The organism is Lysinibacillus sp. NPDC093190 (genome assembly GCF_050280425.1).
Classification (GTDB): Bacteria; Bacillota; Bacilli; order Bacillales_A; family Planococcaceae; genus Lysinibacillus.
In genome coordinates this window covers 1-115,343 of the sequence record NZ_JBNNVG010000012.1, presented here as the reverse complement: position 1 = coordinate 115,343, position 115,343 = coordinate 1, and the positions used below count along the sequence as shown (strand labels likewise).

General features: G+C 36.3%; 109 protein-coding genes, 2 pseudogenes and 1 other annotated feature. Of the genes and pseudogenes, 30 read left to right on the top strand and 81 right to left on the bottom strand.

Annotation, left to right across the window (positions count from 1 at the left end; genetic code table 11):
• Positions 1-117: 117 nt before the first annotated feature.
• Positions 118-435 carry a winged helix-turn-helix transcriptional regulator gene (locus ACQKOF_RS11730; RefSeq protein ID WP_427556970.1) on the bottom strand — a complete coding sequence of 106 codons (318 nt, stop codon included), beginning with the start codon at positions 433-435 and terminating at the stop codon, positions 118-120.
• A 158-nt stretch (positions 436-593) separates the two neighbouring features.
• Here ACQKOF_RS11730 and ACQKOF_RS11725 point away from each other — a divergent pair, with 158 nt between their 5' ends.
• Positions 594-986 (top strand): DoxX family protein, encoded by a 393-nt coding sequence (locus ACQKOF_RS11725; RefSeq protein ID WP_427556967.1) that lies wholly within the window; start codon positions 594-596, stop codon positions 984-986.
• A 135-nt stretch (positions 987-1,121) separates the two neighbouring features.
• On the opposite strand, the gene ACQKOF_RS11720 is transcribed toward ACQKOF_RS11725, so the two are convergent.
• The 3 genes from ACQKOF_RS11720 to ACQKOF_RS11710 form a co-directional block, all read right to left on the bottom strand.
• A complete protein-coding gene (locus ACQKOF_RS11720; protein ID WP_427556964.1) occupies positions 1,122-1,988 on the bottom strand; it encodes an NAD(P)-dependent oxidoreductase in 867 nt (288 codons plus the stop codon).
• Positions 1,989-2,312: 324 nt separating this feature from the next.
• Positions 2,313-2,489, bottom strand: coding sequence for an aspartyl-phosphate phosphatase Spo0E family protein (locus ACQKOF_RS11715; protein ID WP_132357797.1), 177 nt, complete (start codon positions 2,487-2,489; stop codon positions 2,313-2,315).
• Between the two features lie 91 nt (positions 2,490-2,580).
• Positions 2,581-2,769 carry a hypothetical protein gene (locus ACQKOF_RS11710; RefSeq protein ID WP_427556961.1) on the bottom strand — a complete coding sequence of 63 codons (189 nt, stop codon included), beginning with the start codon at positions 2,767-2,769 and terminating at the stop codon, positions 2,581-2,583.
• 124 nt (positions 2,770-2,893) lie between these two features.
• On the opposite strand from ACQKOF_RS11710, the gene ACQKOF_RS11705 reads away from it, so the two are divergent.
• From ACQKOF_RS11705 to ACQKOF_RS11695, 3 genes are all read left to right on the top strand, one after another.
• A complete protein-coding gene (locus ACQKOF_RS11705) occupies positions 2,894-3,082 on the top strand; it encodes a YkvS family protein (RefSeq protein WP_053483503.1) in 189 nt (62 codons plus the stop codon).
• 81 nt (positions 3,083-3,163) lie between these two features.
• Positions 3,164-3,778, top strand: a complete 615-nt coding sequence (locus ACQKOF_RS11700) for a CPBP family intramembrane glutamic endopeptidase (protein WP_370045861.1) — start codon at positions 3,164-3,166, stop codon at positions 3,776-3,778.
• A 64-nt stretch (positions 3,779-3,842) separates the two neighbouring features.
• On the top strand, positions 3,843-4,544 hold the full coding sequence (locus ACQKOF_RS11695; RefSeq protein WP_427556957.1) for a hypothetical protein: 702 nt from the start codon (positions 3,843-3,845) through the stop codon (positions 4,542-4,544).
• Between the two features lie 371 nt (positions 4,545-4,915).
• Here ACQKOF_RS11695 and ACQKOF_RS11690 read toward each other — a convergent pair whose 3' ends face one another.
• Positions 4,916-5,362, bottom strand: coding sequence for a MarR family winged helix-turn-helix transcriptional regulator (locus ACQKOF_RS11690; protein ID WP_100544210.1), 447 nt, complete (start codon positions 5,360-5,362; stop codon positions 4,916-4,918).
• Between the two features lie 122 nt (positions 5,363-5,484).
• Positions 5,485-6,951, bottom strand: a complete 1,467-nt coding sequence (locus ACQKOF_RS11685; RefSeq protein WP_427556995.1) for a PAS domain-containing sensor histidine kinase — start codon at positions 6,949-6,951, stop codon at positions 5,485-5,487.
• Positions 6,952-7,161: 210 nt separating this feature from the next.
• Here ACQKOF_RS11685 and ACQKOF_RS11680 point away from each other — a divergent pair, with 210 nt between their 5' ends.
• The gene (locus ACQKOF_RS11680; protein ID WP_427556954.1) at positions 7,162-8,901 is read left to right on the top strand and encodes a B12-binding domain-containing radical SAM protein; all 1,740 of its coding nucleotides are present in this window, start codon (positions 7,162-7,164) and stop codon (positions 8,899-8,901) included.
• A gap of 452 nt (positions 8,902-9,353) precedes the next feature.
• On the opposite strand, the gene ACQKOF_RS11675 is transcribed toward ACQKOF_RS11680, so the two are convergent.
• The 7 genes from ACQKOF_RS11675 to ACQKOF_RS11645 form a co-directional block, all read right to left on the bottom strand.
• A complete protein-coding gene (locus tag ACQKOF_RS11675) occupies positions 9,354-10,709 on the bottom strand; it encodes a TrkH family potassium uptake protein (protein ID WP_427556951.1) in 1,356 nt (451 codons plus the stop codon).
• A gap of 104 nt (positions 10,710-10,813) precedes the next feature.
• Positions 10,814-11,578 carry a TerC family protein gene (locus tag ACQKOF_RS11670; RefSeq protein WP_427556948.1) on the bottom strand — a complete coding sequence of 255 codons (765 nt, stop codon included), beginning with the start codon at positions 11,576-11,578 and terminating at the stop codon, positions 10,814-10,816.
• 407 nt (positions 11,579-11,985) lie between these two features.
• Entirely contained in the window at positions 11,986-13,071 is a 1,086-nt protein-coding gene (locus tag ACQKOF_RS11665) for an SDR family oxidoreductase (RefSeq protein ID WP_427556945.1), read from the bottom strand.
• Between the two features lie 20 nt (positions 13,072-13,091).
• Positions 13,092-16,145 carry an efflux RND transporter permease subunit gene (locus ACQKOF_RS11660; RefSeq protein ID WP_427556942.1) on the bottom strand — a complete coding sequence of 1,018 codons (3,054 nt, stop codon included), beginning with the start codon at positions 16,143-16,145 and terminating at the stop codon, positions 13,092-13,094.
• A gap of 750 nt (positions 16,146-16,895) precedes the next feature.
• On the bottom strand, positions 16,896-18,473 hold the full coding sequence (locus tag ACQKOF_RS11655; RefSeq protein WP_427556939.1) for a peptide chain release factor 3: 1,578 nt from the start codon (positions 18,471-18,473) through the stop codon (positions 16,896-16,898).
• A gap of 460 nt (positions 18,474-18,933) precedes the next feature.
• Positions 18,934-20,400: a UDP-N-acetylmuramoyl-L-alanyl-D-glutamate--2,6-diaminopimelate ligase gene (locus ACQKOF_RS11650; RefSeq protein ID WP_427556937.1), complete on the bottom strand. Its 1,467-nt coding sequence runs from the start codon at positions 20,398-20,400 to the stop codon at positions 18,934-18,936.
• A 628-nt stretch (positions 20,401-21,028) separates the two neighbouring features.
• Positions 21,029-22,417 carry an aldehyde dehydrogenase gene (locus tag ACQKOF_RS11645; RefSeq protein WP_427556934.1) on the bottom strand — a complete coding sequence of 463 codons (1,389 nt, stop codon included), beginning with the start codon at positions 22,415-22,417 and terminating at the stop codon, positions 21,029-21,031.
• Positions 22,418-22,626: 209 nt separating this feature from the next.
• Here ACQKOF_RS11645 and ACQKOF_RS11640 point away from each other — a divergent pair, with 209 nt between their 5' ends.
• Positions 22,627-22,782 (top strand): hypothetical protein, encoded by a 156-nt coding sequence (locus tag ACQKOF_RS11640; RefSeq protein ID WP_427556932.1) that lies wholly within the window; start codon positions 22,627-22,629, stop codon positions 22,780-22,782.
• 77 nt (positions 22,783-22,859) lie between these two features.
• On the opposite strand, the gene ACQKOF_RS11635 is transcribed toward ACQKOF_RS11640, so the two are convergent.
• Together ACQKOF_RS11635 and yeiL are read right to left on the bottom strand one after the other, a co-directional pair.
• A complete protein-coding gene (locus ACQKOF_RS11635; protein ID WP_427556929.1) occupies positions 22,860-23,423 on the bottom strand; it encodes a DUF2269 family protein in 564 nt (187 codons plus the stop codon).
• Between the two features lie 350 nt (positions 23,424-23,773).
• A pseudogene (gene yeiL / locus ACQKOF_RS11630) lies at positions 23,774-24,288 on the bottom strand (transcriptional regulator YeiL); the annotation flags it as partial.
• A 119-nt stretch (positions 24,289-24,407) separates the two neighbouring features.
• On the opposite strand from yeiL, the gene ACQKOF_RS11625 reads away from it, so the two are divergent.
• Positions 24,408-25,094: a YjjG family noncanonical pyrimidine nucleotidase gene (locus ACQKOF_RS11625; RefSeq protein WP_427556926.1), complete on the top strand. Its 687-nt coding sequence runs from the start codon at positions 24,408-24,410 to the stop codon at positions 25,092-25,094.
• A 573-nt stretch (positions 25,095-25,667) separates the two neighbouring features.
• Here the strand turns inward: ACQKOF_RS11625 and ACQKOF_RS11620 are convergent.
• Positions 25,668-26,249 (bottom strand): TetR/AcrR family transcriptional regulator, encoded by a 582-nt coding sequence (locus ACQKOF_RS11620; protein WP_427556923.1) that lies wholly within the window; start codon positions 26,247-26,249, stop codon positions 25,668-25,670.
• Positions 26,250-26,427: 178 nt separating this feature from the next.
• Positions 26,428-26,808 (bottom strand): hypothetical protein, encoded by a 381-nt coding sequence (locus ACQKOF_RS11615; RefSeq protein ID WP_427556920.1) that lies wholly within the window; start codon positions 26,806-26,808, stop codon positions 26,428-26,430.
• Between the two features lie 167 nt (positions 26,809-26,975).
• On the opposite strand from ACQKOF_RS11615, the gene ACQKOF_RS11610 reads away from it, so the two are divergent.
• Positions 26,976-27,998 (top strand): MBL fold metallo-hydrolase, encoded by a 1,023-nt coding sequence (locus tag ACQKOF_RS11610; protein WP_427556917.1) that lies wholly within the window; start codon positions 26,976-26,978, stop codon positions 27,996-27,998.
• 513 nt (positions 27,999-28,511) lie between these two features.
• On the opposite strand, the gene ACQKOF_RS11605 is transcribed toward ACQKOF_RS11610, so the two are convergent.
• From ACQKOF_RS11605 to ACQKOF_RS11585, 5 genes and pseudogenes are all read right to left on the bottom strand, one after another.
• Positions 28,512-28,652 carry a hypothetical protein gene (locus tag ACQKOF_RS11605; RefSeq protein WP_427556914.1) on the bottom strand — a complete coding sequence of 47 codons (141 nt, stop codon included), beginning with the start codon at positions 28,650-28,652 and terminating at the stop codon, positions 28,512-28,514.
• A gap of 78 nt (positions 28,653-28,730) precedes the next feature.
• Positions 28,731-29,264 (bottom strand): NADPH-dependent FMN reductase, encoded by a 534-nt coding sequence (ssuE, locus tag ACQKOF_RS11600; RefSeq protein WP_427556911.1) that lies wholly within the window; start codon positions 29,262-29,264, stop codon positions 28,731-28,733.
• A gap of 38 nt (positions 29,265-29,302) precedes the next feature.
• Positions 29,303-29,473, bottom strand: a pseudogene (locus ACQKOF_RS11595) (LLM class flavin-dependent oxidoreductase); the annotation flags it as partial.
• Between the two features lie 556 nt (positions 29,474-30,029).
• The gene (gene lpdA, locus ACQKOF_RS11590) at positions 30,030-31,367 is read right to left on the bottom strand and encodes a dihydrolipoyl dehydrogenase (RefSeq protein WP_427556908.1); all 1,338 of its coding nucleotides are present in this window, start codon (positions 31,365-31,367) and stop codon (positions 30,030-30,032) included.
• Between the two features lie 661 nt (positions 31,368-32,028).
• Positions 32,029-34,110, bottom strand: a complete 2,082-nt coding sequence (locus ACQKOF_RS11585) for a catalase (protein WP_427556905.1) — start codon at positions 34,108-34,110, stop codon at positions 32,029-32,031.
• Between the two features lie 558 nt (positions 34,111-34,668).
• Here ACQKOF_RS11585 and ACQKOF_RS11580 point away from each other — a divergent pair.
• The gene (locus ACQKOF_RS11580; protein WP_427556903.1) at positions 34,669-34,839 is read left to right on the top strand and encodes a DUF3888 domain-containing protein; all 171 of its coding nucleotides are present in this window, start codon (positions 34,669-34,671) and stop codon (positions 34,837-34,839) included.
• A gap of 406 nt (positions 34,840-35,245) precedes the next feature.
• Here the strand turns inward: ACQKOF_RS11580 and glpK are convergent, their stop codons facing one another.
• From glpK to ACQKOF_RS11535, 9 genes are all read right to left on the bottom strand, one after another.
• Positions 35,246-36,742 (bottom strand): glycerol kinase GlpK, encoded by a 1,497-nt coding sequence (gene glpK / locus ACQKOF_RS11575; RefSeq protein ID WP_427556900.1) that lies wholly within the window; start codon positions 36,740-36,742, stop codon positions 35,246-35,248.
• Between the two features lie 54 nt (positions 36,743-36,796).
• Entirely contained in the window at positions 36,797-37,600 is an 804-nt protein-coding gene (locus ACQKOF_RS11570; protein ID WP_370045305.1) for an MIP/aquaporin family protein, read from the bottom strand.
• A 155-nt stretch (positions 37,601-37,755) separates the two neighbouring features.
• Positions 37,756-38,319, bottom strand: coding sequence for a glycerol-3-phosphate responsive antiterminator (locus tag ACQKOF_RS11565; protein ID WP_427556897.1), 564 nt, complete (start codon positions 38,317-38,319; stop codon positions 37,756-37,758).
• A 56-nt stretch (positions 38,320-38,375) separates the two neighbouring features.
• A complete protein-coding gene (locus ACQKOF_RS11560; protein ID WP_427556894.1) occupies positions 38,376-40,019 on the bottom strand; it encodes a glycerol-3-phosphate dehydrogenase/oxidase in 1,644 nt (547 codons plus the stop codon).
• Between the two features lie 349 nt (positions 40,020-40,368).
• Positions 40,369-40,944: an RloB family protein gene (locus ACQKOF_RS11555; protein WP_427556892.1), complete on the bottom strand. Its 576-nt coding sequence runs from the start codon at positions 40,942-40,944 to the stop codon at positions 40,369-40,371.
• A 109-nt stretch (positions 40,945-41,053) separates the two neighbouring features.
• Positions 41,054-42,337, bottom strand: a complete 1,284-nt coding sequence (locus tag ACQKOF_RS11550; protein ID WP_427556889.1) for an AAA family ATPase — start codon at positions 42,335-42,337, stop codon at positions 41,054-41,056.
• Positions 42,338-42,723: 386 nt separating this feature from the next.
• On the bottom strand, positions 42,724-42,909 hold the full coding sequence (locus ACQKOF_RS11545; RefSeq protein WP_427556887.1) for a hypothetical protein: 186 nt from the start codon (positions 42,907-42,909) through the stop codon (positions 42,724-42,726).
• A gap of 94 nt (positions 42,910-43,003) precedes the next feature.
• Complete coding sequence (locus ACQKOF_RS11540) at positions 43,004-44,176, bottom strand: MFS transporter (protein WP_427556885.1); 1,173 nt, start codon at positions 44,174-44,176, stop codon at positions 43,004-43,006.
• Between the two features lie 153 nt (positions 44,177-44,329).
• Complete coding sequence (locus ACQKOF_RS11535; protein ID WP_387079579.1) at positions 44,330-44,641, bottom strand: ArsR/SmtB family transcription factor; 312 nt, start codon at positions 44,639-44,641, stop codon at positions 44,330-44,332.
• 292 nt (positions 44,642-44,933) lie between these two features.
• Here ACQKOF_RS11535 and ACQKOF_RS11530 point away from each other — a divergent pair, with 292 nt between their 5' ends.
• Complete coding sequence (locus ACQKOF_RS11530; RefSeq protein ID WP_427556882.1) at positions 44,934-45,530, top strand: TetR/AcrR family transcriptional regulator; 597 nt, start codon at positions 44,934-44,936, stop codon at positions 45,528-45,530.
• A gap of 159 nt (positions 45,531-45,689) precedes the next feature.
• Positions 45,690-46,346, top strand: a complete 657-nt coding sequence (locus tag ACQKOF_RS11525; RefSeq protein WP_370045291.1) for a DJ-1/PfpI family protein — start codon at positions 45,690-45,692, stop codon at positions 46,344-46,346.
• Between the two features lie 46 nt (positions 46,347-46,392).
• Here ACQKOF_RS11525 and ACQKOF_RS11520 read toward each other — a convergent pair whose 3' ends face one another.
• The 11 genes from ACQKOF_RS11520 to ACQKOF_RS11470 form a co-directional block, all read right to left on the bottom strand.
• Positions 46,393-47,319, bottom strand: coding sequence for an NAD-dependent epimerase/dehydratase family protein (locus tag ACQKOF_RS11520; protein ID WP_427556879.1), 927 nt, complete (start codon positions 47,317-47,319; stop codon positions 46,393-46,395).
• Between the two features lie 148 nt (positions 47,320-47,467).
• A complete protein-coding gene (locus tag ACQKOF_RS11515) occupies positions 47,468-47,995 on the bottom strand; it encodes a YceI family protein (protein WP_427556877.1) in 528 nt (175 codons plus the stop codon).
• Positions 47,996-48,503: 508 nt separating this feature from the next.
• Positions 48,504-49,262: a class B sortase gene (gene srtB, locus ACQKOF_RS11510; protein WP_427556874.1), complete on the bottom strand. Its 759-nt coding sequence runs from the start codon at positions 49,260-49,262 to the stop codon at positions 48,504-48,506.
• Between the two features lie 12 nt (positions 49,263-49,274).
• Positions 49,275-50,045: an ABC transporter ATP-binding protein gene (locus tag ACQKOF_RS11505; RefSeq protein ID WP_427556871.1), complete on the bottom strand. Its 771-nt coding sequence runs from the start codon at positions 50,043-50,045 to the stop codon at positions 49,275-49,277.
• A gap of 6 nt (positions 50,046-50,051) precedes the next feature.
• Positions 50,052-51,017 (bottom strand): FecCD family ABC transporter permease, encoded by a 966-nt coding sequence (locus tag ACQKOF_RS11500; RefSeq protein WP_427556869.1) that lies wholly within the window; start codon positions 51,015-51,017, stop codon positions 50,052-50,054.
• A gap of 132 nt (positions 51,018-51,149) precedes the next feature.
• Positions 51,150-52,067 (bottom strand): heme ABC transporter substrate-binding protein IsdE, encoded by a 918-nt coding sequence (gene isdE, locus ACQKOF_RS11495; RefSeq protein ID WP_427556866.1) that lies wholly within the window; start codon positions 52,065-52,067, stop codon positions 51,150-51,152.
• Positions 52,068-52,082: 15 nt separating this feature from the next.
• On the bottom strand, positions 52,083-53,363 hold the full coding sequence (locus ACQKOF_RS11490) for an NEAT domain-containing protein (protein WP_427556864.1): 1,281 nt from the start codon (positions 53,361-53,363) through the stop codon (positions 52,083-52,085).
• Between the two features lie 81 nt (positions 53,364-53,444).
• Positions 53,445-54,884, bottom strand: a complete 1,440-nt coding sequence (locus ACQKOF_RS11485) for an NEAT domain-containing protein (protein ID WP_427556861.1) — start codon at positions 54,882-54,884, stop codon at positions 53,445-53,447.
• Positions 54,884-55,489: a heme uptake protein IsdC gene (gene isdC / locus ACQKOF_RS11480; RefSeq protein WP_427556859.1), complete on the bottom strand. Its 606-nt coding sequence runs from the start codon at positions 55,487-55,489 to the stop codon at positions 54,884-54,886. Before isdC ends, ACQKOF_RS11485 begins: the two co-directional genes overlap by 1 nt.
• A 251-nt stretch (positions 55,490-55,740) precedes the next feature.
• Positions 55,741-56,310 (bottom strand): manganese efflux pump, encoded by a 570-nt coding sequence (locus tag ACQKOF_RS11475; RefSeq protein WP_370045274.1) that lies wholly within the window; start codon positions 56,308-56,310, stop codon positions 55,741-55,743.
• Positions 56,311-56,439: 129 nt separating this feature from the next.
• Positions 56,440-56,622, bottom strand: coding sequence for a hypothetical protein (locus ACQKOF_RS11470; protein WP_427556856.1), 183 nt, complete (start codon positions 56,620-56,622; stop codon positions 56,440-56,442).
• A 329-nt stretch (positions 56,623-56,951) separates the two neighbouring features.
• On the opposite strand from ACQKOF_RS11470, the gene ACQKOF_RS11465 reads away from it, so the two are divergent.
• The gene (locus tag ACQKOF_RS11465) at positions 56,952-57,824 is read left to right on the top strand and encodes a glycine betaine ABC transporter substrate-binding protein (RefSeq protein ID WP_427556854.1); all 873 of its coding nucleotides are present in this window, start codon (positions 56,952-56,954) and stop codon (positions 57,822-57,824) included.
• Between the two features lie 175 nt (positions 57,825-57,999).
• Here ACQKOF_RS11465 and ACQKOF_RS11460 read toward each other — a convergent pair whose 3' ends face one another.
• The 3 genes from ACQKOF_RS11460 to ACQKOF_RS11450 all read right to left on the bottom strand — a co-directional run bounded on the left by ACQKOF_RS11460 (position 58,000) and on the right by ACQKOF_RS11450 (position 61,116).
• Positions 58,000-59,256: an MFS transporter gene (locus tag ACQKOF_RS11460; protein ID WP_427556852.1), complete on the bottom strand. Its 1,257-nt coding sequence runs from the start codon at positions 59,254-59,256 to the stop codon at positions 58,000-58,002.
• Between the two features lie 15 nt (positions 59,257-59,271).
• Positions 59,272-60,252, bottom strand: a complete 981-nt coding sequence (locus ACQKOF_RS11455) for an aldo/keto reductase (RefSeq protein WP_427556849.1) — start codon at positions 60,250-60,252, stop codon at positions 59,272-59,274.
• A gap of 489 nt (positions 60,253-60,741) precedes the next feature.
• Entirely contained in the window at positions 60,742-61,116 is a 375-nt protein-coding gene (locus ACQKOF_RS11450) for a MerR family transcriptional regulator (RefSeq protein WP_427556847.1), read from the bottom strand.
• Between the two features lie 94 nt (positions 61,117-61,210).
• Here ACQKOF_RS11450 and ACQKOF_RS11445 point away from each other — a divergent pair, with 94 nt between their 5' ends.
• On the top strand, positions 61,211-62,377 hold the full coding sequence (locus ACQKOF_RS11445) for an MFS transporter (protein ID WP_427556846.1): 1,167 nt from the start codon (positions 61,211-61,213) through the stop codon (positions 62,375-62,377).
• A 464-nt stretch (positions 62,378-62,841) separates the two neighbouring features.
• On the opposite strand, the gene ACQKOF_RS11440 is transcribed toward ACQKOF_RS11445, so the two are convergent.
• The 9 genes from ACQKOF_RS11440 to ACQKOF_RS11400 all read right to left on the bottom strand — a co-directional run bounded on the left by ACQKOF_RS11440 (position 62,842) and on the right by ACQKOF_RS11400 (position 72,280).
• Positions 62,842-63,252 carry a hypothetical protein gene (locus ACQKOF_RS11440; protein WP_427556844.1) on the bottom strand — a complete coding sequence of 137 codons (411 nt, stop codon included), beginning with the start codon at positions 63,250-63,252 and terminating at the stop codon, positions 62,842-62,844.
• Positions 63,253-63,279: 27 nt separating this feature from the next.
• Complete coding sequence (locus ACQKOF_RS11435) at positions 63,280-63,954, bottom strand: hypothetical protein (RefSeq protein WP_427556842.1); 675 nt, start codon at positions 63,952-63,954, stop codon at positions 63,280-63,282.
• Positions 63,947-64,363 (bottom strand): sigma-70 family RNA polymerase sigma factor, encoded by a 417-nt coding sequence (locus ACQKOF_RS11430; protein WP_427556993.1) that lies wholly within the window; start codon positions 64,361-64,363, stop codon positions 63,947-63,949. Before ACQKOF_RS11430 ends, ACQKOF_RS11435 begins: the two co-directional genes overlap by 8 nt.
• A gap of 408 nt (positions 64,364-64,771) precedes the next feature.
• Positions 64,772-65,137: a thermonuclease family protein gene (locus ACQKOF_RS11425; RefSeq protein WP_427556840.1), complete on the bottom strand. Its 366-nt coding sequence runs from the start codon at positions 65,135-65,137 to the stop codon at positions 64,772-64,774.
• Between the two features lie 639 nt (positions 65,138-65,776).
• Positions 65,777-66,406, bottom strand: coding sequence for a phosphotransferase (locus ACQKOF_RS11420; RefSeq protein ID WP_427556837.1), 630 nt, complete (start codon positions 66,404-66,406; stop codon positions 65,777-65,779).
• A gap of 724 nt (positions 66,407-67,130) precedes the next feature.
• Positions 67,131-67,661: a hypothetical protein gene (locus ACQKOF_RS11415; protein WP_427556835.1), complete on the bottom strand. Its 531-nt coding sequence runs from the start codon at positions 67,659-67,661 to the stop codon at positions 67,131-67,133.
• Positions 67,662-68,476: 815 nt separating this feature from the next.
• Positions 68,477-69,292: a thermonuclease family protein gene (locus ACQKOF_RS11410; protein ID WP_427556832.1), complete on the bottom strand. Its 816-nt coding sequence runs from the start codon at positions 69,290-69,292 to the stop codon at positions 68,477-68,479.
• A 748-nt stretch (positions 69,293-70,040) separates the two neighbouring features.
• Positions 70,041-70,256, bottom strand: coding sequence for a hypothetical protein (locus ACQKOF_RS11405; RefSeq protein WP_427556830.1), 216 nt, complete (start codon positions 70,254-70,256; stop codon positions 70,041-70,043).
• 284 nt (positions 70,257-70,540) lie between these two features.
• Positions 70,541-72,280 (bottom strand): ABC transporter ATP-binding protein, encoded by a 1,740-nt coding sequence (locus ACQKOF_RS11400; RefSeq protein WP_427556827.1) that lies wholly within the window; start codon positions 72,278-72,280, stop codon positions 70,541-70,543.
• Positions 72,281-72,487: 207 nt separating this feature from the next.
• Here ACQKOF_RS11400 and ACQKOF_RS11395 point away from each other — a divergent pair, with 207 nt between their 5' ends.
• Genes ACQKOF_RS11395 through ACQKOF_RS11385 form a run of 3 tightly spaced genes read left to right on the top strand, consistent with a single transcriptional unit; the run spans position 72,488 to position 77,238 of the window.
• Complete coding sequence (locus tag ACQKOF_RS11395) at positions 72,488-73,918, top strand: ABC transporter permease (protein WP_427556824.1); 1,431 nt, start codon at positions 72,488-72,490, stop codon at positions 73,916-73,918.
• 13 nt (positions 73,919-73,931) lie between these two features.
• A complete protein-coding gene (locus ACQKOF_RS11390) occupies positions 73,932-75,428 on the top strand; it encodes an ABC transporter permease (RefSeq protein ID WP_427556822.1) in 1,497 nt (498 codons plus the stop codon).
• 16 nt (positions 75,429-75,444) lie between these two features.
• On the top strand, positions 75,445-77,238 hold the full coding sequence (locus ACQKOF_RS11385) for an ABC transporter substrate-binding protein (RefSeq protein ID WP_427556820.1): 1,794 nt from the start codon (positions 75,445-75,447) through the stop codon (positions 77,236-77,238).
• 573 nt (positions 77,239-77,811) lie between these two features.
• Here the strand turns inward: ACQKOF_RS11385 and ACQKOF_RS11380 are convergent.
• On the bottom strand, positions 77,812-78,393 hold the full coding sequence (locus ACQKOF_RS11380; protein WP_427556817.1) for a phosphatidylglycerophosphatase A family protein: 582 nt from the start codon (positions 78,391-78,393) through the stop codon (positions 77,812-77,814).
• Between the two features lie 112 nt (positions 78,394-78,505).
• Here ACQKOF_RS11380 and ACQKOF_RS11375 point away from each other — a divergent pair, with 112 nt between their 5' ends.
• The 3 genes from ACQKOF_RS11375 to ACQKOF_RS11365 all read left to right on the top strand — a co-directional run bounded on the left by ACQKOF_RS11375 (position 78,506) and on the right by ACQKOF_RS11365 (position 80,254).
• On the top strand, positions 78,506-79,225 hold the full coding sequence (locus ACQKOF_RS11375; RefSeq protein ID WP_427556815.1) for an alpha/beta hydrolase: 720 nt from the start codon (positions 78,506-78,508) through the stop codon (positions 79,223-79,225).
• An 81-nt stretch (positions 79,226-79,306) separates the two neighbouring features.
• Positions 79,307-79,822, top strand: a complete 516-nt coding sequence (locus ACQKOF_RS11370; RefSeq protein WP_427556812.1) for a YjcG family protein — start codon at positions 79,307-79,309, stop codon at positions 79,820-79,822.
• 3 nt (positions 79,823-79,825) lie between these two features.
• Positions 79,826-80,254 carry a GNAT family N-acetyltransferase gene (locus tag ACQKOF_RS11365; RefSeq protein ID WP_427556810.1) on the top strand — a complete coding sequence of 143 codons (429 nt, stop codon included), beginning with the start codon at positions 79,826-79,828 and terminating at the stop codon, positions 80,252-80,254.
• A 530-nt stretch (positions 80,255-80,784) separates the two neighbouring features.
• Here the strand turns inward: ACQKOF_RS11365 and ACQKOF_RS11360 are convergent.
• From ACQKOF_RS11360 to ACQKOF_RS11335, 6 genes are all read right to left on the bottom strand, one after another.
• Entirely contained in the window at positions 80,785-81,033 is a 249-nt protein-coding gene (locus ACQKOF_RS11360; protein WP_370045237.1) for a stage VI sporulation protein F, read from the bottom strand.
• A 151-nt stretch (positions 81,034-81,184) separates the two neighbouring features.
• Complete coding sequence (locus ACQKOF_RS11355; RefSeq protein WP_370045235.1) at positions 81,185-81,412, bottom strand: YjcZ family sporulation protein; 228 nt, start codon at positions 81,410-81,412, stop codon at positions 81,185-81,187.
• Between the two features lie 65 nt (positions 81,413-81,477).
• The gene (spoVAE, locus tag ACQKOF_RS11350; RefSeq protein WP_427556990.1) at positions 81,478-81,837 is read right to left on the bottom strand and encodes a stage V sporulation protein AE; all 360 of its coding nucleotides are present in this window, start codon (positions 81,835-81,837) and stop codon (positions 81,478-81,480) included.
• Between the two features lie 16 nt (positions 81,838-81,853).
• Positions 81,854-82,849: a stage V sporulation protein AD gene (locus tag ACQKOF_RS11345; protein ID WP_427556805.1), complete on the bottom strand. Its 996-nt coding sequence runs from the start codon at positions 82,847-82,849 to the stop codon at positions 81,854-81,856.
• Entirely contained in the window at positions 82,843-83,298 is a 456-nt protein-coding gene (gene spoVAC, locus ACQKOF_RS11340; protein WP_427556803.1) for a stage V sporulation protein AC, read from the bottom strand. The genes ACQKOF_RS11345 and spoVAC overlap by 7 nt, the downstream gene beginning before the upstream one ends.
• The gene (locus ACQKOF_RS11335) at positions 83,298-83,702 is read right to left on the bottom strand and encodes a YhcN/YlaJ family sporulation lipoprotein (RefSeq protein ID WP_427556800.1); all 405 of its coding nucleotides are present in this window, start codon (positions 83,700-83,702) and stop codon (positions 83,298-83,300) included. Before ACQKOF_RS11335 ends, spoVAC begins: the two co-directional genes overlap by 1 nt.
• Positions 83,703-83,835: 133 nt before the next feature.
• Between ACQKOF_RS11335 and ACQKOF_RS11330 the strand changes: the two genes are divergently transcribed.
• Entirely contained in the window at positions 83,836-84,360 is a 525-nt protein-coding gene (locus ACQKOF_RS11330; RefSeq protein ID WP_079559573.1) for a CotY/CotZ family spore coat protein, read from the top strand.
• 64 nt (positions 84,361-84,424) lie between these two features.
• Here the strand turns inward: ACQKOF_RS11330 and ACQKOF_RS11325 are convergent, their stop codons facing one another.
• The 6 genes from ACQKOF_RS11325 to ACQKOF_RS11300 form a co-directional block, all read right to left on the bottom strand.
• The gene (locus tag ACQKOF_RS11325) at positions 84,425-84,835 is read right to left on the bottom strand and encodes a hypothetical protein (protein WP_427556798.1); all 411 of its coding nucleotides are present in this window, start codon (positions 84,833-84,835) and stop codon (positions 84,425-84,427) included.
• A gap of 43 nt (positions 84,836-84,878) precedes the next feature.
• On the bottom strand, positions 84,879-86,255 hold the full coding sequence (gene mgtE / locus ACQKOF_RS11320; protein WP_427556796.1) for a magnesium transporter: 1,377 nt from the start codon (positions 86,253-86,255) through the stop codon (positions 84,879-84,881).
• 823 nt (positions 86,256-87,078) lie between these two features.
• On the bottom strand, positions 87,079-88,014 hold the full coding sequence (locus ACQKOF_RS11315; RefSeq protein ID WP_427556793.1) for an RluA family pseudouridine synthase: 936 nt from the start codon (positions 88,012-88,014) through the stop codon (positions 87,079-87,081).
• Complete coding sequence (locus tag ACQKOF_RS11310; RefSeq protein ID WP_370045225.1) at positions 87,989-88,783, bottom strand: NAD kinase; 795 nt, start codon at positions 88,781-88,783, stop codon at positions 87,989-87,991. The genes ACQKOF_RS11315 and ACQKOF_RS11310 overlap by 26 nt, the downstream gene beginning before the upstream one ends.
• Positions 88,780-89,451, bottom strand: a complete 672-nt coding sequence (locus ACQKOF_RS11305) for a GTP pyrophosphokinase (RefSeq protein WP_400730655.1) — start codon at positions 89,449-89,451, stop codon at positions 88,780-88,782. The genes ACQKOF_RS11310 and ACQKOF_RS11305 overlap by 4 nt, the downstream gene beginning before the upstream one ends.
• Before the next feature lie 62 nt (positions 89,452-89,513).
• Positions 89,514-89,897, bottom strand: a complete 384-nt coding sequence (locus ACQKOF_RS11300; RefSeq protein ID WP_427556788.1) for a hypothetical protein — start codon at positions 89,895-89,897, stop codon at positions 89,514-89,516.
• A 276-nt stretch (positions 89,898-90,173) separates the two neighbouring features.
• On the opposite strand from ACQKOF_RS11300, the gene ACQKOF_RS11295 reads away from it, so the two are divergent.
• The 4 genes from ACQKOF_RS11295 to ACQKOF_RS11280 all read left to right on the top strand — a co-directional run bounded on the left by ACQKOF_RS11295 (position 90,174) and on the right by ACQKOF_RS11280 (position 93,015).
• Complete coding sequence (locus tag ACQKOF_RS11295; protein ID WP_427556786.1) at positions 90,174-90,764, top strand: CYTH domain-containing protein; 591 nt, start codon at positions 90,174-90,176, stop codon at positions 90,762-90,764.
• A 34-nt stretch (positions 90,765-90,798) separates the two neighbouring features.
• Entirely contained in the window at positions 90,799-91,587 is a 789-nt protein-coding gene (locus ACQKOF_RS11290; protein ID WP_427556783.1) for a lytic transglycosylase domain-containing protein, read from the top strand.
• A gap of 218 nt (positions 91,588-91,805) precedes the next feature.
• Positions 91,806-92,213 carry a globin gene (locus tag ACQKOF_RS11285; RefSeq protein WP_370045216.1) on the top strand — a complete coding sequence of 136 codons (408 nt, stop codon included), beginning with the start codon at positions 91,806-91,808 and terminating at the stop codon, positions 92,211-92,213.
• Positions 92,206-93,015, top strand: a complete 810-nt coding sequence (locus ACQKOF_RS11280; RefSeq protein WP_427556780.1) for a DsbA family protein — start codon at positions 92,206-92,208, stop codon at positions 93,013-93,015. The genes ACQKOF_RS11285 and ACQKOF_RS11280 overlap by 8 nt, the downstream gene beginning before the upstream one ends.
• A gap of 316 nt (positions 93,016-93,331) precedes the next feature.
• Here the strand turns inward: ACQKOF_RS11280 and ACQKOF_RS11275 are convergent, their stop codons facing one another.
• The 6 genes from ACQKOF_RS11275 to spxA form a co-directional block, all read right to left on the bottom strand.
• Positions 93,332-93,931 (bottom strand): TetR/AcrR family transcriptional regulator, encoded by a 600-nt coding sequence (locus ACQKOF_RS11275; RefSeq protein WP_427556778.1) that lies wholly within the window; start codon positions 93,929-93,931, stop codon positions 93,332-93,334.
• A gap of 285 nt (positions 93,932-94,216) precedes the next feature.
• Entirely contained in the window at positions 94,217-95,911 is a 1,695-nt protein-coding gene (locus tag ACQKOF_RS11270) for a DHA2 family efflux MFS transporter permease subunit (RefSeq protein WP_427556776.1), read from the bottom strand.
• Positions 95,912-96,452: 541 nt separating this feature from the next.
• Positions 96,453-98,264 (bottom strand): oligoendopeptidase F, encoded by a 1,812-nt coding sequence (pepF, locus tag ACQKOF_RS11265; protein ID WP_427556773.1) that lies wholly within the window; start codon positions 98,262-98,264, stop codon positions 96,453-96,455.
• A gap of 48 nt (positions 98,265-98,312) precedes the next feature.
• Positions 98,313-99,428, bottom strand: coding sequence for a competence protein CoiA (locus ACQKOF_RS11260; protein ID WP_427556770.1), 1,116 nt, complete (start codon positions 99,426-99,428; stop codon positions 98,313-98,315).
• Between the two features lie 207 nt (positions 99,429-99,635).
• On the bottom strand, positions 99,636-100,304 hold the full coding sequence (gene mecA, locus ACQKOF_RS11255) for an adaptor protein MecA (protein WP_427556767.1): 669 nt from the start codon (positions 100,302-100,304) through the stop codon (positions 99,636-99,638).
• A gap of 434 nt (positions 100,305-100,738) precedes the next feature.
• Complete coding sequence (gene spxA, locus ACQKOF_RS11250) at positions 100,739-101,134, bottom strand: transcriptional regulator SpxA (protein WP_024362527.1); 396 nt, start codon at positions 101,132-101,134, stop codon at positions 100,739-100,741.
• Positions 101,135-101,741: 607 nt separating this feature from the next.
• Positions 101,742-101,975, top strand: a binding site (T-box leader).
• A 431-nt stretch (positions 101,976-102,406) separates the two neighbouring features.
• Here spxA and trpS point away from each other — a divergent pair.
• The gene (gene trpS, locus ACQKOF_RS11245; protein WP_427556764.1) at positions 102,407-103,396 is read left to right on the top strand and encodes a tryptophan--tRNA ligase; all 990 of its coding nucleotides are present in this window, start codon (positions 102,407-102,409) and stop codon (positions 103,394-103,396) included.
• A 75-nt stretch (positions 103,397-103,471) separates the two neighbouring features.
• Here trpS and ACQKOF_RS11240 read toward each other — a convergent pair whose 3' ends face one another.
• Positions 103,472-103,702, bottom strand: coding sequence for a hypothetical protein (locus ACQKOF_RS11240; protein ID WP_427556762.1), 231 nt, complete (start codon positions 103,700-103,702; stop codon positions 103,472-103,474).
• Between the two features lie 235 nt (positions 103,703-103,937).
• Here ACQKOF_RS11240 and ACQKOF_RS11235 point away from each other — a divergent pair, with 235 nt between their 5' ends.
• A complete protein-coding gene (locus ACQKOF_RS11235; protein WP_427556759.1) occupies positions 103,938-104,318 on the top strand; it encodes a hypothetical protein in 381 nt (126 codons plus the stop codon).
• 94 nt (positions 104,319-104,412) lie between these two features.
• On the opposite strand, the gene fabF is transcribed toward ACQKOF_RS11235, so the two are convergent.
• From fabF to ACQKOF_RS11220, 3 genes are all read right to left on the bottom strand, one after another.
• Positions 104,413-105,654, bottom strand: coding sequence for a beta-ketoacyl-ACP synthase II (gene fabF, locus ACQKOF_RS11230; protein WP_427556756.1), 1,242 nt, complete (start codon positions 105,652-105,654; stop codon positions 104,413-104,415).
• A gap of 31 nt (positions 105,655-105,685) precedes the next feature.
• Positions 105,686-106,624: a beta-ketoacyl-ACP synthase III gene (locus ACQKOF_RS11225; RefSeq protein WP_427556753.1), complete on the bottom strand. Its 939-nt coding sequence runs from the start codon at positions 106,622-106,624 to the stop codon at positions 105,686-105,688.
• A 795-nt stretch (positions 106,625-107,419) separates the two neighbouring features.
• A complete protein-coding gene (locus tag ACQKOF_RS11220; RefSeq protein WP_427556750.1) occupies positions 107,420-107,791 on the bottom strand; it encodes a hypothetical protein in 372 nt (123 codons plus the stop codon).
• A gap of 400 nt (positions 107,792-108,191) precedes the next feature.
• Here ACQKOF_RS11220 and ACQKOF_RS11215 point away from each other — a divergent pair, with 400 nt between their 5' ends.
• A complete protein-coding gene (locus tag ACQKOF_RS11215) occupies positions 108,192-108,386 on the top strand; it encodes a YjzD family protein (protein ID WP_370045201.1) in 195 nt (64 codons plus the stop codon).
• 49 nt (positions 108,387-108,435) lie between these two features.
• On the opposite strand, the gene ACQKOF_RS11210 is transcribed toward ACQKOF_RS11215, so the two are convergent.
• Positions 108,436-110,562 carry an ATP-dependent Clp protease ATP-binding subunit gene (locus ACQKOF_RS11210; protein WP_427556747.1) on the bottom strand — a complete coding sequence of 709 codons (2,127 nt, stop codon included), beginning with the start codon at positions 110,560-110,562 and terminating at the stop codon, positions 108,436-108,438.
• Positions 110,563-110,835: 273 nt separating this feature from the next.
• On the opposite strand from ACQKOF_RS11210, the gene ACQKOF_RS11205 reads away from it, so the two are divergent.
• Positions 110,836-111,522 (top strand): Crp/Fnr family transcriptional regulator, encoded by a 687-nt coding sequence (locus ACQKOF_RS11205; protein ID WP_427556744.1) that lies wholly within the window; start codon positions 110,836-110,838, stop codon positions 111,520-111,522.
• Positions 111,523-111,588: 66 nt separating this feature from the next.
• On the opposite strand, the gene ACQKOF_RS11200 is transcribed toward ACQKOF_RS11205, so the two are convergent.
• Complete coding sequence (locus ACQKOF_RS11200) at positions 111,589-111,897, bottom strand: metal-sulfur cluster assembly factor (RefSeq protein WP_427556742.1); 309 nt, start codon at positions 111,895-111,897, stop codon at positions 111,589-111,591.
• A 53-nt stretch (positions 111,898-111,950) separates the two neighbouring features.
• Positions 111,951-112,715, bottom strand: coding sequence for a prolyl oligopeptidase family serine peptidase (locus ACQKOF_RS11195; protein ID WP_427556739.1), 765 nt, complete (start codon positions 112,713-112,715; stop codon positions 111,951-111,953).
• 121 nt (positions 112,716-112,836) lie between these two features.
• On the opposite strand from ACQKOF_RS11195, the gene ACQKOF_RS11190 reads away from it, so the two are divergent.
• A complete protein-coding gene (locus ACQKOF_RS11190; protein WP_427556737.1) occupies positions 112,837-113,646 on the top strand; it encodes a Cof-type HAD-IIB family hydrolase in 810 nt (269 codons plus the stop codon).
• Positions 113,647-114,217: 571 nt separating this feature from the next.
• Positions 114,218-115,075 carry a DegV family protein gene (locus ACQKOF_RS11185; RefSeq protein ID WP_427556734.1) on the top strand — a complete coding sequence of 286 codons (858 nt, stop codon included), beginning with the start codon at positions 114,218-114,220 and terminating at the stop codon, positions 115,073-115,075.
• A gap of 63 nt (positions 115,076-115,138) precedes the next feature.
• Here the strand turns inward: ACQKOF_RS11185 and ACQKOF_RS11180 are convergent.
• Positions 115,139-115,343, bottom strand: a 205-nt coding sequence (locus tag ACQKOF_RS11180) for an IS3 family transposase (protein WP_427556731.1), incomplete at its 5' end; no start/stop codon positions are given.

Sequence of the window (115,343 nt, the reverse complement as noted above, 5' to 3'; positions counted from 1 at the left end):
TTTCGTTTAACAAAGAATCTTAAATGAACGAATCTTCGCCTTATCTGCGGAATACTAAAGATTACATCTTCATAATAAAAAAAGATATCCAAGCCCCCCCGCTTGGATACCTTTGCACTATTCTTCTATATTCACCCACGTAGATGACCATTGTTCCATTGCTTTAAGGACCGGCGCAAGTGCATGTCCCTTTTCTGTCAGCTCATATTCAATCACTACTGGTGTTGATGGAATAACTGTGCGTTTCACAATATTCTCAATCTCTAACTCTTTTAATCTCTCCGTTAACACGCGACTACTAATACCCACCTGATTTTTAATTGTTGAGTATCGTTCTGGACCTTCTAATAACTGATAAATAAGCAGGGTGTTCCAGCTATGATTTAATATTTTTAGCGCCTTTTCAAATCGTGGACAAATTTTTTTTTGATCCAATTTGCCTGCCTCCTAAGGATTTTGTTCTTATATAAGAGTATATCATTTTTGTCAAAAATCAGTTTCAAAAATAAAATTTAGTTACTTGACAAAAGTTGTTTTTAAAAATAAACTAAGTTACGAAATGTAAGTTAAAAACAAAAGGAGTTTATTAAACTATGCAAAATATCGGTTCAACTATTTTACGCGTGGTGCTTGGCATTATTTTTGCAGCTCACGGATTTCAAAAGTTTCAGGGTGGTATAGGCTTCACAGCTGATTATTTTGATGCCATTGGTATTCCAGGCTTTATGGCTTATATTGTTGCCATTATAGAACTAGTCGGTGGTGTAGCAATTATTTTAGGCTTAGGCACAAGACTTTTCGGCGCTTTATTGACAGTGACAATGATTGTTGCCATTTTCACAGCGAAGCTTAGCGTTGGCTTTATCGGTGAAAACGGCTTAGCTGGATATGAATTAGATTTAGCTTTAGCTGCAATGGCTTTATACTTTGCACTTGCAGGAGCATCTAGTCTTTCTTTAGACGCAAAACTTTTTGATAAAGAGTGATGCTGCCAAGTTTACTATTTTCTCAGGTGTGTTAATTAAACTGAATGAAGATAAAAATAAACCCGAAGTATCATTTTATAAGACGATACTTCGGGTTTCCTAAAATTTTTTCTATAGTCTGTGTTATATTAACCTTTATTGATAAGCCTTTAAAAGTGCCTGCGTACCGTTTTCACCATAGCCCTCTTCCATTAGCTTTTCATACATATCATAAGCAAGTGCTAGACCTGGTAAAGTAATCCCCATTTTTTTTGATTCGTCTAATGCAATTTTCATATCCTTTACAAAATGCTTGATATAAAAACCTGGTGCGTAATCTTCTTTTATCATACGGGGTGCTAAATTACTTAACGACCAAGATCCTGCTGCACCAGACGAGATAGATTGCAACACTGTTGGTAAATCCAGTCCAGCCTTTAAACCGTAAGCCAGTGATTCACACACACCAATCATGCCAGAAGCAATAACGATCTGATTACACATTTTAGCATGCTGTCCTGCACCAGCTTCACCTTGATAAACAATATTTTCACCAAAATGTTTCATAACTGATAAAATTTTATTAAATGTAGCTTGGCTACCTCCAACCATAATTGATAAAGTCCCGTTTTGAGCACCGATATCTCCTCCAGAAACTGGTGCATCTAGTGCTTCTACTCCAAGCTTTTGTGCGTGCTCAAAAATTTTCTTAGCCAACGTTGGCTCGGAAGTGGTCATATCAATAACGATATTGCCGGATTCGGCTGTATGAAATAATCCGTTATCTCCAAAATAAACTTCCTCTACATCTGCAGGGTATCCAACCATTGTAAAGGCAATTTCCTTATTTTTAAATGCTTCTGCTGGTGTACTTGCCCAAGTTGCACCTAACGCCAAAAGCGGCTCTGCTTTCTCCTTTGTGCGTGTATAAACTGTTACCTCATGACCATTTTTTAATAAATGCTTGATAATACTAGCACCCATAACGCCTGTGCCGATAAATGCAATACTTTCTTTTCCCATATGTACATACTCCTTTGTATCAAGGCTATCGATCATTATTCACAATATTAACCGACCACTAGCACTTATTTTCCTCTTTCAGTGTAGTTGAATAAGTGTGATAATTCAAACTTTTCTTGTTAGCTTGTACTAAAAGCATTATGTGCTGCATATATACGAGTAAATTAATTTCACCTGGGCAAAAAAAAGAGAGCAGTTGATGGGGTATCACTGCTCTAAAGGGGAAATGAGAATGTTGCTGTGTTCATAATAAAGTATTCCCCACCAAATGCTTTTTAAACATATTATTTAAAAAGTTTATATTCTGAATACTGGAACATTCTTTCAATCTTCTTGATCTTCTTCTTCTTCAAATGCTGTTTGTCTATAATAAGTATTCATTAACTGATCTAATCTGCGACTCAGTTGAATGGTTTTCGCATTTTGCAACCCGTTCTCTACACCTGAGCGAATCATCATCTCACGAGTTTGTTCCATTTGTTTCAAGAGTAGATTGACCATTCATACAACCTCCACACACAAATAATCATACCATTATTATACATTTATATTTCATTTCTTACAGCATTAACTTACGACAATGTTCGACAAATTAACTTCTAGGAACTTCCTGATAAGTATAGATTATGCGTCCATTTTGTTTGGCCTCACCTCTAAAATGTTTAAATAAAGGATGTTTTACAAGTACTTCTCGAAACTCATAAAATTGTTCCTTTTCTATCTCTATACATTTTAATTCCCCATTTTGTAATTGTTTAAGCATATTTTCGTATTTTTCCATTAATTTTATTCCTCTCTTTTTAACATTTTATTTAATAAAGTATGAATTATTGAAAAAAGGCTTTACGTTTCCCATTTTTTCATGCAAACTGTATATTATTAGTCGATGAAGGAGCTGACTGTCTGTGAAAATAGCCGAAGTTGGAAATATTATCGAGTTTAAAGATGGCCTACAAGGTATAGTTGAAAAAGTAAATGAAAATTCGGTGATCGTTGATTTAACATACATGGAAAATTTCGATTCCCTTGAAATTGAAGAAAAAACGGTCGTCAACCATAAACGTTACAAAATTTTATATACAAATGAAGCTTAATATTCTGAATAGTCCCTATTTGTCTTTATAGATGATAAGGGACTTTTTTTTTGATAATATTAAAAGCATGGAGGTCGAATGATGCTTACAAATTCGAAACAAACAATAATATTGATCCTTTCTTTATTATTCGTTTATGGCATGCTTGCTTTTACCTTTGCTAACCAAGCTGTATTTTGGTACCTGTATGCATTTACTTTACTTGTATGTATTGCCATTGCTATTTTGGCTGGTAAAATTGAAGATCAGTTACCTACCTGGAAATTTTTACTTTTCGGTATTGGATACGGTACAATAACATACGGTATTATACGCTTTGGCTATTGGCTTGCACCATACATTAATAATTCATTAGTACAATCAGTACAAAAATTTTTAGCAAATTATGGACCACAAAATATTTGGCACTATATTTTACTCGTATTCATTGTTGCAATCGGTGAAGAGATCTTTTGGCGTGGCTATGTTCAACAACAGTTGAAACGCTTTATGCGTCCTACTTTTGCAGTTATTGTAACTGCGATTTTATGCGCAATCTCCATTGCACTAAGCGGCTTTATGCTTGGTATGATCGCCGCATTTGTAACCGGCCTTATTTGGGGCTTGTTATATGAATGGCGTAAAAGTATGCCACTTGTTATTGTAGCCCATGTAGTTTTTGTACTACTATTATTTTTAGTGTTACCTTTAACATGATAACATTAAAATTTGGAAACATTTTATCTTTACCAACGTTTAATTAAGAAAAGGAGGGCTTTTCATGCAAAAAAAATTACTTTCAGTACCTGCTTTATTATTAACAGCCGTTTTAGTCGTAGGATGTAATACTTCTGATAAAACTGAGGATTCTGATGCTCAAAAAAATGAGCCATCAAATACATCGGCTGAACAACAACAACCATCATCTAAGGATAAAACTGTAGATGAATCGCAAGAAACGCCTACATCAAATGCAACAAATAAAGACAATACAGACAATGCAGACAATGCAACTAAAAAAGAACAAGAAGTTAACTATGTACAAAAAGGTGTAGACAAAACTGAGAAAGCAAAGGAATCAAAAAGCGCTACTCAAGACTACAAAATGCAACAACTACCTGGATTTACACTTTCTCAAGAAGAACCAGGTAAAGACATGTTAGTTTCTAATGACAATGCTGAAGTATTTATGCGTATCGAAGCAATTGATTCATCACAATCAAGCTACGCAGATGCAAAAACATCTATGCAAGATTATATGAATGCTGTTGGTGATACATCATCTTTAACTTCTGAAGATCTAGCTGCATTTAAGGATATTAAAAACATAGAGGGTTATGTTGTAAATTTTGATACAGAAAAAGTAATCGGTGTTGTTTTTGAAAAAGATGGCTTAATTACAAAACTAACAATTCACGATAACGACGAATTAGATTTAACAGATGCTATGCTTAAAATGGCAGCAACTATTTCTAAAAAATAATTATACAAATAAGACTGTAGACAAACTTGTTTGCCTACAGTCTTTTTATTATTTTAACTTCTTTCAGCAGAAGTTAAATAGGGTTTATAGCATAACGTGAGGTTGATTTCCGTTCTGACTGGTCTATTGTCCGATGAGCGGCTAGGAGCGGTCACAAGAACGCTAACACCGGACAGGATACCTAACTTTCGATTTCACCGCTCCTGCCCTTTTCTATGACACTAAATCTCCAAGGGGGGCATTCTAGAGTTATTTGTTGGAGTAAAATTTAAGATTCGCCTTGTCCTCACCCCAACCTTTGTAAAGCACTTTTTAGAGACAACTTGTCTAAAATAAAAAAAGTTGCCTCAAATTCATTGAGACAACTTTTTTTAATAAGACAAATCCTTAATAGACAGTCCTAATTTTTTTAATAACGTGATAGCTTGGTCTTTTTCTTCAACAGATAGCACACTCATCAATTCATGTAAATGCTGTTCATGTTTTGGAAATAGTTCTCCCATAAAGGCTTCACCTTTATCCGTAATTTCTGCATAGGTAACACGGCGATCTGATGGACAAGAGACACGTAATAAATACCCTCTTTTTTCAAGTTTGTCAATGACGTACGTAATAGACCCACTAGCTAGCAAAATTTTATTGCCAATTTGCTGTAATGGCTGTCTTCCTTTATGATAAAGAAGCTCTAATACAGCAAATTCAGTAGGGTTTAATCCATTCTCTTGAAAAAATTGATGGGTCGTCTCATTAATCGCTTTATGTGCACGTGATAATACAATATATAATTTTAAAGATTGCTTTATATCTTCTGACGTCATATCTTTTTCCTCTCAATTCGCTATTTATACATGCCATTATAGCGAGATTAGAAAAGCATTGTCAAAAGCATTATTTGATTTTAAGCCTTTTACGGTGGTTTATGTTACCATTTTGACTCTTCTTATGTTACTAAATAAGCAGAATCTTTCGTGGATACATCCATTGTATCCATCTGATTAAATGTGTAAATCGGGAATTGTAAGTGGAAGCATGTCCCCTTCTGTAATTCACTATTCACACCTATTACACCTTCATGCTCTTCAATCACCTTTTTCACGAAAGCAAGGCCTAGTCCTGTCCCTGATGATTTCGTCGTGTAAAAAGGTTGGAATAAGTTTTGAAGGGTAGCACTGTCCATGCCGGCACCTTCGTCTTTAATCAGTAATTCTACAATCGCACAGTCAATAACATTTATTTCGACCGTGATCGTTCCACCGTTATTCATGGATTCCATCGCATTTTTAATAAGATTCATGAATACTTGCTTTAAGCGATTTTCATTGCCACCAATGTATACTTGTGTAGAAGTAGAAATGTATTGAATCATAATATTTTTCATAAGCGCGTCTGGAAGCATAAACTCAATCACTTGCTTGACAATGTTATCTAACTCTAATAATTCCACTTTCATACTTGTTGGCTTGGACAATACTAAAAGCTCGGATAAAATTTGTTCCATCCGTTGGAGTTCACTATCGATGACAGATAAATACATGCGTGACTCTTCATCAGCATTTAGCTTTAGTAATTCGGTAAAGCCCTTTAAAGAAGTTAATGGATTACGAATTTCGTGGGCGATACTTGCGGCCATTTGACCGACAACATTTAAAGCTTGCTGATGTTCAACTTTATGTTGAAGTTGTTTCTTTTCTGTTTCATCATTAATGACTGTGACAATAATATTGTTATATTCATCAAAGATACTTGAAATTTCATAATAGCAAGTGCTAGAAACTTGAGTTTCATCAACTACATGAATACTTGCATGTTTTTCACCCATCAGTTTAGAAAGGTATGCAGTAATTTGACCTTTCTTCAACGTAAATGCATCAAATATGTGCTGATGTGCCTTATGAAGAAGTTGCGATTTTTCTATTTTTAAATACATTTCAGCATACTTATTTAGCCCAAGAATTATCCCGCTAGCGTCACTTACAATAACGGCATACGGTAAGTGATCATAAGCATTGAAAGATTGTGATCTCTCCTGCTCTTGACTAACATATAATTCATGAGCTATGTCATTATTTAACGTTGAAATTTGCGCAACAATTTCTTCTGTGTTTGGATCATAAAAACATTTGAAAGACATCATTTCAAACTCATTTCCAGCCGTTTGAATATTGAAGATTTCTTCTGATCTCAAATCACTTTCTAATTGTTTGACGAACTTCGCCCAATTTAAATTAGATGGCTCGTCCATAGTTAAATAACCAATATACGTTGAATGGAGGTTAAAAAGTTTAATAGCAGCCTCATTCACGTTCAAAATTTTTCCTGCTTTATTAAGAATAAGTGTTGGTGACGAAGTACTTGTCATAAGATTTTCAAAACATTGATTAATATCATTTTGCTTCAACTTTCTCACCGAACCTTTCAAAAGAGTAAAAAACCTCTTAATCGAATTTTGAGCCTTTACTATACTTTATGACTGCACGATTCTATTATTACAAAATTTAGTAAATTTAAGTATAAAAATTATTTCACGAACTGTTCACAAAATAAATAGGTAAAAAGGATTATATTGTATGACAGCTACTTGACTGTTACAATTAGAAATTGAAAGGAAGATTATTGAATGAATACTATTTTAACTACATTAAACGCAAAGTATATTCACACAAATTTAGCATTGCGTTATTTAAAAGGTGCAGCTTTACCAGAATTTAATCCAATTATTGCAGAATATACAATTAAAGATCCTGCTTTTAATATTGTATCAGATTTGTTTCAAAAAAAACCTGATATCGTAGGATTTAGTTGCTATATTTGGAATATTGAAGAAACTATTCACGTCATTAAGATGTTAAAAACTGTTTGTCCAAATGTTAAAATTTTGCTCGGGGGACCTGAAGTTTCTTACGATGCCCACCATTGGTTACGTAGAATTGAAGAGGTTGATTTCATAGTTATGGGTGAAGGAGAAACTTCCTTTAAACAGTTACTACGCTATTTGCATGGAGAAATTGCATTAGACGATGTTCCAGGGATTTGCTACTTAGAGGATGGTAAAGTACGAATTCACGCACAAGCACCAAAAATAGATTTACGTGAATTGCCAAGTCCATTTCGTTTTGATGAGGACCTCTCTCATCTAAGCAAACGAATTCAATATATTGAAACAAGTCGAGGCTGTCCATTTAGCTGTCAATTTTGTTTATCTTCTATTGAAGTAGGGGTTCGTTATTTTAACCGAGAAAAAATAAAAGAAGATATTCGATTCTTGATGGACAACGGTGCACGTACTATCAAATTTGTTGATCGTACATTTAATATAAGCCGCAGCTATGCAATGGAAATGTTCCAGTTTTTAATCGATGAACATAAGCCAGGGGTTGTATTCCAATTTGAAATTACCGCAGATATTATGCGTCCTGAGGTTATCCAGTTTTTAAATGATAACGCACCAAAAGGTCTTTTCCGTTTTGAAATTGGTGTTCAATCAACGAATGACTTAACAAATACTCTTGTGAAGCGCCGTCAAAACTTCGAAAAGCTAACGCGTACAGTGACGATGGTCAAAGAAGGTGGAAAGATTGATCAGCATTTAGATTTAATCGCTGGTTTACCAGAGGAAGATTATGCAAGCTTCCGTCAAACCTTTAATGATGTTTTCGCAATGCGACCAGAAGAATTACAGCTTGGATTCCTAAAACTTCTGCGTGGTACTGGCCTTCGTCTAGAGGCTGAAAAATTCGGCTATACGTATGTAGACCAATCTCCTTACGAGATTTTCTCAAACAATGTCTTAACATTTGATGATATAGTTCGCATTAAACATGCAGAGGATGTACTTGAGAAATACTGGAACGATCACCGTATGGATCATACGATTGAATACTTAGTAACTGAAGTGTTTGAAACACCATTTGATTTCTTCCAAAATTTCGGTACTTATTGGGAAACTAAAGGTTGGTCCCGTATCGGACATCAGCTCGAGGATTTATTCCGTCGTTTATTAATGTTTTTAGAAACTGTAGAGGGTGCTAATTTAAATATTATTAAAAGCCTAATGCAACTAGATTATTTAATGGTACAGCAGTTCCAGCCACGTAAATTATGGTGGAAGGAGCGCCCTACAGAGGAGCAACAAAAAGCACTTTATAATGCTTTACGTGAAAACCCTACAATTGCAGGTGAGGCATTCGCCAACTTCAATCTATCTGAAAAAGAGTTGTTTAAACATACGCTCATTATTCCGCATCACATAGATTTCCAGAATTTCTCAAATGGCAAAATTGTACAAAAAAATGGCTATCTTTTAACTTACTTCCGTAACGGTCAAGCACCATACTTTGCAACAATCCAATCTATATAATAAGAAACGCTAGTCCATTAATAAATATAGGACTAGCGTTTTTTTCATTCATAAAGAATTCTTAAATTTCCTATAACCTAAAATAAAACCAAACAATTACGTTTTTAATTGAATCTATTGTAAATAAAAACCATAGCTTTATTATGCTTAACAGATGTTCTTAGAGGCATTACAATTATCCTAAAAAAATTTAGTACGAAATTCTCAACCCACCAATACCCTATACTTGTAAATATTACCTACCAAACAGTCATGTTAACCAGGAAAAACAATTTAAAATTTTTCGACAATTTTGTGGCAACACCAATTTTTTAGCCAATTAAACAATCTAGAAACGTTTTTATGGATAAATTTTCCATCAAAATAATCTCTAAATTCTTCATTTTTTAACCGGAAAATATTAAGGAAATTAAAAAAGAGCTACATTAGCTCTTTTTTGATTTTCTAGTACTTTATCCAATAATTACTCGTTCTTTAGGATAGTGATAACTTGATTTTTTGCCTCTACCTCCACCACCTAGAGTGTAAAGGAAGGAAATTAAACCGACACGACCAACAAACATTAAAATCATAATGATAATTTTGCCAATTACCGATAGGTCGGAGGTGATTCCTAAAGACATCCCACACGTTCCGAACGCTGATGTAATTTCAAAAATTATTTGAATCAGTGATGCGTGTGGCTCACTAATGAGTAAAATAATTGTCGCAACTAATACCATAAAGAATGCCAATAAAATAACAACAAACGAGCGGAATACATCAATTAAATATATTTCACGTCCGAATACTTGAATATCCTCTCTTCCTCGTGAAAAGGTGATTAGGAACAAAATGGCCATTGCAAACGTTGTTGTACGTATCCCACCACCAACTGAACTTGGTGAGGCACCAATAAACATTAAAAAGCTCATAAAAATATCTGTCGCTTCACTAAAGGTTGTTACATCATACGTCGTAAGTCCAGCTGATCGTGTTGATACAGAATGGAACATTGCAGAAAACAGAGCCTCATGCCAAGACATTCCCTTAAAGGAATGGAATGATTCAAGCAATAAAATAACGACAGCCCCTACCACAAATAAAATTGCATATGTGGAGGTTGTTATTTTTGTAAATAAACTAAAGCGGAAATTTGCATGGCGATTCAGTAAAAAGGTTTTCACTTCAATTAAGACTGGGAAGCCTATTGCGCCAAGCACAATTAGCACCATCGTTATCGCTTGAACAAAGTAATCTTTATGAAACGGAAGCAAACTCATACCTGTAATATCAAAGCCACCATTTGTAGTAGCTGAAACGGAGGCAAAGACACCATGAAACAAGGCTTCTTGAAAAGTACCGAAATATTTCGTAAAATGCAAAGTTAAAATAAATGCACCCATCAATTCAATACCAATTAAGATTTTCAATATTTCCCGAATTAATTGAACAACCCCTGACAAATTGTATTGATTATGATCGATCATAATCAATTGACGCTCACGCATACCAATTTTTTTGCCAACTAGTAACCACACAAAGGTACCAAGTGACATAATGCCAATTGCGCCAAGCTGTAAAATGACAAGAACCATCGCGAGCCCAAATTTTGTATAGCTTTCAGATATATTGATTGTTGTTAAACCTGTTACGCTAACTGCACTTACTGCAGTAAACAAACTATCTAATAATGAAACTTTTACACCTTCTTGATGAACGCCTGGTAGCCGTAGTAACAGGAAGGAAATCGCTATAGCTATAAAATAATAAGAGACAAGTACCTGAAAAGGTGTTACAAGTCTATTTTTTGATCTTTTCCAGGGCACTTTGACAACCCCTTCCTTATATGATGCCAAACTCGATAGATATTAGTATAGAAAAAATACTTAAAAAAAGAAAGAGGAATAGATACGACTATTCCTCTAAAAGATCATTGAACTTGTTTTTTATGACGAACTCCTACTAAATAGCCTACTAATGCGATGCCCACTAATACAATCCAGAAAGTTAACTCCCACGCAGTAGAATGTGGGAACTCTGCAGGTAAAATACCCACCTTCTCATGTGACAAAGTTAACACAACAAGCTTCACGCCTACCCAACCTACAATTAAAAACGCAGCGGTTTCAAGTGAGGGATAGTCATTTAATAATTTCACAAACCATTGCGCCGCGAATCGCATCATTATGACTCCGATAAATCCTCCAAGTAACATGACGATAAATTGTCCACCATTGATGCCACCTATATCAAAGTTTCCTAACTGCGGTAAAGATACAGCAATGGCAACTGCAGCAAGCATAGAATCAATAGCAAATGCAATATCCGCGGCTTCTACCTTTAGCACTGTCATCCAAAAACTAGCGCCCTTTTTCTCCGCTTCATCGTTAGATACTTCTTTTGAATCTCCTTTATAACGCAAATCATATATATTTTTGGCAGACATGAATAATAAATAAGCTGCTCCCAACGCTTGAATTTGCCAATAATTCACTAATACTGTAATGACAAAGAGTGCTGAGAATCGGAAAATTAACGCGCCGAATAATCCATAGAATAATGCTTTTTTTTGTTGCTCTCGTGGTAAATGCTTCACCATCACAGCCATTACAACTGCATTATCTGCTGCTAATAACCCTTCTAATACTACAAGTACAATAAGTACCCAACCGTATTGTAATAAAATTGATTCCATTCATGTGCCTCCTCTAAAGCTCTCTATACCCAAAATAGTCATTATTATACGAGTACAAAAGAAAAGACCTCTGCCTCTATAAAAAGGCAAAGGTCTCGCTGAGCAAATAAATACCTGACATTTTTTATCAGTTTCGCTCTATTACTAGTAGTTGAATTATCGCTAGCATAGAGTTACTCGCCTATCACACCCGATGGTAAAAACCATGTCATGACGAATGTAATCCAGATACATCGCTCGTATCTGTTAGCTACTCCCCTTTGACAAACGTCGAAGGTTTTTCTTCTGTTAACTTATTATAGCACTATCATATATGAGTGGCAAAATTATCTACCCCTACTATTAACCCACAATAACTTCAATCTGGTAAACTTTAACTCTCTATCTACATACCACTAAAGGAAGCTTCACTTTATTTGAATTTGATAACGTTTATCTTCTTTATGCACTAAATAAAAATCAATCATTCTAGGCATAGTCTGTATAAAATCGGGGCAAGTAATACCACCCTTTTTCAAAATAGTAACTGCTTCTGAAGTATCGAACTTAGCATTCCAAGTTAAGTAGTCTAAAGTTTCTTGCTCAACACCTAGATATTTTCGAATAAGTAGCACTTGTAAAGATATTCTTGCTAGTATTAACGGTAATCGCCCCTTAGGATAATGGTTAGTTAATAATTTTACCATCGTACGATACACTTCCTGTACAGGATGCGGATTCGGGTCCGTTAGGTGCAAGGTTTTCCCTTCAGCACATTTTTCATCAACTAGATAAGTCGAAGCATTTATAATGTAATCCACTGGCACCACATTTATTGTTGATTTCGATTGACCAATATACGGGATAAACGGAAGGCATTTTAATTTATCCACCATATTTAAAAAGAAATAAGGCCCATCGAATTTAATAGTCTCTCCTGTTTCAGAATGTCCACGAACTATGCCAGGTCGAATAATTGTCAATGGTATTTCCGATTTCAAATCCTCTACTCGATGCTCAGCTTCATATTTTGTTTCCTCATAATAGTTTTTAAATGCAGGAGGGCGAATTAGTTCGTTTTCACATAATACACCTTCACGTGTTCCTGCTACATACGCTGTACTAAAATACATATAGCGTCTTAAGTTTGGAAGTGTTCGAACAAACTCATTGACCATCGTCGTACCATGCACATTGACCTTCCATGCTAGTTCACGTGGTACTGCTAAATCATAAATTGCAGCTAAATGCCAGAGCACCTCAATTTGAGGTACAATTTCCTGTACAGCTTGATTTTCTAGACCGAGATTTGGTAATGTAATATCTCCCTCTACAATATGAATAGAACAATTAGGAAACTCTGCTAGTATATTTTCTCTTTCTACATTCGCCTTTACTAATTCCCCAGCTAAAACAATTGCGATTACTTCCTGTGATTGATTTTTTCGAAATAACTCTCGAATTAATTGACTTGAAATAAAACCCGGAAAACCTGTAAAAAAATGAATCCCCATCTCTCATCCCCCCCCTGAACTTACCGCATCTTCCTTGTTGTTTTATCCATTAAACTATATACAATCGGTACAATATATAATGTCAACAAAGTTGATGTCACAAGTCCTCCGATTACTACAATCCCCATCGGTTGATTCATCTCTGTTCCTTCTCCCATGCCAAGAGCAAGTGGCAGCAATCCTAAGATTGTTGTTAGTGCAGTCATTAAAATTGGTCGAAGTCGATCTTGTGTAGCAAGTAAAATCGCATCATACGTCGCCATTCCCCTAGCTTTTTGTTGATTAATGTAATCGACAAGTACAATCCCGTTATTCACGACAATTCCAACTAGTACTAAGATCCCTATAACAGATGTCACACCAATTAACGTGTTCGTAGCAAACATTGCAATTGCAACGCCAATAATCATTAATGGTACTGTGAACATGATAACGAATGGATATTTGAATGATTCAAATTGTGCAGCCATCACGATATATACAAGCACTATTGCTAACGCAACTGCTAAAAGCATATCGTTAATCGCACTATCATAAAGCTCACGATCTCCACTAAAGACAACTTGAGTTTCAGTTGGTAAATCTGCTTTTTCTAATACTTTGTCCACTTTTGCTGAGATGCCTCCTAGTGATTCCTTCGTTTCATACTCAACAAAAAATGCAACAGCAGCCGCCTGATCAGAACGTCTTATCGATACTGGTCCTTCCTGTACAGAAACAGTCGCAATGTCCTCTAGCTTTACAAATAAACCAGCAGGTGAACGAAGCTGCATCGATTTTAATGACTCGATACTATCATTAAACACTTGTCCAAAGCCTGTATAAACAGGCAATACAGCACCATCCTCAGCCATTATTTGCGTAGTTAGCTGACCCTTCGTCATTTGATTGACAGTTTGAGCAATTTGTGCAGGTACAAATCCGTAGTCCTTCGCCTTTTCTCGGTCTACTTCGACTTGAATTTCTTTGACAGTAATATCTAAATCCGTCGATACCTTTGTGATGGCTTTTACCTTTGATAGCTCCTGTTGTACTTTATCAACAGAGCTATGAAGTCTTTGCTCATCAGAGTCTGTTAGCCTAAACGTTAATGTATTTGGTGTCGAACCTGTTGTCGTTGAGACATTGAAGTTGAGTTCAACTTGCTCACCTAGCTCTGCATGCAAATCTCGCTCAACCTCTTCCACAAATTCAAAAATCGAACGGTCCCTATCTGCTAAAGGGACAAGCTTTACATATAGCTCTGCTTGGTTTGCACTTGTTTGTCCTCGTGCTTGTGCCTGCTGTGTACCACCGATTAAGCTAACATATACGTCAACATCTTTCTCCCGTTTCAAGCGTTCCTCAATTTTCGCAACAACTTTTTCTGTTTCTGATACTGCTACCCCTTTTTCAAGATTTACACTAATGGATGTAAATCCTTCATCGGTTGGCGGTAAAAACTCTGTGCCAATTTTCATAAGCCCAAACAATGCAAGTCCAAAACAGACAACTGCTGAGATTAGTACAAGCATACGGTGACGCAATACCCAAATAATTGATGTTTTGTAGCTCTTGTAAAAGGATGACTCATTACGTTTTTCATAAATATTCGTTAATTTCATTTTTAAAAGACGACTTGCAAGCATTGGGACAACTGTTAACGCAACGACTAATGAAGCAATTAAGCTAAAGGAAATAGTTAATGCAAATTCTGTGAAAATTTGCCCTATCAATCCTTCAATAAACATTACAGGAATGAATACTGCAATAGTTGTGAGAGTGGAAGCTGTAATCGCAAGTGCCACTTCCTTTGTCCCTTCCTTAGCTGCTACTATCGGGTCCTTGCCAAGTCCTAAATGTCGTTCAATATTTTCAATAACGACGATAGCATTATCAACCAGCATACCGATGCCAAGTGCTAACGCCCCTAATGTCATAATATTGAGCGAGAAATTTGCAAAAAACATTAAAACAAATGTAACAATCACTGAATATGGAATCGCAATACCGATGATAATAGGGCTTTTCACACTACGTAGAAAGACAAATAATACAAACATTGCGAATAATCCACCTAAAAGTAAAGAGGATCCGATATTACTAATCGCTAAATCCACGTAGTTTCCTTGGTCCACTAAAACGTCTGCAACGATTCCTTGATATTGCTTCTTCGTTAACAATTCATTTAAAGCTTCTTTAAAAGCTTTTGATACCTCTGCCGTGTTAGCACCCGACTCCTGTAACACAGACATTAATACTGCTGGATACTCATTTGCTCGGGTTGTAGTTACGGATTTTTGCTCTGTGCGCTCAACAGTCGCTACTTCTCCAACTGTTAATGCTTTACCATCTAGTGGATTTACTGAAATGATTAAATCAGCAATGCTTTCTGGCGAATTTAAAGTGCTTAAAATTCGAGTAGTTAACATTTTCCCATCTGCTGTTAACACTGGTTCACCAGGAAGAGAAACATTGCTCGATTGAATAATTTGAATAATATCTGCTTGGGTTAATCCTTTTTCAACTAGCTTCGATTCATCTAAAGTTATTTGAACTTCTTCTACTAGCTTACCGGAAATATTGACACTCGCGACACCAGCTGTTCGACGAAGTTCTTTTTCCAAGGCTTCCGCCAGTAAACGCACATCTACATTATCATTTTCCGCCCGTAGTGAAAGTTGTATTATAGGAAATTGTGATGGATCAAATTTTAAAAAGCTAGGTTTCTCAGCACCATTCGGTAAAGGGGTCATATCGATTCGTTGTAAAATATCGAGCTGAGCATCTTCAATATTAGTTGACCAATCAAACTCGAGAATAATTAAATTGGATCCTTCTTGAGAGGTAGACTGTAGTTTTTTTATCCCTGGTAAGGTGGCGAGCGTTGTTTCTAATGGCTTCGTTATTTTCTCATTAACCTCTGTTGGACTTGCACCAGGATAAGAAGTAACAACGATGCCTATTGGCGGACGTAATTCTGGAATAAGCGTAATAGGTATTTTTAATAATGAAACGCCACCTAATATAATGACTAATATCATCGTAACTATTGTAAAAACAGGCCTTTTAATAGAAAAATTACTAATGTTCACTTTACAAGCTCCTTTTCTATCCCTTTCCCTCTATAATACCCTAAGAGGAGAATAATTTATAAAATTGGTTATCACCATAACATGTGGTTGATTTCCGTTCCGACTGGGCGCTTTCCTGGGAGCGTCCGATGAGCCGCTTCACTCGCGTTGCTCGCTCCAGGGTCTCGGGCCAACACGATGTTGGTCACGAAGGCGTTATCACAGGACGTGATGGTTTTAGCCTTCGTTCCCCTATCGCTAATCCCCTAGGAGTCGCCCAGTCTCCACTCCAATCAACTTATATATACATAGTATAGGTTTTAACAAATGCAACCCCATTTTTTAGTAAAGATCTTATAAATTTACATATTCTTCCCTGGAGACTTTTTATCAAGATTATATTTCCTAATACTGTATATATTCTACATATAGCTCCAATTTTCCTTGTAAAAAAACACGAATCGCAACATGTCGATTCGTGTTTTTTCATGAAATTAAAGTGTCATATAAAAAAAGTATGGCTCTTTGGCAAAACGAAGCCGCGGCAATAACAGTTATACAATTGGCTTAACTGTTGTAAGTCCATTCTGATGAGTAACCACTACGTTCACTTTTGCAATGCATAAATTTTATAAAAGTTCTACGCTATTGCTGATTGGAGTGGAAGGCTACTCGAGTGCTCCTGTCGCTTCGCTTTCGTTGCAGAGCAAAGCTTCCCGCAGGGAAAGCGAGTAGCCTGGAACGGAAATCATCCTGACAATTTTGTTTTTATTATAAGAGACTATACAGTTTAATGTTTTCGTTTTTATCAGCGAACCAACGCATAGCAAACTCATTTTCAAATAGGAACACAAAATTATCAAAACGGTCTTTTACAAGCATTGAACGACCTGAAGACATCGATTCTTTAACATCTTCTTCGTTTTCAATCCATCTTGCAATTTTCGAACCAACTGGCTCCATCTTCACTTCAACATTATATTCGTTTTTCATACGATGCTCAAAAACTTCAAATTGTAATTGACCAACTGCTCCAAGAATAACTTCCTCTGTATGCAACGTTTTATAATATTGAATAGCGCCTTCTTGCACTAATTGTAAAATCCCTTTATGGAATTGCTTAGATTTCATAACATTTTTCGCAGTTACACGAACAAATAGCTCTGGAGTGAACTGTGGCAGTTTTTCAAATTGGAATGTCTTTTTCCCACCTACAACTGTATCACCAATCTGATAAGTACCTGTGTCATATAAACCGATAATATCACCAGCAACAGCTTCATCTACTGTTTCACGGTCGTCAGCTAGGAATTGCGTAGATTGTGTCACTTTGAATGATTTACCTGTACGAGATAAAGTCATGTTCATGCCACGTTCAAATTTACCCGATACGATACGCACAAAGGCAATACGGTCACGGTGTGCAGGATTCATGTTGGCTTGAATTTTGAAAATGAAGCCCGAAAACTCCCCATGCTCAACTGGATCAATAAATAGTTCATCCTCAGTAATTCGAGGCTGTGGTGTCGGTGCAAATTGTAAATATGTTTCAAGGAATGTTTGCACACCAAAATTTGTTAAGGCAGAACCAAAGAAAACAGGTGTTAATTCACCACGACGAATTTTTTCTTCAGAATATTCATTACCCGCTTCGTTGAGCAACATTATGTCATCCATTGCTTGTGAATAATATGAAGTCACCTTCATAGGATGCTCGACTGCAAGTTCCCCATTATCATCAATTGGTAAGAAACGTTCTTCTTCATCAGTACGGAATTGCTCGATACGTTTATTATAACGATCATAAATACCTAGAAACTCTTTACCCATACCGATAGGCCAGTTCATTGGGTAAGCGTTAATGCCAAGTACCTCCTCAAGCTCTTCAATCAGCTCAAGTGGCTCCTTCCCTTGACGGTCTAGTTTATTGATAAAGGTAAAAATTGGAATACCGCGCATTTTACAAACTTTGAAGAGCTTTAAAGTTTGAGCTTCAATACCTTTGGCAGCATCTACGACCATGACAGCACTATCCACCGCCATTAATGTACGATACGTATCCTCCGAGAAATCTTGGTGACCTGGAGTATCCAAAATATTGACACGTGAGCCGCTATAATCGAATTGCATAACTGAAGAAGTTACAGAAATCCCACGTTGCTTTTCAATTTCCATCCAGTCAGATGTTGCAAACTTACCTGATTTCTTTCCTTTTACCGTACCGGCATCACGAATGGCACCACCAAATAGTAAAAGCTTTTCTGTAATCGTCGTTTTCCCAGCATCAGGGTGACTGATAATGGCAAAAGTTCGACGCGATAATATATCTTTTTCTAAATTTGAATTCATCTCGTCATTCTCCTTTTTTCATACTTAATAATAATAAAAGAAGACTTGCCCTTCTTACAACCTTTTTACATGATTTCCCCAAAAAAAGAAGTGATGAGGCTCAATGTTATAGCTTCCTCAAACATTTCGATGACTGCTGCTTTCTTTCTATCGACTCACTTGTTTGTTAACATCGATACATTCACCTTCATGGTCAATTATGCCTCGGCATAATTGTGTCCGGAATCGGCTTTGTGCCTGCACATAGAACTCCTTTCCGATTCCGTGACATTCGCCGGAGGCTTTACCTTCTATCAGCAGGTGTCCAAACACCTGCTGATAGAAGGTAAAAGTACCCAAAAAGAAAACCCTTTAGTACTAACTAAAAGGGTTCTCTAAGTACGGTGAACTTGCCGCATTATTTCATGCATTAAGCTTTCACTATCAAGTACGCTCTAACATCCTCATTGGAGATCATATATTATACAAATTTTAGACGGCCAGCTTCTATTGCAATATCTGCATCACTATGCGGATATTTAGTATTCTCAATAATTTGATAATCTTCATGGCCCTTACCAGCAAAAATAATCATATCCCCTGGTTCAGCAATCTCAATCGCATGACGTACTGCCTCAGCACGGTCTCCTATACATGCATAATTTTCATGTAGCATCCCTTTGGCAAGATCACCTGTAATACTATCGTAGTCTTCATAGCGTGGGTCATCTGTCGTTAAAATAACGTAATCCGCGGCTGATGCCTTTTCTGCCATTGCTGGACGTTTCGATTTATCACGATTGCCACCTGTACCGACTAGGAAAATAAGCTTGCCTTTTTTATATGGTTGAGCTGAAGAGATCGCCTTTTCTATTGCGTCAGGTGTATGTGCATAATCAATAAAAATCTGCACAGGTAAATCTGAGCAAACCTTCTCCATACGTCCCTTCACTGGTGGTAATTGCTCAATTTGCTCAATGATTGTTTCCATTGAATAGCCACGGCCATAAAAAGCAACCATAGCAGCAAGCACATTGTATATATTAAATTCCCCGAGTAAATGCATTTTCACATGGTATATTCCCTCTGGCATATCAACGTCAAAAGAAGTCATGAAATCATGATACTCACAGTTAATAGCTCGGAAATCAGCTGCTTCATTTTTTAAACCATATGTCCATACTGGAAATGGTGTCATCGCAGCATAGCGCTCTGACCAAGCATCATCAGCATTTAACACTACACATTTATTCTTTTCTAAGTCTTGTCCAAATTGAGAGAATAATAAGCCCTTCGCATGGCCATATTCCTCCATCGTTCCATGGAAATCAAGATGATCATGTGTAAGATTTGTAAAAATAGCTACATCATACTCTACGCCAGCTAGACGTCCAAGTGCTAAACCGTGTGAAGATACTTCCATAGTCATTAATCGGCAGCCTTCCATTTTTGCACGGAATATCATTTGTTGAGTCGATAATGCATCGCTTGTAGTATTTGCTGATTCATATAAAATACCATTTAAATTAAAGCCGATTGTTCCTGTTAGTGCAGATTTCTCACCCATACCATGCATTATATTTTGAATAATACCTGTTACAGATGTTTTTCCATTTGTCCCTGTTACGCCAATCATTGTCATATCTTTCGACGGATAGTCAAAAAACTTTGCAGCTAACAAGCCAACTGCTCGATCCGTATCTTTCACAATGACCTGTGCAATATTTTCTCCTAATGGTAATCTTCGTTCCGTCACAACAATTGTTGCGCCACCTTCAACAGCTTTTTGTGCATAGTCATGACCATCTACTGTATAACCTTTTATACAAACAAACATACTATTTGGTTGTACACTTCGTGAATCAATTACAATATCACTTACTTGGTCAGGTAGCACTCCAATTATTTTTTTCAAAGGTAATGCATTCAACAATTCCTCTGCATACATTTCATAGTCCTCCAATCAATCTCTACATTCATTTCATCATTTGTTGTTTATTCGACAAAAAATGACAAGATGAATACCCCCACATTCTATTGAATTTATTTTACTACTTATTCGCCCATAAAGAAAATGCTTGTAAGACGTTTTTTCGATGAAAACGCTATCATTTCAATATATCTTTAATATTTCACCGAAATTTGGCTCCTCACCATAACGTGGGGTTAATTTCCGTTCCGGCTAGGCGCTTTGTTGCTGACGCTTCGCTTTCGCACAGACAAAACCCGCTTCGCTGCAGGGTCTCGGGCCAACAGATGTTTTTTGCGCGAAAGCGAAGCGGCAGCAGCACCGATGTTGGTCACGAAGGATTATCACAGGACGTGATGGTTTTAGCCTTCGTTCCCCTATTGCTGGTCCCCAAGGAGTCGCCCAGCCTCCACTCAACTTATATAAATGGCATCTCCAATTTTTAATCTGAGAGCTCAAAATAACCTGACTTATCAAAAATCAACATTTATCGACAATCGTTATTGATTCATGTATGTTGGAAGTTATATTTGGAGAGCTTGGTTAATGTGACTACTAAAAAAAGTGAAGCGTCAAGGACCTTTAGCGATCCGACGCCTCATTTTTACTATTTCATAATAGTTCGCACAAGCTTAACCTTTTGTTTATATGGGGGAAAGAGAACATTCGTCTCTAACTTCGAAGATTTTTTTAAGATGGATTTGGGATGGGTAAAGTTTTCAAAGCTTGCCTTCCCGTGGTATGCTTTTACCCCTGATGACCCAACACCGCCAAATGGCAAATATAAATTCCCCACATGTGTAATCGTATCATTAATACATCCGCCACCAAATGGTAATTCCTCTAAAAAGTACTGGGTAGCTTTTTCATGCTCTGAGAAAAAATACGCCGCTAAAGGCTTTGGTAGCTGACGAATTTGGTGAATGGCCAGCGGTAAATCATCGTACATCATCACAGGTAAAATCGGACCAAATAGTTCATCCTGCATCGAAGGACTTGACCATTTCACATATCCAATAATTGTAGGCTCAATATACAAATCATCACGATCTGTTCTACCACCAAATGTAATAGCATCACGTTCTTCCACGATAATTTGCTGTAAGCGATCAAATTGTCTTAAATTCACAATACGGCCGTAGTCAGGGCTTTTTAATGCATTTTTACCATAGAAGGAACGAATCGTTGCTTTCAATATTTTCATAAATTGATCATAGACATCTTTATGGACAAGGACATAATCTGGTGCCACACAGGTTTGACCAGTATTTGTAAATTTACCCCAAGCGATTCTTTTCGCCGCTACTTCTAAATTGGCTGTTTGATCGACAATTGCGGGACTTTTCCCGCCAAGTTCGAGGGCAATTGGTGTTAATCGTTCTGCTGCTGCCTTTGCAACAACTTTTCCGACTGCCACACTCCCTGTAAAAAATATATAGTCAAAGGACGCATGAATAAGTGTTGACACTTCTTCTCTCTCTCCTTCCACAACACGCACGTATGAAGGATTAAATGTTTCTTCGATTATTTTTTTAACGATTGCTGCTGTATGCACAGATGTTTCTGATGGTTTTACAATAGCCGTATTACCACCAACAATTGCACCGATTAATGGCTCCATGACAAGTTGAAATGGATAATTGAATGGACCAATGATTAATGTTACGCCATATGGCTCTCTTACAATAAAGCTTTTTCCCATCTGGTATTGAATCGGAGTTCTTACAGCTTCAGGTTTCATCCATTCTTCAACATGCTTTACCATATAAGAAATACTATCTAAAACAATGCCAATTTCTGTTGCATATGCCTCAAACTCACTCTTTCGTAAATCTAAATAGAGAGCATTCAAAATTTCTTTTTCATATTTTAAAATCGTTTTCTTCAGTTTTAGTAACTGCTCTTTTCGAAATTTTGTACTCTTCGTTGCTCGAGAAAAATAAAATTGACGTTGCTCTGTAATCATATTTTCTACATCTTGCGTCGTAAAATTCATAATAAAAGCACCCCTTTTTTAAAATGGCATACATAGTTTTTTCATTTCGAAACAAACTATCTTTGTCTATACGATACAACATTGACAACCAAAATTCCTCTTTCTTAAACGAGGGGATGTGTAAAGAATAAGTTAGAGCTGTAGAAGGTTTTGTGATTTCGGGAAATTTACAACTACATATTGAAAAATTGAAATGGGGGCATAAATGAATGACAACAACAACAGGAACTTGGTGGGAATCTATTTTTTCTGGACCATTAGCGCACGGTGTTTGTGAAGAAAAATTATTGCTATTGCAAGATGAGGCTTTCTTATATCTCTCTACAACACCGATTGAGAAAAAAGAAGAACCTGAAGCTAATTAAAAATAGCGCATTATAGGAGGTTATTTCCTATAATGCGCTATTTTGTACTTCACCAAATAGGTATAAATTAGAAAAACTTAAAGAAGCATGTTAATCAACAGGCGTGGTTTTAAACAGACTCTAATACTCTTTTCACGATGGAAACCTCCCCTACAAAAAATTAAAAAAGGCTTCTCTGCCCGACCATCAAGTATAACGTAAGCAAAATAAATGACCACCATGGCCAAAAAGCCGATCGGGATTGATATTTTGCTCCATGTCCAATAATCGCTCGGCATCTCGCGCCACTTGTTTTCTTCCGAATGCAAGGCGATGCTGTGCATTCGTCGCTCGTACCGCAAACCGATTCCAAATAGTGCGAACAAAGCCATAAGCATGATCACGGATTGGAAAATCCACCCTTCCAACAAAGAACGATGAAGGATGGCGGTTAACCCGATGCCGCTGATCGCTAAAACAACTAAAGAGGGAAACATGAGAATTTTATTAAAATACATGGTGAACGTCATGGCTGAAGCGATTCGATGTACATTTCCGGTGCGATCCGATAACATTTTGGCCAGACCATTGGTTATCGTCGTACCAACCATGATGATTGCAGCCATGATATGGATATATTTAAACCAAACATATATACTCATTTTTCTTCACTCCTTACCGGCTCTTGCTCCCGCCATTTATGCTCAAGAAGTCGAGCTGCTTATGCATGCGGCGAGAAACTTCATCGACCTTAACGTGGTCGTTAAAAACAAATTGAATAAATTCAAACATAAATCACCCGTACAAAATAACAAGTTATCTGTTGCGTTAGATTTTCTTGTTTGGTCTTCATTTTAGCTTGAAAAAGATCGGCATCCTGCCAATTAGTTAAAATAACCTTGATTTCTTCAAGAGTAAATAAATAGTTTTTTAAGCGTGTAATCAATAATGCTGCTTCCAATTGTGGAATATCATCTGCTAACTGTTGTAATTTTAAGTATTCAGAGGCCTATGTATGTTTATCCAGATAACAATCGTTTTGTTCTGTTAACAGAATGAAGGCTGCTAATCGATTTTCTAAGGGATAATTATAACTTTTCGCATATTGTTCAGTTCAAGTGATTGCTTTTTCTCCAATAAATTTGCATAGCTGTTGTAAGAAATGTGCGTCTTGTAATAGGAGATGATGACAATCTTTAAGAGGGCGAGCTAAACAGATACAAGGTTCTATAGCTTCAATTCCTTTTGTTACGGATTCAACTCCAATTAATCCTAATTCTCCAATAAGCGAGGGAGCTTTTACAAAGTTAATTAAGGAATTTTTTCTATTCGGATGACTCATATATATTTTTGCTTTTCCGGAAATGAGGTAATAAAGATATGGTAATTCTTCTCCTTCGTTACAAATCAGTTCTCTTAAATAAATGAACTTCTGTATATGGAAAAATATCAAATGATAAAGAACGTTTAAAAGTTGAAGTGCTGTACATAATTGTAAATTTCATCTCGTTTTTTTTCGATTTTCATTTTTTCACCGATCATTTAGTATGAGATATCTCCTATTCTTTTTACAAGAAGAAGTGATACGATTTATTTGAGAACAAAAGAAAAAGCATATTTTTTTAGAGGAACGGGAGAGAAGCAACATGAAGAAATATCAAACATTACTATTTGATGTAGACGATACATTATTAGATTTTAAAGCAGCTGAGAGAACGGCGTTACATTTACTCTTTGAGGAACAAAAAATCCCTTTAACTGATGAAATTACAGCACGTTATAAAACAATAAATCAAGGCCTGTGGAAATCCTTTGAAGAAGGAAAAATAGACCGAGATGAGGTGGTGAATACTCGATTTTCAATTTTATTTGAGGAGTACGGCCAAGAAGTTGATGGATCTTTATTTGAACAGAATTATCGTCGTTATTTAGAAGAAGGGGATCAGCTTATTCTTGGAGCCTTTGAACTAATACAAGATCTCCAAAGCGAATATGATTTATATATTGTTACAAACGGTGTTTCCAAAACGCAAGATAAACGCCTGCGTAATTCGGGGTTACATTCATTCTTTAAGGATATTTTTGTTTCAGAAGACACGGGCTATCAAAAGCCAATGAAGGAATATTTCGATTATGTTTTTGCACGAATTTCTAATTTTTCTGTGGAGAAAGGATTAATTATTGGTGATTCCTTAAGTGCGGATATTAAAGGAGGACAGTTAGCAGGATTAGATACATGTTGGTTTAATTCTGTAAAGAAACCGAATCATACTGGAATTGTCCCTACTTATGAAATACAAAGTCTTAATGAGCTGTATCAAATTTTACGATAATTACTATCTTATTAGATTAAAACATGGCACTAGCTCTTTAAAGATGGAAGAGTGTCTTATGCAATAAGCCAAAGAAATAGAGGGAAATGTATTGGTTAAGGCACAACTGTTTTTATAGAATAGTGAAAACTCGCGTTATGTACGTGAGTTTTTTTCATATAAATGAATATAGGACTTATTGTAATTTTTGTGACAAAATTTACAATATAGAGGGAGAGGTTTGGGTGTTTTTATTTATACTGCTTTAGCAGCATGTACTTGTATATTAATTGGTTCATTAATTTTACAAAGACAATTTCTATATAAAAAATATGATGTTGTTTTGTCTGCAATAATGATTGGAAGGTGCCTGTCCAATAAAGAAACTTTTTAAATTGTTCGTTTATACTACACAAATCTCATTTCAAGATTAGCAGAAGGGCTAACACCATACTCCCCTTAACATTGCCCCAATTTTCAAACAATTTTATTATTCATAAACAAATTAAACAACCAGTCACCGGTTCAATACCGTCAACTGGCTGTAAAATAAGGTGTTTTTTTACTGTCTCAAAATGACACTCCGTGCCCTTTTTATGACTGAGACAGTATTCCTTTAACAAACGATGAGACACTGTACTTGTAGAACTCTTCCTCGGTGACGAGTTGGGACTGATATTGTTGGTGAATCAGCTTGCTCATCTGAAAGCCGTAGCATGTAGAGAGAAAAGACATAGCGGCAAGACGTGCATCCTGTCTGGCTATAATTTTTTTCTTCTGCAGGCGTTCAAAATATTCAACCAGCAAAGAGTGCAGCTTTACCGGCGGCTCAGCCAGCACCTTGTCTAATTCGGGAAGCATTCCTTTATCGCGGATACCAATCAAAATAATGTCCGCATTTTTATGGAAAAACAAGCGGTACTGCTGGCTTACGTTCAGCAGATCGATTTCCGGATTATCGGTCGCTTCCTCTTTTAACAGCTTCTCAAATTGTGGGATATCCGAATGTCTTTCAATGATGGCTTCCAGTATGCCTTGCTTGCTTCCAAAATGCCGGAAAATTGTAGATTCGTTGACTTTAGCTTCCGTTGCAATAGCTTTGGTGCTTACTCCTCGATAGCCCTTCTTTTTTATGAGCAGTGTCGCAGCTTCAATAATTCTGTCTGAAGTATGCATTGTATTACTCCCTTTGCATATGTTAAACCTATTATACTACAAGTTTTACATATGCAATAGGGATCGGGGTTCATCATTTTGATAAACGTTTATTTAAGGCAAATCGCTTCTTTTTTCCCAGCGGCTTGGTTCCATAATCTTGACATGATCAGGCACCAATTGCGTGAGTGTACCTAATTTATCGCTCTTCTCTTTCCGGCCCTGTGTATTCTCTTTGTAGCAGATTTACGCCAGCATTTCTCAGATGTCTTGGCGTCAACCCAAAATCAATAAGCGCAGCCGGGTTCGGAACCGGCGGCAGCAATTTTACCGCTGCAATCGGGCAAATTTCATTTTCATTGAATTGATGCGGCTGTCCAACAGCATGTTGCATCAATTCCTTAGCGGCAGCATGGCTTGCCGGCAAATGTTGAAGATAGCTGTCCATACTTTGTAGACTGTCAACAAATGTCCCCTGCTTTTTCATGATTGATGCAAAAGACACGACAAATTTCTCGTTAATGACAAGCCCAAACAGAGATTCCTGAGATGTCTTGGTGTGAAAGGTTACTAGCTTCATTTTGTAGCGCCTCCATCCATGTAGTGTGATGTTGTTCAGTTAATATCATATTGCATAGAGTGAATGCATGCAAGTACTCGCTTGTTTTTTTTATTCTCCATGCTCTATATTAAAGATATAGTCAGTATGACTAACCTCCAAAAACATATATGCAAAGGAGAATTGATATGAAGTATAGAAGTATTATCCAAAAACCTCGAGTTAAATTTTTTGAAGTCGCAGATGGCGTCTTTGCCGGTATTTCGCCGTATCGTGGCATCAGTTGGGCCAATGCTGGGTTTATCAACAAAGGTGAAGGCCTAGTATATGACACGTTCTTCGATTTATTCCATGCGCGAGAAATGCGAGATGCTTTTAAGGAAGTAAGCAATGGTGGCTCTCCCGCCTATGTGGTGAACTCGCACTATAACAGCGACCATGCTTGGGGGAACAAAGTGTTTGAAGAAGCTTGCATTATTATGCACAAGGAAGCGGCCAGAGAGCGCCTTACCGAAAATATCGCCTGGATGGATAGCGTAATCAGAAGAGGGAAGAATTCTTCGGAATCGACTCAAGGAGAGCGGTTTTTTGCAGCGGAATTTGAAGGATTCGACCTGGAAGGCGTAGAATGGATGCACCCGAATATTGAGATAAAGGACGATATCAACATACGTCTTGGCGATACTGAAGTTATGATTTACAATGTAGCTCCGGCCCACTCTGACAGTGACTTGCTGTTGTGGATGCCAAAAGAAAAAGTGCTGTTCGCCGGCGATGTCGTATTTAACGGTTGTACGGCATACAGTGAAGAGGGAACCCTCAACTGGATTAAAGTGCTTGATCGCATTATTGATGACATTAAACCCGAAATCGTTGTTCCAGGACATGGCGCCATCTGCGGCCTGGACTTCGTGAAGGAGCAGAGAGACTACCTCTTGAACCTAATCAGTGAATTCAACAAGCATTACAATGACGAGATTGATTCCTTGTCCCTGACCAAGCAAATCGATATTTCTCGCTTCCTTCATTGGATTCAGCCAGAACGTTTGTATGTTACGGTGGATATCCTCTTAAAAAGCAAACGGGGGTTGCCATCTCTTCCAAATTGGAACGAGGTCCCTGCAAAGTTGGAAGACATGAAAGCTTTTTTGTCCGAGAAATATGGCGATCGGATCAAGCCATGGGACCCTATGAGCGTGTGGCAAGAATAGCACATGCAAGCCGTTATGGCAGCTACAGAAGCTATTGGATTCGTACATCTCTTACCACAAATACAGGGAAGTATCTACTGTCTCACTGTCAAATATAATGTGTGATGGATAAATTAGATAAGGGGCCTGCCAACATTTTACGAAAAAATAGGCTTCTTTACTAAACAGTAAATTTTATAGAGACTTACTCGCTCTGTATGAATCGAAGCTGGGTAGCTCGTAAACCATGCTCATTTTTGGCTCAAAGACTAGCAAGTAGACCGCAAGTGGCTTGCTTGGAAGTACTCTTTAAGCTCAAGCATCTTATGAAAGTTTTTCTGAAGACTTTAAAGAGGCATATAAGGACTATCCAATATATAGATTATACAAGGAACTAATTCTCTAATTAGATATATCGGTATTATATAATGAACCGCTTCAGCAAAAGCACTGAAGCGGTTCCCTATTAATTAGAAAGATATATTGAACTTATTAGGTGGTGGAATTAAAAAGTCTACCACGACTCAACTAAATTCAAGTTTGAGAATGAACATTTTCACGCTTTTCCAAGATGGCTGCATAGTGCATTAAGAGTGCCTCAAGATTATTGAAAATCTCACTAAATACTTCAAGGAAATTTTCCAAATCAATAATAACGTTATTAAGCTTTCGCACGTTTTGCCCCCAGGAAAGCGCCTAGTCGGAACGGAAAACGTTATGGTGATGCGCTAACTTCATACTTAAATGGATCTTTCAGTTTACTAATACAATTTGCTGTAATTGTTTTAATTCTGCATCAAGTCGGTTGATAGCTTCTTCCTCAATAGCAAACTTTCCATCTTCAAGCCGAATAATTTGTTTATCAACAATATAGACAGAATGCGCAATAGTCGTAGCTCCTAATACAGCTAAAATTGGTTTTAATGCATACTCTAATGCGAGTAAATGTCCAATAGAGCCACCTACAGCAATTGGTAAGATGATCTTTCCATGTAATGCTTTTTGCGGTAGCAAATCTAAATAAGTTTTTATTATTCCTGAATATGAAGCTTTATAAATAGGCGTTAAAAGTATGATAATATCTGCTTTTTCAACTTGTATATTTTCTGAAATGATGGCCTCACTTGCAAAATTAGCCGTAATTAAGTCCTCGGCTGGCAGTTCATGTACATAATTTGTGTGTACCACTATTCCATGTGCTTTTAAGTAGTTTTCCACCTTATCATGAATAGCCGTCACGCGTGAATTTCTCGAATTACTACCATTAACAATAACTGCTTTCACCATATTTACCACTCCCCTATACATAGTTACTACAAAAAAATCCACGCCTCAAGTGCATCAGCATTAATGCCCTTAATATCATTTAAATATAGCTCGGCAATAAGCGTCGCATCAAAGCCAAGTTTTTCTCCTGTTTGAATAACCTATTTTACGTAATCAAATATTGCAGGCATATTCTCATTTTCTACATTACGTAACCATCCCCCAAAAATCGGTAGTTAAAATCCTAATCTCATATTCCCATCCTCCTCAAATTCAATAGAAATTCACGATATAAAGATAAAAAAGGCTTCTATATTTACGGTCGGAGAAAATCCGTTACGTAAAATAGAAGCCTCTAGATGTCTAGTCAACTCAATTTCAAAACCAAGTATTCTTATAGAATTAACATAACACAATAACCTACAAAGTCAATAGGCTTTTCTTCAACGACTCCTCAGTTTGACTGTCCTCATTGCGATGCTGAACACGATATTTCATTAGGCGAGATGTTATTATATGAGTAAATTAATGCTGTTTTTATTATTTATTGCTAGAAACGCATTTTATATGATTTGGTATTAGGTGTTGCATTATTAATTTCCGAAAAATTCGCTCCCAAAAAGTATCATATTGTTATTTTTAAAACACTCTCCTTTTTTTGGACTAATTATATTTGGCTTAACAGTATTGTTATGGGTACTTTTCACTTCATAAAATTAAAAGAAAAAACTACATTCCCCCAACGAGAAGGATAGCCTTCCTCTGAAGAATGTAGTTTTGAGACCTTTATTGGTGAATGGCTTTGTCAAAAACAGCTTTTGCACCATCCCCAATATGCTCTGATACTGTAGGATGTGGGAAAATCATATTTGCGAGAGTATGGGCATTGCCACCAGCATTTTTAGTAGCTAAAATAGCATTTAACATTTCCGTTGCCCCATCAGCAACAACACAAGCTCCTAAAATACGTCCTTCCTTTTTCGTCGCAATAAGCTTAATAAAGCCGACTGTATTTCCTTCCATTAATGCCTTAGGGTTTGTATGTAAAGGCATTTGAGTAACTGTAAAAGGTTCTTCCACCTGCTCTTCCAATAAACCAAATGTCGCAATTTCAGGATGTGTATAAACACAGCGAGGAATCGAAGTTTGATCAATCAGTGCCGGCTTATTTCCTAAAATATGGTCCACAGCATGAATTCCTTCTGCACTCGCTGAATGAGCTAGCTGGTAACCACCAACTAAGTCACCTATAGCATAAATGTGTGGCTGACTTGTTTCAAGATGCTCATTGACAGCAATCAATCGACCATCGAATGCTAATCCAAGCTGCTGGGCTATTTCTGTATTCGGGCGTCGACCCGTTGCAAACAAAAGATTTTCATATGTATAAATGCCTTTAGATGTATGAATTCCATTACCATTAAAATGCTCAAATTGGAAATCTGTCACAAGCTCAATATCAAGCTTTTTCATCTTTTCACGAATAAGTGGTCGTGCATCTGGCTCTTCTGTCTGTAAAATATCTTCACTATGATTTAGCACCGTCACCTTTGTTCCAAGTGGTGCTAAACTAAATGCCATCTCTACTGCAATAACGCCTCCACCAATAATTGTTAACTGCTTTGGCAGCTCTTTCATATCAAAAAATGTATCCGTTGTATAATAGGAAGACGTCTCTAAACCTTTAAAAGGGGGGACAAATGGTTTACTCCCGGTTGCTAAAATGATATCCGTTGCTGTAAAGGTCTCACTACCAACTGTTACAGTTAAATCATTAGAAACTTCCGCTTCTCCTCGATAAAAGGTAATTTGATTGCTCAAAATAAAGTCCTCAATATTCGTTAAAAGCTCGTCAATAATAGCATCCTTACGTTTCATTAATCGTGGAAAATTCACATTGACTGTAGAAGTTTCAATGCCCCAGTCATTACCACGTTGTATTTCTTGAATGAGCTTACTATGTTCCAACAATATTTTCGAAGGAATACAGCCGACATTATAGCAGACCCCTCCTACTTTATCGCGCTCTACTAAAGCGACCTTCTTGCCACTTTTTGCTGCATGAATGGCTGCTACATAGCCCCCAGGACCTGCGCCAATAATTGCAATATCAAATTTTCCCACAAAATTCACCTCATTTACCACCATAGCATTTACAAAATTTGAATGCAATGCCATAAATGTTACAGGAAATTCAGTAACATTTTTTCTACCCCAACGTCAACCCACCTTCACAGAGGGGGAATCCATAAAGATAACAGCTAAACTCACATATGTAGGGCAAGCACAAAATGTAACCATTTACCACGGAGGCTCCCCATTTTTATTTAATTTGCAGGAAACGACCCGAAATTTTGAAATACCTAGTGCAATGGATACTCCATTAATTACACGTATTCTTGAACGAAATGCTCCCTACGAAGAGGTCTACACGAGCGGTGGCGGTTACAACGAATTTTCAGAACCTAAACTCGTTGAATTTATGAAACAAACAATGAATGGTCATTTTCCAAAAGGACATTATATCGTAAAAGGGAGCGCTGATTTTTACACAGTGGGCCCTAATGAACAAAAATGGAGTACAAACCATCAGCAACAATTGAATTTAACGTACAATAAGCAAAAATATTCTCTCATTATTCTTAATAGAACAATGAGAGAATTTCATTATAAGTATTGTCATCACGGTATTCCATCTGCTTCTCGCAGGGATTCCCTTTGCTTCCGCGGATATTCTCCCTGCTTCCGCGAGTATTCCCTAAACCCGCGAGCAAAATAATGTAAGTTAATAAATATTCCGTTCCCAAAAGCGTTGTTGAGCAATTGCTTTTACAAATTTCTTAGCGAAATCTTTGTCGCCAGTTGCCAACACAATGCCTGGTCCTACATTGGCATTGGACATATTAAAAAATGTCGTTCCAGATGTAGCTATACCTATCGGTTTGTAATGTCTATACGCTTCATTGATATAATTTACAATATGCGAATTAAACTTTGCCTGATTTTTTGCTTTTACGCCTACAACATATAACGAATCAAATAGTACTGCATCCGTAGTAATAAATGTGTCACTTGCTGTTAACTGTACACCATCACTACTAGTAACAACCCCTAATCTGTCGGAAATAATACTGTATCGAACACCCTGTCTTGTTAAATATTTCAGTATTTCTCCAACTTCATTTGCATCAAATCCATCACCAATTAGCACGCCTACTTTAAGTGTTTGTGGCATTTTTATAGTATTAGCTTGACTAAGTGCAGGTGATGATAATGTGACATTTATTTGCTCACCTTTTGGACGATTAACACCAACATTATCGGCCACAGTCGTTGCCATTGCTGTATCAACACGGACAAACATATCGACAACCTGTTGGCGAACGGACTTACTTTTCACCTTCCCTACCTCAAAACTGAAGGCATCAATAATATGCTGTTTTTCAGGGGGTGACATACTATTCCAAAACAGCCTTGCCTGTGAGAAATGATCATCAAACGATTTACTACGTGCTCGTGTGATACGTCCTTCAACCTTTTCCTCATAATGGACAAAGCCACCTTCCCTTGCCGTTGATGTTGATGGTGTATTATTGGCCAAGGAATTTTTATGATAACTCACTTTTCCTATATTAATGGTTTGACGACTAAAGCCATTGCGCTGATTGTTATGAATTGGACAAACAGGTCGGTTAATCGGTATTTCAGAAAAGTTTGGTCCCCCTAGACGTATTAGCTGTGTATCTAAATAAGAAAATAGCCGCCCCTGCAAAAGTGGATCATTTGTAAAATCTATGCCTGGTACAACATTTCCAGGGTGGAAGGCGACTTGCTCTGTTTCAGCGAAAACATTATCCACATTACGATTTAAGGTCATTTTCCCAATCTTTTTAACTGGCACTATCTCTTCAGGCCACAGCTTTGTTGCATCCAAAATATCAAAATCAAATTTAAATTCGTCCTCTGGCTCAAGCATTTGTACACCAAGCTCATATTCTGGATAATCACCTATCTCAATGGATTCCCATAAATCACGTCGCTGAAAATCTGGATCCTTTCCAGCAATAATTTGTGCTTCATCCCAAATGAGTGAATGAACCCCTAACACAGGCTTCCAATGAAATTTTACAAACCTCGATTTTCCTTTATCATTGACGAAACGAAAAGCATGAACACCAAAGCCTTCCATCATTCGAAAACTTCTAGGTATTGCACGATCAGACATATGCCACATAATCATATGCGCGATTTCCTGATTGTTCGCCACAAAATCCCAAAACGTATCGTGCGCTGAGGCTGCTTGTGGCATTTCATTATGAGGTTCAGGCTTTACCGCATGAATTAAATCAGGAAACTTAATGGCATCTTGAATAAAAAAGACAGGTATATTATTACCAACTAAATCATAATTTCCTTCGTCCGTGTAAAATTTCGTCGCAAAGCCACGAACATCACGTGCAGTATCCATCGATCCTAAGCTTCCAACTACGGTTGAAAATCTGACAAATACAGGTGTTTTCTTATTAGGGTCCTGTAAAAATTTCGCTTTAGTATATTCCCCCATCGATTCATACAGCTCAAATTCTCCATGTGCGGCAAAGCCCCTCGCATGTACAACACGCTCCGGAATACGTTCATGATCAAAATGCGTTATTTTCTCTCGAAAGTGAAAATCCTCCATAATGGTTGGCCCACGAACTCCAGCTTTCAACGAATTCTCATCATTCGAAACTTTTAGCCCCTGATTCGTCGTCATCTTTTTTCCTTCATTATCGACACGAAACGGCTCTAGCTGCTGATCCTTCGCATTCTCGTCTAAATTTTTGCGCTGATTCGACTTAGATTTATCCACGCAATCCCCTTTCATTCCAATACTCATAATTCTCAATATACACTATATGTTTTTATGGAATAAACATGCTTCAAGGCATTGCTATAGAAAAACATTCTCAATGGATTAAAGGTTATTCTAAAAATCATTTTTTATAGTAAATAAAAAGAAAGTACATTGAACAGATTGATCAAAATACTTCCTCTTTCGGTAATTTAGAATACAGTTTTTATAAATAAGTTTGGTTATTTTTTTGGGTATCTCTTGTTCAACTTAAGCACCTTGTTAGCTTATTTAGAATAAAAATGCAATATTTGCTTGAGATAATTTAATCTTTTACGAACAAAATAAACATTAAAAAGAAGGTTCAAAAATGAAAAAATTATTATAGTTCCTTATTTTTCACTGTTATTTCCAATATCAAACATTAACTTATGCTGAATCAGATTATTATCAGCCTGCTAAAGAGTCTAAAGAAGAAATAGTATTATCCAAGAAACAGTTTCTAATTACTATTCAGATTATCTTACCGAGAGTCCTTTGGTGTATCCATATCAAATAAAAATTTTAAATCAGAAAGAATAGGAACAAGTTTTGTTTTCAGTAACCCTTGAAGTCACTCCAGTTTTGGGTGCACATAACCCAGTAGGAAAAGACCAACTAACGTTTTCTATAGCTCCAAATGAAATTAAGCTTAAAGATTTTAAACACATGGAAATTTTTGAACTCCCACCACATTTGAAAAATGTCATAAAGAAAAAGTAAATGATTGTATGGTCAATAATTTAGTCAATATCTTGAACTATTCTGGTCCGTTAGCACAATAAGAAATACCTTACTGTTGTTCCAGTAAAGCACCCCTTTAGATAACCATATCCAAAGGGGTAAAACGGTACGACTTTTTTTCAAATCTACACTCAATTATTTCTTAATTTACGACAAAACATAATATTGTAATTGTGGATAGTAATGTATTTGTTGTTATTTTTATGTTAATCTTAGTTCTATCTTCAAAATATGTAAGTGCAAATATGGGTGCAGACCTAAAAAACCTTGATTGGCTAGTGAAGTGATCCCAGTTAGATTTTTGTCTAACAACTTGGGTCCGCTTCAAATCAGCCTATCAAGGTTTTTTCGTCACTATTCAGCTATCTTTAACTAATTCATAATATTATTTAAACGCTTGAGCAGCGGCTACAGCTTTTTTCCAGCCTGCATAAAGCTCTTCACGATGTGAGTCATCCATATTAGGTGTGAATTGACGATCTAAATTCCAATACTCACTAATTTCATCTGTTGTTTTCCAGAAGCCAACTGCTAAACCTGCTAAATACGCAGCACCTAAAGCTGTTGTTTCGTTAATGACTGGACGATCAACAGGAACGTTTAATAAATCTGATTGGAATTGCATTAAGAAATTGTTTGCAACAGCACCACCATCTACACGTAATTTCGCTAGTGGAATATTGGCATCCGCTTCCATTGCACCAAGTACGTCTTTTGTTTGATACGCTAACGATTCTAATGTTGCACGTACAAAATGTTCTTTAGAAGTACCGCGCGTTAAACCGAAGACTGCACCTCGTACATCTGAATCCCAATAAGGTGTCCCTAGACCAACGAATGCAGGAACTACATAAACACCGTCAGACGACTCTACACGTGCCGCATATTGCTCAGATTCAGAAGCAGAACGGAACATTCGTAAGCCGTCGCGTAACCATTGAATAGCAGAGCCAGCTACGAAAATACTTCCTTCTAAAGCGTAAGTAACCTTACCATTTAAGCCCCATGCAAGTGTAGTTAATAAGCCATTCTCTGATTTTACTGCCTTTTCACCAGTATTCATCAACATAAAGCAGCCCGTACCGTAAGTGTTTTTAACCATACCTTCTTCAAAACAAGCCTGACCGAATAGGGCAGCTTGTTGATCACCCGCAGCCCCTGCAATTGGAACAGCCGAACCAAAGAATAGAGCTTCCTCCGTATATCCATACACTTCTGAAGAAGGACGAACTTCAGGAAGCATAGAAGCAGGGACGCCTAAAATGTCTAATATTTCTTCATCCCATTTTAAATCATAAATATTGTACATTAATGTACGAGAAGCATTTGAATAATCTGTAACATGGACTTTACCACCTGTTAACTTCCATATTAACCACGTATCAATTGTACCGAATAATAAATCGCCTGCTTCTGCTTTTTCACGAGCACCTTCAACATTGTCTAAAATCCATTTTACTTTTGTACCTGAGAAGTATGCATCGATTAATAAACCTGTTTTATCACGGAATAAATCATTGTAACCGTTTTCTTTCAATTCCTCACAAATAGCGTTCGTTTGGCGTGATTGCCATACAATCGCATTATAAATTGGTTTCCCTGTATGTTTATCCCAAACAACAGTTGTTTCGCGTTGGTTTGTAATACCGATCCCAGCAATTTGATTTGATTCAATATTTTTTGCTGAAAGCACTGTAGCGATACAAGAAAGAATAGAAGACCAAATTTCTTCTGCGTGATGTTCAACCCATCCGGATTGCGGGAAATATTGTGGGAATTCTTGTTGTACAACGTGGAGAATGCTCCCTTTTTCATCAAACAAAATAGCACGTGAGCTTGTTGTACCTTGGTCCAAAGCTAAAATATATTTTTTTTCTGACATCGGTCATACCTCCAATAATTTTTTTAATCGCAATTATGCCTAGGCATAATTGATTTACCCTTCACTTTTAACATTTTTCACTGTCATTTGAGCACTGATAAAAATAATAACTACGATAATAGCAAACACCCAAAATGCGATACTATTTTTCCCCTCAAAAATTTGTTGGAAAAATAGGGCACCAAATGTACCACCGATAATTGGACCTACAACTGGAATCCATGCATATGACCACCCTGAGTCACGTTTACCTGGGATTGGTAAGAAAAAGTGAGCTATACGTGGGCCTAGATCACGTGCAGGGTTAATTGCATAACCAGTAGGACCCCCTAATGCCATCCCAATGACTACAATTAGCATACCAACTAGAAATGGATTTAAGCCATCCGTAATTGTATTTGTTCCTAATGCTAGAATACCTAAAACAAGTATAAATGTACCAATCATTTCTGAAATTAAATTTGATAATGGATGTTTAATAGCAGGCATTGTAGAAAATACTGCTAGTTTCGCTTCCGGATCTTTCGTACCCTTCCAATGTGGTAAATACATAAAATAAACGAGTACCCCACCTAAAAATGCACCAATCAATTGTGCGGCAATGTAAGTAGGTACGTCTTCCCATGGGAAATTACCGATTGTAGCAAGCGCGATTGTTAAAGCAGGATTTAAATGAGCCCCACTAATACCACCAACGGCATATGCAGCCATAGCCACACCTAAACCCCAAGCGAATGTAATCACTACCCATCCACCGCCAAAACCTTTCGATTTGTGCAGTGATACACCTGCAACAACGCCACCACCGAATAAAATAAGAATCATCGTGCCGACAAGTTCAGCTGTAAATGTTGACATACAAAAAGCCCCCCTTTGTAATAGTACACCTAGTAAAAAAATAACCCACACTTAAACAAACTGCACGTTTCAATGCAGATGAATAAATGTGGGTTCCTTTTCCTAACCACGCGCTTTTTAACTTATGTACATTGTAGAGAAAATAATATACATAGTCAACAATATTTTTGGAAATTTTCCCACAAGTTCTTATTTGATGTCGTAATAGCTACTGCTCCAGCTGATAACGCTTCCTCTATGCTTTCAACAGTGCGAACTAGTCCACCTGTAATAACAGGAATTTTTGTTCGCTGGTGTACTTCTGAAATCATTGAAGGAATGATGCCTGGTAATAATTCAATATAATCAGGCTTCGCTAATTCAATCATTGAAAAGCTTTTTTCTAGTGCAATCGTATCAATTAAAAAGACGCGCTGAATGGCAATAATCCCACGAGATTTTGCTTTTATTAACATATTAGATCGAGTGGAAATTATACCTGCTGGACGGATATCATTACATAAAAAATCAGCTGCAAAATTATCCGTTTTTAAGCCATGAATTAAATCTGCATGAATAATTAATTTTTTACCGTTACGATCTGCTTCTCGTTTTATGGACATGAGCAAACTAATATGCACTTCTAATAGAACAATGTATTCGAATCGACTATTTAATATTTCATCAAATTGCTTAACTGTACGTGCAGCGGGAATAATTTGTTGATCATTGAAATTCATTTGATTTCCCCTTTATTCAAAAAGTCAGGTCGCCTTTAAGACGACCCTCCTTTTTATTATAATGCAGTTGAAGCTCTTGTTATTTCTAAATTTAAATCTTTTTCATATTGAGTACGTTGTTCAGTTGACCAATGTAATTGTTTTGCCATTTCATCTAATATCGCATCTTTATATTGTTTCACAAGGGCGATATTAAAGAACATATATGCTGTACGACGAATCATAAAGTCGTTTGGATGAACAACCATTTCATGATGTATACCATACAGTAGCTGAGCATATAGCCCTTGTGGTAAAACAGGATGCTTTTCTTTAGCATATTCAAAAACAGTATCCACATTAGAACCGTAATGATGAGCTAAATGTTTTGCTTCCTCTTCTGATAATCCGAGATCGACACCCATTTTTGTTCGTTTTGACACGAAGGCATGTAAGTTTTGGGAGCCTCCAACATCCCCACCAGAAATATGAATTTGCTTTGTATAACATGGTTTAGATGCAATGCCAAATTGTTGTTCTAAATCTTGTGCAATCTTATTTAAAACTGTTTCAGCCATTTTACGATAACCTGTTAATTTACCGCCAGCAATTGTCACAAGACCCGAAGATGATTCCCATACTTCGTCCTTACGAGAAATTTCAGATGGATTTTTACCTTCCTCATGAATTAATGGACGAACGCCTGCCCAGCTTGATTCGATATCTGCATCAGTGACGTTAACTTTTGGAAACATATAATGAATTGCCTTCATAATATAATCACGATCTTCTTGTTGGATATTCATTTCTCGGGCATCGCCTTCGTAAAATGTATCTGTCGTTCCAACATATGTTTTCCTATTTCGAGGAATCGCAAACACCATACGACCATCAGGTGTATCAAAATAGACAGCTTGACGTAATGGGAATTTAGATTCATCAAAAACGATGTGCACACCTTTTGATAAAATTAAGTGCTTGCCATTTTGTTCCCCTTCAATATTACGAACCTCATCTACCCATGGACCTGCAGCATTCACAACTTTTTTTGCACGAATATTAAACGTGTTATGGGCAATCAAATCTTGAGCTACGATACCATTAATTTTCTTTTGGTCATTGTATAAAAAGTTTTCTGCCTTTGTATAATTAATGAGTGTAGCGCCTTTTTCGATGGCAGCTTTGGCAACTTCGACTGTCAGACGTGCATCATCTGTACGATATTCTACATATACACCACCGCCGCGTAAGTCTTCACCTTTGACCAAAGGTTCTTTTTCCATTGTTTTTGCAGCATTTAACATATATCGACGCTCAGAACGTTTAACCCCTGCTAAAAAATCATAGACACGTAAGCCAATATTCGTAGAGAATTTACCAAATGTGCCACCTTTATGGAATGGCAGTAGCATCCAAACAGGAGTTGTTACATGCGGTCCATTTTCATAAACGATCGCACGCTCTTTACCTAAATCTGCAACCTCTTTTATTTCAAATTGTTTTAAATAACGAAGTCCACCATGCACTAATTTTGTCGAACGACTAGAAGTACCAGCGGCGAAGTCTTGCATTTCAACTAACGCTACAGATAGTCCACGAGCAATTGCATCAAATGCGATACCACAACCTGTAATCCCACCACCGATAACCAATAAATCATATTCTTTACTTTCTAATTCTACAATCGTTTGTTGACGTTGTATTGCTGAAGCTGTGCTCATAATGAAATTCCTCCTTATTTAAAGCGAAAAAAAGAGACCATTAAAAGCACATGTACAAATGTACATATGTTTTTAATGGTCTCTCAATCGCTCAAACCTAGTATATTAACTTAATTTCATTGTAATCTGTTTAGAAAGAAAAGGCAAGGTAGATCGTCTAGAAAAATTACACATACACTTTTCAATCATTTATAGGTTTAAGGACGTGTCATATGTACAGTTCAATTGTCATGGCTTCCGATATTATTCCCAAATACAAATAATTTATTTATTTACATTTTTGAGTGGAAGATAAATAAATCTTAGTCGTTGCATTCACAACAAAGAACTCCTCTTTTGAGGAAAGAAGTTAAAATATGTATTGTATCATTTCATGTATGTTGCAATAAGGATTATCACGGCTTTCCGACTTGCGAAGTGCCATCATATCTGTGCAATTTTTAATAGCGACCTCATGTCGAAGTGCGATAGGTGCAATGACTGACTCATCCGCTTTATGACGAAAATAACGTGTTACTCCAAGATGCTGCTCCATCTTGTCATTTAATACAGCACGAGGATACTTTTCAGATAGATCGACTTCTTCAAAATGCAACAATAGCCATAATTCGAATGCTTCATTTGAATAGGCAATATGAATATTATTCTCCTCACAAAAGGCATTCACTTCCTCTAATTGCTTTTCAGTTAAATCATCCTTATCAAAAACAATCCAAACCTCATCAAAATATTGGTAGCTTGAATCTCGATAGGCATGCTGGGCTAGCTTAATAGCCGAACGCTTGACGTTTTTTATTTTGACACTTACCATTTTTGAGCGCTTTAAAATACGCATTTGCTCAAAATAAATGCGTTCGGTTTCACCTTCACAATAAATTAAAACGGTTTTACGCAGTGTTCGATTCCCTTGTTGACGCACTCTCACTGCTCAGATACCTCCACTTCCTATCAAATATGCCTCGGCATAATTATAGCTGTCGCACAGATAAATTGCTGCCACAGGACGTGGCGTTCTTAGACTGAGTTCCTCTTTTTCAGCGGGTGTTTGGATGCCTGCTGAAAGAAGTTAAATATTGATCTGATAAATATTCATTAATAACCGGTGTAGCCCCAAATTCTCCTTTTAAGTAACGCTTAGCAAAGGAAATATCTCCACGTTTCTTCTGCAAATCTGCAAAATCAAATAAGGAATATAACTCTGATTCATTTTTAAAGCTTTTATTCACAAACCATATTTGATCGGAACGTAGTGGCTGATCTAATAAATCAATTTCATGACTTGTGACAACAAATTGATTAGTCACATTACGTTTGCTGTTCATAATGGCCATTAAAAATTCGCAGATGGACACATGAAATGCTGTATCAAATTCATCTATAAAGATCGTCTTCCCTTTATTGTATGCATCTACCATAACGCATGCTAAATGCAGCATACGGACTGTCCCCTTTGAATCCATCGTCCAATTGATCGTCTCTGTTCCAATCGGCGCACCTGCTTCATCGAATGATAAATAGTGCAAATCGATATCCACCTCCTGAATAACCTCTGGAGTGTCAAAATCATAGCCAATAGTATTTTTCTCTCTACGCTCAACGCGTCTTGCCGTCACATCTTGAATAGAAAAGTCTGCAATCTTTAGTAACTTAATAACCTCTTTCTTAAATGGCTCCCCTTCAAGTTTACGAATAAGTGGATGACTTGATAACTGATTTGCTTCATCTAAAAACAGTATTTTATGTAAAAACCAATCAAATATTTTCGTAGCATCTGAGTCATTAAAGACATTTAATACTGATAAGAACGCTGTATTATTACGCGTATATTTTGTCAATTCTAGCGCTGTGCTTTGGGCAGTTTCATACAAATATTCTGTCCCATCCCATTGTCTATTAAAGAGCTGCTCTTTCATGGATTTTGTCGTTTTAGTTAGGCATTCATAAAGGACCTGTGAAGCATTATACTGTACCTCATAATCGTACAGTACCCCATCTAGTAATAACGAAATCATAAATTCTGTCGGTTGCCCTTGCTGACCTCCTAACTTAAACGGCTGGTAGGGCAAGCGCAGTTGTTTAACATTATTAAGATTTTCAAAGTTAAACAATAAAGAACGTAAAATTTTTATAGCAGTGAATAAGTTTGATTTTCCACTTCCATTTGGTCCGAAAATAAAGGCACTTTTTACAAGGCGAAACGAGTCAAATTTCATCGTATGTGTATCCTTTAATTTTCGAATACGGCTTCCCGCCACCATTGAAAATAGTGTTTCGTCTTTATAACTTAAGCAATTTTTCACCCTAAAATCTACTAGCATTTGTAAGCCCCCGTTCAATTTCGCAACATTCCTTTAAACAATTATTATACTATAGTCGCGAAAAAAGACATATTACTCAGAATAATACTAATTAAATGCAGAGTGAATCTATAAATTTCGCCTTGGCGTAATTGCGTCCGGAGGCTTTGGGCCAACAGATGTTTTTTGCGCGAAAGCGTAGTGCTAACGCAGCGTCAGCAGCATGATGTTGGCCACTCAGTCGTGTGTTGTTGTTGTCGCTTCGCTTTCGCACAGATAAATTGCCACAGGACGTGGCGTTCTTAGACTGAGTTCCTCTATTTCAGTAGGTATTTGGGACACCCACTGAAAAGTAACCACATTCCGCATTCATCTCACCACCTTCAGAGAGGCGGGAGTTTCTGTAGCTAACGTTTCATTTTCACTACAAAAACATTTGTAACTACCGTTTCACTTACGTTACATAAAACATTTGTAACTACCGTTTCACTTACGTTACATAAAACATTTGTAACTGCCGTTTCACTTACGTTACATAAAACATTTGTAACTGCCGTTTCACTTACGTTACATAAAACATTTGTAACTGCCATTTCACTTACGTTACATAAAACATTTGCTGAAAGAAGTTAAAGTTTCTCTTTACAAACAACACATTAACTATTTTTATTAATTGGAAGATGCTGATTAATTTGATGGCGATGGAATACTAGAGTTGAAAAGTTTTATTTTTATTAATATCAATACTAAAGAAAGTAGTGAAAAAATAAAGCCGCTCCAAATAAGTTGGTGAATTCCTAATTGAGAAATAAACCAACCGCCAAAGGATGTTCCTAAAGTAATTCCAAGATTTGAAAATGAAACAAATAGGCTATTACCAAATTCAGGGGCTTCTTTAGCTTCACTTATTAACCATGCCTGACTAACGATTAAACCGCCAGAATGTACGATTCCCCAAATGAATACCATAAAAATCATTGGAACGAAATAAGAACCTAAATAATAAACGAATAAGTAAACGAATAAATATAGTATCGGAAATGATATGACAGTTTTCAACATGTTTCTTTGTAAAAGAAATCCAAATAAAGAATTACCTAAAATCATAATTACACCAAATATTAGCAACATAATACTAATCAAGGAACCATTCATGTGAGTGACTTTTGCAAGGTATTCAGCAAAATAACTGTATACCGAAAACATAGCTGCAAAAATAAATACAACAGTTCCTATATTTAACCATAATTCGGTTTTTCGTAATATACCGACTTGCTTGCCAAAAGACATTTTTTCTTTAACAGGCATAGAAGGAAGCAAAATTAAAATTCCTATGAAGGCTACAGCATTTACAATTGCTCCAAACAAGAAAGCAATTTCTAATGAAAACTGTTCTGCAAGATAAGAAGTTAATGGTACACCTAAAGCAAAGCCAACCGTAATTCCCATGAAAACTTTGGAAACTGCTCGGCCGCTTTTTTCTGGAGGAACAAGATTAGCTGCAGTTACAAGAGCTATTGAAAAGAATAGAGGGTGAAGTGCCGCAGGTATAATACGAAAAATAAGCATAACTTCAAAATGTGTCGTAAAAGCATAAAAAATATTAGAAATAGCAAATATAAATATTGTTGTTAATAAAAGTAGCTTACGATTAATCCCAGACACAAGTAATATTAAAAATGGCCCAGAGATAGCAACAACTAGAGCAAATATACTCACTAATAAACCTGCTTGTGCGGTTGAAATCTCAAATTTTCGAGCGATTTGTGGTAATACTCCTACAATACTCATTTCTGTTGTAATAATTCCAAATACACCTATTGCTAGTATAAAAATAAGTAAAGGATTTACTTTTCGCATTAATAAAAATCTCCAATCTTAAATTAATTTAATTGTTGAGCATTGTTACAAATATTGATAGGTGTGAAATCATAATTTCTCCCTATATATATAATTCTATATATATGTATAATTAGATATATTGAACCAAAAAAAGGAAATCCTCCTTTCTATTTATAATTCTTTTTGAACGTACTCTCGAAATTCTTGTATTGTTTTCTCATTCCGACGATAATAAGTCCACTTTCCAATACGTTCGGATTGTAATAATCCAGCTTGTTGCATAGTTAATAAATAATTAGAGATAACCGATTGAGCTAGTCCTGCTTTCAATTGAATATCTCTTACACATACTCCAACTTGAAAACTAATTCCTTGTTGTAAATAAAGTTTTTCATCAAAAAATTCCTCTGGATTCTTTAACCATAATAATATTTGACGTCTTGTATCGTTTGATAATGCTTTATAGATTTGTGAAGGTTCCATAAAATTCATTATATCTATTTTTATAGATTTGTAAACGGAGTTTTAAAAATTAAAATCATCTGTCTATTCGAGAATCCATACCTTTAATTGCATATGATGCTTATCTCTCTTATTCTTAATTATTGTATTTTCTAATTGATAGGCTTTACCATTTCGTTGTGGAATAACTTTCATAAATCTTTTGATTGTTAATTTATTTTATTAATCGAAATTACAAAATTTTTAACTCTATTTTAAAGTTATTTCATTTTTAGATATAATAATTACTAACACATGTGAGAGAAAAGGTGAAATGATGAAGGAAGATAAAGTTCGCGATCTCATTATCCAAACTTCCTTAGCCTTATTTAATAAAAAAGGCTACAGTCAAACTTCTATTCAAGATATTATGAGTGCAGCAGAATTACCAAAAGGTGCAATTTATAGACGTTTTGAAAACAAGAATGAAATTGCTCTCGCTTCATTTGAGTATTCTGGAAGTATTGTTTGGAATCATTTTTTAGAAGCTACTAAATCAAAAGATTCAGCTACTGAAAAATTAATAGCAATGTTTGAGGTGTATCAAGATGCTGCTAATAATCCACCTGTTGATGGGGGATGTCCACTACTAAATACGGCCATAGAAACAGATTATGGTTTCCCAGAGCTTCATGAAAAAGCTGCTGAAGCACATAATCAAACATTGCTTTTTATTCAATCTATCATTGAAGAGGGAGTAAATTCAAAAGAATTCCTTCAAAATATTGATTCTTATTCTTTAGCATCCTTTTTATTTTCAACCTTAGAAGGTGCTGTTATGGCGAGCCGTTTGTCTTTAAATAATGAGCATATGCATTATAGCATTGAGCAAATCAAAAAACTTTTACAATACTACTCATCAAAGAACTAGAGGCATATATTAATTCCTCTAGTTTTTTTAGTTGTTCACTAAAATGTAATAATTAAATTATGGAAAATAAGCCTATAAACGTATAAAATAAAATCGGACCGGACAGTCCGGTCCTAATAATCAACCAAACCAATCATTTTCTTAAAAGGAGAGATTAACATGAAAGTTGCAATCTTGCTTTTCGATGGAATTACTGCACTAGATGCAATTGGTCCATACGAAGTATTTGCTGCTACACAAAAATGTGAAGTAAAGTTCGTCGCTAAGCAAAAAGGAATCATCAGACTTGACTCAAAAATGGGTTATTTGCACGCCGATTATAGCTTTTCTGAAATTACCTCTGCTGATATTCTAGTCGTTCCTGGCTGTAGTCCTCCTAACTACAAAAATCCTATGAATGACGAGGAAACGTTAAATTGGATTCGTAAAATTAATAACACTGCAAAATGGACTACTTCAGTCTGCAACGGTTCTTTGATTTTAAGCGCAGCAGGCTTATTAAAGGGAGCTGTAGCAACATGTCATTGGGGATCCTTTAATCTTTTACAATCACTAGGCACTATTCCAACAGATGAAAGGGTTGTCCGCCATGAAAAAATCGTAACATCTGCAGGTGTATCTTCAGGTATTGATATGGCACTTCAATTGGTAGCATGGGAATTCGGGGAAGATATAAGCAAAGGGGTCCAATTAATTTTGGAATATGATCCACAGCCACCATTCGATACAGGTTCTATAAAAAAAGCGCCTGCACCATTAGTCGAAAAGATGAAAAAAGCACTTCAAGAAATTTCAAATAAAGATTCCGTTATGTAAATAAAAATTCAACGCCAAGGTTCCTTGTCTCCTTGGCGTTGTTAAATTAAATTTCCACTATCTTTTCATTTTGTAATGCTTGCAATGTACGCTCTATGCCTTCCGCAAAAGAAGTTTTTGGTCTCCATCCGATTGCCTTCGCCAACTTTGCATTATTTAAAAACGAATGCTCAATATCTCCCTCTCTCTCAGGAGCGTATTGAATTTCTAAAGGATGATTTAAATGCTGTAATAATAAAATGACTTGATGTATCGACCATGCCTCATTTGTTGATACATTATAAATGCCCTGTAATCTTGCCTGCACACCAGCATAAATAGCATCTGCAATGTCATCTACATATATGAAATCTCGTGTTTGTTCTCCATCTCCATAAATCGTAAAGGGCTTTCCTTCAATACTACTTTTTAACATGCTAGGAATAACCGCCGCTTCCCCCCGCATACATTGTCCTGGACCGAATACATTAGCAAATCGGTAAATTAATGTCGGTAAACGATAATCTTTTTGCCATTTTTCACAATATGTCTCACCAATACTTTTGTTTAATCCATACATTGAAATCGGTTCACTAACATCTGTTTCTTCTAATGGTGGATAGTGACTATCTCCATACACAGCTGCTGAAGAGGCAAAAACGAAATGCTTTACCTTATATTTTGACGATAAGAAGAGCATCTGACTAAGTCCTACAATATTCGTTAAAACATCCTTCACTGGCTCTTGCATCGATATTTGAACACTCGTTTGCGCTGCACAATGGATGACTACATCAAATGATGTTTCTTTAAAGAGATGCTCACAAACTTCATCTTCCACATTCAAAAGATAAGACTTATGCTCAAAGTCGACATTGCGTAAATGACCTGTACTTAAATTATCAATAATATAAACATTTGCACCCTCTTTAAAAAAACGCCTCGCCACTGCACTACCAATAAAACCATAACCACCTGTCACTAATACATTCATCCCATCGCCCCCAAAAACAATATGATGTTTTATATGCAGTATTTACTAAAATTATGCAAGTAACTTATTTATTGTGCTATTTTTTGGCAGTAATTTTTGTTTAGATAAAAAAAATGTGCTCGATATGTATCGAGCACATTTTACAAAATTAAGCTGGGTTGACTTCCAGTTCAACCGTAATTTTGATGTCTTTCCCAACTAGAACACCGCCAGTTTCCAATGCAGCATTCCAAGTTAAGCCAAAATCTTCACGATTGATTGATGTTGTAGATTCAAAGCCATAAACTTCTTGGCCCCATGGATTTGTACCTTTACCATTAAATTCAGTATCAAATGTTACTGATTTCGTAACATCTTTAATTGTTAAATCACCTGTAACCGCATATTCATCATCTGATTTTTTTGCAATGTTTGTTGACTTGAATGTAATTGTTGGATATTTTTCAGCATCAAAGAAATCTACTGCTTTTAAGTGATTATCACGATCTTCACTACGTGTATTAATGCTAGCTGGATCAATTGTAAAGCTAATGCTTGCTGTTGTTAAATCTGCAAGATCTGCTGCTTCAATATCAGCTAAATAAGTATCAAATACACCTTTTACTTTTGATACCATCATGTGTTTTACTTGAAAGTTAATTGCTGAGTGTCCTAAATCAATATTCCATTTTGCCATTATAAATTCCTCCAATGAAGTTGTTTTTATCTCGATTTCGAGATATATTATAAAATATGAAGTAACTACATGAAATATGTTCCCCTAAATTTTAAAGGATAAACATTTGTAGTTACTTCTTTCGTACATCCTAGTTAAAAGTAGTTACGAAAAGTAATTGATTACTTTATGTAACTTACTATATATTAATAATTTACTTACGTCAAGTTATTTTGAAAAGATTTTATAAAATCAATGATACCAAGCTTTTTCCTCGAAGGTCGTGTGCGATAGATAGTTTGGATTTGAGAATTCCTTTGGGATTTTTTCCACCTGAGCAGTTCTCCAGGTTACCCGAGTAGGTGCAGATTCTACCTGATCAGTTTTCGGGCTACCCGAGCAGTTACAGGTTTTATCTGATCAGTTCTTCAGGCCATCCAAGTGATTTCTCCGACTACAGGAATTTTACTAACTACTTTTGGTTATATAAAAAAGAAGCTCCCCAATGAAATGGGAAACTGCTTATCTATTAGCGTTTCACTAATTTACCTTGGACGACGAAACGATGGTCGTCACTCATGACAGAATCTTTACAAGTGGATAGTGTAAGAATTTTGTCTTCTGGTCCAATCTCTACATTCATTTCGATTGCAGAGCGTGCTTGAATCTCGTCCAAAAATTTTAGGAAAGCAGCATTGCTCTTAAATTCTGTTTCAATGTAATAAAAATTAATTGTAGTTTCATAAGCAGCAAAGACTTCAACGTCATAGCCTTCATACAGTGTGTCTAAATAAATGATAGGATGTTCGTCTGCGTATTGCTGATTTAAGTAATTTTTAAGACTCCCAAACATCGTACTATTCTTCATGGCATGGCCGTACAAAATAGTATTTCGGTTTATATCCTGCACTTCATTACGATAATCCATAAATATACTGCCTGCACGGCTTTCTCGATCTTTAAAATTATGATTTAAATAAAAATCATTATTTTCAGCTTGTAGGATTGGGTTATTGAGCTTTGTCCCGTCTGTAGAAATCCATCCAACAATATTGTCATTGACAGTTAGTAAATCATTGAATTGTGGACGGATCGTAAAAGACGTTGATGAGGTTTCCACAGCTTCATCCTCTAGGGTAGCCAATGTTGATTGATAGATCGTTTGTACTTCTTCCAGTGATTTTGAAGTCTCATAGTACGTGTATAAGTACTTGGCTAATGAAAAGCCAGAGTATAAGAATATAGCTAAATATATAAATGTTAACAACTTAGATGTCCATTTTTTCATCATATCACCTATTTATATTCCAAGGGGGACCATGTAAAATCCAAGCAGCTCATCCTCATTGAAAACGGCTTCTACTCCATAGACTTCTTTAATAACTTCCCTAGTAATGACGTCGCGTGGTGCTCCCTCAGCTATTATTTGTCCTGCTTTCATCAAAATGATTTGATCGCTATAGCGAATCGCCTGATTTATATCGTGAAGCACCATAACGATTGTTAAGCCATGCTCCTCATTTAATGATTTTACAAGCTCCAATAACTCAATTTGATAATAAATATCCAAATATGTTGTCGGTTCATCCAAACATAAAATTTCTGATTGTTGGGCTAAAGCCATAGCAATCCACACACGCTGACGTTCCCCACCTGATAAAGCCTCTAAATTAGCGCTACGTTTTTCCAGTAAATTCGTACAGGCAAGGGCCCACTCAATAGCTTCGGTATCTTCCTCATGATTTCTTTTTAGCATTGTATGATGCGGTAGACGTCCAAAGCTTACTAACTTTTCTATTGTTAAATCCTTTGGTACATCATTTTGTTGATAGACAATTGCTAGTTTTTTTGCAAACTCTTTCGGCTTGTAGTGCACCAAATCCTTGTTTTCTAATGATACATTCCCCGATATCGGCCTATTGTTGCGGGACATAACACTTAATAATGTTGATTTTCCACAGCCGTTTGGACCGATAATCGTTGTGATTTTGCCCTTTTGAATTATCGTCGATACACCATCTAAATGATTTCGAGTATTATCATGTGATACGATAATATCTTGTATTTCCATGTTTTCTCACTCTTTTCGTAATAGGAATATTAAGAATGGTCCACCGATAATCGCCATAATGGTTGAAGCTGGTATTTCAAGCGGTGTAGCAATTGTACGACCAATCGTATCTGCCACTAATATTAATAATGCTCCAGCTAAAGCTGTAAAAGGTATGAGCACCTTATGATCGTGCCCAACTAAACGACGAGAAATATGTGGCACTAACAGACCAACGAACGAGATAACTCCTGCTACGACAACAGAAACAGCCGATAATAATACCGCAACAGCAGCTATTAATAGACGAGCACGAGCTACATGAAAGCCTAGACTTTTCGCTGTTTTGTCTTGTAATACTAGGAGATTACACCAGCTATATAACGCAAAGGCAGCTATTAATCCGACAGTACCATATGTAACAATTGTTGATACATCCTTCCATGTACGCATCGTTAAGTTTGAACCTACAACGCTGGCAGCTGAAGTATTCAACGAGCCACCTAAACTAATGAAAGCCTCTGTTAATCCAGTGAACATTGCATTAATAGCAATTCCGACTAAAATTAGCTTCAATGGACTTAAGCCTGACTTCCAAGACAACGCAAAGACGAGTGCGCAGGCAAATGCCCCACCTATAAATGCTAATACAGGTGTCATAAAAAATAATGCTGGAAAGAAAGAAATAATAAAGAGCTGTACAAATGCCGCTCCTGAAGATATACCTATAACACCTGCATCCGCTAACGGGTTACGCATCACAGATTGTAATAGGACCCCTGAAACGGAAAGTGCTGCACCAGCAAACAACGCAACAATGATCCTTGGAAATCGCAAATCGCGGATAGCCTCCATTTGACCATTCCCTTCATCAAATAATGCACCTATAAGTTCAAAAAAGCCCATTTTAATGCTACCTGTTATTGCTGCATAAACTGCTGAAACTAGTAATAATACAATTACAATTGAGAAGCTTACCACTTTTTTTGTCATATTGGACTTCCTTTTTCTTTTCAAATTCCATCATGTTATTTGTACAAATCACACCCAACATGAATTTTGTACTAAATAGAAGGTCGCTCTATAGCGAGACTATGCTTGCGATACGAGCGACTTTTCTGGTTACTATTCGCGATAGAAGATTTCCATTAGCTGTCCTAAAGCCTGTGGCACTTTTAAGGATGCTGTAGTACCGAAAAATTCTTCCTCTAAATCATACACTTTACCGTTTTTTACTGCGTCAAAATGTTTCCAAATATCATTTGTTTTAAATTCCTCATCAAACATTTTTACAACTTCATCTGGCATACCGTGTGATAAACGTAAAATTATATCCGGGTTACTGTTGTGCAGATACTCGGTATTTGAAGACAAATATTCAGCATCCTGCCCTTCCATTACATTAATACCGCCTGCTCTTTTCACAAGATCACCTGCATAGGAGTTTTCAGTTGCAACTAAATAACTACCTGGAATGCCAAGTAAAATTAGTACACGAGGTCCCTCTTTGTTACTAGCAACTGTTTGCACAGCATCAATATTTTTTTGCAAGCCATTCACTAACTCATCGGCTTGTGCTACGCGATTATAACGTTCACCGAGAGTTCTAATTTCGGAAAGCATGGCAGCTACACTTTGAAAGTTTAAAAAATTAACTGGAATTTTCAACTGCTCAAATTTGTCCTGTAAGTCATATTCTAACGTTGACACTGATAACACATCTGTTGGATTTAATGATTTAACAATCTCCATATCCGGTTCCATTGCATTACCGATAGTAGGGAGACCATCAAAGCGTTTTGCTAATGTTTTTTCTGTTTCAGGTACTGCTATAGCATCTAAGTCAAGCTTATCTAGAATTTCTGCAATAACAACCGTACCAGCAATAATACGATGTTCATTCTCTTCAGCTGTTTTAACTGATTGCTTTTCAGCAGATGTCTCTGTTTCTTCTTGCTTATCTCCATTGTTACAGCCAGCAACTACTAAAAGTAATGACATAAGCGCCATCATAAGCAACCAACATTTCCAGTTCTTTTGCATAAAGTCATCTCCTACTTATTTCTGTTCAGTCACATCTTTTTTAGAATTTCTGATACGACGAACGAGCAACCAGCCCGACAAAAGACAGATTACTATAAGCAATACTATCTTTATGGTATTCAGCTGAAAAAGCTGCTGATCGATTTTAGAATTCTTCACTACTTTTTCAATAGATTCCTCTTTAACATCAGAATTTTTGGCTTCATCTTTAATAGCATCCTCAATAGGTGCGTCAAGTGTACGATCAAATGCTAACTGCTCTTCCACTGGCACAGTTAACGTTGGCCGAAATGATGGCAATGGCCGTGACAGCTGATTGGGTTTTACCACCGCCTCATGATGTGCTACCACTGGTGCCGTTTTCACTTCTTCTTTAGCAATAACAGGTGGCTTTTCACTCGCTACTTGATTAGAGGGTGCTGTTACAGTGGGCTTATTTAAAAACTTTGCTACCTGCTGTTGATCAAATTTTAGATTTACGAAATATTGATGATGATAAGAAAGCTCAGGAATATCTACCTTCACCGACATTCGTATTGGCTGATCAAAATTCTGAATTTCAAATTCGATAATTCGAACATTGTCTACAAGTGAAATAAGCTTTGGCTCTACCTGTTTTCCTTGTTGATCTACAGTTAAGCCTGTTATCCAAATAGATTTTAAAATTGTCATTTGGGCATAATATTTGCCGTTTTTTTCTTTTATTTTTGCAACAGGATTTACATATGTATTCATAATAGATTGTTCGTTTTTTCCATCTACTAACAATATGTAATTCATTGACCATTCCTTATCATAGATTTCTTCTGAAGTAGATTCGTTGATTTCGTTTTCTGGAATAGCTTCCTCATCCTTTGGCACAATTGTTGAAAGGGTTGTTAACTGTAATTGAAGCTCCTGTGAAAAAAAGAAATATTCCTCGGAGGATGAAAGTGCCATCTCGCCTTTAATGATAATAGGCTGATGTAAATCCTTGACATCAAATTGAACTAAATTTTCAGTCTGAACGTTTAACGAAAGCTCATTTTCCAACTGTTCGATATGTATATCTCTTATACTCAATGACTTATTTATAGCTAAATTTAATCTATACTGACCGTTCTTTACATCAATTGTCGCCAATTCGCTAAAAATATTGTCTTTTACGCCATCTAGAGATAAAAAACTTAGTTCAACTTGATAGCTCCCATTTTCTAATACAAATTCTTCAGCTTTTGCCTTAAACGAAAAACATGGAGAAAAAAACATCAGTAAGATAGTACTAAAAATGAATACTCGAAATATTTTTCTATTCACTGTGTAAATCCCTCCAATATCTTTAAGAGCACAGTAACTTCCTTCCTCAAATAAGTGAGAAAGGAAGTTGCTGTAGTCGTACTATTTATTCATGTATTGTAATGAACCATTTAAAATTTTTGCCATTTGTGTGCGTTTCAATGGGCTGCTTGCATTAATAACAGTTTTACCTTTAGCATCTACAGATCCAGTCATGATTTTACCTGCATATAGAAACGCAAAGGCTTTTCTCGCTTCTTCACTTGTAACAGTTGCACCATCAGCATAATAAGACAGACTTGGATCACCATAGTTCATATCTTTTCCTGCAACATGCGCTACTGCACGATAAATCATCACTGCAGCTTGTTGGCGAGTAAGTGTTCCATTTGGATTAAAGTTCTCTGCTTTCACGACAATTCCAGCATCAGCTAAAGCATTGATTGCTTGTACACGTTCTGTGTCAAGTTTCGCTGTATCTTTAAATCCAGCATCTGTTGTAGAAGATAAATTTAAAGAACGAGCAATCATTAACGCAAATTGAGAGCGTGTAATATTGTCATATGGTTTAAAATTATCTTGCCCCTTAACAATTCCCTTACTGTATAACGCTAAGATTGCTTCTTTATTAGCATCATTACTAATATCCTTAAATGGATTCACCACAGGTTTAACTGCGCCTTCCACAGCAAAACTAAATTGAACTTGGTGGTTCGAGTCATAGTTCACGCCTTTGTCTGGCTCATTCACAACAATATGCAGCTGAGCATTCACAAGTTTTTTTAAGTCTGCCACTTCAAATGAGTACTTACTTATATTTGTTGCATCGTCTTTACTTACTAAAGTTGCTTCTTTTCCCCCCACCGTGAATCCTTTAACATATTGACCTTGAGGGAATGTCATAGTAACTATGTTTTTACCATCTACTACCGATACGCCTACTTTTGGTTGAATATATTGCTTCATAATAGATTCTTCAGAAGTACCGTTTTTGTAAACAGTGACAGCTACTTCATTTACTTTAACTTCTTCTTTAACCTCTTCAGATTTACCATTTTCTACTGCTTTTAAATCAAAATCATACCACTTGTCCATTTTACCTTGGGGTGTTTCTGCAACAACGTGTACTTTTGCTGCAGTTTTCGTATTTGGAACTACTGGGAATGTAATAATACTAGTTCCGTCTGCCTGAGTTTCAACTTTTGCATCAACATATTTGTCACCCTGTTTCACTTGAAAATCAGGAATCATTTTACTAAAACTACCATTTACTGTTATTTGCAGAGTGTATGTACCATCTTTATTGATTAGTGTAGCTTTTTCCCCAAAATACTTGTCCATATAACCAACATCATCAGTACCTTGTTTAAATGTTTGGAGTTTCACTGAAGCACTTTCAACTTTGTTCTCTACTTTTACTTCAGTATTTGTAGTCGTTACTTCAGCTACCTTTGCAGACGCAAATGATGGTGCTGAAAGTGATGCTGCTAGCAATGAAGCTAGTACTATTTTTGTTGCGCGTGATTGTTGTTTTTTAGCCATTATTGACCCTCCGTTTTTGTTTGTAGTTTTTTTCTATAAAGTAAAAATGCTGATCCAACTAATGCCACAATTAATAAATATGGTGTTGCATCACTTGTTTGTGGATTCGGCACATGACTTTCAGAAGAATTTGTTGGAGCATTAGTAGTTTTCGTATCAGATGCTTTTGTTGGTGTTGCGCTTCCTGCAGATGCCGCATCAAACACTAGTGAGACGCTGTATTCGTGATGATAATTAATATCGTCAATATCAATTTTCATAGAAGTCACAACTGGTTTCGTTAAATCTTTAACAGTAAATTGTACAGTACGAGTATCAGCTGCTTTATCTTCACTTACTACAGTTGCTCCACCAGGTGGTTGAAACTTTGTAATCCATGCACTATTTTTTAATGTAATTTGAACAGTAGCTGTCCCATTTTTCAATGTGACCTTTGCTGGTTTTAGAAAATAATCGTTTGCAATGGATACAGAGTTGCTCTCAGGTTTATTGACCTGATATTTTATCGAATGAGTGCCGTCAGCTAGTTGAGCAGATGCTTGTGGTAAAGCAAAGTTGAATACAAACAAAGTTACAAGCATGACGAGCATCATTAATTTCTTCATGTGTTGCACGCCTCCTCTAAAAACATAATTGAAAGTACTTTATCGAAATGAAAATCATTCTCAATTATACTTCTATTACCAAGAATAATCGTTAATGCCAGTGTATGTCAACCACTAAACCAAAATCGTCCTTAATATGTCAAAATTACCTCAAAAAAAGAAAATATCACAAAAAACATGTGATATTTCCTATATTTTTAATTAAAAAGCCTCTTTCTATTTATTCATTCTTGACTAGACATCTAGTGTATTTAAGAAACAATTTCAATGATCCCTATAAGTATAAGTAACCAACCAGAAATAGCGGTTGAGTGTTTTCCAATAAAAGTCTTGGTAAGTAAGACTCCAAAATGAACGCCAGCGCCTACTGTTATGAACGAAAAAATACCGATAGAAATAACTGTCCAGATTGCAGAAATACCATTAGCTCCAAGTGCTATTCCTCCAGCTAAACAGTTGGCTGATAAGACAAAGCCGAGCGTCATTGCTTCTCGAATTGAAATTATATAATTTTTATCCTCATCAAATACTTCAGGATTTCCCAATATCCCTTGTTTAGAAAAGCGACTAGATAATAAAGTCCATATCCCAATAGCACAAAGTAAAAGACTTCCTATTAAATTTGCGAAATCTGGAGAGATAAAATTAATAACTACGCTCCCAGCTGTTACTGCGGCGTATGTGACGATCATTGAAATAAGGGCAATAACCGCATTGGATAATATGGGTATTTTCACTCGCTTAATACCATAGGCGAGACCAATTCCTAAATTATCTAAGTTGGCAGCTATCCCAATAAGAATGATGGCTATCCAATGCATTCCTTTCCTCCTCAATAACGTAAAATCCATTCTCACATAGGATATGAAGGGAAAAAATTTTTGTTCATCTATTTTTTGAACGGATTTACTTGCGAAGAGATTGGGATTACCCTTGATTCAACGACTATTTCATATAAGGACTTGAGCAATAGAAAGCTTACTTTTTTCATTTTCTATAACATCCCCTTTCCTTAACTTATATATATTTTTTGACATTGAAACTATAGCATTATCTAAAAAATTGATAAAATCAAAATTTGTTAGTTTTCGAGCAAATTTTGATAATTTTTTTCTTGCAATTTTAAGTTTCATCAGAATCAGCTTCGTTTTGTACGTTTACTTACTAACCCAAAGATATTTTATTTACTTTAGTAACCTCGAAATGTATCAAATACATAGCAATTAACAAAAAATACTCGCTTTACCCGTCTGAATTTACTTATAAAACCTTATATATTTCCGTATGCTTCCATAGATTCGAGGTTAGCTTTAGATACTTTTTCTATCATTCGCTATCAGAGTTTAAGCAATGTTCTATTAAAGGCGCGATTTGACAAAAGTAACAACCTTCTTATAACTTTAAGTTGCTACTTGTTAATATTTAGATATATCTCATCCTAAAATAAAGAGAGGGAGATTCTATGAGATTCAGTAAATTATTGAAGATAGGATTAGCTTTAGCATTAATGTTCGTATTAACTGCTTGTAGCTCAGATGGTGAAGGCACGGAAAATAAAGAAAAAAATGAAGTGAACTTAGCCTATGTTGAATGGGATACTGAAATTGCTTCTACAAATGTAGTAGGACAAGTTCTAGAAGATTTAGGATATGATGTAAAACTAACACCACTAGATAACGGAATTATGTGGGAGGCTCTTGCTAAAGGAGAGGTTGATGGCATGGTGTCAGCTTGGCTACCACAAACACATGCCCCACAAGTTAAGAAGTACAAGGATAAAATAGACGATTTGGGTGAAAACCTTGCAGGTGCAAAAATTGGCTTAGTTGTCCCAAGTTATATGGATGTAAACTCTATCGAAGATTTAACAGATGAAGCTGGTAAAACGATAACTGGTATTGATCCAGGAGCAAATATGACAGCAACTACGGAAAATGCTTATAAAGAATATAGTAACCTTGAAGGCTGGAATGTAGTTACCTCATCTGCAGGCGCAATGACAGCAGCCCTTACTCAAGCCATTGCGAAAAATGAAGAAATCATCGTTACAGGTTGGTCTCCACACTGGAAATTCAACGCTTTTGATTTAAAATATTTAGACGATCCTAAAGGTATTTACGGAGCCGAAGAATATATTGGTACATTTGCACGTAAAGGATTGAAAGAAGATAATCCAGGAGCGTATAGTGTTCTTAAAAACTTCCACTGGGCTCCGGAAGATATTGAAAGTGTTATGTTTGATATTATGAAAGGCACTGATCCTAAAGAAGCTGCAAAAAAATGGATCAAAGACAATGAAGATAAAGTTTCAGAGTGGACAAAAGATGTAAAATAATATAAATGATGAACTTTTATATACTCTGTCCAACAATTCGACTTTGATATGAATTTCCTGCCCTACATATAGTATCGTACAAATGCTCACGCAAAAAGTTGGAATACACTCGTGATACACGCAATTAACGAAAAAGATACATTCACTGAGCAATCAGTAAATGTATCTTTTTATGTTAATACCTCCGGATGGAAATGACCCTCTTAAGTAAAGATACATAGGATTCTTGTCTAAACAAATGAAATTTTAAAATTAAACTATTTACTAAAAAGAGGAGACCAGCCAAAAAAATAACCCCTTTTATGTGGATTATTCCACTTAAATATCCACCAAGCAAAGGACCAATTAGATTTCCTAAAAATAGAGCACTATGATAATAACCGAATGTTAAACTTTCCATTTTTTCAGGTGCATTTTTTCGTATTAAACTTATTACCGATGGAAGAAGACCACCTATAAATATTCCCATTAAGAACCTAGCGAGCAGAAATAGCCATATAGAAGAAACCAACGCTTGGGAAACATAACAAATAAAATTCCCTAACAAAGAAATTAACAAAATAATTTCAGGACCCACTTGATCTGCTTTCCTTCCTAAAATGGGAGAAAAGATTGTAATAGAGAAACCCGAGATAGAAACCGCTAAACCTACCATCGTTGTTAAAAAGACATCATTGTTCCACATACTTTCTACATATGTGGCCAAAAATGGCGAAGTACTCATCGTTGAAAACTGAATAAGAAATCCAACCATAAACAAAATTCCAATTAGAGGTTCTTTCGTAATTTCCCGTAGTTCAGAGAAAAAATTAATATGTCCTCTCTTAGGCGTCGGAATTTTCAATGTACTTGGTTCAGGTTTATTAATTTCTGTTAAAAAGAATAAAATAAGTACCCCAGAAATCAGTAACATAGCGCTAGACACATAAAGGATTTTATAAAATCCTATCCACTGTCCCAAAACTCCACCTATTAACGGTCCAAAAATATTCCCGGTGTAAGCACCCGATTGGGCTATACCGAGTGCATAACCTATTTTTTCTTTAGGCGTATTCATTGTGATGAATGGAGAAGAGGCAGGGATAAAACCACCAAAAATCCCTAAGATAAAACGTAGAACTAATAAGTGCCAAGCTGTTGTGCTATAGGTCATTAAGAATGTGGCAAATGCCATTCCAATTGCTGAACGGACTAGAATAGTTTTCCTACTCGTTCGATCTGCAATCTTTCCCCATATCGGCTGAAAAAGAAAAGCCGATAAAAAAGTAGCGCCAAAAATCATCCCTGTCCAAAGCTGAATATCAGTTTGAGAGTGAACATCTAAATCACTTTTAAGATAAACTGGAATAAAAGGTATAATCAAGCTAAATGCAGTCATGACTAAAAATTGTGCAATGCTCAAAATATACATATTCTTTTTCCAAACTTCCAATTATATACCCTTCTTTCACTGATTTAATAGTTTCATAGAATGTACAGGATATCTATCACCAGCCGCTGAACCTACAGGTATCGCTTTATTTATGAAATCCTTCACATCATTTGGCAATACAAAATCTATCGCAGCGATATTTTCTTTTAAGTAGGATCTCCTTTTTGTCCCTGGTATAGGGATGATATCTTCCCCATTAGACATTAACCATGTTAATGCGAGTTGTGCAGGACTAATATTCAGTTGGTTTACTATCTCTTCTAGTTGTCGAATCAAAGAAAGGTTTTGATTAAAGTTGCCTCCCTGAAACCGAGGTGCGTTCCTTCTAAAATCGTTTTCTACGAATTTATCGACCGACTTAATTTTTCCAGATAAAAACCCTCGCCCCAGAGGACTATATGGTACAACAGCGATATTTAGTTTACGGCAAAGGGGCAATATTTCCTCTTCAATATCTCTAGTCCAAATTGAATACTCTGTTTGTAATGCAGCAATAGGATGTACTTTTTGTGCTCGTTTTATCGTTTGAACAGATACTTCTGAAAGCCCAATATGTCGTACTTTACCTTCTTCTACTAATTCTTTCATAGCACCAACTGTCTCTTCTATGGGAACGCTGGGATCTACACGGTGTAGATAATATATATCGATGTAGTCAGTATTTAACCGTCTTAGACTTGCTTCACAGGCCTTTTTTACATATTCCGGGCTGCCGTTAACTTCAATTACCTTCCCACTCTCATCTCTTACAAAAGCAAATTTGGTAGCTATGTTTATCTGTTGTCTGACATTTTTTAATGCTTGACCAACTAATTCTTCGTTTTTCCCCACTCCATATTGATCAGCTGTATCAAAAAAGTTAACACCGAGTTCTAAGGCGTAATGCAATGTAGCAATCGATTCCTCATCATTTTGAGTTCCATAGTATTCTGACATTCCCATACACCCTAATCCTAAGGATGAAACACTTAAATCTCCAATAGATCGATATTTCATTTTTTCTCCTCCAATCTTTCTTCAGCATGAAATTATATCGATTAGAGTGCACTCTAAAGCAAATGTATTTTTTCCCATTTCTCATAAAAAAAGAGGCTGGGACATAACTAATTAGCTCTTTGCGAAAGCCGAATTACTTTCAAATAAATTAAGCACTGTATTTAGAAAACCCGAACAATGGCAAAACACCGTATGAGTGTCTTGCAAATTTGTTCGGGTTTTACTTTAGCTAAAATACTTTTGTCCCAGCCTCTAGAAACTTATTTAATTATATTACAGATGTGTTGATTAACCGTTTTTATCCACCTTAATTGTTTAAAAGACGCTGATTTCCGCTACGGGCTACTCGCTTTCCTGCGGGTGAGCGTCGAGTCGCTTCCTCCGCTACAATCAGCAAAAATGGGCACACATAAGCAAAATATCAACAAAAAAATCCTTTTATCGCTCAATAATAAACCCATATTTTCCTAATCAACACGCCTGATTATATTACTTAACTCTTTCCTCCAAATTTTTATAGTAGTCAACTTTTTCATTAATCTTAGTTAAACTATTTTCTAATTGCTTAATTTGGTTAAGAACACTCTCTTGATGAGCTTCTAATAGTTCTCGTCTTTCAGTAACGGTAGAATCACCTTGACGTCTTAGGTCTGCAAATTTTTTCATATCTCTTACAGGCATTTCTGTATTACGTAACATAATGAGAAAATCTATACATAAAATATCGTCCTTTGAGTATTTACGATATCCATTTTCATCTCTTTCAATCTCACATAAAAGACCAATATTTTCATAGTAGCGTAGAGTATAAGGACTAAGACCAGTGATTAAGGATATATCCTGAATAGTTAATAATTTTTCCATATTTTTATTATAACATACTTGCTTTATAGTGCACTCTAAGGAGTATGTTTGATTCTAGATTCAGTTTTTAATAGTTTTTTAGGAGGAATTTTTAATGAATATAGGGATTTTTGTTTTAGCACTTGCCACATTCGTTGCTGGTACAGTGGAGTTGGTGATCGCTGGGATAATAAACATGATTGCAGAAGATTTACATGTTTCTGTAGGAGCAGTCGGTCAGTTAGTTTCAGTTTTTTCATTGGTTTTTGCCTTTGGGGCTCCAGTACTTATTGCTTTAACTTCTAAAGTAGAAAAACGTAAATTATTGCTCATAGCAATGTTAACTTTTCTAGGAGGTAATATTTTATCTATAGTTAGTCCGAATTTCACAACCTTATTAATAGCCAGAATTATTCTTGCAGCTAGCTGCTCTATCGTAGTTGTCACTTCCGTAACAATGGCTGCCAAAACTGTTGCAACAGAATTAAGAGGAAGAGCTATTGGATTAATTTTCATGGGTTTAAGCGCATCATTAGTGTTAGGTGTACCACTGGGAACTATTATCGGTGAAAATTTTGGCTGGAGGATGACATTTGTATTAGTTTCAGTCTTAAGTATTGTTTCTATGGTAGGAATCATCAAATTTTTACCTAAGGTTCCACCACAACCTGCCGTTCCTTTACTTAAGCAAATAGCCACATTAAAAAGTAAAAAAATCGCATCAATCCAGCTCATATCAGTTTTGGAGCTAACTGGTCATTTCATAGTTTATACTTATTTCACGCTTTTTCTTAAAACAACAATGGACTTATCAACAAATATGATTAGTATGGTCTTACTGGTTTTTGGTATAGCTGGAATAACAGGTGGTTGGATTGGTGGCTGGGCATCCGATAAATTTGGCGGAGCAAGAACTATACTCACATTTCTTATACTTTTTGCAGTTTCCTTGTTCCTATTACCTTACTCAACCGGATCAATGATAAGTTTATTGATTGTTGTCGTACTATACGGTGCTATGGTTTGGGCTCTTAGTCCAGCAGTACAAAATTATCTAGCCGAGTCTGCTCCAGATTCCTCAGATATCCAATTAGGTTTAAATACTTCATTTTTACATCTTGGAGTAGCTTTAGGTTCTGGTTTTGGTGGTTTACTTGTAGACCACTATTCCGTAACTATCAACACCTGGGTAGCTGGTATTATGGTAGTTTTAGCCTTTATCTCAGCTATTTATTCGCTAATGATAACCCGTAGAGAAAATACTTTAATTCAAGGGCTATAACTAAAAGGATAGGAGGACGGCCAGTTTTCAACACAAAATGGGGAATTTAACAAACTACTACTCTTAAAAAGTTGGTGCCGTTATATTTGTGACGAAAAACTAGTGGTGCCAGCTAAAAGTTCTCTAAGTAATATAAAATCAAGGACTGCATCCACTAAATAACTAATTAAAGCAGAAGAGGCTGGGACAAAAGTGTTTCAGCCAACAAAAATACCGAACTATCCAATGAAACGCTCATGAAGTGTTTCGAAATAGTTCGGTTTTTCTATTTATCGTGTTTTGTTAATTTAGAGATTATTCGGCTTTATGAAGGAACCATTTAGTTATGTCCCAGCCTCTTTTTTATGATATCCCTGATGGAAGCCATCCCTTTGAAAGTATGTTTTATATGTGACCCAATATTTAACTTTACTTTTTCCAGTTATCCTTAACATTCCGAGAAATTTGTACTGACACATCAATAATTACTCAAATTGATAATCTTCATTATAAGAATGCTTAAATATATTTAATATTTCTAGTAATTGTATAGCCTCTGTTTGGTATTCATTGGATGAATTTTCAGCAAACTCTTTTAAAGATGCTTTGTATTTATTATATGTTTTTGGAGCAAATGGGATATACTTTTCATTTCCTTCATCAACTTTATATAGTATTACAGCATATACTTCTAAAATATAATTCCACGTATCACGAGGATTTATAAATTCCAATTCACCGTTCGAATTTTGGCCTAATGCTAGAGCTGATATATTTTTATAATCAAAGGAAACTTCTACTGGTTCTTTTAAAGATTTGAGTTTTTTTACGGATAATTGTTCATCTATATGAAAATCCTCTTTAAAGCTAGTTATATCATCCGCAGCAACTTCCATATAAAAATCAATAGCGTTCCCGTAAAGCTAATTATATTCTTCACTATTTTTATTTCTTATACTTAATTCTTTTAAAAGTCTACTTTCTAATAGTTCATATTTCGCGTTGAAATATAGAACATCTTTAAAATATTCATTTTCTGAAATACCTAAAGCCTTGAATAAATCACCATATTCAGATACTGCTTTTGTTTGAGAAAATTCATGAAGAAATTCTGTATTTTTTTGTTTAGCAAGTTCTTCAATTTCCTTATCATTAACTTCAATACCTTTACTTTGAGCAAAAGTCATCATTGCTGTTCGCTCAATAAGCGAATCAAAACTATGCCATATTGCCTCTTCTTTAGTCCAAAATGCAGATTGGAAATATTGCATTTCATATACAAGTACGTTAAAAAAAGTATTGTTTAGAGGTTCAATTTGGACTTTTTCAAGATTAAATTCTTTTAGAACTTTAGAATATTTGTTACTAGTAACATCTACAGTACTTTCTGTTGGTTTAATTACTCCTAATATAAAAATAATACAACTTACTGTTACGATTGTCGTAATGAATCCGAATAATTTCTTAGGATGTAAGGCAAGAGTCTTTTTTGGTTTCTGATTTTTATAATTTAACATCCTTTCCATTGACTTTTCGGAGGGAAGATTATTCTTTTCAAAAAAATGATCCAAACTCTTTTTTATCTGTTCTTTATTCATTGAATATCGCCTCCTCCTCTTTTAGTAACTTTTTTAACTTTTCACGTCCCCGAACAAGCCTAGTCTTTACCGTATTTTCAGATAAATCTAGTAAAATCCCTATTTCTTTAACGGAATAATCCAAATAATAATATAAGTAGATCACTTCTCTATATTTTACTGATAAATTAAATACATGTTCGTAGAGCTCTTTGTTACTATTCCTTTCCTCAACTAAATCTTCGGTTGACTTTGAATGATTAAAGAATGATGTAAAAGTATTTGTTAATTGATAATTGCGGTAAGACCAACTTCGTAATATATCGTAACTGCGATTAATGGTCATACGAATTAAATAAGTTCTGTAATTCGATTCTCCACGGAACTGTTCTTGTCGCTCAAAAGCTTTTATTAGGACATCCTGTACAATATCTTCAGATAATTAGAAATTTTTAACATATGAATATGCAATTTTGAATAAATCCTTCATGTACTCTCTTGCTACCTCATCAAAATCCATCCAACATTCACCACCTCATTAAACTAGACGGATGTAAAAAGTGCACCGTTTCGATTTTTATAAAAAATGCTCATCACGATAACTTTAGATTGATTTCCGTTCCGACTGGGCGATTTCAATAACTTAGTCACATGACATACGTTTTAACAGCATGTCATCCACCCCCAACTTTCAGTGACGAACAAAAATAAAGTGCAGCTTTTTGACAAACTCTTATAAGCTTCACTTTTTTTACTATTATATATTTTGAATAAAGAAAGGACTGTCTCAAAAGGCATTTTTCATTGCCTTTTGGGACAGTCCCTTGATTGATAACCTTTATTTTAATACTTCCGGATGGAAACCATCTGTTTGGAAGTAATTTTGATGTGACCAAATATTTAATTTTGCTTTTTCTGCATCTTGCTGGATTTCTCTAAACTCATCCTCAAACGTATTGTTCGGTTTATGGATAAAGCGCACTGCTGCAAGTCCTTCTTTTAGTAATGATTCTTGTAACATCACATCATCAATAAAGACATAGGCTAATAAGCGATCATAGTTATCTGTTTCTGGTCCAACATCGTAAACCACTTCAACCTTTTTGGCGTGTTCTAACAATTTAATCGTATAGTCCTTCGCCTCTTTAGCATAAGGTTGAGCTTCACCTTTGTTATAATTCATCTCTGGTGTATCTACCATCAATAGGCGAATTTTTTGTTTCTTGCCATTTATTGTCGCCTGAATCGTATCACCATAAACTTATCCGTACATAATTATTATTTTTATCCAAAACATTAGCTAAAACCTTTGAGCCAGCTACTCCTTTTAAGTATCTTAAATCTTCAGTTGATAACCAATCTATTTCATTAAAATTTGTTAGATTTCGAGTGCTCAAGTACATAAAAAAACGACTTACCTATCATAGGTGAGTCGTCTGAAATTTTCACGTTCCCGAAATATAAGGGGGGTTTCAGGTTCGTAATCATGAACTAGCAAATCTCTGGAGAAAAGTAGCTAAAGTTCATCCTCTCTACATTGTATTGTAGTCAAGGAATATTCTTTATACGATAATGATAATCATTATCAATTAAATTGTCAACAGTAATCCAATAGATATTTATATTTATTCAGTTGCAGTCTCCCACTTCAAGAAGTATTCGATGACTAAAATGGTGTCAATCGTTCTAACTAAGTATGAAATTTTTATAAAAAAGATTGATCAATTAAAAGAGCCATATTCAACTAAGGCTAACAACTTGCTTACTCCCCGTTTTCGGCCTAATCTCTCCTAAAATCCTATAAACTTGTCTAACTCTTCACATTATGCTTAATTAGAAAATTTTAGCAAACGACTTTCCATTCTCTTAAAAGCTTGTACTTCGTTTCATATTTAGTTACATCAATACCAATTACTGGGTTCATTTTTTCTCCTCCTAATAGGTATGGACTTATACCATAATGGTGATTCAAATTAAAATAGTAATGATCTGCTAAAATGAGATGGATTCTTTGCAATGCATCATCAAAAGATTGTTCATCATATCTTTTCGTCCACACAATCGTAGAGATGATATTCATCGCTGCATAAAGGGCATATATTCGCCAAAATGTATCGTCTGGAGATTCTGTAAAATAACCATTTATTTGTCCAATACAGAATGGGATACTATGTCTTCTGCTAAATAAAGAAAGATTATAAAAATTATAATAGGGGTCACCAAAATCATAGCCATTAAAATCAATTACGCCATTGTATGTGTTACTTAGAACGATGATATGGCCCAGATGAAAATCATCATGGAGTAAGGCTATAGGTCGATCTTTAAGAATGTGGAAATTGTTTTCAATAAAGTTTAGTATTTTATGCTCTTTCGGCAGTTGATAGCTACCTTTTTTATATTCATTTAAATAAAAAACTGAATTTCTTTCTTTGAGCTTCTTCCCAGTGTATCGTTTGTGGGGCATGGACATGTAGTTGATGAATTTTCCTTAATTCTTTCCCAGCAGCAAGACCTATATTAAATTGCTCCACATCAGAAAGATTCGAAATGAATTCATCAGCAGGGTATCCTTCAATATAGCTTAATACAATGACAGAAATTATCCTCAATCAATAAAGTACATTCTATGGCTTTATGTGTTTGTACACCTTGTTTTTCTAATGCTTGAAGCAATGAAAATTCGATGGTTCGTTTTTCGTGATATTGTATGTCAGACAATCGTATAAAGTATTGATTTTGGCCGACGGTAACTATGTATTTTTTATCTGGTGAGTATCCTTTCTCGACTTTTTTATAGATGAATACCCTTTAAGGCTCGATATGTGGTCTATCACACTTTCAATTAACAAAGTCAATCCACCTTTCTCGCAACGAATAAGAATGAAAATGATACTATACGGCCGAACAATTGTAAATATTATGTTATTTTGGTTTTTTAATCCTTTTTGAATTACTCCTTGAAAAACGTCAGAGTATATTAAGATCACTAAACTTCTCGTTATGACATACTTCAATTCATTATCGAGAGCAATGGCATTTGAAAAAGTTACCGTCTGTAAAATTCAGCACATTTCACTTCTCCAACTCTTTTTCTACACAAGCTTCATACATAATTTCCTTTAAAGGTTTCCCGAATATCTCTTCCAAAATATTTTGTAATCCAAATCAACCACTTCTAAATATCCGTAATTTCATTAAACCTTTTTTGATTCAAAGTACAATTTTAAATTACTTTTTCTTAATTTATTAGCTTCTTTAATTAAGTCAACTTTTTTTTGATGTATTTTTGTTAGTGAGCTTATTGCATTTTCTACGATTGTCGGAGCATCGTTTCCTAAGTTAGGGAAATTCTGATTTAAATATTCATATAAAGCCTTTTTTTCAATATTGGATGGAACGCTAGGTGCTAGAGGCAACTCGAATGGTGATTTGTTATCTGCCAATTGTTGAGGAGTATTATATATAAACTGAAAGGCATTTTGTAGCATCCTTTTTTTCCTTTCATCAGTCACCTCATACACCCCTTGTGAGTCAAGAGTAATTCGGTCAAATTCAACCATTACTAGTTTGTCTGGCTTTCTATTTTTTGTTCTGTAGTACAGCATAACCTTTAAAACATCCTGCTCTGAAAGCTCCTTTATTTCTTTAAACCTCCCATCTTTAGGATTAGGAATCTTATAAATTTTATTATCTTTAGAAATATACAACCATTTTACACCACCCATAATCAATCCTCCTAAAACAACAAGAACATTAGTTCTCTTCCGAATTATAATGAACAGCAGCAAAAAGTTCAAAATATAAATAACTTATTTGACTTTTAACTATACAAAACTTTCAAATAAAGATTGATTGAAAGTATGCTGCGAGCATTTATATTATAAGATAGAAGAAACTTCACTCATTTTCATACACTTGAGTAAAAAAATAATATTGAGCCTTCATAAGATCAATGTTTTTGGAAAAAAATCCACGAGTTAATACCCCATGGATTTTCTACTTAAGTGAAGTTGAATTAATTAAACGCTTCTAATATATTTGCGATTTTCATTTTCTCAAATTTGGTACTACCATCTGCTTAATAACAAGCATCTAGAGCTATGTAATATATATTATTAGCTGTATTTTTCTGAACGACATCTTTTCAATATTTGTCTTTGTACCAGTTTCAATATCAGTTTGATTGCTCTATGGAGAAGTATAGCCATATCTTCTGTGAAAATCCTGTGACTTCCTTTCAGTAAAGGGAAATATAGGTAATATAAATCTAAGTAAAAATAGAAGAGGCTGGGACAAAAGTGTTTCAGCCAACAAAAATACCGAACTATCCAATGAAACGCTCATGAAGTGTTTCGAAATAGTTCGGTTTTTCTATTTATCGTGTGTTGTTAATTTAGAGATTATTCGGCTTTATGAAGGAACCATTTAGTTATGTCCCAGCCTCTTCCTTATTTTTAAATATACAATTATACAACCACTTTTTTGTGGCAAACTTTCTATAATTAATTTTTGAAAAATAACTATAAATAATTAAACTAATTTATTGCTTCGCTGGAATAAACCCAGCAGCTTCTGCTTCTTCTTTAGTACAGAACATCTCCTCTGCTACTGTATTCTCATAGTCACGTTGCCCTGGCATATGAAAAATTTTGTTACCTTTGGAGTTAATATTTCCTTTGATTTCGCAACTGCCCTTGTTGTTATTGGTATTCGATTTATCCTCATTTATGTTAGACTGCTTTCCTTCTTTTATTGCAGCATAATATACATCTTTATCGTATCCACGATTCGTTACATAGTCTTCAACTGACCAAATGCCAATAGCAGCTTTTTGCGCAGTTTTTTGAATAGATTTAAACCAATCTACATGCTTCGTATTTGGATTATAAATATATGCCACGCGAGCTAATCCATTTTTCAATAGTTGCTCTTGAACACTAATACCATCTTTAGTATAAACATATGCTAGTAACCTTTTATATTTATCACGATATGAAACGTCAAATTCTAAATAAACCTTATCTTGACCAGCTAGTAGCTGCTTTGCAAATTCTTTAGCTTCTGGCCCATAAGGTTGCTCTCCTAACGTTTCGTGATTAGTCTCAGGGGTATCCACAAGAAGAAAACGTACTTTTTCTGAGCTACCCTTATATTTTATTCTTATTGTGTCGCCGTCAATTATATCTTGTAGTTCGTATTCTTCAAATTTACTCACATCGTGCTTTTCAGCAGTTTCCTTCGTTGAAGCTACAATTCCTTGTATATCTTCAGTTTTGATAATATCTGTGTTAGTTTCTTCCGTACATGCACTTAAAAGCAATGTAGAAAAGAACAAAGCTAAAAAGAATTTTTTCAAATCAGTATCCTACTTTCTTAAAGATAAAATATATTATTTATTTTCCTATACACCCTTTTCTAGGAATTTAAATAATATGATTCCAAGTTAGACAATGCCTCCGTAATAAACCAATCTAATACCTTTAGTACTTCAAACATTTTAGTTTGCCACGAATTTCTTCCAGCTACTTTATAAGTTTCAACATTGTCTTCCCTATTAATAATATAATTTCTGATCCTACCTATTCATAAAATCAAAAATCCCCAGTTAAATTATAAACTGAAGACCAGAAAATTTATCTAAAAATTAAATACAACACAACAGCCAAAATAATTGTTCCGCTAGTGATTAACGTCTTAATATCTTTGTCACTCATTTTTATACCTCTTTTCTAACATTTATTAATACTTTATTTAAATCTATTATAGTCCACTAATATCAAAATAAATTTAATTTGTTTTCAGCTGAAGAATTTTTCAATAGTGATTAGAGTATTACCCTACTCATTAAAAAATCTTCAGTTGCAATAACCGAAGATCATAATAACTATATAATTAAGCAATATTTACATATCACACTTGGTACATTATTATTCTACATCAGTTAATATGTACACTTTCGTACAAATATAATTAATCAAGATATGGCTAAAATCTATATTTAACTAAATTATAATATGTACACGTATATTTTGGAGACTCACATGAAACCATAGTTATATCAACACTTTACGATTTTAATGTGTACAAAATTTTAATGTTCAGTTTTATAGTGATAAACCATCATATGTTTTAATATAATCTACATCAAAGCGTTTATTTCCTGTTTTTTGTTCAACCTGTTCAATAGAAATAGTACCATGCTGGTCAGTAGATGTTGTATCCTTTTCTTGGGCTGGTGATCTGCCAAAAATCATATACAATGCAACAGCAAGAATGATTGTACCACTCGTAATTAACGTTTTTATATCTTGCATTTTCATGTAGTAGGTCCCTCACAACTATTCATCTTCATTACACTTTAAGGAAGCTTCTAAAAGAATCCATAATTCATCAAAGCCCTAAAAAGTTTCACGATGTTTCTATTGTAAAATATCAGGCTTCTACATTCAAGCTATGTAGTTGCAATGGCAACCGATACGAAAAACATATACATTTCTTAAAAAATGTAGACATCTCTACTGTGACACAACTTATATCTTCCGACTTTCGTATTTGTTGTTATAAATCTATACTTCTATACAGATTTGTATAGTTTTATCTAAATTTATCGTAACAGTTTGGCAACCCAATGATTTGGGGATACTTCAACAAACTGACTATTTTCTATCTCATAGTGTGTTTGTATGTCCTTATTTTCGGCATCCATATATTTTTGCTTTTCTATCGCTGGATCTGGAATTGGTATTGAGTGTAATAAAGCTTGTGTATATGGGTGCTGTGGATTAGAGTACAGCTCCTCACTTTCTGCAAGCTCTACAATCTTCCCACCATACATGACAGCTACGCGATCGCTAATATGTTTAACCATAGACAAATCATGTGCAATAAATAAGTATGTCAATCCAAGGCGCTGCTGTAAATCCTTTAACAAGTCTACAATCTGCTTTTGAATAGAAACGTCAAGTGCTGAAAGTGGTTCATCACAAACAATAAAATTTGGCTCCACTGCTAAAGCTCTTGCGATGCCAATACGTTGTCGCTGTCCACCTGAAAATTCATGTGGATAACGCATTGCATGTTCTTTGTTTAAGCCTACAAGTTCAAGTAATTCCTCCACACGCTGTTGACGTTCTCCATTCGTTTTAACGAGTTTATGAATATCTATAGCTTCTCCAATAATATCTACTATTTTTCTTCGAGGATTCAATGAGGAGTATGGATCTTGGAAAATAATTTGCATATGACGACGCATTGCTTTAAGCTGCTTTTTCGTTAGTCTTGTAATTGGAACACCTTGATACAAGACTTCTCCATTCGTAGGCTGATGAAGCTGCAAAATAGTTCGACCTGTCGTTGATTTTCCTGAACCTGATTCACCTACTAAACCTAATGTTTCCCCTGGGTATATATGGAACGACAAATCATTGATGGCCTTTACTGTTTGACCATGCCCTAATGCGAATTCCTTTGAAAGATGTGTCACTTCAATTAAAGGTATATTTTTATCTATTCCAAGCTGTACATTCGTAATTGGTTTAGGCTGCTTTTTCTCATGGAGTTTCGGTAAAGCATTCAATAGTTTTTTAGTATAAGGATGTTGAGCATTTTCAAAGATTTCCTCTGTTGTACCTTGCTCAACAATCTCTCCTTCCTTCATAACAATAATTCGATCGCACATACCAGCAACAACACCTAAATCATGTGTAATTAATATGATTGAGGTGCCCATCTTTTTTTGCATATCTCGCATTAATTTTAAGATTTGCGCTTGAATAGTTACATCAAGGGCTGTAGTCGGTTCATCTGCAATTAGTAAAGATGGACGACAAGCAAGTGCCATGGCAATCATAACACGTTGACGCATTCCTCCTGAAAACTCATGCGGATATTGTCTATATCGTTCTTCTGCATTTCGAATGCCTACAAGCTTTAATAACTCTATTGTTTGCTTATACGCCTCAGCTTTGGACATCGACTGATGCTTTATTAAACTTTCAGCCACTTGTTCACCAATACGAATAGTTGGATTTGTGGATGTCATTGGATCTTGAAAAATCATACTAATATCTTGTCCACGGATTGCCTCCATTTGTTTTTCGCTCAATGAAGTAATCTCTTGTCCTTTAAACAAAATATTTCCTGACTTTAGATATGAAGGTGGTGATGGTAATAGTCGCATAATTGAACGAGCTGTTACACTTTTTCCACTACCCGACTCTCCTACAATTCCGAGTGTTTCACCTTTATTCACATGAAAATTAACGCCTTTAACGGCCTCAAACTCTTTCTCTCCCGTAATAAAAGATACACGAAGATCGCTGATTTCTAGAAGCTTTTCACTCATTCAATCCATCCTTTTGTAAATTTTGTGATTGACTTAATTTTAAGTATAATCCATACTTTACAATACTGATAGGAATTATACAATATAAACTGCTAAATGTTTCTTCTTGCAATCTATTCAATAGGACCTTACTAAAAATGAGTTGGCTACTAAGGTTTGCTGATGTGTTTTAGAATCTATTATTTTACTTACGTCTGGAGGAAATGCATGGTTATTTCAAAAGTTCGTTCTTCAACTAAGGAACATGTATTCTTTTTTTCAGTTTATCAAAAGCTCATGCACCATAAGTCTTACAACGCGCTACTATTTCTATTAAGTATTTTAGTACACCCTTTTACATACTTATCTTATCGGAAAAGAAAACATTCGTACCTATACCGCCAAGCTTTTGAGCAACGAAGTCTGTACTACAAAGAAAAGGGTTTGTTCACACAATGGCAAGTTAAATTTGCCGAGCAAGAATTAGCCAAAGCTAAATTCTTTCATGAATGTGTGTCTGAAAAACAATTACAGGATACTTCTTCGAAATTAGCAGAAACAAAACTTCAACAGTTAGTAAAGCAAGATTTATTGAAGGATGGTTTAGAAGATCCATCCTATTTACAATTTTTTAGTCAGCAGCTTAAAAATAAAAGTTTTGTAGCCCTTACTTTTTTACCGGCTGTTTTATTTTATGTAGCCCTAATATTGTTTGCGAATCCCTTTCTGCAATTTGTCATTGAACGAATACTACAAAGTTTCATTGTAATTGTAGGTGTCGCGACATTGGTGTTTACAATTTTGTATTTGTCGCCATTCGATCCAGCGAGAAACTTACTTGGTGTTACGGCAACGCCTGAGCAAATAACTAACTTTAATCATATTCATGGCTTGGATCAGCCATATTTATCTCAGTTATGGAATGCATTATCTGGCCTATTCACATTTGATTTAGGTACTTCCTTTGCAGGGAAAGAAAACATTACACATAGCATTGTAAACAAATTTCCTATCACACTTGAAATAGCTATCCTATCACTTTTAATGGCTATCGCTATTGCTATTCCGGTCGGCATTATATCTGCTGTTCGTCCGAATTCATATTTGGACTATACATTTATGTTTATCGCATTGATTGGATTATCCATCCCAAGTTTTTGGCAAGGATTGATATTTATTTTAACGTTTGCATTAAAGCTACAATGGTTCCCAGCTACTTATAATCCTCAAAACTGGCTATCTTTAATAATGCCAGTCATTGTCTTAGGAACATCCATTACAGCTTCCATTGCCCGTATGACAAGATCCAGTATGCTTGAGGTGATACATGAAGATTACATTATTACAGCGAGAGCTAAAGGCCTGAATGAATTTAAAGTGATTTCAAAGCATGCTATTCGCAATGCCATGATTCCTATTATTACAGTGATTGGACTTCTTTTTGGTGGAATGTTAGGTGGGGCATCTGTTACAGAAAAAGTTTTCAATATTAGTGGTATTGGTAGCTATATTGTTGACAAGCAGTTTATTCCGGACATCCCAGCTATCCTCGGTGGGGTCGTCTATATTGCTATTACAATTTCGATCGTTAATTTATTCATCGATATTTTGTATGCCTTTTTCGATCCACGCATTCGCTCAAAAATGAAGAAGTCTTAAAGGGGGATCACCATTGAAAAACAGCTTACATGTCAAACTACTTTTGAAGATTACACAGGAATATGTCAATTCACATTTTACATTTGTCTTTTCCTTACTGTTTTCTTTATTGTTTCTAGCTTATAGCTATAATTTTTCTACTCAAAGCTGGCGACCAATCGTCTTAATCTTTTTCGTCATTTATGCAATTACCACAGCTTATGTTGGTTTCCTGACTTTACGAATTAAACAGGATTTAGCAAGTCATAGTGACATACAAAAAAGCACTCGATTACTTGGTTATCCACTGTTATTGACAATAGTTTCAGGCAATATTTTTTCTACATCTTTTGCTTTTTTGCTTATGTCAAGAAGTAAGACAGCTGAATATACTTTTGCTGCTTATGCATTCATCACTCAGTTTTTTATTATCGGTATTTCAGCACTGAACTTATTTAAACCGTATGTCACAGATACGTTTTTACTAGCAATGGGTCTTTTCTTATTCCTTGCAATCTTTTATATCGTGATGTTAATTCTATGTACAAAATTTGTGACTTCCGAGGCTGCACCGAAATGGATGCTGTTACCTGGCATTTTGCTGCTTATTGCCTCTTTGACTGGCAATCTATTTGCAACATTGCTAGGGTATAGCCTTATTCAAAAAGCTCGAAAGGCGAATCCATCTACAATTGAAAAATGGCAAAGAATTTGGGAAAAGATTTTACGCAATACGATGGCCGTCTTCGGGTTATTTTTCATAGTATTTATGTTTTCTTTGTCCGTAACAAGTTCTTGGACATTTGACTATGACTTCGCTATTGAAAATAACTATGGAGCATTGTTACAAACACCTTCGTTAGAATATCCACTAGGTACCGATAATTACGGACGCGATTTATTTTCTCGCATTGTTTTCGGTGCACAAATATCGCTTATTGTCGGACTTTTCTCAACGATTATACCCGCATTAATCGGCGGTACGCTTGGAGCATTTTCAGGTTATTACGGGAAAGCGACAGACAACATAATCATGCGAAGTCTTGATATTTTATATGCCATTCCTGGAATTTTACTAGCAATTGCTATTATCGCGGCGTTTGGTGCCAATACGATTAATTTAATTATCGCACTAAGTGTTGGTGCAATTCCAACGTATGCTCGTACCATGCGCGCAAATGTCATGCAGCTCTCTAATTTCGAATTTGTGGAATCAGCCAGAGCATTAGGAGCATCTGATGCTGCAATTATTTTTAAGCATATTGTTCCTAACTCGTTAGCACCGATGATTGTCAAAGCAACATTAACTATTGGTGGTGCTGTGATTTCAACAAGTAGTTTAAGTTTTTTAGGGCTCGGCATTGAGCCACACATTCCTGAATGGGGCAATATTCTAAAAGTTGGTAGTACGTACCTGGAAACGCATTCCTATGTCGCTATTTTCCCAGGTCTTTGTATTATGCTTCTCGTTCTTTCCTTTAACTTCTTAGGTGATGGGTTACGAGATGCTTTAGATCCAAAATCAAATTAATAATGGAGGTTTTTAAATGAAAAGATTACTTGTATTCTTATTCATAGCAGTATTAGCATTAGCAGGCTGTGTACAAACAAAAACTGAAGTAGAAGGTAGTAAAGATTCAAAAGGTAAAGGTAAAAAAACAATTGAAGTATTAGGCATGGCCGCTTCTGAGGAAGACATGAATATTGTTCGTGATCAACTAGTTAAAAATGGCTTTGATGTTAAACTAAATATTCAACCTGATTATGGTTCATTTTCAGCACAAAAAGATGCTGGCAATTATGATTTAGCGCTTTCGAGCTGGACAACAGTAACAGGAAACCCTGATTATGCTGTTCGTGGTTTATTTAAAACGGGCGGTGACTATAGTATTGTATCTGATTCAAAATTAGATGCTCTCATCGAAGAAGCAAGTACATTAACAGGTGATGAAGCTGCTGCAAAATATAAAGATTTAGAACAGCTCTTAGTATTCGATCAAGCTTATATCGCACCGCTATATATTTCAAATAAATATCAAGGAATTTACTCTGAATTAGTAAACCCGAAAACAGTGCATCTACCAAAATCCCGTGCGCAAGTGTGGGAAAGTATTGAATTCAATGACTCATCTAAAAATGCAACTGAACCGTTGATTTTACATCAAACAATTAGTTCGTTAACATCGCTAGATCCTATTAAAGGAAATGATGGTTCTATTAATACATTAAATACAAATATGTATGTACGACTTGTAAACTTAACAGATACAGATGATGTCGTTTCTGATGGATCATTATCTTATAATCATGCTATTTCTGAAGGTAACCAAGAATATTATTTCATTTTACGTGATGATATTAACTTCGCTGCTGTAAAAGACGGTGCCGCTGTTGATACAGGTGAATTAGTTTCAGCAGAAGACGTTGTATTCTCATTAAATCGTGCAAAAAATCCAAAATCAGTTCCAGACCATCGCACATATAGTCTTCACGAAAATATTGAAACAGTCGAAATCGTTTCTGACTTAGCTGAATTACAAAAGAAAAAGGTTGCGGGCTCTGATCAGTCTGTGTTAGATGCATTATCCCAACACCTCCCTGCTTCCGTAACGCAATTAGCAAAAGATAAAGGGACTGTTAATAATGCGGCTGGAGCATACCAAGTTGTTAAAATTACAACACCAACGCCATTCCCACAAGTGTTAAATTATTTAGCACACCAATCTGGTGGTATCGTATCTGAAAAACAAGTAACAAGCATTAACACATATGATGTAGCAAGCTATGATCCAGATAAGGATATCGCCTATGGTGATCAAGCTACAGTGACAGAAGGCACAGCAACATACAACAACCATCTTTATGCAAGTGGCCCTTACATTCTTGTGAAGAAAAATGATTATGAAGCACAATTTGTGAAAAATCCGGCTTACCGTGTAGGTAGTGAATATGAACCGAAGATCGCAAAAATTAATGTTCGTTTTATCGCTGATAACGATAGTGCTGTATCCGCATTACGTAATGGTGAAATCCATGTTCTCCAGTCAGTACCAGAAACAAAGCTAGACATTGTAAAATCTGATACTAAACTAACGTTACACACTGCTGATAGTAATGCAGTATCCTATCTACAAATGAATACATCTGGTCGCGCTGTATCAGATTCAGTAGACCTACGTAAAGCAATTCTTTACTCTATTAATCAAGGTGAATTTATTAGCTACTATCAAGGCAATAAAAAACCTGCTGTATCCACTGTTTCACCACTAATTAATACTGGATTAAAGCTTGAGGCAGACAATGCAAAAGTAAAAGAATATTTAAAAGCCTATAACGATTAATTATTAAAATTAAGTGTGTGAGTATACAAAACAATTGGCTAAGCATACTAAAAAGCGAGGCTGGGACATAACTAAATGGTTCCTTCATAAAGCCGAATAATCTCTAAATTAACAACACACGATAAATAGAAAAACCGAACTATTTCGAAACACTTCATGAGCGTTTCATTGGATAGTTCGGTATTTTTGTTGGCTGAAACACTTTTGTCCCAGCCTCGTTTAGCTTTTCGGCAAAACGAGAGGTTGATTTCCGTTCCAACTGAGCGACTCCTCGGGGATCAGTCGGAACGGAAATCAACTACTTTTACACAGCATGTCACTTTAATTTATAGTGACAACGAAGCGGCAACAACATTGTTTTATCTGTGCGAAAGCGGAGCGGCAACATTAGCGGAGAATGCGGCTCGACGCTCCAAAATGCCGATAATCGCTGATAACATCAAGAAAATACAAATTTATTTTTCAACACTAAAAAACAGAGCCCTCACATACTTAAAGAAGGCTCTGTTATCTATAGTAATACTCTGACATCCGCCGGAGGATTTAACATCTTTCAGCGGGTGCTGAAAGATGTTAAATCTCATTATGTGATTTTGGTTTTGGTCCTAGCTCTTCTGGCTCAATATCTGCAAATGTACCGCCCTCTTCTTCCAAGTCACGCATACGATGGGCAATACGTGACGCGGCAGAAGCTGCGATACTGCCAACTAAATCATCTAAAAACGTATTTACATGATGACCAGGTTCTGTATCTAACTTCTTAATAATACCGATTTTTTGCTTGTCTAAGTGTCCGAAAGTTGTTACTGCTATGCTACCATATGTAAAAACAGCCCCAAGTGCGATCGTTTCATCCACACCAAATAAACCCTCATCGGATTCTACTATTTGCTGTAATGGTGCCGATAATAACTTTTTCTCAGCAAGTTCATCTAATTCAATCCCTACTAATAAAGCATGTTGAACTTCACGCTTACGTAATACACGCTCGACAGAATGAACACAGTGGTCTAATGTTAAACCTTCATTATAGGATTTTTGCATTTCATAAACGATTTTAGCAATATCCTCTAGCGATACACCGCGACGAATAAGTGCAGCTTGTGCTGCCTTCGCTACTTCCTCAGAGTGTATACGAGTACTTTTATCATGCATAACTATCCCTCACTTCGATTTTATTACTAGAATAGTGCTAGCCCAACCTATTATACCTTTACTTTGGCTATATGGTACAATTTTGTTACAAACATGAGAAGGAGTGTCATCATTGGATAAGGGAACTGTACAGGATTTAAAGTTCTATAGTGAAGCATTGCAGGAGGAATTACAGCTCTATATTTATGTTCCTGCAAATTATTCTCCACTTTATAAATATAATATTTTAATTGCATCAGACGGCAAAGATTATTTCCAGCTTGGAGGTATTACAAAACTTGCTGATGAACTTATCGATGACTATGAAATCGAAAATTTAATCATTGCATTCGTTCCTTATAAGGACATAAAGGATCGACGTCATAAATATATTCCAAGTGGAGAGCAACATGAAGCATACCTTCGTTTTTTAGCCCATGAGCTTGTGCCATATTTAGACGCTGAATACGCAACCTACCAAATGGGAATGAGTCGTGGGGTTATTGGTGACTCAATGGCTGCAACCGCTTCCTTAATGGCCGCATTAAAATACCCAAGTATTTTTGGCAAGGTCATTTTACAATCACCGCATGTTGATGAAGATGTTCTGCAAGCTGTAGAGAATTTTAAAGATCCAGGCGCAATTTCCATTTACCATATTGTCGGCAAAGAGGAAGATAAAGTTGTCACGATGGATAAAACCATTAAAGATTTTTTAACGCCAAATCGTCAACTGCATAATCTCATGTTAAACAAAGGATTTTCTACATTTTATGAAGAATTCGATGGCAATCATACATGGAAATATTGGAAACCCGATTTACGTCGCGCATTAATTGAAAATTTCAATTAATATGGACGATTCAAATTACGAAATCGGAAATTTCTGTTATACTTAAATAAAAAATTGTTTATTTTCGGGAGGTAATGGCCTATGAAGTACGGTATTGTGGCATTTCCATCAAAAAAATTGCAAGATTTAGCGAATACTTATCGCAAACGTTACGATTCTCATTATGCGAAAATTACTCCGCATATAACATTAAAGGACAGCTTCGATGCAACGGATGAAGATATTCAATCTGTCGTAAAACAATTAGATGGACTTACTGCCAAATATGCACCTTTAAACATTCATGCATCACGCATAAGTTCATTTTTCCCAACAACAAATGCGATTTATTTCCGCATTGAACCAACTGAACAATTAACAGCATTCCGCCAAGCTTTAGAAGAAAAAGTACCTTTTGGTGAGTCAAAACACGTATTTGTACCACATATTACAATTGCTCAAAAAATGACAGATTCCGAGCACGATGACATCTTTGGGCAATTACGTATGACAGGTGTTGACGAAAAAGATACAATTGATCGCATTCATCTTTTATACCAATTGGAAGATGGCTCGTGGACAACATATGAAACTTTCCGTTTGTCAGGAGCTGAGTAATTCTTGTTTAACGTTAAGATTGTTGAAACAGCAAAAGAGCATGAGGATGCGTTTGCAGTCCGCAAACAAGTTTTTGTTGAAGAGCAAGGTGTGCCGCTTCATCTAGAATGTGATGCTGAGGATGCATCTGCAACGCATTTTATTATGTACGAAGACAATGACCCTGTAGGTGCTGCACGTTTACGAAGTATCGAGGACGATGCTGCAAAAATTGAACGTGTTTGTATTTTACAAGATCAACGTGGCAAAAAACTAGGTGCTTTAATTATGAAGGAAATGGAGAAGCACGCCATTTCAATTAATAAGAAAAAACTAAAACTCCATGCACAAAGCTATGCTATTCCGTTTTATGAAAAGCTTGGCTATACGGTAACATCTCCTGAATTTATGGATGCTGGTATCCCACATCGTGCTATGGAAAAAATAATCTAACTTATTTCAGTGGGTGTCCAAACACCCGCTGAAATAGAGGAACTCCGTCTAAGAACGCCACGTCCTGTGGCAACGACTGAGTGACCAACATCGTGCTGCTGCCGCTACGTTAGCACTACGCTTTCGCGCAAAAAACACCTGTTGGCTCAAAGCCTCCGGCGGATGTCACGGAATCGGAAAGGAGTTCTTAAAGGATGTTAGCCTAAAATCATCGCATCCATGCGATAACGGCTAATTGACCTGCATCCTGTTGTTGCTGACGCTTCGCTTTCGCACAGACAAAACCCTGTTGCTGCCGCTACGTTAGCACTGCGCTTTCGCACAAAAAACATCTGCAGGCCTAAGCACAAAGCCGATTCCGGACGCAATTATGCCGAGGCATAATTGATCAAAAAGGGTGTTACGAAAATGCTGATGCATATCGTAACACCCTTTTTATTTCTCTACAATGCTTTAAAGGTTGATTTATAAATGAAAATCCATTTAACCAACCTTTTAGATATATTGCTTTGCATAGTAGATATATCATGTTATTTCATCATTTTAGTAATTTTATCTAAATCTAGTGAAGCTCCATCTTGAATAATAGATTGTACTAATTTATCTTCAAGCTCTTGTGTAATTTGTCTATTGGACATCTTACTTACGCGCCGTACGATTTTTCTTACTTGTTTTTCATTTTTAAAATCAGCATGTTGAATTGCATTTGCTAATGCGAAGATTTCATCCATTGATACCCCAGTTTTTTGTTCAATTGAATTAAACAACGAGCGATTCATGTTCCCCCTCCTATCAGTTAAAATTAAATTTCCCCCACTTTCATTTCATCTACTAATCCTATGACAACTAGTGAAGGCTTTAAACTTTATTCAGAAAATGGAGCACTCTGAAGAAAAGCTAAAGCCTCTATCTACTGTCACATTAATCAAATTATATGCAGGCAGCGCCAACAATGATCAGAAGAATGAAAAGGACAACAATTAAGATAAAAGTTGAACTATGCCCATGTCCGTAGCCATAGTAACCTCCATGGCCTCCGTCATGGTGACCACCATAGTAGCCTCCATGGGAACCACCATAGTAACCTCCATAATCTCCTCCGTAACAACCATCAGCATGCCCTCCATACGGATGCGCACCCCAGCCTTGATATCCCATAAAAATACCCCTCCCTTCTACAACCTATAATATGTTAGCGTTGTAAAAATGGGTGGGGTATTCGTCTAATCAACATTTCCTTTAGGTTTAAATATTAATGCTCCGATGAAGCCAAAAACAACGGCAGCACTGATTCCTGAGCTTGTTACCTCGAACATCCCAGTTAACACACCTACTAGTCCATGTTTTTCCGCTTCAACAATTGCACCTTGCGTCAAAGAATTTCCAAAAGATGTAATAGGGACAGTTGCACCGGCACCAGCAAAATTAATGAGTGGTTCATACAAACCCATTCCGGCAAGAATTGAACCAGCTACGACTAGAGTACTCAATGTATGTCCAGGTGTTAATTTACCAACATCCATTAATAATTGACCTATGGCGCAAAAAATGCCTCCTACAAAAAATGCAAACACAAATGTCATAACCATCGCTTTTGCCTCATTTCATTGTAATTTCAATCGCATGTGCCGTACATGGAATTGTCTCGCCCTGTTGAAATGAAAGCGGAGACAGTAATGCTCCTGTCGCCACAAGAAGTACTCGTTTATAGGTACCTGCTCGCATCTGTTGGATCACGTAACTAAAAAAAACAGCTGCCGAACAGCCTGCACCACTTGCACCGGATTGGAACGTTTCATCTTGTCCATAAAACTCAGCACCTGCATCACGTAAAGGTTTTAACTCTTCGCTCTTTATGCCACTCTCAACAAACATTCCTTTTAGAAGTTTTATGCCAAGTTGACCTAAATCACCTGTTAAAATTAAATCATAATGGTAAATTTTTTGATTTCGCTGCTCTAAATGTGATTGAATTGTTTGAAAAGCGGCAGGTGCCATCGCTGCACCCATGTGAAAAGGGTCATCCATACCATAATCAACCGATTTTCCAATAGTTGCTGCTTCAATAGAAGGGTATTCCTCATGATGTTTACCAACAAGAGCATAACCAGCAGCCGTTACCGTCCATTGAGCAGTTTGGGGCTTTTGTGAGCCATAATTGATTGGATAGCGGAATTGTCGTTCAACCGCATTGTGTTGACTAGATGCACCAGCTAGCGATAAATTGGAGGCACCTACTTCTGTTAACAGGCTCGCAACAATTACGGAAGATATAGAGGTGGCACATGCTGAGAATAATCCGATAAAAGGAATGTCTAAGTCTCTGGCCGCAAAATTGGTTGGTGTCATTTGATTAATCAAATCGCCGCCCATAAAGTAATCAATGTCCGTATTTTTTACGCCCGCTTTTTTCATGGCAAATTCACAGGCCTCTTCAACCATTTTTCGATGACCCTGTTCATTTGTTTTCATTTGCCAACGTTCATCATCGTAGGTCGCATCAAAATGTTGACTAAATATACTACGTTTCTCTAATGGACCTGCAACCACACCACCTGCTATTAAGGACGGCTTCGATTGAAAGACAATTACCATGAAACCACTCCTATCGTCACAAGAATGAATTTAATAAGTGCAATAAAAAAGGCGGAGACAACACCAAATAATACAACTGATCCAGCTAATTTAAATAAATTTCCTCCAACACCGAGTACTAATCCTTCAGATCTATGCTCAATGGCAGCAGAAATAACAGCATTACCAAACCCTGTAACAGGAACAGCTGATCCAGCTCCAGCAAATTGACCAATTTTTTTATATAAGCCAAAACCAGTTAAAATCATGGCGAAAAATATCATTGTTGCAACTGTTGGATTTCCGACTGTCGCTTCGGTAAAATCAAAGAAAATCATATAAAAAAGTGACACTGCCTGCCCAATTGTACAAATAAGGCCACCTACTAGAAACGCCTTAGAAACATTCTTCAAATAGGGCGGTTTTGGCGTGACATTTTGTTCTAATTGCTTGTATTGATCTTTTTCCACTATGTTTCCTCCTTTGCTAGCTTTTTCAATTTCTTAATTTTATCTTTCAGTTTATTATCTTCAACTTGATCCTTTTTTATTTTATTGGCTTCATAAAAAATTTTATAATCGGTTGAGACAAAAACATCTTTGTTTGGATATTTTTTATCAAATTTCTTTTGCAACTTTTTCTCTAATTTAGCCTTTTTCCACTTATCCCATGGTTTAATTTGCACTGCTACAAGCATACTATTGTCATATTGAATAACCGTTGTTTTGTCTACAAAGTCCTGTTCTTTTAAAATGGCTTCAACTTCTTTTTCATTTTCCGGTGAACCGTAGACAATAAATTTTTCTTTTTCACCGCAACCACTTAAAAGCGATAAACTGACTAATAGAGGTAACATCATTCCTAATAGCTTCAAGTTTTACCCTCCTTTTCTTTAAAGTTTCTCCAACCATAAAAAAACTATTCATTTAACTATATATACGAAAGCCCGAGTCCATTTTTCATAAGCACATATTGTAGAAGTAGTAACAAGGAAAGGAGGTGACAATATGGGTTGTGGCAAGCCAACAAATCCTATTGGACCAATCCATTCAGCAGGCTGCGTTTGTGACGTAGTACGCGCCATCTTAGACATTCAGAATCAAGCGGTGAGAGAAGAATGTCAACCATGTACAGCTAACTGTTTCTTAGAACCACTTGGAGGCATTGTAAGTCCTGCACGCTCTCATGCAGATACACGTGTATTCATGTTAATTACAAAAGACGGTACTCCTTTTAAAGCATTTTTCAGTTCACCAACAGCAGATCCATGTATATGTACATCAGTATTTTTCCGTGTAGAAGATATGTTCGATGAGTGCTGCGCTACTTTGCGTGTTTTAGAGCCTCTATGTTCATTTGACTCCAGCGAAAGTACAGTAGATCTATTAAGTCGAGATGGCTGCTGTGTCAACATGAAAAAAATATGTAAAGTAGATGATTGGAATTCAACTGAGAGCTGTATCACTGTAGATTTATCATGCTTCTGCGCTGTACAATGTATTGCTGATGTTGACTTAGGGATTTGTGAATAATCTTTTCTCCTTTGACACACTACACATAAAAAAAGTGTACAGCATCCTCTGCTGTACACTTTTTTCATAAGGTAGGTAATTGTTTACCTCGCCATAATACTTGTTCTATTTCTTCAAAATATATAATCTCTTGTGTCTTCAATTCGAAAGAAGTAAGCATCAATGAATCGGTCTGTACATCAGATGCACTACCGCGTAATTTTCTACCATCCTTCAAACATACAACTAATGGTTGATAGGCTTTTTGCCGAAATGGCTTTTCTAAAAATTGAAGCTGCTTTAGTAAATACGGATCTATTTGTACTTCTTCAACCACTTCGTCGTTTTCTTCAATAGTTTGTTCATTGAAATAGCCGTCCTTTATATACACTGACGTACTTTCATCCAAATCAAGTTCATGTAGCACCTTGGAAATATTCAGAAAATATGATGGTGACTTTATAAACAAGCGTGGCTCTTGACCCAAATTACTCACTTCCCTTTTTTCATACAATATGCAAAAGGAAGAAATTTGGTTCTCACGCTATTTGACTTAAGAACACTGTCGCCAAACCTAAGTAAATTAAAATACTTGTAATATCATTTAATGTTGTAATAAATGGACCTGATGCGACAGCTGGATCAATTTTCATACGATGCATAAGGAGTGGAATAAAAGAACCTGCAAGTGTTGCTACTAAAATCGAACCACAAAGCGCTGCTCCTACTAGCATTCCAAGAATAAGCTCTTGTTTCCAAATATAGATGATGCCGATCACAATCAGTCCACAAACAACTCCAGACATTAATCCTGTACCTGCTTCTCGTAGTAGTAATTTTAGCTTGCTATGGTCTTCGACATCGCCTGTCGCAATTCCTCGAATAGCTACCGCTAGCGCCTGTGTTCCACTATTTCCAGAAGTACCTGAAATGAGAGGGATAAACACTGCGAGTAATGCGACTTGTTCTAACGTTGCCTCAAAATGTCCTATCAAATTTGCTGTCAACATCCCTAAAAATAATAATATGACAAGCCATGGCAAACGCTTTTTAGCCGCTTGGAATGAAGTTGTATCAAATTTATCCATATCGGAAATACCCGCTAATTTAGAGTAATCCTCCGAGGCTTCCTCATCAATAACGTCGATAATATCGTCGACTGTAATAATCCCTAGTAATTCTCCCTTATCGTCAATAACTGGTGTCGCTAAGAAGTTATAGTCCTTCATAATTTGAGCAACCTCTTCTTGGTCATCCCCTGCGTGCACCATCACAACACGTTCATTCATAATCGAACGGATAAGGGTATCTTCATCAGCAATAATTAAATCACGAAGCGTAATAACGCCTGTTAATCGATGTGCTTCATCAATGACAAAAATATAATAAATGGTTTCGGCTTCTGGCGCTTCTTTCCGTAAAATTGCCATTGCTGAACGCACAGTAGAATTTTCTGGTATCGCTACATATTCAGGCGTCATGATAGAACCAGCTGTACCTTCGTCATATCTTAATAACTCATTAATCTCTTCAGCTGCTTCCTCATCCATCATGCCTAAATAGCTTTCACGTTGTTTTGTATCCAACTCATTTAAAACGTCTGCTGCATCATCTGCATACATATGAGAAAGCATTTCTGCACCATATGACGGATCCATCTCAGCTAAATACGCTGTGTATTCATCATCATCTATTTCGATTGCCTCAAAAATATCAGCCATTTCCGTCGGAGACAAGAACGCATAGATGATCTTCCTTATATCAGGCTCCACCTTCTCATAAAACGTTGCCTGATCATATGGATGAAGCTCTAAAAACTCATCGCGGAATGCATTAATATCATGTGCTTCGAGCATTTCTCGCAAACGTGCTTCGTCGAATTGCACATCATTCTTTTCATTTCTTTCCTCTATCATGCTTGTCCCCTCCTTCCGAGCATTAAATCATTAATACGGGCAATTCCGTAAATCTACCTTTTATATAATAGAGTGTATTGTGCCTTTTCTGCAAACCCTTTTTTTACTACATAGCAACCTACAACATCTCCGCAATCTAATTGGATAATCTGCAGATAAATGTTTCCGTTTTTCACCTACCACCATAGCGTGGAGTTGATCTCCGTTCCGACTAGGCGCTTCACTCGCGTTGCTCGCTCCAGGGTCTCATCTGTGACGCTGATCCCCAGGGAGTCGCCCAGTCTCCACTCCAATCAACTTATACATGACATACATTTCATTCCTAACTTGTGGTACTGAACCTAAAAAATCCTCTACTCTACTATACCCTACAATCGCTTTATCTTCATTCAGCACATGTTTTTTGTAGTGAAAGCAAAGCGTAAGTTACAGAAGATTCCCACCTCTGAAGGTGGTGAGATGAATGTGGATGTGGTTCCTTTTCAATGCGTGTCCAATCACCTACTGAAATAGAGGAACTCAGTCTAAGAACGCCGCGTCCTGTGGCATTACCGAAATGACCGACATCGTGTCGGCCCTCGTGCAGGCCTGAGCACAATTCAAAATCTGGACGCATTGTTCATCTGTGCGAAAGCGAAGCGACAGCAACAATTACGCCAAGGCGAAATTGATTTTCTGTTAACATGTTTTTAAGAAAACTTATAAAATGATAAAGAGATGCCCGTTTGTGCGAACATCTCCTTAAATATATAACATGATTCAGTAATAGTTTTCACGTTTCGTGAACTAATGACTGTATAGATAGGCTTTGAAGAAATAAACTTCAAACTAAGGAGTCATTCAATAATCGTTGCATATCTATGTTTAAGTTACTTGTGAATTGTAAACTCTCACCTGTCAAAGGATGAAGCATCTTTAAAGACACACAGTGTAAAGCTTGTCTATTTATTTGCTCGCGACTTCCACCATAAAGTTCATCTCCAACAAGTGGATGTCCCACATAGGCCATATGCACACGTATTTGATGTGTACGCCCTGTGTGCAACTTTAGTTGTATATGTGTCATCGGTTCATCATGTAAATAAAAGCTCCTTAAAATTGTCACATCTGTATGCGCAAATTGACCATCCTCACGCACCTCTCGCTCAATGATACTCGTCTCCTTGCGTCCAATAGGAGCAAGGATTGATTGTACTTCTTGTGCCACATGTCCATGTACAATTGCTTCATATTGTCGAGAAATCTCTCCACTGCGCTGTGCAAGCCCCGTTAAATGATGGATATGAGCATGTTTAGCAATGCATAGCAAACCAGAAGTATCACGGTCAAGTCTCGTTACGATATGAGCAGTTGATGCTAGTCCTTGCTGTTGAAAATGACCACACACTAGATTAGCTACGCTATGTGTTGGATGCTCACGCGAAGGAATCGTACTCTGATATGCAGGCTTATTAAGCACTAAAATAGCTTCATCTTCATAAATAATAGAAAGTTCACCATGTTCAATTGTGAGTCCTTCACTTTTTTCTTCAGGAGGGAATGTAACTTCAACTCGATCCCCAACGTGAAGAGGATGTCGAACATTGCGTTCAACATCATTCACTGTCAGTAATCCTCCATCAAATTTAATAGCCGTTAAAGCTCGCTTGGAGATGCGCCATTCCGTTAAGGCATCCCTTAATAGTTGGCCTTCCTTTTCCGCTATAAAATGCAGTGTAAACCTTGTATCCATATTACTCATTTGCCACGAATGATTCATGTACTCGTTCCCAAAATGGGAATGGACGGAAACGAGCAAAACGGACTCTTTCAGTTGCTACATTAAAAGCAATCGACTTCACATCGCCTTGCGTGACTTGTAAATGATCAACTGTCATATTAAAGTTTTGATCATTTACTGGACGTAAAACACAGTGATGGTGTGCTGGTAAAATGAGTGGTGAACCAACTGTACGGAAGACACGGTTATTGATAGATGCTATCTCAGTGATTTGGAGTGCTGCTAAAGTCGGGTGAATAATTGCTCCACCGAGGGCTTTATTATAAGCTGTACTACCAGAAGGAGTTGACACACAAAGACCGTCTCCACGGAAACGTTCAAACTGATTACCATTTAACTCTACATCCATAACAAGCGTGACATCTGGCGATTTCACAGTTGCTTCATTTAACGCTAAATACGTATTGGATTCCGCATTATGATGCTCCACCTTTACCGCTAGTAGTGGATACTCCACAACGTTAAAATCCTTTTTAGCAATGGACAAAACAAGCTTTTCTAATTCAGATGGTTTCCAATCCGCATAAAATCCTAAATGTCCCGTATGGATACCTACGAAGGCAACCTGATCTAGCAAATGAGAATATCGATGAAAGGCATGTAGTAAAGTGCCATCTCCTCCAATAGAGATTACGATTTCAGGAGCCTCTTCATCATAAGTTAACCCAAAATCCTGCAAATACGTTCTGGCCAGCTCCATTAATTCGTTCGACTGTGCATCTCTACGTGATTGAATGGAAAATTTCATTTTGTGTCACGCTCCTTCTCCGATAGTAAATTAGGATTCGATGCTTCTTTGTATTCACTAAAATAGGCCTGTGCTTCTTGAATCTCACTACGAATGGAAGACATTTCCTCATCCAATCGGAAGGCGGCCTCTGCTGCACTTTGAAGGCGATTTTTAATTTCCTCGGGGAACATGCCTTTATATTTATAATTTAAAGAATGCTCAATAGATGCCCAGAAATTCATAGCTAGTGTTCTTATTTGAATTTCAGCTAATACCACTTTTTTCCCTTGTATCGTTTCTACAGGATATTCGACAATCATATGATATGAGCGGTAGCCACTTGGCTTATTATGTGTAATATAGTCACGCTCTTCCACTACACGCATATCTTTACGTTGACGTATTAGCTCCGTAACTGTGGAAATATCATCTACAAATTGACACATAATACGTAAGCCTGCAATATCCCCTAGCTCATCACCTAGTCGTTTAGAGGGCTCAAAGGCAAGCCCTTTTTCTAATGATTTATCGTATATACTTGCTAAAGGCTTTACACGTCCCGTCACAAATTCAATTGGCGAATTTGCATTAACAATACCAAACTGTGAACGCATACCTTTTAATTTTACTTTTAACTCATCTACTGCTTGTTTATAAGGACTTAAAAATATTTCCCATTGTCCCATCGCAAAAACCTCCCGACATTCGGTATCGAACAAAACCAACACCGTCTGTTCGTTTTGTCTCTTTATTCAGCAAGAATTGCCTTGAAGTGTTGTTCCACCGTTTGGACAAATTCCGCCCCATAATTGTAATTTCCTTCAATATTATACACGAGCATTTCCAGTTCATCGTAAAAATTTGTAAGCTCAATAACTTTTTCACCTAGTTGTAGCTTTGGATTTTGCTTTTTTTGTAAAATATGTACAAGTTGCTCCCAACTACTCGGTGGAAAACGCAAGTAATGATAATTCTCTCCTGCATCAAGTAAATAAATAAACGCAAAGTCATCAGAATCTGCAATTAATTGTGCAGCAGGTTTTAACTGTAAATTTACTTCAATGTCGTTTAAACTAAAATGAAGTTGCTCGTTTTCAAAATTCAATGTTTCTATTGTATAAATTTTACGCACATGCGGTTCCCCTTTTCGTCTTACTCTTCCTCTTATTTTATCATAGAGGGTAAATAGTTGCAGTGTGTAAATATTAAATCGACGAAATCAATTATGCCTCGGTATAATGGCGTCTGGATTCGGCTTTGTGCTTGCATCAAGGAACTCCTTTTGCTGCACGATGTAACACATTTTTGGTGACACAGACGTTATCTAAGATTAAACGTTTGGAAATAACAATCTATTTTTTTGTCTAAATCAATATACGTAAAAAAATTAAAACAAACAGGTGAGCATATGGCACAACAACTTGAAATAGAATTTAAAAATCTCTTAACAAAACAACAATACGAACATTTATTGCAAGAATTCAATATTCCCGAAAATGCTATTCATCGTCAAACAAATCATTATTTCGACACACCTTCTCAAGCTATTCGGAAACGACAAAGTGGGCTTCGTATTAGACAAATCGACAAATATTTTGAATGTACTTTAAAAGAAAAAAATGCAGAGCATGTACATTTAGAAACAACTGACGAATTAACTGCTGAGCAAGCTAAGAAAATGCTTGTTGGAGAAGGATTCTATGCCCAAGAAGTAGCAAAAAAACTTACTTTCTTCAATATTCCTTTAGAAGAATTAGAAGTATTTGGTTCACTGACAACTGATCGTGTCGAAATTCCTTATAAGGATGGTCTACTAGTATTCGATCATTCTTTCTATTTGCAGTGCGACGATTATGAGGTAGAATATGAATCAAAAGATGCAATAAAAGGAAATGCAATCTTCGACGAATTTCTACAGCAACATGGTATCGAAAAGCGGGCTACAGATAAAAAAATCGCACGTTTTATGAAAGCATTACAAATGAATAAAGAACAGTAGCTTAACTAGTATAACAAGAAAGGGTGACAACTCCTTGGATATCCAATCACTCAGAACTTTACTTGACATTCAAGCATTACAAACACTAGGATCTTCAGAAAATTCATCGTCAAACAATCTTACAGACAGCAATTCTATGTTTTCAGACATGATTAGCGAACTGCTCGGCGACTCAACTACTGCGAACAGTGCAAAATTATCTAGTTTGCTCGGGGGTGTATCGAGCGCTTCGTCATTGATGAACCAGCTTAGTAATTTAAATGGGTTATCTGAAAACATGCAAAATAGTGCGTATCAATCATTACTTTATAATGGTTCTAATGCCGTATACATACCTACTGCTGTACAGGCAGCATTAGCAAACACACAATCTAGTACAAAACTCGACTCCTATGTTTCCGATAATGTAATTGGTTCAACAGCGTATGCCAATTCATTAGCAGGTGCGAACCAATACGCTTCGATTATTCAAAAGGCAGCATCTACATATAATGTACCTGAGAAACTCATCGCTGCAGTGATTAAGCAAGAGTCTAATTTTAATTCAAATGTGGTTAGTCATGCTGGAGCACAAGGATTAATGCAATTAATGCCAAAAACAGCGCAATATTTAGGGGTTACAAACGCCTTTGATCCTGAGCAAAATATTATGGCAGGGGCAAAGTATTTGCGCCAATTGCTAGATAAATTTGATAATGATCCTACACTAGCGTTAGCGGCTTATAACGCAGGATCTTCACGTGTTACAAAGTATGGTGGCATTCCTCCTTTTAAAGAAACACAGAATTATGTCAAAAAAGTGATGAATTACTACACAGTTTAATCGCATAAACATTGTTAATACAGTCTTTTTCGGCAAATTTCACCCACGTGGTGAAATTTGTGCTTTTCTAGCGAAAAACATTTCGGAAGAGCTCTTTGTTTGTGTTAACGAAAAGACGTTGATAGAATAAAGGTAGTCACAAGAAATTCACATTTGTAAAGATGACCAAGTATAAAAATATACTTTACGATATAAAGAATTAAAGGGGCATTTAACTTATGAGTCGAAAATACACTGTTCCTTATGAGGAGCTGGGGGCTGAAAAGCTTTCAGAGCTAATCCATGCATTCTATAAAAGAGTTGCTCAACATCCTGATCTTATTCCAATCTTTCCGAAAGATTTGACAGAGACAGCCCGCAAGCAAATTCAATTTCAAACACAGTATTTAGGTGGACCAAATCTTTTTACTGAGGAGCATGGACATCCAATGATGCGTGCACGCCATATGAATTTTCCGATTACACCTGATCGTGCTCAGGCTTGGCTTGAATGTATGTCCGAAGCGATGGATGAAGTTGGGTTAGAAGGGAAGTTCCGTGAAACTTATTATCAACGTTTAGTATTAACAGCTCATCACATGATTAATACACCAAATGACGCTGAGGGGGAATTGTTACGTGAATAATATTCAACTGTTGCAAGAGCCAACTCCTGAGTTTACTACTGTTAATAAGCCTATTGAATTGTATATTTTCGTAGATCCACTTTGTCCAGAAGCTTTTAATATGCAAGCCATCCTTCGTAGGCTACAGCTAGAGTACAACCATTACTTTACATGGCGCCTTGTACTAAGCACGGAGCTTGCCTCTTTAAATTGTTTAAGTAAGCGTGTAAAGGGTTGTGTATCAGGTATTGAGCTCGACATTAATCACCCTGTTTTACCATCTATCGCTATTAAAGCAGCAGAGTTACAGGGCAAACGTGCAGGAGCACGCTATTTGTCGAAACTACAAGAATATGTATTACTAAACAAGCAAGATGTCAATTCTTATGCTACGCTGTTAAAAATTGCAGAAGATGTTCAATTAGACATGAATGAATTCTCTGCAGACTTTGGTTCAAAGGAAGCAGCACGCGCCTTCCAAAGCGATTTATATATTAAACGTGAAATGGAAGTTGATGAAGTACCTAGTATTGTATTTTTCAATGAATGTATTGAAGATGAGGGTCTTAAAGTTAGTGGTAGCTATTCCTATGAAGTTTATGAACATATTTTACAAGAGATGATGGATGAGCAGCTTGTGCGCCAACCATTACCAACAATAGAAGCGTTATTTACAAAATTCCATACACTTTCAACAAATGAAGTAGCTTTTATCTACTCATTAACAGAACAAACAGCTGAACGCGAATTAAAGAAGCGTATGCTACAACAAAAGATTGAACGAATTCAGACAAATCACGATACACTGTGGCGTATTAAATAATGCAATTATACTATTATTCTAAGAATAGGGACTGATCCAAGAAGCCCTATAAATAAAGCAAGTGAAGAAAACTTCACTTGCTTTTCTTTGTCTTTTTTTAGCCCAATAAATCAATTATGCCTCGGCAATCATCTCACCACCTATAGAGGTGGGAGACTTCTATACCTGTCGCTACGCTTTCGATACAAAAAACATTTGTAACTGCCGTTTCACTTACGTTACATAAAACATTTGTAACTGCCGTTTCACTTACGTTACATAAAACATTTGTAGCTGACGCTTTGCTTTCGATACAAAAAACATTTGCTAAAAGAAGTTAACTTTCTCTCGGATTATACAAACTTACTGTAAATAAATGCACAACCTCATCTATCATCTCATCAATATCCGGATTAATATGCTCATTTATATATGGTAATGTCAATTGGAACACTAAAATTGACGACAGCAATGAATAGAAAAAATTCGCTGTATATTTAAAGTTCCCTTTTGGAATTTTCCCTTGCTCATGTAACTTAATTAAATAATTCTCTAAATGGTCAAATAACTTATTTGGATATTCAAAGAAAATTTTCTCAAACTCTTTATCTTGTTGAATCTCACGCATAAGTACCCAAATAGTTTCCTTGACAGGAATGTTTTCTTCAAAATAAGCTTGCGCCAAGATTTTAAGATCATGCTCTATATCCCCAGTAAATGCCTCTTCTACTTTAGGAAAATAATCTCTGTCTGTTTTATGTGAAATAACACTCTCACGAAACAAATTCTCCTTATTTCCAAAGTGTCTAAAAAGTGTAATGTGATTCACACCGGCACGTTCAGCAATTTCACGTGTTGAAGTTCCAGCAAACCCCTTTTCACCAAAAAGCGTCAATGCAGCATTAAGAATTTTTTCTCTTGTCTTCAACTTTGCCATTATGCCCACTTTCCTCCTCCGAACATAATTTGCTCAATATTATATCGGAATTAGAAAGTGATAGCAATCAGTTGCATTCAGTTAAATCAATTATGCCTCGGCATAATTGCGTCCGGAATCGGCTTTAGGCCAACAGATGTTTTTTGCGCGAAAGCGTAGTGCTAACGTAGCGTCAGCAGCATGATGTTGGTCACTCAGTCGTGTGTACCTGTCGCTACGCTTTCGGTACCAAAACATCTGTAGCTGACGCTTCGCTTTCGCTACCAAAACACCCGCTGAAAAAAGTTAATATTTCTTAGCAACCTCAAAGTTTCGTTCTCTAATATATTGCTTCATTCTTCTTGCATTTATGCCATTCAAATATGCGAAAACAGCACCAATTAACATAACAATTGCTCCAAATCTAAAAACTACTTTAAATGCTAAAGAAATATGATCCTTCATTATTTTTTCTAACGTTGGATAAAGATTTATTATTTCCTCCCTTTCAGTGGCAAAGCTCTTCTTAATTTCAGCATGTGCGTTATCTGGTGAAGATTTTAATAGTTTTTCCTCTTCGTCAGTTAGCTTATGTAAAACATCCTGTAGTGACGATTTATTTTCTGTTAGCTCATTTTTATTTTTATAATTTTCTAATTGAAGCTTTAGCTTTTCCTTCGTATTATCACTAAGTTTACTTATTTCAACCTTTTCGATCATACCCTTTTTTGCCGTTTTCATTTCGTTCTGCATCATATGCTGTAGCATCACTACTAAAATTGCCACGCCAACCGCAGCCCCAATTACACGACTTACTTGAAATAACCCTGATGCAATTCCAGCCTTTTCTTCGGGAACCTGCAAAATGAGTGCTATTGATAATGGGCTAAAGATTAAACCCGATCCTAAACCGACAATCATTAAAACTCCAACAATAGCCCAAACCGATTGATCTGGTGAAATAAAACCTAACAAGTAGGTTCCTATACTAAATAGTACATAACCAATTACACCAAACCATAATGTCCCCCATTTATTTGCTTTAGCTGCAAGAGGGGTAATGAGCATTGTTGCTATAGAAGATGAGCTGAGAATTAAGCCCGCCTGTATCTGAGAAATTCCGTTTATTGTTGTTAAATAAAATGCCATTAAAAAGTAGACACACATCATACCGATTCCTAAACATAACAGTGCGATATTCCCGCATGCAAATTGATAGTTTTTAAACAACTGAACTGGAAGCATTGGATCTTTATTTTTTGATTCAATCATTACAAACAATAGTAAGCCTATTACACTGCCAATTAAACAACTAAGAACAAGTGATGATGACCACCCAACTTCTTTCACTTGTAAAAGCCCGTATATGAGTGCAAACAATGACATACTAATTGTAATCATACCGATCCAGTCGATCTTCTTAGAAGCAGTAGGATCATACGATTCATGTACAAAAGTATGAATTAAACTTACTGCTAAAATCCCGATTGGTACATTAATATAAAATATCCACTGCCATGAAAAATGCTCTGAGATGACTCCTCCAATTGTTGGTCCCAATGCTGTCGATATCCCCGCCATTATTCCAAATAGTGCCGTTACAATACCAACCTTTTCAGGCGGAGTATGAACAAGTACTAAAGGAACACATACTGGAACAATCATTGCTGCCGCTAAACCTTGAATTGCACGAAATAAGATTAATAACTCAATAGATTGCGATATTCCACATAGAACCGACGCAACTACAAACAAAATAAGCCCTATTTGAAATATTTTCTTTCTTCCAAATTGATCTGCAAATCTAACCGCCGTTAGCAAAACAACGCCAAATGCAATGTTGTAGCTATCAACAACCCAAGAAATTTGATCAATTGTAGTTTCATAGTATGCCGTAATTTTTGGCAAAGATACATTCACAATCGTGGTGTCCAATAAAGCCATAAAAAAACCAAGTGCCGCCGCAATAACAGGCATAATATAATTTTGTTTACTCTTCACTTTCTATCCCCTTTTCATATAATGCAATCACTTGATTGCATTATAAATAAAAAATAAAATGAATGCAACTGGTTGCATTCATTTTATTTTTAGATTAGACTCTATAAATTTATCGGAATGTTCTAGTGATTTATCGGAACGTTTCAGCGATTTATCAGAACATTTTTGAGTTTTATTGGAATACTTCGCTGTTTGATCGAGATTTATAACAAAATAAAAGAAGCGCCACTATCCTCGACAGATAGTGACGCCTCTCTTTCACAAAGGGGATGGGAGAAATGTTCACGTTCAAACAAAGGGGTGTATGTTTGTTTTGTGATTTATTTCACATGAATCACTTTATCATGGAATAGTAAAGATAGCAATAAATCCGATGGTAGATTCACAAATTTGTCAAATAGAAAGCGATTACAAACAGTATTTTTTCAAGATACGCACTTTTAAACATTTAGAAATCAAAAAAAATCATTATTCTTTAAATTTTTATCGTTCAAATAATCATAGAAAAAAGGCTGTAGTGCCATTCCTACAGCCTTCCAAATTAATTATTCAACAATAATTTTTCTAACTCATTTAAACGTTCTTCAAATACTTTACATGCATCATCAATCGGTTTTGCAACGTTCATATCAACACCTGCTGACTTTAATACCTCAATTGGGAAATCAGAGCAACCTGCTTTTAAGAAGTTATTAATATAACGTTCTACAGCTGGTGTACCCTCTTCTAAAATCTGTTTACTTAATGCTGTTGCAGCAGATTTACCTGTAGCATATTGATACACATAGTAATTATAGTAGAAGTGTGGAATACGAGCCCACTCTAAGCCGATTTCCTCATCTACAACAATATCCTCGCCGAAGTATTGTTTATTTAAATTATAGTAAACCTCTGTTAAACGATCTGCCGTTAAAGATTCACCATTCTTATCCATTTGGTGGATTAGGTGCTCAAATTCAGCAAACATTGTTTGTCTGAAAACAGTACTTCTGAAGCCGTCTAGCCAATGATTTAATAAATAAATTTTCTGTTGTGGGTCTTCAATTGTTTTCAGTAAATAATCATTTAACAGTTCTTCATTACATGTCGAAGCTACTTCAGCCACAAAAATAGAATAGTCGCCATAAACAAACGGCTGATTTTTACGTGAATAATAACTGTGTACACTATGACCAAATTCATGAGCTAGTGTAAACAGATTATTAACATTGTCTTGCCAGTTCATTAAAATGTATGGATTTGTTCCATAAGCGCCTGAAGAGTATGCTCCACTGCGTTTCCCTTTGTTTTCTAAGACATCCACCCAACGGTTATCAAGACCACTTTGAACAATACCTTGATATTCCTTACCTAGTGGCGCCAAAGCCTTTACTAAAATATCCTTCGCTTCGTCGTAAGTGATTTTCATATCGACTTCCTTAACGAGTGGGGCAAATAAATCCCACATATGCAGTTCGTCTACACCTAAAAGCTTCTTACGTAACGAAATATAGCGCTGCATAGCCGGTAAATGTTTATGGATTGTTTCTACTAATTGATCATAAACACTTTCTGGAATGAAGTTGTTAGACATTGCTGCATGGCGTGCAGACTCATAATTACGGATACGTGCGCTGACATTATGCTTTTTAACATTGCCAGTTAATGTAGCGGAAAACGTATTTTTAAAGTTACCATAAGTTTCGTACATTACTTTAAATGCATTTTCACGAACAGTGCGATCTTTACTTTCTAAAAACTTACTATAGTTACCGTGAGTTAGCTGCACTTCTTCTCCGTCTTCATTTTTCACTTTAGGGAAGACCATATCAGCGTTGTTTAACATACTAAATGTATTTGAAGCAGTACCTGTAACCTCAGACATTTGTGCAAGTAATGCTTCCTGTTCTGCTGGTAATACGTGCGGACGTGCCATCGTTATTTCTTTTAAAGATTGCTTATACAGTTGTAAATCTTTGTTTTCTGCTAAGTAACGTTCTATTATTTCTTCACTCAATGATAAAATCTCTGGTGTTAAAAACGATAGGGCAGCTGAGATACTAGTTGCTAATGTTTGAATACGACTATTCATATCCTGGTAGATGCTATTTGTCGTATCTTGGTCATAACGCATATGAGCATACGTGTACAGCTTCATTGTACGTTCATAAATATCATTGTGATAAATTAGAACTGCTAATAACGCATCTGCACCATTTGTTAAAGTACCTGCATAGCTAGACGCCTTTTTTGCAATTTCTACAACTTCTTTATACTCTTCTTCCCATAGGGCGTCAGTTGCAAATATATCCTCCAAACGCCAAGTTAACTCTTCTGGAACTTCATTTCTTACTAAAACTTGATTACTAGCCATGTGCCAGCCCCCTTTATATGTGAGTTTTTCCTATACTCTCATATTTTCTCAGTATATTGCGGCAATTGCAAATAAATGTGCGTACATTTGCTCACAAATATCCAGAAAACAATCATTCTGATAACTTTTCGCCAGCACCATACCATAATTTTCGATAGCTTGTACCGCTTGATTTGTAACCTCTACATTTTGTTGAATTAAAAACGATCGAATAGTTTTCTCGTCTAGTTCATGAGGTGATAATTGTAAACGACGGCAAAAATGATGTAAGTTCGTTTGCCATTCAATAGAAAACATCGGTATCGCTTCCGCATCTTTTACCGGAACACCTACGTAATCAGGCATAGCAGTTAAAGCAAAGCGTAATTCATAACAACTTCGTAAAAATGAATCTTGTACCCCTCTACTATGAAATAATCGTTGATATACGAATTGCTTACAATGCTTTTTATAAAGCTGCCAATAAAGATGAAATTCCTCTTTCGAAATTAATCTAGGCTCATAAAAGGGAAAATGTTGCTTGTGAATAGTTAGTTCTTGTACTTTACCTATAAAAGTATGCCCATGAACATGAAGAAGATTCGTCCAATAAATAAATCTCGATGTGTTTGCATCATAGGTCACTAAATAAGCCAAGCCTTGTGCTGTGGCTATTATCACCTTTTGCATAATTGGAGAAATAGAAATTTTTTGAATACCTTGTGTAGATTGTCTTTGAGGTGTTTGAAAAAGCCACAATGGCTGTATAGAATTTTTCTCATATCCAGCTGTGCGCATTAGCCACTTTTCATGAGAAATTGTACTACATTGAAATTCAATGGCAATTTGCTTTCGCTCCTTTATCAGAAGCATATCTGGCCGTTGTGAAAGCTTCCGTAAATAAGGCTCCAGCTTTACTGTATGCCCGAGTTTTCTCAGCCATTCAAATAATTGGACTTTTCCTTGTAAATGAAGTTTTGATTCACCCTCTGCAAATAACTGTACACAGCTATTATTAGCAATATGAGCGAAATGAGGGATATTATATTTACCTATCTTTAATTGGACAGGCTGTTGGCATTGAGGACAATAAAATTTCATCTGCCGTCTATGTCGGTGTAAAGCTTCCCTTGAATATTGGTATGGGAGAAAAATCTGTTGCTGCTCGTTATAGGCCATAAGCATAAAATCATCTCCTTTTTGACTAATTGTAAAGGAGTGTTTTTATAGCAACAAATAAAAAACGGCTTTTTCCTGAAATTTTAAAATTGCTATCTTTTAAATTTTTACTTTCCCTCAATCTAGATCCTTTTAAATAAAAAGACTGTAAATAAACTTGTTGATCACCAAGTTTGTCTACAGTCTAAGTCACTGAATCAAGTACTTATTACTTTAAATAAAATATTTTCGTACTGTTTCAAAGCAATTAAATTCCATAATTTTTTCGCCATATTCCTCTAAGCGATGGATTGTAAAATTCGATGGTAATAAAAATTCTTTGATAACGGCATTTCTATCGTGATGATTTAGTTCTTCATCTGCGTTCGCGAAGTCAACTACCAAATAGTACCAATTTTCATATTTAAATAATGAGGAATCCACTAATTCATCTGTTATGCGTTTCGCTACAGGGATTAACTCATCAATATCTTTAAATTTATAAACATAAATGTCTGTATCCATAAATAACTCTGACTCATCTAAGTCACCAAATTGAGTTAGTTGACTGAGAAGATCCTCTCCAACGTCCTCGAATGGGGCAAACATTTCTTTGTGTTCATCAAAATGCGAAGAACCATCTAAGGTTTCACCGTCTTTTAAAATATGTGCACGTGTGACAATGATTTCTAAGCCAACTTCAGACGCATTGATATGAATCCAAATTGGACCTTCTACATCAAAGTAATCCTCCGTGTTAACTTCATCAATCATATCCCAAAAAAGTTGTTCACCCTTTGCTCGATTGTACCAAATTTCTTCACGACTATAGCCGCGATCCTCTATATCATTGTACGTAATAAAGAGCTTGAGTGTATTTTCGTTTACACGTTCGATGTCCACTAGACCTCATCTCCCTTCACTGTCATTTGTCGAAAAACAGTTTTGTTTCATTAGTATGCTTTTATTCATTGTTTTTAACCTCATACTCAGTTTTTGTTTTTCAACCTTTGACCACACTACAGAAAAACCGTCGAGCAACCGAATCAAAAATTAAATTGTCCACAGTTGTCTCTAATTATATTGTATGCTGTTCTGTCATAAAATGAAAAGGATATACACCGTTTCACAGAAGATATTTGAATATTGAAATTGTAGTAAACTATTAAGTTAAAATCAAGTTTAACATACTTTACGGAAATATATGACTTTTCCCTATTATTTATTATACTTTATATAGAAGGTTTTACTTAAGTAAAACACAAAAAAATAGATGTCACAATATGCTTGTTGCATATGTAACATCTAATACTTATTCTATGCAGAATACGGAGATATTAGTTCACCATGCGCTGTGCTTCTTGTAATTGATAAGCACGAACCTTACGAGGTAGGAAACGACGAATTTCATCCTCGTTGTAGCCAACCTGTAAACGTTTCTCATCTAAAATGATTGGACGACGTAATAAACCTGGATACTCTTGAATTAACTCATATAAACGTTGTAATGGTAAGCTTTCAACATCAACATTCAATTTCTGGAAAATCTTTGATCGAGTTGAAATAATTTCATCCGTACCATCCTCTGTCATACGCAAAATTTCTTTAATTTCACTAATGCTTAATGGCTCGGAAAATATATTACGTTCTGTATATGGGATTTCATGCTCCTCTAACCATGCTTTAGCTTTTCGGCAAGACGTACAACTTGGTGATGTAAATAAAGTTACTATCATACTGACACATCCTTTCCATTTAATCATTATCTATAAACCAGTGTGTTAAATTAGAATTAATGTAATGTAATCTACATACCATTATACAGTACTCTGTGATGTTTGAATATAGTTCCAATAAAAAAAGAATAACCTTATCACACAAAATTTTCTGTTTATTTATATAACTTTTCAAAGCAGCATTTACTTCTTAGCATATCTAATGAACTACTAATAATATTCCCATTCGTAGCGCATTTTAAACACTCATTTCTGATTGTTTTTGTTCTCATTTAAAAAATTCAAACGAGAATATTGTCAGTTCAGTGTGTACAATATAGACGTATATTTACTAATATTGGTTGCATTTTCAAATAAATAGCTCATCACCATAACGTTTGGTTGATTTCCGTTCCGACTGGGCGCTTTCCTGGGATGCTGAATAGATAAAAAAAAGCAGCACAAATAGCATATAATTTTTTTTCGAGAAAGAACACCGCCAAAAGTCTGACTTTACACACTTGCATTTCACCGAGTCTTTATAATATAATTTTTTGCAATCAATCAATTATGTCTTTGGTGAGTTCACCTCATCTATACAGATGGAGACGGTTATTGAACTAAATAAAAAACGCTGACGAAGAGTAGTACATTTGCACTTTACACGTTTAGAGAGTCTGTGGTTGCTGCAAACAGATCGTGTAAGCATTTGGAATGGACTTCCGAGTTAGCTTTGTGAACGGCTTAGTTTCCTTACTGAAGTCTATTAGCAGAGCTCGTCCCTTCACGTTACGAAGTAAAGTGGCCTATTTAGGCAAGCTGGGTGGTACCGCGGATTCAAACATCATTCGTCCCTTCATTAGAGAACTAATGAGGACGCATGATGTTTTTTATTTTGGATCAATTATGCCTCGGCATAATTGTTGCTGTCGCTTCGCTTTCGCACAGATAAACAATGCGTCCGGAATCGGCTTTGTGCTTAGGCCTGCGTGATGCAGGTCAGTTAGCCGTTATCGCATGGCTGCGATGATTTTAGGCTAACATCCTCTAAGCACTCCTTTCCGATTTCCGTGACATCCGCCGGAGGCTTAGGCCAACAGATGTCTTTTGTGCGAAAGCGTAGTGGTAACGCAGCGGCAGCAACATAATGTTGGTCACTCAGTCGTTGCCACAGGACGTGGCGTTCTTAGACTGAGTTCTTCTATTTCAGCGGGGTTTGTACACCCGCTGAAATAAGTTAATCTTATGTAAAGACTAGCTGAGGTAACAAAATTCAAGGAGGAAATGACAATGACAACTATTTTTTCAGGCGTACAGCCAACAGGTATTGTAACTCTAGGGAACTATTTAGGTGCATTTAAGCAATTCCCTGCATTACAAGATGAAGGAGATGCTGTTTATTGTATCGTCGATCAGCATGCAATAACAGTGGCACAAGATCCAAAGGAATTACGTCAAAATATTCGCAACCTTGCAGCTACGTATATTGCTACTGGTATCGATCCTAAAAAATCTACATTATTTATTCAATCAGAAGTGCCAGCTCATGCACAGGCAGGCTGGATGCTACAATGTGTCGCATCGATTGGTGAGCTTGAACGTATGACACAGTTCAAGGATAAATCTCACGGTAAAGAAAGCGTATCTGCCGCTCTTTTAACATATCCACCACTAATGGCAGCAGACATTCTTTTATATAACACAAACATTGTGCCTGTCGGTGATGATCAGAAGCAGCATATTGAGCTGACTCGTGATCTAGCAGAGCGCTTTAACAAACGTTATGGTGACGTTTTAACGATTCCTGAAATTCAATTACCAAAAGCAGGGGCTCGTATCAAATCACTACAAGAACCAGCAAAGAAAATGAGTAAATCTGATCCAAATACAAAAGCGACAATCAAGCTTTTAGATTCAGCGAAAGATATTGAGAAAAAAATTAAGTCAGCTGTTACTGACTCTGATGGTATTGTGGCCTTTGATGTGGAAAATAAACCTGGTGTTTCTAATTTACTAACAATCGAGTCTGCCATTTCAGGCGTATCTATTGATGATCTTGTAAAAAAATATGAAGGCGTTGGCTATGGTGGTTTCAAACAAGGTGTTGCAGCAGCAGTTATTGATCACCTGACACCAATTCAAGAAAAATTCTATAATTTGGTAGAATCTTCGGAGTTAGATATTATTTTAGATGAAGGTGCCGAAAAAGCAAATGCCATTGCAAGTGCTACATTAAAACGCATGGAAAAAGCAATGGGCCTTGGTCGTGCACGTCGCTAAAAAGAAAACTTCATCATCTCGGGATTGATGTCCCTATGTGAATGAAGCTTGGCCAAAAAGAGGGTAATTAACGAGTTACATCTTCTCTTTTTCGTTTAAAGTTTTATCATAACCAAGATCAAGCACAACAGCGCATAACACAATGACTGATCCAATTGCCATATAAAATGCTGATGTATGTGCCATGAATTTAAAAACAACTATCCAGGAATATCCAAGTGTTCGATAATTCAAATACAATATGAGATTCCCAACGGAGAGAATCAATAAGCCGTAGCTCATTAAAAATAAAAAGAGTCGGAACAAGATAAAGCATCCTTTCTTTTTCTTCTTAATTATCATCTATTCACAAAACTATAAAAAAAGACGTCAGCCACGTAAATTAGGCTGACGTTTTTTTATGTTATTGAAAGACTAATCGAACAGAATAGACTTGTAACAGTGAATTGATTGTACATCTGTTGTTACTGCCACTATGTTTCTGCATATAAAGACGTTTTTGCTGCAGAACGGTTGATTGGAGTGGAGACTGGGCGACTCCTTGGGGATCAGCGATAGAGGAACGAAGGCTAAAACCATCACGTCCTGTGATAACGCCTTCGTGACCAACATCGGTGCTGCTGCCGCTTCGCTTTCGCGCAAAAAACATCTGTTGGCCCGAGACCTGGAGCGAGCATCGCGAGTGAAGCGGCTCATCGGACGCCCCCAGGAAGCTTTGCTCTGTGCGAAAGCGAAGCGTCAGCAACAAATGTTTTATCTGTGCGAAAGCGAAGTGTCAGCAACAAATGTTTTCTGTAGCGAAAGCGAAGCGTCAGCAACAAATGTTTTCTGTAGCGAAAGCGAAGCGTCAGCGACAAAGCGCCCAGTCGGAACGGAAATCACCCCCTCGTTTTGCGGAAAAGCCTTATTTTATTTAATATGATGACACCTTAATTAACTGCCCGTAAAGCCCCGATTGGTAAAGACAAAAAAACAGTGGGGATAAAGAAACCCCCACTGATTAAAGTTTTACTTTATTATTCCTCGATTTTTTTGAATAGTAGACTAGCGTTATGTCCACCAAACCCAAGTGAGTTACTCATAGCATATTTAATCTCTGCTGTTCGAGCTTCATGCGGTACATAATCTAAATCACAATCTGGATCTGGATCTGTTAAATTAATTGTCGGTGGTAAAATGCCTTCTTTAAGTGCTAGCGCCGTGAAAATAGCTTCAACACCACCAGCTGCACCTAATAAGTGACCTGTCATTGATTTTGTAGAACTCATTGCAAGCTTATAGGCATGTTCACCAAAGACTGTTTTTACTGCCTGTGTTTCAAATAAATCATTATAAGGTGTACTTGTTCCATGTGCGTTAATATAGTCTACTTGAGAAGCTTCTACGCCACCATCAGTTAAAGCTTGCATCATTGCACGAGAAGCACCTTCTCCTTCTGGAGCTGGAGCTGTAATATGATGTGCATCCCCTGTTGCACCATAGCCAAGAACTTCTGCGTAGATTTTTGCACCGCGTGCTTTTGCATGCTCATACTCTTCCAAAATAACAATACCCGCACCTTCACCGATGATGAAACCATCGCGATTCTTATCGAATGGACGGCAAGCTGTTTCTGGATCTGTATTTAAAGATAATGCAGTATTTGCGCAGAAGCCTGCTACTGCCATCGTAACGATTGGCGACTCAGCACCACCAGAAATCATAACATCTGCATCGCCACGTTCAATTACTTTAAAAGCATCCCCAATGGAGTTTGTTCCTGAAGCACAAGCCGTTACTGAACAAGAGTTAATGCCCTTTGCCCCAAAGTGAATCGACACTTGGCCTGAAGCCATATCCGGAATCATCATTGGAATAAAGAATGGACTTACACGTCTTGCTCCACGCTCTTGGAAAGTTAAAAACTGTTGTTCATATGTTTCCATCCCACCGATTCCAGAGCCAATCCAGACACCTGCACGTGGTGCTAGCTCTTCATCGATTGTTAATTGTGCATCTTCCATCGCCATGATGGACGCTGCTAAGGCATACTGTGTAAAGCGATCCATTTTACGAGCTTCTTTACGTTCAATATACTTTTCAATATTGAAGTCTTTCACTTCAGCGGCAATTTTTGCTGCGAAAAGATCTTTATTTAAACGTGTTAACTCGCCAACGCCAGATTTTCCTGCTTTAATGTTAGTCCATGTTTCTTCGATGCTATTTCCTAGTGGTGTAACTGCGCCAATTCCTGTAATTACTACTCGTCGTTTACTCATTGTCTTACTCCCCTCAAGCATTTTTCGTTTTTTATTTTCCCCATCTAATTGTAACGGCACCCCATGTTAAGCCACCGCCAAATCCAACAAGTACTAATAAATCATCATCTTTAATCTTACCTGCCTCAAGCTCATCTACCAAGGAAATACCAATAGACGCTGCCGACGTATTACCATATTTGTGAATCGTTTTCGACATTTTTTCCGGTGGTAGTTCTAGACGCTCACGAGCAGATTCCATAATTCGAATATTCGCCTGATGCGGCACTAAAAAATCTACGTCTTCTTTTGTTAAACCCGCTTTTTCTAATACGTTTACTGCAGATTCACCCATTTGACGAACTGCAAACTTAAATACTTCACGGCCATTCATAGCGATTGTGTCCTGCTGTGTTAAATACAAATTCTTTCCACCTGTACCGTCAGCTCCAAGCTCAAATGATAAAATACCTCTACCTTCTGATACTGGACCAACAACTGCTGCACTTGCACCGTCACCGAATAACACAGCGGTATTACGATCTTCCCAATCAAGTACTTTCGACAGCTTTTCAACACCTACTACTAAGACATATTTATAAGTATTTGATTCTACAAATTGCTTTGCTGTCACTAAACTATATATAAATCCTGCACATGCAGCCGCTTGGTCCATCGCAGCTGCATTCACTGCTCCAATTTGCTCCTGAACCATACATGCTACACTTGGAAACGTTTGATCTTGTGTTACTGTTGCTACAAGTATTAAGCCTATTTCCTCTGGTGTAATACCTGCTTTTGCAATAGCCTCTTTTGCTGCAGCTACTGCTAAATCTGAAGTTTCTTGGTCATCTGCGGCAAAGTGGCGTTCTTCAATCCCTGTGCGAGTTCGAATCCATTCATCCGAAGTGTCCATAATTTTTTCTAAATCAAAATTTGTTACGACTTTCTCCGGAACGTATTTGCCAATTCCTATAATACCAGCGTTCATTTAGCAACCCCTCTGCTTTCTTACTATCAATTATTAGTAACTGGTCATAATTATAACTCATAATGAAGGAGAGGTGCAAGATGAATTAAATTTAACATCTTAAAACTAGTAATATTAAGGGTCTCCAAGCAACTTATATACATGGCATACAATTTAACAAATGTCATCTCCAACTTTTAGAGCTGATGCAAGAAAAAGCGTATTTCGGGGGATAAGTGAGGCTGAAAAATTTAATAATGGCGGTTAATGAAAAAAAGCTGCAAATAGATCTGCAGCTTTATCCTAACAATTGCTAACATATATTATCAACAACGTAAAAGTCGATATCGTAAAAAGATGAAAGGTGGCTCTCGCATGAATCTGCGTACGTCCAATCTATTCTCTAATAGGTCGTTAAGGATCGCGTTCTCTTTGGAACACTTAGTGATCTGAAGAAATCGCTTGATGGGTTGCAGCACAGAAGGTTTCAAACGACATGTTGTACGTTTCTTTTTGTTAGGTTTGCTACCGTAGTTGTGTCAACGTAATGGCTGACGCTTTAATCGTCTGGTGTTGCGGTGGTGTTTTTGGTTCAATAAACAACGTAGAGTAATACGCATCCGCAAAGGTAATCAAGTAAATCACAAAAAGTAATTGTTTCATTCAATGGTTCAAAATTCATTTCTCCCTTTTTTCAGTTCTATCAATTCGAATTGTCTAGTTATAATACGTATGGTACGTAAAAAAGTTTCAAATTAAAAATAACCAACGCACAGATGACCCCAATAAGCCACCTCGGTATGAGATAGCTTAGAACTACAACATTGGTTTGAATAATAGATAGCCATATGCTAACCCTTTTACTCCATAAAATAAAATTGGAGCGAGTATGAACCATGCTAATTTTTTATCCAATACTTCAACCTTTTCTTTACTAATCTTTTTCTCTAGAACTTTTTCAATCATTAAAACAACGATAATAATCATACCTGCCAACAATAATGAAAAAATCATTTTCCACATTAATGTAGAAGCTAAGAAAAGATACACTTCCGGAAACAGTAGGCAATCGAAAATAGGTATGAACCAATCGAATATTTTGCCATCTAAAATGTTCTCAATTGATGGTTGTTCGTTTGTTAGTTGCCTTTTAACTTCTTTAATAATTTCTTTTAAAAAATCTCTCATTCTCTTTTCACCCATAACTCTTATTATATTCCCAATTATTTCTACGGAAATAGAAGTGAGAAGTTTCGTTGAAGATTTTAAAACTACCTCTCAAGAATAACTCTTCAAACTCATAATGAAGAACAGGGCAAGATGAATTAAAATTAACGCTTTTTGCCTTAATCGACTAGACTACTAATAGAACGACTTCTCCTTAGATTTAAACGACCATGGACACTCCCTAGCAATCAGCATTTGCGATGTCTTCGAATTTCGCCGCTCCTACTGAAATTGCCTGAAAGTACAAAAGCAAGGTTATCGTTGTGACAAATTCGCCATGTTTCACAGAAAAGGTTCTTTTTTTTTCGATTTATGTTATGATATGATAATGATATAAAAAAGTTCGGTTGAGGTGAAATTAATGCAATATATCGTAACATTCATATGGTCATTCCTACTAGTTTCAATGTTAAACTACGTAGTAAGCTCTGTACTTGGTACAACGTTTGATTTCCAAACTGCTGTTGTCACATCAGTTGTATTTACAATTCTTGTTTTCATCATCGGTGCAGTTATTCCAAACGAGTCAACTCCAGAAGCTGCAGACAATCATTAATTCAACTAGAAAAAACCTGTTTCGCTCAATGCGGAACAGGTTTTTTTTGTTATTTTTCAACGACAAATTGTCCATCATGCATTCTAATGTGCAATGTTTCTCCTGGTAATACTTCACCTCGAAGTAATTCTTTTGCAACCGCAGTTTCAATATAACGCTGCACGAAGCGTTTTAGTGGTCTTGCACCAAACTGAGCATCTGCTCCTTGTTCTACAACCCAATCAATTACATTTTGTTCTACTTGTAAAGTAATGTCTTGCTCTGCAACTCGTTTGACAAGCTGTTCGACATATTTCCAAGCAATCGCAGTAAAGTGTTCATCTGATAATGCATGGAACATAATAATATCATCCATACGGTTTAACAGCTCTGGTTTAAAGTGTTGACGCAGTGCAGCCATCACTAAATCCTCAACTGCAACATCGTCTTCTTTTGCTTCCATTAAATAGCTTGAGCCAATGTTAGAAGTTAAAATGACCACTGTGTTGGTAAAGTTGACCATACGACCTTGGCTATCCGTAATGCGTCCATCATCCAAAATTTGCAGTAAAATATTCGCAACATCAGGGTGGGCCTTTTCAATTTCATCTAATAATACAACTGAATATGGATTTCGGCGAACAGCCTCTGTTAATTGTCCACCTTCTTCATAGCCAATATAGCCTGGAGGTGCCCCTACAAGACGTGATACACTATGTTTCTCCATATATTCACTCATATCAATGCGAATAAAATGGTCCTCAGAATCAAACAGCTGTGCCGCTAGTGCCTTCGCAAGCTCTGTTTTACCAACACCTGTTGGCCCTAGGAATAAAAAGCTACCAATTGGTCGTTGCGGGTCTTTGATACCAGCTCGAGCACGCCATACCGCTTCTGTGACAAGCTGTACAGCATTATCCTGTCCGACTACACGCTCATGCAATGTATCTTTTAAGCGCAATAATTTTTCACGCTCACCTTCTACTAATTTCATCACTGGTATGCCTGTCCAGCGTGAAACAATAGATGCGATTTCATCAGCTGTTACCTCTTCACGTAAAATACGTGATTCCGTACCATTCTCTAATTGTTTTTCCATCTCTTGAATTTCCTTTTCAAGTGTAGGAATTTTCCCATGACGTAGCTCGGCTGCTTTATTTAAATCATATTTACTTTCTGCTTCATCTAAGTCACGACGGTATTTATCAAGTTTTTCACGTTTTTTCTGAATGCCGTGTAACGCTTCTTTTTCGGTTTCCCATTGTTTACGCATATCCCCTGAGGATTCTTTCAGCTTCGATAATTCCTCACTGAGCTGCTCTAGACGTTTTTTACTTGCCTCGTCCTTTTCCTTACGTAACGCTTGCTCCTCAATCTCCAGCTGCATAATACGGCGCGTTACTGCATCCAATTCCTGTGGCATGGAATCAATTTCTGTTCGAATCATCGCACATGCTTCATCGATTAAATCAATGGCCTTATCTGGCAGGAAACGCTCTGTAATATAGCGATTTGAAAGCTCTGCTGCTGCTACGATCGCACGGTCATGAATACGTACTGCATGATGTAATTCAAAGCGCTCTTTCAAGCCTCGTAAAATGGAAACTGTATCTTCAATAGATGGCTCACGTACAAGCACTTGTTGGAAACGACGCTCTAAAGCAGGATCTTTTTCTATATACATACGATATTCATCTAATGTTGTAGCCCCGATACAATGTAGCTCACCTCGTGCAAGCATTGGCTTTAGCATATTCCCCGCGTCCATTGCACCATCCGTTTTGCCTGCACCAACAATTGTATGAATTTCATCGATAAATAAAATAATGCGCCCCTCTGATTCTTTTACTTCTTTTAAAACACCTTTTAAGCGCTCTTCAAATTGGCCACGATAACTAGCACCTGCTATTAAGGCACTCATATCCAACTCATACAGTACACAGTCCTTTAACCCCTCAGGAACATCGCCCTTTACTATACGTTGGGCTAACCCTTCTACAATAGCTGTTTTACCAACCCCCGGCTCACCTATTAAGACAGGGTTATTTTTCGTTTTGCGTGTTAAAATACGAATGACATTACGAATTTCTTCATCACGGCCGATTACCGGATCCATTTTACCGTTTTTTACTTCATCTATTAAATTACGCCCAAATTGTTCTAATGGTTTTTTGTCATTTGATTGTTGAAATTGCATATTTAGCACACTCCTTTTCAATAATGTTAAGCGGAATCCCGTTTGCCATTCTGTTTCACGAAAAATGTTTGACCTTTTTTGACTAACTTTATTTTACAACATACGACAAACCTTAGCAAAGAATTAGCCCTAAAATTCCTCCCCTTATAACTGGAAAATTACGTTATAATAAAACTATGTTTCTTAGATTTAGTATCGAAATTGTTCACCATCCTTTTGTAATTATTAGATATTTTTACAAAAAGAAAGCGATGTGTTGGAGATATGGTTATAATGGGCAACATGCAAGAGAAATTTCACAATCTTTTTCAAAAGCACGGTGTTTTTATTAAAGTAAATAAGGATAGTAAAATTTTTTTAGAGGGCGAACGTGCGAAAGAAATTTATTATATAAAAACAGGAGCTATCTCGATTAGTCAGGAAACGGAGAATGGGAAGGAACTAACCATTCGTATTTGTGGTCCAGATAGTATTATTGGAGAAGGCTCATTATTTTGTAACCTTACGTATAATTCCATGACTGCTAAAGTATTAGAGCCCTCCAGTTTATATGTTCTAAGCCGTGAATCATTGGAACTTTTACTAGTGGAACAACCCGATTTAATGGTGGAATATATGAAGTGGTTGCAAACAGAAAATTTAAAGCATCAAAGTCGTTTGCGCGATTTAGTTTTAAATGGTAAAAAGGGCGCTTTATTTTCAACACTCATCCGTCTTTCGAATACTTATGGTAATCCTTTAGAAAATGACACTATTTATATTGACTTACCGTTAACAAATACAGAAATCGCTAATTTATGTGCGACGAGTAGAGAGATGATTAATCGCATGCTTAATGACTTAAAGAAGCACAATATCATATCGTTCGAAAAAGGTTATATTACCATTCACGATCTACAATTTTTAAAGGATGAAATCGCTTGTGAGAATTGTCCGTTACAAATATGTCGTATCGATTAATACGCTACACGCAAAATCCCCGCTTACTGTTGCAAGCGGGGATTTTTTATTGTGTTTTAAGTGGACTTAGCGTACACCTAATGCCATTTTTGCATAGCGTGACATTTTATCTTTTGACCACGGTGGATTCCATACAATGTTGACATTTGTACTTTTTACCTCTGGAAGCTCACCTAATGCTGTGTTCACTTGATCAACAATCACAGGTCCCATTGGGCAGCCCATAGACGTTAGCGTCATTGTAACGATTGCTACACCTTCTTCATCTAACTCTACATCATATACTAAACCTAAGTTGACGATATCAATACCAAGCTCAGGGTCAATTACATTTTCTAATGCACCGAACATGCTGTCTTTCATATCTTGATCCATTTGTATTTCTCCTTCCGTCACAGTGTTAACTTAATCATAGCAGATGCATCTTATTATGCCAAATGCTGTGCAAGCCATTCAGTTGCTGCTAACATACCGTCTCGTGATACAGCATGGCCCGCTCTTTTATTAGCTAAGAATTTTAAGTCTTCTGGATTTGTTTCATAATATTTGCGTAAAGTTAAATAAAAATTATACGTTTCATTAAAAGGAACGGTTTTATCTAATTCCCCATGCCAAAATAACACAGGTCGTCCTGCGAATTTTTCTGGTGTTAGGCTGACATCATATTTAGCTAGAAGCTCATTCGTTTGTTGTACTTCTTCTTCGGACATTGGCCAATTCACACCGCTTTTAGCGAATTGCTGTAATTGATACTCCGCTAATTTAAGAAACCCAGGTGCACCCATGCATACTGCTGCTGTTTTGATCCAATCATATTGCTTTAAACAGCCTGATGTTACAATTCCACCCATCGATGTACCAGCAACGCCAATGTTATCATTCACTAATAATTTTTTATTCTTTAATTCTTTATATAATTGTTCAACTTCATGAATAGAATTTAAAACAATATCCCAAAAATGTAAGCTCATTTTCATCTCAGATAGGCCTTCACTACGGTCACCATGTAATTTTGCATCTGGTAATAGGACACGCACCCCGTTGCCTACTAATTGATATGCATAATGTAAGTTATGTTCTTTTGCACTCATAAAGCCATGTAAAAAAATCACTACTGGGGTTTTTTCATTCATATTTTCTGTATGTATATGTAATAAAGGAATATTTCCCCAAAATTCTTTCTCAACAATCATCTTTGTCACTCCCAACTTTTGTCTCGTCTTTATGTTAGCAAACTTTTCTCCATGTGACAAAATTTTGACGAATGGTTTACAAAGCGATACTATTCAAATTATAGGAAAGGGGCAATAAGCTATGAAACCGCATTTAATCGTTTTAGATTTAGATGGTACGTTATTAACGGACCAACAACAAATTTCAGCCAACACTAAAAAAACATTATTGCAGGCAAAGGAACAAGGACATCAAGTTATGATTGCTACAGGTCGTCCTTATCGTGCGAGTGATATATACTATCACGAGCTTGGCCTTACAACGCCCATCGTGAATTTTAATGGTGCCTACGTCCACCACCCAAAAAATGCTGCTTGGCAGACTATGCATACTCCTATTGATTTAGGCGTAGTGCATAATGTCGTCGAATCCATCAATAGCTATGAATATGAAAATATTATTGCGGAGGTTAAAGACGATATTTATGTGCATACAGAGGATGAACGGATATTAAATATTTTTAATATGGGGAATCCAAAAATTACTCTTGGGGATCTCTATACACATTTACTTGATAACCCAACTAGTTTACTAATTCAAGCTAACGAAGTAAATTCAATGATTATTCGTGATCATTTACAGGCTGTTCATGCAGAGGTCATTGAACATCGTCGCTGGGGTGCGCCTCTTCACATTATTGAAATTGTTCGCCGTGGCTTAAATAAAGCAGTGGGAATCGCTCATGTAGCAAAAGATTTAGGTATCCCTCGCGAGCGTATTATTGCATTCGGTGATGAAGATAACGATTTAGAAATGATTGATTATGCTGGCATTGGTGTAGCAATGGGCAATGGCATTCCTTCGTTAAAAAATATTGCCAATGAAATTACGACAACCAATAATGACGATGGAATCGCTAAAATACTCATCGAACGCTTGAAATTATCCTAGTTAAGTAATGATATCCCATTTTTTGCATTATCATCAAATGTTGTGGATGACATTTGTTAAAACATATACGATGTATGAAAGCTGATTGGAGTGGAGACTGAGCGACTCCTTGGGGATTAGCAATAGAGGAACGAAGGCTAAAACCATCACGTCCTGTGATAACGCCTTCGTGACCAACATCCTATTGCTGTCGCTACGTTAGCACAGAAAAAATTTGTTGCCCGACGCCCCCAGGAAGCTTTGCTCTGTGCGAAAGCGAAGCGTCAGCAACAAAGCGCCCGATCGGAACGGAAATCAACTACACGTTATGGTGATAAGCTCATTTTTTTACAGTTTAACTTAATTTAGTTAAAATAAAAAATATATACTGATGAAGAATTGTACTCCCGCAATCACTATTACTGGGTTGCAATTATAATGAAACTCGATATGGTAATATATCTATATAACATTTATTTAGAAATATAGAGTGGAAAGTGAAAGCTCGACACTTGTTCACCTATTATGTAGTATAGGTATTTGAAAACTTCTCATATAGAGTTAAAAGAACGTTAAATTAGGGGGACAAATGATGAAAATTTTTACTGATAGTGGATGTGATTTACCAAAGTCTTACTACGAAGAAAGCAATATTGAACTTCTTCCACTACGAGTGCAATTGAACAATAACGAATATGATGATGTGATTTCGATTGATTCCAAAGAAATTTACGATGCTATTCGCCAAGGTGCTCGCCCAAAGACATCCCAAGTATCACCAGAGCTTTTTCTCAAGCATTTCGAAAATCTAGCGAAAAATGAAGAAGAAGGAATTTACATTGCCTTTTCTTCGGAATTATCAGGCACCTATAATACTGCGGTCATGATTCGCAATCAAGTACAGGAGCAATATCCATCCCTTAAATTGGCTATCATCGATTCAAAATGTGCTTCGCTAGGTTTTGGTCTAGTAGTAGTAGAAGCCGTTCGACTCCGAAATGCAGGTGCTTCATTAGAGGAAATCGAAGCAAAAATTACAGCACTTACCCCACAAATGGAGCACTTATTTACGGTAGAGGATTTAGATTACCTCGCTAAAGGTGGGCGTGTATCAAAGGCAAGCGCATTTCTTGGAGGACTCCTAAGCATTAAACCTATTTTAAATGTAGAGGATGGTAAGCTTGTGCCGATTGAAAAATCTCGCGGACGCAAAAAAGCCATCGCTCGCATGTTAGATTTAATGCAGGAGCGCGGTGATAATTTTTCTGATAAAATTGTTGGTATTAGCCATAGTGATGATGCGAACTTTGCCAACGAAGTAAAGGCCTCTATCCAAGAAAAATTTTCACCAAGAGCCATTCAAGTAACAATGATCGGTTCAGCTATCGGCTCGCATGTAGGACCAGGTACAATTGCCATCTTCTTTACGAATAAAAGCTATCAAGCTTAACAAAACCCCCTCCGCACTTAAAAGTGTTTGAAGTGACCCCTAAAAGTTAGACACGGTTATTCATTAGGCAGCTTGGGTAAAACGAGTTCGGTATTGCACCGGACTCGTTTTTAATTTTGCCTTAATCCGTTTCGTATTATAGTAATTTATATATTTTTCTAATTCTATTTTATAATGCTCTATACTTTCAAATTCCCTCATGTAAAGGAATTCAGATTTCATAATTCCAAAGAAATTCTCCATGACAGAGTTGTCGTAACAATTTCCT

What these genes read in the sequence shown, in the direction of transcription:
- ACQKOF_RS11515 (WP_427556877.1), bottom strand. Translation starts at nt 47,995, where the DNA reads ATGGCAAAATGGAATATTGATTTAGGACACTCAGCAATTAACTTTCAA.
- ACQKOF_RS11345 (WP_427556805.1), bottom strand. Translation starts at nt 82,849, where the DNA reads ATGGTAATTGTCTTTCAATCGAAGCCGTCCTTAATAGCAGGTGGTGTG.
- ACQKOF_RS11395 (WP_427556824.1), top strand. Translation starts at nt 72,488, where the DNA reads ATGGTTATTTCAAAAGTTCGTTCTTCAACTAAGGAACATGTATTCTTT.
- ACQKOF_RS11420 (WP_427556837.1), bottom strand. Translation starts at nt 66,406, where the DNA reads ATGTCCATGCCCCACAAACGATACACTGGGAAGAAGCTCAAAGAAAGA.
- ACQKOF_RS11665 (WP_427556945.1), bottom strand. Translation starts at nt 13,071, where the DNA reads ATGGGGATTCATTTTTTTACAGGTTTTCCGGGTTTTATTTCAAGTCAA.
- ACQKOF_RS11285 (WP_370045216.1), top strand. Translation starts at nt 91,806, where the DNA reads ATGAGTCGAAAATACACTGTTCCTTATGAGGAGCTGGGGGCTGAAAAG.
- ACQKOF_RS11545 (WP_427556887.1), bottom strand. Translation starts at nt 42,909, where the DNA reads ATGGCAGTTACAAATGTTTTATGTAACGTAAGTGAAACGGCAGTTACA.
- ACQKOF_RS11405 (WP_427556830.1), bottom strand. Translation starts at nt 70,256, where the DNA reads ATGAAAATGCAAGATATAAAAACGTTAATTACGAGTGGTACAATCATT.
- ACQKOF_RS11565 (WP_427556897.1), bottom strand. Translation starts at nt 38,319, where the DNA reads ATGAATTTCAATGATCAACAAATTATTCCCGCTGCACGTACAGTTAAG.
- ACQKOF_RS11275 (WP_427556778.1), bottom strand. Translation starts at nt 93,931, where the DNA reads ATGGCAAAGTTGAAGACAAGAGAAAAAATTCTTAATGCTGCATTGACG.
- ACQKOF_RS11450 (WP_427556847.1), bottom strand. Translation starts at nt 61,116, where the DNA reads ATGGAAAAATTATTAACTATTCAGGATATATCCTTAATCACTGGTCTT.
- ACQKOF_RS11415 (WP_427556835.1), bottom strand. Translation starts at nt 67,661, where the DNA reads ATGGGTGGTGTAAAATGGTTGTATATTTCTAAAGATAATAAAATTTAT.
- ACQKOF_RS11610 (WP_427556917.1), top strand. Translation starts at nt 26,976, where the DNA reads ATGAAGTATAGAAGTATTATCCAAAAACCTCGAGTTAAATTTTTTGAA.
- ACQKOF_RS11650 (WP_427556937.1), bottom strand. Translation starts at nt 20,400, where the DNA reads ATGTATGCAGAGGAATTGTTGAATGCATTACCTTTGAAAAAAATAATT.
- ACQKOF_RS11440 (WP_427556844.1), bottom strand. Translation starts at nt 63,252, where the DNA reads ATGGAAGTTGCTGCGGATGATATAACTAGCTTTAAAGAGGATTTTCAT.
- trpS (WP_427556764.1), top strand. Translation starts at nt 102,407, where the DNA reads ATGACAACTATTTTTTCAGGCGTACAGCCAACAGGTATTGTAACTCTA.
- ACQKOF_RS11355 (WP_370045235.1), bottom strand. Translation starts at nt 81,412, where the DNA reads ATGGGATATCAAGGCTGGGGTGCGCATCCGTATGGAGGGCATGCTGAT.
- ACQKOF_RS11645 (WP_427556934.1), bottom strand. Translation starts at nt 22,417, where the DNA reads ATGAATTTTACGACGCAAGATGTAGAAAATATGATTACAGAGCAACGT.
- ACQKOF_RS11560 (WP_427556894.1), bottom strand. Translation starts at nt 40,019, where the DNA reads ATGAGCACAGCTTCAGCAATACAACGTCAACAAACGATTGTAGAATTA.
- ACQKOF_RS11190 (WP_427556737.1), top strand. Translation starts at nt 112,837, where the DNA reads ATGAAACCGCATTTAATCGTTTTAGATTTAGATGGTACGTTATTAACG.
- ACQKOF_RS11215 (WP_370045201.1), top strand. Translation starts at nt 108,192, where the DNA reads ATGCAATATATCGTAACATTCATATGGTCATTCCTACTAGTTTCAATG.
- ACQKOF_RS11700 (WP_370045861.1), top strand. Translation starts at nt 3,164, where the DNA reads ATGCTTACAAATTCGAAACAAACAATAATATTGATCCTTTCTTTATTA.
- pepF (WP_427556773.1), bottom strand. Translation starts at nt 98,264, where the DNA reads ATGGCTAGTAATCAAGTTTTAGTAAGAAATGAAGTTCCAGAAGAGTTA.
- ACQKOF_RS11525 (WP_370045291.1), top strand. Translation starts at nt 45,690, where the DNA reads ATGAAAGTTGCAATCTTGCTTTTCGATGGAATTACTGCACTAGATGCA.
- srtB (WP_427556874.1), bottom strand. Translation starts at nt 49,262, where the DNA reads ATGAAAAAATGGACATCTAAGTTGTTAACATTTATATATTTAGCTATA.
- ACQKOF_RS11205 (WP_427556744.1), top strand. Translation starts at nt 110,836, where the DNA reads ATGGGCAACATGCAAGAGAAATTTCACAATCTTTTTCAAAAGCACGGT.
- ACQKOF_RS11670 (WP_427556948.1), bottom strand. Translation starts at nt 11,578, where the DNA reads ATGGAATCAATTTTATTACAATACGGTTGGGTACTTATTGTACTTGTA.
- ACQKOF_RS11635 (WP_427556929.1), bottom strand. Translation starts at nt 23,423, where the DNA reads ATGAGTATATATGTTTGGTTTAAATATATCCATATCATGGCTGCAATC.
- ACQKOF_RS11195 (WP_427556739.1), bottom strand. Translation starts at nt 112,715, where the DNA reads ATGATTGTTGAGAAAGAATTTTGGGGAAATATTCCTTTATTACATATA.
- ACQKOF_RS11400 (WP_427556827.1), bottom strand. Translation starts at nt 72,280, where the DNA reads ATGAGTGAAAAGCTTCTAGAAATCAGCGATCTTCGTGTATCTTTTATT.
- ACQKOF_RS11220 (WP_427556750.1), bottom strand. Translation starts at nt 107,791, where the DNA reads ATGAGAGATTTTTTAAAAGAAATTATTAAAGAAGTTAAAAGGCAACTA.
- ACQKOF_RS11715 (WP_132357797.1), bottom strand. Translation starts at nt 2,489, where the DNA reads ATGGTCAATCTACTCTTGAAACAAATGGAACAAACTCGTGAGATGATG.
- ACQKOF_RS11210 (WP_427556747.1), bottom strand. Translation starts at nt 110,562, where the DNA reads ATGCAATTTCAACAATCAAATGACAAAAAACCATTAGAACAATTTGGG.
- ACQKOF_RS11315 (WP_427556793.1), bottom strand. Translation starts at nt 88,014, where the DNA reads ATGAATCATTCGTGGCAAATGAGTAATATGGATACAAGGTTTACACTG.
- ACQKOF_RS11620 (WP_427556923.1), bottom strand. Translation starts at nt 26,249, where the DNA reads ATGCATACTTCAGACAGAATTATTGAAGCTGCGACACTGCTCATAAAA.
- ACQKOF_RS11200 (WP_427556742.1), bottom strand. Translation starts at nt 111,897, where the DNA reads ATGGATCAAGATATGAAAGACAGCATGTTCGGTGCATTAGAAAATGTA.
- ACQKOF_RS11655 (WP_427556939.1), bottom strand. Translation starts at nt 18,473, where the DNA reads ATGAATTCAAATTTAGAAAAAGATATATTATCGCGTCGAACTTTTGCC.
- isdE (WP_427556866.1), bottom strand. Translation starts at nt 52,067, where the DNA reads ATGCAAAAGAACTGGAAATGTTGGTTGCTTATGATGGCGCTTATGTCA.
- ACQKOF_RS11725 (WP_427556967.1), top strand. Translation starts at nt 594, where the DNA reads ATGCAAAATATCGGTTCAACTATTTTACGCGTGGTGCTTGGCATTATT.
- ACQKOF_RS11455 (WP_427556849.1), bottom strand. Translation starts at nt 60,252, where the DNA reads ATGAAATATCGATCTATTGGAGATTTAAGTGTTTCATCCTTAGGATTA.
- ACQKOF_RS11185 (WP_427556734.1), top strand. Translation starts at nt 114,218, where the DNA reads ATGAAAATTTTTACTGATAGTGGATGTGATTTACCAAAGTCTTACTAC.
- ACQKOF_RS11520 (WP_427556879.1), bottom strand. Translation starts at nt 47,319, where the DNA reads ATGAATGTATTAGTGACAGGTGGTTATGGTTTTATTGGTAGTGCAGTG.
- ACQKOF_RS11570 (WP_370045305.1), bottom strand. Translation starts at nt 37,600, where the DNA reads ATGTCAACATTTACAGCTGAACTTGTCGGCACGATGATTCTTATTTTA.
- ACQKOF_RS11615 (WP_427556920.1), bottom strand. Translation starts at nt 26,808, where the DNA reads ATGAAGCTAGTAACCTTTCACACCAAGACATCTCAGGAATCTCTGTTT.
- ACQKOF_RS11690 (WP_100544210.1), bottom strand. Translation starts at nt 5,362, where the DNA reads ATGACGTCAGAAGATATAAAGCAATCTTTAAAATTATATATTGTATTA.
- ACQKOF_RS11330 (WP_079559573.1), top strand. Translation starts at nt 83,836, where the DNA reads ATGGGTTGTGGCAAGCCAACAAATCCTATTGGACCAATCCATTCAGCA.
- ACQKOF_RS11550 (WP_427556889.1), bottom strand. Translation starts at nt 42,337, where the DNA reads ATGCTAGTAGATTTTAGGGTGAAAAATTGCTTAAGTTATAAAGACGAA.
- ACQKOF_RS11295 (WP_427556786.1), top strand. Translation starts at nt 90,174, where the DNA reads ATGGCACAACAACTTGAAATAGAATTTAAAAATCTCTTAACAAAACAA.
- spoVAE (WP_427556990.1), bottom strand. Translation starts at nt 81,837, where the DNA reads ATGACATTTGTGTTTGCATTTTTTGTAGGAGGCATTTTTTGCGCCATA.
- ACQKOF_RS11470 (WP_427556856.1), bottom strand. Translation starts at nt 56,622, where the DNA reads ATGAAACTTAAAATTGCAAGAAAAAAATTATCAAAATTTGCTCGAAAA.
- ACQKOF_RS11225 (WP_427556753.1), bottom strand. Translation starts at nt 106,624, where the DNA reads ATGAACGCTGGTATTATAGGAATTGGCAAATACGTTCCGGAGAAAGTC.
- ACQKOF_RS11530 (WP_427556882.1), top strand. Translation starts at nt 44,934, where the DNA reads ATGATGAAGGAAGATAAAGTTCGCGATCTCATTATCCAAACTTCCTTA.
- ACQKOF_RS11360 (WP_370045237.1), bottom strand. Translation starts at nt 81,033, where the DNA reads ATGAATCGCTCGTTGTTTAATTCAATTGAACAAAAAACTGGGGTATCA.
- ACQKOF_RS11535 (WP_387079579.1), bottom strand. Translation starts at nt 44,641, where the DNA reads ATGGAACCTTCACAAATCTATAAAGCATTATCAAACGATACAAGACGT.
- ACQKOF_RS11640 (WP_427556932.1), top strand. Translation starts at nt 22,627, where the DNA reads ATGACAACAACAACAGGAACTTGGTGGGAATCTATTTTTTCTGGACCA.
- ACQKOF_RS11465 (WP_427556854.1), top strand. Translation starts at nt 56,952, where the DNA reads ATGAGATTCAGTAAATTATTGAAGATAGGATTAGCTTTAGCATTAATG.
- mgtE (WP_427556796.1), bottom strand. Translation starts at nt 86,255, where the DNA reads ATGATAGAGGAAAGAAATGAAAAGAATGATGTGCAATTCGACGAAGCA.
- ACQKOF_RS11445 (WP_427556846.1), top strand. Translation starts at nt 61,211, where the DNA reads ATGAATATAGGGATTTTTGTTTTAGCACTTGCCACATTCGTTGCTGGT.
- ACQKOF_RS11485 (WP_427556861.1), bottom strand. Translation starts at nt 54,884, where the DNA reads ATGGCTAAAAAACAACAATCACGCGCAACAAAAATAGTACTAGCTTCA.
- ACQKOF_RS11625 (WP_427556926.1), top strand. Translation starts at nt 24,408, where the DNA reads ATGAAGAAATATCAAACATTACTATTTGATGTAGACGATACATTATTA.
- ACQKOF_RS11720 (WP_427556964.1), bottom strand. Translation starts at nt 1,988, where the DNA reads ATGGGAAAAGAAAGTATTGCATTTATCGGCACAGGCGTTATGGGTGCT.
- ACQKOF_RS11385 (WP_427556820.1), top strand. Translation starts at nt 75,445, where the DNA reads ATGAAAAGATTACTTGTATTCTTATTCATAGCAGTATTAGCATTAGCA.
- ACQKOF_RS11260 (WP_427556770.1), bottom strand. Translation starts at nt 99,428, where the DNA reads ATGCTTATGGCCTATAACGAGCAGCAACAGATTTTTCTCCCATACCAA.
- fabF (WP_427556756.1), bottom strand. Translation starts at nt 105,654, where the DNA reads ATGAGTAAACGACGAGTAGTAATTACAGGAATTGGCGCAGTTACACCA.
- ACQKOF_RS11305 (WP_400730655.1), bottom strand. Translation starts at nt 89,451, where the DNA reads ATGGGACAATGGGAAATATTTTTAAGTCCTTATAAACAAGCAGTAGAT.
- ACQKOF_RS11540 (WP_427556885.1), bottom strand. Translation starts at nt 44,176, where the DNA reads ATGCGAAAAGTAAATCCTTTACTTATTTTTATACTAGCAATAGGTGTA.
- isdC (WP_427556859.1), bottom strand. Translation starts at nt 55,489, where the DNA reads ATGAAGAAATTAATGATGCTCGTCATGCTTGTAACTTTGTTTGTATTC.
- ACQKOF_RS11475 (WP_370045274.1), bottom strand. Translation starts at nt 56,310, where the DNA reads ATGCATTGGATAGCCATCATTCTTATTGGGATAGCTGCCAACTTAGAT.
- ACQKOF_RS11585 (WP_427556905.1), bottom strand. Translation starts at nt 34,110, where the DNA reads ATGAAAGGGGATTGCGTGGATAAATCTAAGTCGAATCAGCGCAAAAAT.
- ssuE (WP_427556911.1), bottom strand. Translation starts at nt 29,264, where the DNA reads ATGGTGAAAGCAGTTATTGTTAATGGTAGTAATTCGAGAAATTCACGC.
- ACQKOF_RS11680 (WP_427556954.1), top strand. Translation starts at nt 7,162, where the DNA reads ATGAATACTATTTTAACTACATTAAACGCAAAGTATATTCACACAAAT.
- glpK (WP_427556900.1), bottom strand. Translation starts at nt 36,742, where the DNA reads ATGTCAGAAAAAAAATATATTTTAGCTTTGGACCAAGGTACAACAAGC.
- ACQKOF_RS11380 (WP_427556817.1), bottom strand. Translation starts at nt 78,393, where the DNA reads ATGCATGATAAAAGTACTCGTATACACTCTGAGGAAGTAGCGAAGGCA.
- ACQKOF_RS11500 (WP_427556869.1), bottom strand. Translation starts at nt 51,017, where the DNA reads ATGACAAAAAAAGTGGTAAGCTTCTCAATTGTAATTGTATTATTACTA.
- ACQKOF_RS11695 (WP_427556957.1), top strand. Translation starts at nt 3,843, where the DNA reads ATGCAAAAAAAATTACTTTCAGTACCTGCTTTATTATTAACAGCCGTT.
- ACQKOF_RS11505 (WP_427556871.1), bottom strand. Translation starts at nt 50,045, where the DNA reads ATGGAAATACAAGATATTATCGTATCACATGATAATACTCGAAATCAT.
- ACQKOF_RS11435 (WP_427556842.1), bottom strand. Translation starts at nt 63,954, where the DNA reads ATGAATAAAGAACAGATAAAAAAGAGTTTGGATCATTTTTTTGAAAAG.
- ACQKOF_RS11370 (WP_427556812.1), top strand. Translation starts at nt 79,307, where the DNA reads ATGAAGTACGGTATTGTGGCATTTCCATCAAAAAAATTGCAAGATTTA.
- ACQKOF_RS11310 (WP_370045225.1), bottom strand. Translation starts at nt 88,783, where the DNA reads ATGAAATTTTCCATTCAATCACGTAGAGATGCACAGTCGAACGAATTA.
- ACQKOF_RS11710 (WP_427556961.1), bottom strand. Translation starts at nt 2,769, where the DNA reads ATGGAAAAATACGAAAATATGCTTAAACAATTACAAAATGGGGAATTA.